Below are 112,876 nucleotides of genomic sequence, written 5' to 3'. Positions count from 1 at the left end.
GCACTCTGTACCATAAGAGTAGCTTCGTGAAAACCGCATAAAATCAGCTTCAGTTTTCCCGGATAAGTATTGACATCCCCGATAGCATAAATTCCCGGAATATTGGTCTGGTAATCCAGACTATTATTTACCCGGATAGCGTTCTTTTCTATTTCCAGACCCCAGTTTGAGATCGGCCCCAGCTTGGGTGACAATCCAAATAGCGGGATAAAAGCATCTACTTCTATCCTCCTTTTCTCCTCGTCTTCACCCACCTTTTGTACCAGCAGGGCTTGCAGCTGCTCCTCCCCTTCCAGACCTACAACTTCCGCAGGCGTGATCAGGTTGATTTTACCCTGATTTTTCAGCTCCTGTACTTTTTCAACAGAATCCAGGGCTCCCCTGAATTCATTTCTGCGATGTACCAGGGTTACTGATTCGGCAATTTCTGCGAGATAGATGCTCCAGTCCAGGGCAGAATCACCGCCTCCGGCAATTAGCACCCGCTTTCCGCGATAAATTTCGGGCTCCCGAATCAAATAAGATACCCCTTTATTCTCGAATTTCTCAAGGTTCTTTAAGATGGGCTTCCTGGGTTCAAAACTACCCAGGCCCCCTGCAATGGCAACAACCGGCGCCTGGTGTTTGGTTCCTTCATTAGTGGTGACAATAAAGGTTCCATCATCCTGAGGCTCAATAGTCTCCGCACGTTCTCCAAGGGTAAACCCGGGTTGAAAGGGTTTTATCTGTTCCATCAGGTTCGCCACCAGGTCTCCTGCAAGTATTTCGGGAAATCCCGGGATATCGTAAATCGGCTTTTTGGGATAAATTTCTGCACATTGCCCCCCGGCCTGTGGAAGTGCATCGATTAAATGGCACTTCAGCTTCAAAAGACCAGCCTCAAAAACTGCAAAAAGCCCTGTTGGGCCGGCACCTATAATCAGTATATCTGTTTTAATCATTGAGTAATCTCCGTCTTATCTTTCAGATGAACTCTCAAGAATCAATCCAAGTTAACAACCTGTTCAATCTGTGGGGCATGTTTTTTTATGGTCATTTCCACCCCGCTTTTCAATGTCATCTGGTTTACACTGCACCCTACGCAATTCCCCTGTAGTCGGACCAATACACGTTTGTCCTCCTCTATGGATACCAGGGAGATATCTCCTCCGTCGCTTTGCAGAAACGGACGGATCTCCTCAAGGGCAGCCTCCACTTTACTCTTTAATTCCTGAGAGGTCATTTTCATTTCTTTTTTACGGCAGCACAACCTGCCATTGTCGTAATCTTTATCGCCTCGGTAGGCGGAAGGTCTTTGTTCCTCCTTACCAGTTCTTCTACCATTTGTCTTGTAGCTTGCTTAAAAGCTGCCTCGGTAGGGCTTCCCTCCTGTAATGCTGCGGGTCTGCCCACGTCTCCGGCTTCCCTTATGCTCTGTACCAATGGGATCTCACCCAGAAATGGAATCTTAAGGTCTTCAGCGAGGATTTTTGCGCCGTGCTTACCAAAAATATAGTATTTATGATCCGGGAGTTCCTCCGGACTGAAATAGGCCATATTCTCCAGTATTCCCAGAACAGGCACACTAATGGCTTCCTGCTGGAACATGGCAACCCCTTTACGGGCATCCGCCAATGCAATTTGCTGAGGCGTACTAACCACTACGGCCCCGGTAACCGGGAGGGCCTGCATAATACTCAGATGGATATCCCCGGTCCCTGGGGGCAGGTCTACCAGTAAAAAATCAAGCTCACCCCAATGGGCGTCAAATATCATTTGGTTCAGGGCTTTGGAGGCCATGGGCCCCCGCCATATCACCGCCTGGTCGGGTTGGGTAAAAAACCCGATGGATAATAGCTTAACCCCGTAGTTTTCAACCGGCCGCATTTTGGACTTTCCCTGAATTTGTACTGCCATGGGTTTGTCCTGGGCCACATCAAACATAATGGGCATGGAAGGACCGTAGATGTCTGCATCCAGCAAACCTACCTCAAAACCCATTTTGGCCAGGCTAACTGCAAGGTTGGCTGCAACTGTAGATTTCCCGACACCGCCTTTTCCACTGGCTACGGCAACTATATTCTGAATACCAGGGATTTGCTTTCCTTTGATTTGATTTGCCTGAGGCTTGGCAGGGGCATCCACTTTCAGGTTAACCGTAATTTTTGCCTTCTGATAAACCTCTTCATGGATGGTCTTCAATATGCTGACCTCTGTTTTTTTACGAGCCTGTAAACTTGGGTTTTTAATGGTGATGTCCACCACCACCTCATCCCCAAAAACCTGGATGTTCCTCACGGCACCGCTTGCTACCATATTCTCCCCTTCGCCGGGAATGGAAATTTTCTCCAGCGCGCGAAGGATATCTTTCTTATCTAGCTTCACATCCATAGCAATTATTCAAATTCATTCTAAATTGCAAAGATACGGCTTGAAACCCAAATGCAAAAGCACCTGTATAAAAGCTGTGGAAATATTCAAACACTACTCCGGTGGGGCCTTTAGCTCCATTGCAGGATCCCAGAAATGCTTTTTGAAGTTTACAATCTGATCCTGCCTAACTTGTACCCCTTCATTTTCCAATAGTTGCTGCATCAAATTGCTTCCGGCAAAATGGTGTTTGCCTGTTAGCAGGCCATTCCTATTAACCACCCTGTGGGCTGGAACATCCTCAAGCTGATGGGCATTATTCATGGCCCAGCCAACAATGCGGGCACTTCTGCCAGTTCCCAGGTATCTGGCAATGGCACCATAAGAAGTAACTCTTCCATAGGGTATCTGCCGCACCACATCGTAAACCTTTTTAAAAAAGCCTTCTTTATCCATTTCCTAAAATATCAGGTATAAAAGATCCGTATCAGAGTGATTACCAGCAGTATCAGCATCAGTACACTGAGGATGTAATTGGAATTCTTGGAGAAGGTCTCCGTTTTGGATTCCAGTTTGGTGAAGTAGACGGTATACAGATAAAGCACCGAAAAAGTACCACAGCCAGCAGCAAAGATAAAAGTGGCTATATCTGCTATTTTAAACTGAATCCAGCCGGAGGCATTCCACATGGCATTCAGTGCGCTGTAATAAGGGATGGTCAGAAAATTCAGGGCCGCCAGCAGTAATCCCTTAAAAAAACTGTTCTTCTTGCTTACCCGGACCATTTTAATGGGTTTTTGGCTGCTCCTTCGGGCCAGCAGGAAAAAATAGACAGCAAAAAAACTAAAAACGATCAGCGCTGCAACCTGCAGCCATTTGATTATTTCCGGGTTCCGGTACAAAAACTTGGAGATCAGAACGGCAATATAGGCTTGAGCCATGATCATAGTGGATACCCCAAGGCTGAAAATTACCCCGTTTAATTTCCCTTTTTCTACTGAGGTTTTGGCAGCGTTCATGTTCAACAGCCCAGGGGGAACCGTTGCCATAAAGGCAGCGGAAAAGGTCGCAAAAAACAGGATGAGCAGATGGGTCATGATGGCTCCAGGCTAAATTGCAGATAGGTGATGGCCTTCCCTTGTTCAAGATACCCTTTTTCATAAAAAGTCTGTATGGATAATACTTCCTCGGGAGCACCTCCATTACGGTAAATATCGTGGTTCGAATAATGGATCTTCAGGCCCTTTCCCTGTAGCATCCCAAGGGTATATCCATGCAGGAATTCGCTGTCTGTTTTCAGGTGCACCAAGCCGTCCTTCTTTAGAATCCGGCGGTAGCTATCCAGAAAGGCTGCATTGGTCAGCCGGTGCTTGGTTCGCTTGTATTTTATCTGGGGATCCGGAAAGGTGATCCATATTTCACTTACTTCACCCGGCTTAAAAAGCTGCTCGAGTAATTCCGCCTGGCTTCTAATAAAGGCTGCATTGGTTATGGATTCTTCCAGTGCTGTTTTGGCACCCCTCCAGAGACGGGCTCCTTTGATATCCATCCCTATATAATTGGATTCAGGGCTGCGCCGGGCCAGCTCTATCGTATACTCCCCTTTTCCGCACCCAAGTTCAAGAATAATGGGGTTAGTATTGCCAAAAAATTCATGCCACCTTCCGCGCTGCTCAAATTTTCCTTCCAGCAATTCCTCCCTGCCTGGCTGAACCACGTTGCTGAAGGTTTCGTTATCCCTGAATCTTTTTAATTTGTTTTTACTCCCCATAAACAGCGTTCGCGTGTTTCACAAAACTAGTTAAATTCAGGCTTTGGCAGTCTCTTCTTTTTTGGGGGCGCTGGCTCTTTCCAGGGTAAATGAAAATTCCGACCCCACGTCCACAACGCTTTCCACATATATTTTTTCGTTATGCGCCTCAATAATGTGTTTTACGATCGCCAGGCCCAGTCCGGATCCACCTTCCTTCCGGCTTCCGCTCTGATCCACCCTGTAGAAGCGTTCAAAAATACGGGTGAGAAACTGGGGTTCAATTCCCTCCCCGTTATCCGTTACCCTTACGATAACCTTGTTCTTGATAAGGTTTTCCACGCTAACTTCCGTAGTGCCATCTTCATGGCCATACTTAATGGAATTTACCAGAAGATTGGTGATCACCTGCTGTATTTTCTCTTTATCTGCATGAACGTAAACCGGGCTGGGGTAGCGGGTATCAAAGACCAGGGAAATTCCTTTTTTGGCAGCTTTCATTTCGAGCAGGTCAAAAATGTTCTGAATGAGTTCTATAATATCGAAATCTTCCCATTCCAGGTGCAGGTCTCCGATTTCAAGCTTGGTAATCAGGTCCAGGTCCTTGATGATATAGATGAGTCTTTCTACCCCTTTGGCCGCCCGCTGCAGGTATTTTTTACGCACCTTTTTATCCTCCATGGCCCCGTCAAGCAGGGTATGAATATACCCCTGCACGGTAAACAAGGGGGTTTTTAATTCATGGGAGACGTTCCCCAGGAATTCCTTCCGGTATTCCTCCCGGATCTTCAGGGTATCGATCTCCACCTTTTTATCCTTGGCAAACTTTTCAATCTCCTCGGTAAGCGTCTTCATATCTGTGGTAATCGGCCGGGAAGCAAAGGAGGAAGACTCCAGCAGGGAAACATCATCATAGATTTGTTTGATACGACGGTAAATAAAATTCTCTACCCGAATTTGGAGTACCACAAAGGACATGGTGAACGTCAGAACAATGAAAACCAGGTACCAGGGCCAGTATTCCTTCAGTAAATCTTCAAAATACAGGAACAGAAGGACGCCAGAGCAGATTACCAAGGAAATATATACAGAGGAGCGAAGTGCAAATCGATACGATTTTCGAAGCTGTATGGCCATTATTCCACAAACTTATAGCCAACCCCTTTTACGGTTTTAAAGTGGTCGTCCCCAATTTTTTCACGAAGCTTGCGAATATGCACGTCAATGGTGCGCCCGCCTACCACTACCTCCTGCCCCCAGACGCGGTCCAGGATTACTTCCCTTTTAAATACTTTATCTGGTTTGGAGGCGAGAAGCGCCAGCAATTCGAATTCTTTTCGCGGCAGGATGAGTTCCTCCCCTTTATTGACCACCTTGTATTCTTCACGGTTAATCACCAGATTGCCAACTTCCATGATCTCAACAGGACCCTCCTCCTCCTTAAGCCGACGAAGCAGCGCCTTGACCTTGCTCAGGAATACTTTTGGCTTGATCGGCTTGGTGATATAGTCGTCTGCCCCGGCATCGAACCCGGCTACCTGGGAGTAGTCTTCAGACCGGGCAGTGAGAAATGTGATTATAGTACTCTCAAGCCCTTTGGTCTTTCGGAGGATTTCACAAGCTTCAATACCGTCCATTTCTGGCATCATAACATCCAGGATGATCAGGTGTGGCGATTTCTTTTTTGCCTTTTCTATGGCTTCCACTCCATTCTTGGCTGTGAAAACCTGATAGCCCGCCGAGGAGAGGTTATAGTTGAGGATTTCCAGGATATCGGGTTCATCGTCTACCAGTAAAATCTTGATATCCTGTTTTTTCATGGGAATTGTTTTAAAGTGTACTCCCCAAAAATAAAGATAATACCGCAAGACATATAACCCAAAGATCTATTTTCACAAACCTAACAATTTGATAACATCTGTCCCCGAAAATATCCGGCAATGAAATCTCTAGTGTGCATTTCATCGATTTTTATCCTAAATTAAGGGGGCCGGAGGTCTTTTGGAAAGCAAAAACAATATCTTTGTGGCACAGCATTTGCTGCTTTTTGCTTATGAAGCACTTATACACCTTTGTTTTCTTTTTAATTGTCAGTACAGGATTTGGGCAGCAAACCCAGAGCAGGGGGGATATTGAAGGCTTCAAATTATACCCAAACCCGGTTACTCAGGGTAAATTGTACATCGTTACTGCTAATCAGGCCCCCAAAACCATTCGGATATTTGACGTATTAGGCACCCCCGTGCTTGAAACCAAAATTCTGGGCAACGAGTTAAACCTGAGCCGCCTGGAAGCAGGCGTATACCTGATACAGGTCTATGAAAAGGACAAAGTGGCTACCCGAAAACTTATTGTAAAATAACCCTCTTAAGGGAAATTTTAATTTCTTTATTCCATCGATAAAGTGTATTGATTTATCGACCAATGGAAAGCTGCGTTGAATTCACCTACAAAAAAGCGAATTACACAACAAAAGCATCTGAACTTTTCTGCTAAGCTCTATATTTAAGGCATTGATCCCAAATCAATAACCTACCATGAGGTATTTATACCTGCTCATATGTCTTTTGGGCTGCTATACGCTTTCTGCCCAAAGCAAAGACGATTCTGCCGGCAAGGAAGCACTTGAATTCAAGTTGCATCCAAATCCTGCACTGGAGAATGTCATCTACATTGAAACCTCAGACAAATCACCAAAAACAATTATGATCTTTGACCTTTTTGGCAAGGTGGTTATAGAGCGGCGGACCACAACCAACAGCCTTTCCATAGACCAGTTGGTCCCGGGGGTCTACATGGTACAGATCAGACAGAAAGACCTTGTAGCTACAAAAAAACTTGTGGTTCGATAAAAATAACCCCTCTCCCGTCCCCTTAATTTTCAAACAGACCAAATTTGGCTACTTTTGAGCATTGTATTTCCAATGCACCCTGAACAAATATTTCAAATTGAAAATGAAGCAGATTTTCAGGCTCTTTGCCTGAAAACCTTTCAAAATCAGTATGAGCATTTGGAACCCTACAGGGAATTCTGTGATTACCTGGGGCGCAAGCCTTCCAATACTAAAAGCATTGAAAATATTCCGTTTCTCCCTATAGAATTTTTCAAAACCCATTCCATCATTCAAAACGGGCTTTGTTCTGAAACAGTTTTTACAAGCAGTGGAACAACCGGAAGTAAGCTAAGCAGGCACCCGGTAGCAGACCTACAGCTCTATCGCGAGAGTTTTTTAAAGGCCTTTGAACTTTTCTATGGCCCGGTGCAGAATTTTTGTATTCTCGCACTCCTGCCTTCTTATCAGGAGAGGCCCGGATCATCCCTCATTTATATGGTATCCGAACTGATCAGGCGCAGCGGGCATCCACAGAGTGGCTTTGTTACCGCCGACCTGAAGACGTTCTCAAGAGAACTGCAGGAAATTGATGATCAGGGTTGCCCCGTTCTGCTTATCGGGGTCTCCTTTGCGCTGCTAGACCTTGCCCAAAACCATCCCCTGAGTCTGCAAAATACAATAGCCATGGAAACCGGGGGCATGAAAGGGAGAAGAAAAGAAATGGTTCGCGAAGAACTTCACAAAATTCTTTGCAGGGGTCTGGGGCTCCCTGGAATCCATTCCGAATACGGGATGACCGAACTGCTCTCTCAAGCCTACTCAAAAGGGAATGGCCTGTTCCAAAGCCCTCCCTGGATGCGGGTGCTCCTCAGGGATACCGAAGATCCTTTAAGTTTTCTGGAACTCGAGAGAACAGGAGGGATCAATATTATTGACCTGGCCAATCAGCATTCCTGTTCCTTTCTGGCTACCCAGGACCTGGGACGCCTAAAAACTAACGGGCAATTTGAGGTGCTAGGACGCTTCGACCATTCCGATATTAGGGGATGTAACCTGATGGCCCTCTAAAGGGTTGGTTTTTTTACAGGGTATCAGGGTCTGCGTGACCCAACCGTCTACTTTACTGTACAAGTAGTACAAAGTAATTTTTCTTCCCGCGCTGTAACAGTATAAATTTATCACTTATCAAGTCCGAAGGGGAAATCGTATAATTATCCGTAACCTTCTCTTTATTGACTGAAATGGAATTTTGCTGAAGTTCCCTCCTCGCCTCTCCGTTGGACTTCAGAAAACCGGTTTCTGCGGAAAGGGCTGCAATCATGTCCATCCCATTTTCGATGGTTTCCCTCTTAACCTCAGCCATGGGAACCCCTTCAAAAACTTCCATAAAAGTGGCCTCATCCAGTTTCTTCAGCTCTTCTGCAGTGGCTTTTCCAAAGAGGATGGAACTCGCCGTTTCGGCATTTTCCAGATCTTGTTTTGAATGTACCATGACTGTGATTTCTTCCGCCAGTTTTCGCTGTAACTGCCTCAGGTGGGGTGCCTCCTGATGCTGGCTGATCAGGTCTTCAATTTCGGCGCGGCTCATAAAGGTGAAAATCTTGATGTATTTGGCAGCGTCCTGGTCGGAAGTGTTCAGCCAATACTGATAGAATTTATAAGGAGAGGTGCGGTGGGCATCCAGCCACACATTCCCGCTTTCTGTTTTTCCGAATTTGGTGCCGTCTGCCTTGGTGATCAGCGGGCAGGTGAGGGCGTATCCTTTTCCTCCCTCAATACGGCGTATCAGTTCCGTCCCGGTTGTTATATTCCCCCACTGGTCGCTACCTCCCATTTGAAGGCTGCATCCATAATTGCGGTACAGATATAAAAAGTCATAACCCTGTACCAGTTGGTAGGTGAACTCCGTAAAGGACATCCCTTCTTTCGAATCTTCTGATAATCGTTTTTTCACGGAGTCTTTGGCCATCATGTAGTTTACCGTGATATGTTTACCCACATCCCGGATAAATTCAAGGAAACTAAAGTCCTTCATCCAATCGTAATTGTTGACCAGGATGGCCGCGTTGGCAGCCTCACTGTCAAAATCCAGGAAACGGGAGAGTTGTTCTTTAATGGCTTCCTGGTTCAGTCTGAGGGTGGTTTCATCCAGCAAATTTCGTTCAGAAGACTTCCCCGAAGGATCCCCTATCATCCCTGTTGCCCCACCGATAAGGGCAATGGGTTTGTGTCCGGCAAGCTGGAAATGCCTGAGCATCATCACCCCTACCAGATGGCCGATATGCAGCGAATCTGCCGTCGGGTCAATCCCCACATAGGCCGAATGCATTTCGGAAAGCAGGTGTTCCTCTGTCCCAGGCATGGCGTCGTGCAACATGCCCCTCCACTTCAATTCACTTACAAAATTGGAATTCATCAATCGTGATTTTTCGCAGCAAATATAATTAAATAGGGGCTTTAGTATTTTGTATTGTCGCAGATATCCAATGAATGCCTAATTTTAGATCATGGTTTTAGTAACAGGAGCAACCGGGCTTGTTGGCAGTCATCTGTTATATGCCCTGGCAGAGGATGGGGAAAAAATACGGGCACTGTACCGAACCGCTACCAAAATAGATCAGGTTAAGGAACTCTTTGAGTGGTATGGGGAGAAGGGTTCTTCCCTTTTCGAAAAGATTGAATGGGTAGCCGGTGATATAACCGAAATCCCGTCTCTGGAGAAGGCTTTTGAAGGCGTTAAAACAGTCTACCATACGGCAGCCTATATCTCCTTCGATCCTAAAAACGAAGAAAAGCTTCTGAAGGCCAATTACGAGGGTACTGCAAACATTGTAAACATGTGCCTTGCTAAAGGCGTAGATCAATTGTGCTATACCAGTTCCATTGCCACTATTTCAGGCAATAAAGACCTACTGGACGAGGAGAACCATTGGGATGCGGCCCACTCCAATGTGTACGCTACCAGTAAATACCTTGCAGAGATGGAAGTCTGGCGGGGCGGCGAAGAAGGTTTGAAAATTGCAATCGTAAATCCGGGGGTTATTTTCGGACCAGGAAACTGGCGCAGGGGCAGCGGTTGGTTTTTTACCCGCCTGGCATCGGGAATGCAGTACTACCCGCCAGGAGGCACAGGGTTTGTAGGTGTTTGGGATGTGGTAAAGGCCATGCGGAAATTAATGGAATCCGGGATCTACCAGCAACGGTTTATACTGGTAGGCGAAAACCTGCATTTTAAAAATGTGTTCGACGCTATTTCGAAGCTGTTGGGGGTGGCCCCCCCTGAAAAAGAATTGAGAGCCTGGATGCTGGAGGTCCTTTGGAGGGCAGATTGGTTGAGATGCGCCTTCAGCGGAGGAAAACGCCAGCTCAGCAAAGCGGTGGCACACTCCTTAAAAAATCCGAAGAAATACGATAACCGTAAGATTTGCAAAGCGGTTTCCATGGATTTTCAACCCCTTGACGATGTCCTGCAGATTTGTTCCAGGCACTTTAAGGATTCCTCCGGGGCTTAGTCTTCCCACTTATCGGCCTGTTCATTTATTTCTGTATCCTTCTTCCCTTCCTGAATAAGATTGGTTATGCTGTCACGCTCCCGGGACAACCGATCTTCCACCGCTTTGTAAATAGCCTGATATTTAGACGGGATGGAGGCGTAGTATAAATCACTTTTAACGAACTGAAGGCTGTCTATACCATACTTCTCGTACAGAAAGTCCATTACGTAAACCTTGTTTCTGGCAATAACCTGGGGATGACTGCTTTTTATGGCATCCAGCAGGGCCATATCGTACAAAACAGATATCATCTTCTCCTCGGGGATAAGGTTCTCCGGCTTTTCAACCAGCTTTTCACTGCAAGCAGCTGAAACAAGAAAGAGCAATAATAAGCAGGTTTTCAGCTTCATCGGTCAAAGGTTAATCTTCGGGCATTCCGCTGAGGGGAAATCGATCCCTGATTATAGGCCATATGGCCATTTACAAAGGTGTGTACAATTCGCGAACTGAAGCGCTGACCCTCAAAAGGAGACCAGCCGCATTTATACAGGATATTATCCGGGCTTACCGTCCAGGGATTATTGGGATCCACTACAACCAAATCTGCAAAATAGCCTTCCCGAAGATACCCCCTCTTTTCTAGCTGGAAAAGGATGGCCGGGTTGTGACACATTTTTTGAACCACCTTTTCAAGGCTGATCTTTCCCTCCCCGACTTTTTCCATTAGTGCCGGCAGCACGTGCTGTACCAGTGGACCGCCGGAAGGAGCAGAGGTATAGGGATTTTGTTTTTCTCCCAAAGTATGCGGGGCGTGGTCGGTAGCCAAAATATCTATGCGGTCATCCAGGAGCGCCTCCCACAGCTGATCCCGGTCGGTTGCCGATTTCACAGCCGGGTTCCATTTGATAAGGCTTCCCTTTTCCTTGTAATCTTCCTCGGAGAACCAAAGGTGATGTATACAGACCTCAGCTGTAATCTTCTTTTGGGAAAGCGGGATATCATTCCGGAATAATGCGGTTTCCCTGCCGGTAGACAAATGAAAGACATGAAGCCGTGCCCCCGTTTCCCTGGCCAGGTCGATGGCGCGGGAAGAGGAGAGATAACAGGCCTCAGCACTCCTTATTTTCGGGTGGCAGTCCATCGGAATATCCTCTCCGTAAAGTTCTTTGTACTGGGCTAAATTTTTACGAATGGTTGGCTCATCTTCACAATGTGTTGAAATGACCATTTCCGTACTTCGGAATATCTGTTCCAGAACCTGCTGATCGTCTACCAGCATATTCCCGGTTGAAGACCCGAGGAACAGCTTTACCCCACTGCAACTGCGTTTGTCCAGTCGTTTTAATTCTTCGAGGTTATCGTTGGTACCCCCGAAGAGGAAGGAATAATTGGCAAAGGCGTTTTTGGCGGCAATACTGAATTTTTCTTCCAGTTTTTCAATGCTCGTTGTTTGAGGGACTGTATTGGGTTGTTCCATAAAACTGGTAATACCCCCGGCTACTGCTGCCCGGCTCTCTGAGGCAATATCCCCTTTATGTGTCAGGCCGGGTTCCCGGAAATGCACCTGGTCATCAATCAGGCCCGGAAGCAGAAATTTTCCCTCCAAATCCAGGACTTCCGTCTCCGGTTCTGAAAGGTCACTTCCTATTCTGCTGATATACAACCCGTCAATTAACACATCTCCTTCCCGTATCTGGCCCTCATTGACCAGGCGTGCATTTTTTAAAAGCAGTTTTTTCATTTAAAACCCATTTTTGTTAAACAGACTTCGAAGCCTCATACTCATTACCCCGAAGATAGCCTCCCAAACGATTGTTTTACTCATTTTGGATTGCCCCTTCTCACGATCCGTAAAAACGATTGAGACTTCCTGAATCCTGAATTTCTTCCGGTAGGCCCTGTATTTCATTTCGATTTGAAAAGCATAGCCTATAAAACGAACGGCATCCAGGTCTATGGCTTCCAGTACCTTTCTGTGATAGCAAACAAAGCCTGCAGTGGGATCGTGTATCCGCATTCCGGTAATGATCTTCACATAGAAAGAAGCCCCGTAAGATAACAGTATCCTGCTCAGGGGCCAGTTTACCACATTTACACCTTTTTTATAACGCGATCCAATAGACATATCCGCACCGTCCAGGCATGCCCTGTGAAGTCTGGGCAGATCGGTCGGACGATGCGAAAAATCTGCATCCATCTCGAAAATATATTCATAAGATCGCTGTAAAGCCCATTTAAAACCGTGGATATATGCAGTTCCCAGTCCTGTTTTACCCTCTCGTCTTTCAAGAAAGAGAGATTCCGGAAACTGCTGTTGTAATTCAAGGACTTTTTGAGCCGTTCCGTCAGGGGAATTGTCGTCCACTATCAAAACATCATATCTCCTGGGCAGCTCAAAAACCGCTTTAATGATTGCTTCGATGTTTTCGATTTCGTTGTAAGTGGGTATAATTACCAGTCCTTCCGACATACAAACCGGGATTTTTGCCAAAAATACCAATTTTAAAACGCCCTCTGGTCTGCCGCTTTGATTTTTATAGAGACAGGCCGATAAGCCTTTGCCAGATTTTGTAACTTTGACCGAATTTTGACGCCTATGAGACACTTATCCCCGCGGCTGTTCTATATGCTACTAGGGGCATTGTTTCTTTTAAATCTGCTGCAGGCTTTCGCGACCGAGCTCATTTACGATGAGTCATATTACTGGTACTATGCACAGAATGTCTCCTGGGGGTATTTTGACCACCCACCCATGGTTGCATGGATGATAGCGCTGGGCGGGCTGCTGTTTGAGGGAGAACTCGGGGTGCGTTTTATTTCCTGCCTGATGGGGGTGGGCACCCTCTGGTTGCTCTGGAAAATGATCCGTTTCAAAAAGGCAGCCATATCTGTCTGGGTTTGCTTTATCTGGCTCATTTCCATCCCACTATTGCACGCATATGGCTTTTTAAGCCTGCCGGACACGCCTCTTTTGTTCTTTACAGCCCTGTTCCTGTATCAATACAGAAACTTCCTCCACCGGCCGGATACCGTCAATGCCGTCTTGCTGGGCCTGGTAATGGCCGGATTGATGTACAGTAAATACCATGCAGCCCTGGTAATTATTTTCTTGTTGCTTTCCAACCTGAAGCTCCTGAAGGACCCTAAGGCCTGGATAGCTTTAGCAGTCTCCCTATTGTGTTATACCCCCCACCTTTGGTGGCTGGTTGAGCAGGATCTGGTTTCCATAAAATACCATCTCTTTGACCGGCCAAACCAGGCGTATAGTTTTACCAAGTTTACCGCCGGGTACTTTCTGAACCTGATAACCCTTTTTGGACTTACCTTTCCATTAGCCTACTGGGCGCTTTACAGGTTTCCGGGCAAAGATCCCTTTAACCGTGCCCTGAAATTTATCACCTACGGCATCCTCATCTTTTTTTTCGCTTCAAGTTTTCAAAGGAGAGTACAGACCCAATGGCTTATTGTCATTTGCATCCCCATGGCCCTGATGGTGGTATATTATGCAATGGATCATAAAAAATTCAGAAAATGGCTCTTCCGCCTGTCTGTTGCCAATGTCCTGATCCTTTTGTTCCTTCGGGCGGGCCTGGTTTACGAGCCTCTATTTCCTGTGCGGTATGAATCCCACGGAAATAAAAAATGGGTTGCCAGCCTCGAAGAAGTCGTTGGGGAACATCCCGTGGTTTTTGAAAACTCCTACAGACTGGCCTCTATGTATGCCTTTTACTCAGGGAATCGCTCATTTAGCCTCAACAATATTTATTACAGAAAAAACCAATACTCTATCGATGATTCAGAGCAAGGGGTGCAGGGGCAGCGGATCTTTTATGTCCCCAAGAGCAGGGCAGAAAGGCCGCTCTACTATGTGGACGGAAAGGGGAGAAAACGTTACGGCTATTTTGTAGATTCTTTCAGATCCTACCGGCAGATACAGGCCGGGGTGGAACCGGAGCATACTCTGCAAGCAGGGCAAACAGCCCGGATGTGGCTGTACAATCCATACCCATTCGATATTCCTTTGGAAGAATTGAAATTTGGGGTAGCCTTTTTGGACCGGTATAAAAAAGTAAAGGAATTTGTTGCTGTTGCACCAAGCCCGGGCGATCCGGGAAAAGCCGTTTTGCAAAGTCGGGACAGCACCTATTTCTCCTTTGTATTTCCCGAAACAAAAATTAAGGACGCAACCTACTTCAGGGCTAGCCTTGCCAGAGAGAATCTGTATTGGGGGTTAAACGGGGCTAACCAGAAAATCGAAAAATAATGGAAGCTCTGGAACGAAGCATACCGGCTATTGACTGGATAACTGCCGTACTATTCCTGGGACTGCTTTGCCTGGTTTTTGCCAAGTCTTTTTTCTATAGCCGGTTCCTGAATTTCATCATTTTGCCTTTTAATAACAAATACCTGTTTCTCTATAATAAGAAAGGTTTACTCCTGAACGGTTTCCACCTGGCGCTTAGCTTGTTTTCGATTATCTCGATGGGGCTGTTTCTATCACTGGGATCAGCAGCCTTTTTTGAAGACGCATTCCCCGATACAGCAGTAGCCTTTTTATATTTTACAGGAGGTGTTTTTATTTTCCTTTTTCTTAAATTCAGCTTGCAACTCACAGCCGGGTATATTTTTAATACCGATAAACTGATGGAGTCTCTGGTTTTTATCAAGAGTACTTACTTCAACTACAGTGCTCTTATCATGTTCCTGGCAAGTGTATTCCTGGCTTATATGCTCCCCGGCAATAAATCAGTGGTTTTAACAGCTATATTCTTAATAATCCTTATAAACGCAATCGGTTGGATAGCCCTTTTGAAAATTCATCAAAAGTTGATTGCTCTGCACTTTTTCTATTTTATTTTGTACCTTTGCACACTTGAAATTGCACCCTTTTTGCTTGTTCTAAATTTGCTAAAAGACTGATTATATGAAGGTAAAGACGATTCTGGTGTCCCAGCCGGAACCAAAAATGGAGAATAGCCCATATTCCAGGCTCATTGAGAAAGAGAAGGTCAAAGTAGATTTCAGGCCATTTATTCATGTGGAAGGGGTAGATGCCAAGGCGGTCCGGCAGCAAAAGATAGATCTGTCGCGCTACACCGCCATCATATTAACCAGTCGTAACTCTGTTGATCATTTTTTCCGAATTGCGGAGGAAATGCGATTTAAGGTGCCCGACAGTATGAAATATTTCTGTCAGTCGGAAGCAGTAGCTTACTACCTGCAGAAATACGTAGTGTACCGCAAGCGAAAAATATACGTGGGAAAGCGCAATTTTGCAGATTTGCAGCCCCTGTTTAAAAAGTATAAAGACGAAACCTACCTGCTCCCATCCTCAGATTCACTGAAACCTCAAATTCCTGAAGTTCTTGAAAAGGTCGGGGTAGACTGGACCCGGGGTATCTTTTATAAAACAGTGATCAGCGATTTGTCTGACCTGAGGGATGTATATTACGATGTACTGGTATTTTTCAGTCCGTCCGGGATAGAATCGCTTCTCAAAAACTTCCCTGATTTTGAGCAAAACAATACACGTATTGCCGTCTTTGGGAATTCTACGGTGAATGCAGCTACGGATGCAGGCCTTAGGATTGATATCAAGGCGCCAACACCTGAGACGCCTTCAATGACCATGGCGCTTCAGAAATATATTACCAGTGTAAACAAGAAATAAAAAAAGGCTTCCAATCGGAAGCCTTTTTCATTTAGAACGCATATCGCTGGGGCCCGCCCCTTCTTATCTCTTCACTGGCGTACTCCTCAAACTTCTTAAAGTTCTCCCGGAATGCATTGGTAAGTTTAAAAGCCGTTTTGTAATAGGCATCATCATTATTCCAGGTAGCCCTTGGGCTCAAAATTTTGGTTGGTACTCCCGGACAGGTTCTGGGCTGTGCCACCCCGAATACGGAATGGATATGGTAAGTGTCATAGGTGTATAACCCAAGCTTACCGCTGAGTGCTGCATGAATCATAGCCCTGGTATATTTCAGTGGCATCCTGCTTCCTACTCCATAAGGCCCGCCGGTCCATCCGGTATTTACAAGCCACACATTCACCCCGGCCTCCTTCATTTTTCTGCTGAGCATTTCGGCATATTTTGTGGGATGCAACGGCATAAAAGGGGCACCAAAACAAGCGGAGAATGACGGGATGGGTTCATCGACCCCTGCTTCGGTTCCCGCCACTTTTGCCGTATAACCGGAAATGAAATGGTAAGCCGCCTGGGCCGGGGTCAGCCTCGATATTGGAGGCAGTACCCCAAAGGCATCAGCCGTAAGGAAAAAGATGTGTTTCGGGTTTGTGGCGAAAGAGGGAACCTGCCTGTTTTTGATGTGGTAAATAGGATAGCTCACCCTGGTATTTTGGGTAATTGAAGTGTCTGAGAAATCTACAACCCCTTCCTCATCCAGTATTACATTTTCGAGGATGGCACCTTTTTTAATCGCTCTGAAAATATCGGGTTCGTTCTCCTCGGAAAGGTTGATTACTTTGGCGTAACATCCCCCTTCAAAGTTGAAGATGCGGTTTTCACTGGTCCAGCCGTGTTCGTCATCCCCGATCAACCGGCGTGTAGGATCCGTAGAAAGGGTTGTTTTTCCGGTACCGGAGAGGCCAAAAAAGATGGCTGTTTCCCCATCTTCACCCACATTGGCTGAACAATGCATGGGCAAGGTATTTTTATAAACCGGAAGGATAAAATTAAGTGCGGAAAATATCCCTTTTTTAATTTCCCCCGTATATCCTGTTCCCCCTATCAGGGCAATTTTCCTGCTAAAATTTAGAATTGCGAAATTATGCTGGCGCGTACCGTCAACATCCGGATCAGCTGTAAAACCCGGGGCATTGATTACGGTCCATTCCGCTTCAAAATCTTCCAGCTCTTCTTCCTCCGGCCGGATAAACATATTGTAGGCAAACTGATTGGACCAGGGGTATTCATTGATCACCCTGATGCCCATACGGTATTGCGGATCGGCACAGGCAAAACAATCCCGTACAAAAAGTTCCTTATCGTTTAAGTAGTTGATAACCTTGAGATACAGCGCGTCAAACTGTTCCGGCTCAAAGGGAATATTAATGGGGCCCCACCAAACTTTGTCTTTGGTTACATCATCCCTTACTATAAAACGATCTTTGGGAGAGCGTCCGGTAAATTCCCCTGTACTGACAGCCAGTGCTCCGGAATCTGCCTCTCTTCCCAAATCCATAGACAGGCTTAGATCATGCAATTCCTCAGCTGTGAGTTGATAATGAATCCGGTCTGAAAGCAGACCCAGCTTTTCCAGCGAAATCGATTTCGTATTTTGGCTGGTTGTACTCATAGAAGTTGTTTTTATGTTGGGCAAAATTAGAAAAAATCCTCCCCAAAAGCTTCATTTTTTTAATTAGTTAGGTCAAAGACCGAAAAACACGGTAAATCAGCAATGCCCAGCCTGAAATCATAAACAGCCCCCCCAAAGGTGTTACAAGGGCTATGCTTCCAAGTTGAAGCCCGCTCAGGGGTTGTGTGCTCAACCCGTAGATCGAAAAGGAAAAGCATATCACCCCTGCAAAGATCAGCCAGAAAATAGCTTTTTTATGTTTTATCAGCAGTTTGTCTGTGCTCCCCAGAAAAAGTAAAAACAGGGCGTGAAACATCTGGTATTCAACCCCCGTAGAAAAGCTTTTCAGGGCAGCCGGAGGAAGTTTCTCTGCCAGGGCATGTGCCCCAAGGGCTCCCAAAACCACAGCTGTAATACCCAGAAAACCTGCAGTAATCAAAATAGTTTTGTTCATAACTACAATGGAGAATTTTCATGCAAATGTAACAATTTGATACCTTCGTATTCCAACCATAAATTGCCAATTTCCCTCATGAGCAGACGGATTTTAGTTATAGGGGCGGGTAAGTCTACCGCCTATCTTATGCAGTACCTCCTGGATAAATCAGAAGAACAGGACCTGCTGATTTGCATTGCTGACAAGCAGCCCGAAACCCTTTCGGAGAGTATCCAAAACCACCAGCGCACGGAAGTCATTGCCCTGGATATCTCCAGAGGCACTGAAAGAAGGAAAGCCATTCAGGAAGCAGCTATTGTTATCTCCATGTTACCTGCCCGCTTACATATTGAAGTGGCCAAAGATTGTCTGGAGTTTGGAAAAAACCTGGTTACGGCATCCTATGTCAGTAAGGAAATGCGAGAAATGGACGAGCAGGTCCGTTCCAAAAAGCTGATTTTTATGAACGAGATTGGTCTGGATCCCGGAATCGACCACATGAGCGCCATGGAAGTGATCGACCGCATCAAAAAGAAAGGCGGGAAAATGCTGCTTTTCGAATCCTTTACCGGAGGCCTGGTTGCTCCAGAGAGCGACACCAACCTCTGGAATTACAAGTTTACCTGGAACCCCCGAAATGTGGTAGTTGCAGGACAGGGCGGAGCGGCTAAATTTATTCAGGAAGGAACCTATAAATACATCCCCTATCACAAGCTGTTCCGACGGACGGAATTCCTTGAAATAGAGGGATACGGCACCTTTGAAGCTTACGCGAACAGGGACTCGCTCAGTTATCGGGAAGCCTATGGGCTGGGTAAAGCCCTTACTCTTTATCGGGGTACCATGCGCAGGGTTGGCTTCTCCCGGGCATGGAACATTTTCGTTCAGCTGGGGATGACCGATGACGATTACCACATAGAAAATTCAAAAGGCATGTCTTTCCGGGAATTTACAAACCTGTTCCTCCCGTATTCCCCAACAGATTCCGTTGAATTAAAGCTTCGCCATTACCTGAAAATAGACCAGGACGATGTGATATGGGGAAAATTAGTGGAAATCAACCTTTTTGATGCAGACAAGACCATTACCACTGCCAACGGTACTCCTGCCCAGATTTTACAGGAAATCCTGGAACAAAGCTGGACCCTGGGGCCCGAAGATCGCGATATGATTGTCATGTATCATAAATTCGGATATGAACTGAACGGGAAGAAATATCAGCTAGATTCCAACACGGTAGTACTGGGCGAAAACCCAAAATTAACTGCAATGGCAAAAACGGTGGGGCTCCCGGTGGCCATGGCCTGCCTGCTGATTTTAAACGGAGAGATTACCCGGCCCGGGGTGCAGATTCCCATCCATAAGGAAGTATACGACCCCATTTTAAGGGAATTGAAGACCTACGGGGTCGCATTTAATGAATTTGAGGTGCCCTACCTGGGCTATAACCCGGACTCAGTTGCCAGTTAGCATCCGTAGAATTATCCTATCTTTAGGCGTATGAAAGCCACAGACAAAGGCCTGCATATAGATGGTATTGACAAGAAAATCCTCAGATACCTGATGGAAGATGCCCGTACGCCCGTTTTGGAGATTGCACGAAAAATCGGAATTTCAGGTGCAGCCATCCACCAGCGACTTCGAAAGTTGGAAAAATCGGGCCTGCTTGCCGGTTCCCAGTTTCGCATCAACCCTAAAATCCTTGGCTATACAACCATGGCCTATATCGGGATCTTTTTGGATAAGGCCATGAGCAACCCGGCAGCCGTCAAAGAGCTTCAGAAAATTCCTGAAATCCTGGAGTGCCATTACACTACCGGCAACTGGTCTATCCTCATTAAGGTGCTTTGCAAAGACAATGAACACCTGATGCAGCTACTCAATAAAAAAATCCAGCAAATTGAAGGGGTTTCGAGAACCGAGACCTTCATTTCACTGGATCAGCAAATCGATAGGCAAATCAGTATTTAATCTCGTCCGCCTAATACCTGGAGTCCCCAGTACACCAAAGTTGCCAAAGAGCCAATTGCAGCTACCAAATAGGTTCGCGCAGCCCACTTCAAGGCATCTTCAGAGCCTTTATATTCCTGCTGGGTCACCATATTCTTTCGCTTTAACCAGGCAAGGGCCCTGTTGCTGGCGTCGTATTCCACCGGTAAGGTTATAAAGCTGAAAAGGGTTGCAAGCCCCATCATGATTAGCCCTGCAACAGCTACCCAGTAGCCAAATCCCACTCCTGCAGCAGCACCCAGCATAAGGCCCCCAAAAACAACCCACATAGACATACCTGAGGTTACGCTTACAACCGGTACCAGGCGTGAGCGCAGGGTAAGCCATTCATAGGCCTGGGCATGCTGAACAGCATGTCCGCATTCATGTGCGGCTACGGCTGCAGCTGCGGCATTGCGCTGATTATAAACCCCCTCACTGAGGTTTACCGTTTTATTGGCGGGATTGTAGTGGTCTGTGAGCATTCCTGCTGTGCTGATAACTTTCACATCGCGAATCCCGTGGTCTGCCAGCATTTTCTCGGCAATTTCGGCCCCGCTCATCCCATTTTGCAGGTGTACTTTGGAATAATGCCTGAATTTATTCTTTAGTTTCCGGCTGACCAGCCAGCTGATCAGCGCTATAGCTCCGATTAATATATAATATCCGTACATAGTTGCATCTGTTTTTCCATTTCAAAAGTAATCTAAAGCAATCAAAAATCCGGCCAAATACGCAATCGATGTATCTGACCGGATTCTAATTATCAAACCTGACATTTTGCCGCTTTTCAGCCTGCAAGCGCCGCAACGGGTTCCTCGGGGACTCTTATTTCGTCATAAACCACCTTCCCTAAAACAATATTAAGCCCTTTGCCCAATAAAGGATCTTGCTGGCAGGCATCTTCCCAACCCTGGTTTGCGAGTTTCAGGACATAGGGCAGGGTTACATTGGTCAATGCGATTGTGGATGTATATGGAACGGCTCCGGGCATGTTAGCCACACAGTAATGCACCACGTCGTCGATAATAAAAATCGGGTCTTCATGGGTGGTGGGGCGGGAAGTCTCCACACAGCCTCCCTGATCTACCGCAACATCTACTATAACTGTTCCGGGCTTCATCTCTTTGAGCATATCGCGGGTAATCAGTTTCGGGGCCCGCGCTCCTTTCAGCAATACACCTCCCACAATCAGATCGTGGTTCCTTATGTGTTTTCTGATATTGTATTCATTGGAAAATTCAGTCACCACATGAGGGGGCATAACATCATTCACAAAGCGTAACTTCTTCATACTTACATCCATTATGGTAACATGGGCTCCCAAACCAGCTGCCATTTTTGCAGCCTGAATACCCACCGTTCCGGCTCCCAGTACCAAAACCCTGCCAGGGGCTACGCCGGGTACACCTCCGAGCAATACCCCTCTTCCTTTGACCGGTTTTTCCAGGAATTTTGCCCCCTGCTGAATAGCCATCCTGCCTGCAACTTCGGACATGGGTGTCAGAAGAGGCAGATTGCCATCGGCATCTTCAACCGTTTCATACGCAATACAAACAGCCTTCCTGGCTATCATCGCTTCAGTGAGTTCTTCGCAGCTGGCAAAGTGGAAATACGTAAAAACAATCTGGCCTTTCTGGATGAGCGGGTACTCCTCCCTAATAGGCTCCTTCACCTTTACAATCATATCGCTGATTGCATACACCTGGCCGATAGTGTCCAGTACATGAGCTCCTACCTTTTTGTAATCCTCATCCGTAAAGCCGCTGCCGATTCCTGCACCAGACTGAACATGAACTGTATGTCCATAACGAATGAGCTCCATTACTCCGGCAGGGGTCATCCCTACGCGGCTTTCATTGTTCTTAATTTCTTTTGGAATACCAATTACCATTAGTTTGAATATTATGATTTTGATGTAAAGATGTTGTATTTTTTACTTTATTAGAAATAAAATCGATAAAATTTAGGGGGTCCGTAATATAAAAACACTTATTTTTTGGTTTGACCCCCCTATTTTTTAGGGGTATGATCAAATATATTATCAAATCGTTAAGTGTCGTTTATCGATATTTTAGTTTTAGATAAATGATAATCAAGGCCAGGATTGAAGTGATCCCGTTGGCCAGGATGATTGAAATACTATAAATCAGTATTCCATATATAAACCAAAGGATGGTTCCGGTTAGAAAAACCAGGTACATAAAAAGGGAGATGTCGCGGACAGACTTTGATTTCCAGGCGCGATACACCTGCGGCATAAATGCCGCCGTAGTGCAGCAAGCTGCTACCAGGCCCAAAAATTCAACATTTTCCAAAAAGGGTGAATGATCTTCCTAAAGATCGTCTTTCCCGTGGCGGGCAGCAAACTTATCCCACAATATTCACGATTTTGCCCGGAACCACTATCACTTTTTTAGGGGTCCGTCCGGCGAGCTGCTGTTGCGTCTTTTCATGCGCCATGACGGCTGCCTCAATTTCTTCCTTAGTCAGGTCCAGGGGTAATTCCATGGTAAAGCGCATTTTTCCGTTAAAGGAAATCGGATATTCCTTACTGCTTTCAACAAGGTATTCCGGTTTAAATTCCGGATAGGAAGCCCTAGCTATTGAAGCTGTATTTCCAAGCTTATGCCACAACTCTTCTGCTAAATGCGAGGCATACGGGGCAATTAATACCGCCAGCGGTTCCAGCACCGCCCGCTCCCTGCATTTGGAAGCCGCCAGTTCATTAACACAAATCATAAAGGTGGATACAGAGGTATTAAAAGAGAAGTTTTCTATATCCTCCGTAACCTTTTTAATAGTTTTATGCAGGGATTTCAAACTGTCTTTGGAAGGTTCTGCATCCGAGACTGAAAATTCCCCTTCCGGTCCCTGATGATAAAGCCTCCACAATTTTTTCAGGAATCCGAATACCCCGCTGATCCCTGCCGTATTCCAGGGTTTGGATTGGTCCAGGGGCCCCAGGAACATTTCGTACATTCTAAGGGCATCTGCTCCGTACTCCTCACAGATAAGATCCGGGTTTACAACATTAAACTTGGATTTGGACATCTTTTCGACCTCCCTTCCCACGAGGAACTTGCCTGATTCCTTAACAAATTCGGCCTCCTGGTACTGCGGCTGCCATTCTTTAAGGGCTTCTATATCCAGCTCGTCTGAAGCATTGACAAGGTTTACATCGACGCGTATTTCATCTACCTGCTGTTGCTCAGCCAACCCTTTGCTTACGTAGGTTTCAGTACCCCTTATACGATAAATCAGGGCCGAAGTCCCCAGGATCATTCCCTGGTTGATGAGTTTTCGGGCGTATTCGGGTTGCTTTACCCAACCCCTGTCAAACATAAATTTTTGCCAGAATCGCGAATAGAGGAGGTGCCCGGTGGCGTGTTCGCTTCCCCCTATGTACAGGTCTACGTCTTGCCAGTAATCATTCGCTTCTTCGGAAACCAGAGCTTTATTATTCCCCGGATCCATATAGCGGTTAAAGTATTGTGAACTCCCGGCCCAACCCGGCATGGTATTGAGTTCCAGCGGAAAAACCGTTTTATAATCGATAAGGTCGTTGGCCACTACTGCCTCTTTTTGCACATCCCAGGCCCAGTGTGTGGCGTTGCCCAGGGGTGGTTCCCCTGTCTCGGTAGGCAAATACTTTTCCACCTCCGGTAATTCCAGGGGCAGGCAATGCTCAGGAATAAGACTGGGCAAACCCTCGGCCTTGTAATAAACCGGAAAGGGCTCCCCCCAGTACCGTTGCCGGCTGAAAACGGCATCTCTCAGGCGATAGTTGACCGTTCCTTTTCCCTGGCCCAGGGTTTCCAGTTCAGAGATAACCTTGCGGCTCGCCTCCTTCTGTCCGAGGCCGTCAATGAAGTCTGAGTTGGCAATTATCGTGTTTGCCTTATCTTCAAAGGCCTCATTTTCAATAGAGACGTCCTTGAAAATATTTGGGATGGGGATTCCGAAATGTTTGGCGAAATCATAATCCCGCTGGTCTCCGCAAGGGACAGACATTACGGCGCCCGTACCATATCCGGCCAGCACGTAGTCCCCTATCCAGATCGGTATGGGTTCTTTGGTAAAGGGATGTATGGCATAGGAACCGGTAAATACCCCGCTAACTGTTTTTACATCTGCCATGCGATCCCGCTCGGAACGCTTGGAAGTTGCCTCTATATAATCATTTACGGCGGCTTGCTGCTCAGGTGTTGTAAGTGGACCTACCAACTCGTGTTCCGGAGCCAGGGTCATAAAGCTAACCCCGAAAATCGTATCCGGCCGGGTAGTAAAAACCTCTATCGAGAAAGATTGAGGTTGGGCATCAGAAGGCTGTGTCTGAAATACGACCGATGCACCCACCGAGCGTCCTATCCAATTCGTTTGGGAATCCTTTAGGGGCTGTGGCCAGTCAACCGAATCCAGACCATCCAGCAGACGCTGGGCATAGGCTGTGATACGCATGCTCCACTGCGTCATTTTTTTCCGTAATACCGGATGGCCTCCGCGTTCTGAAACCCCGTTAATGATCTCATCATTGGCCAGTACTGTACCCAGGGCCGGGCACCAGTTTACTTCTGTGTCGGCCAGATAAGTAAGCCTGTATTTCAATAGTAGTTTCTCCTGTTCCACTTCAGTCATATCATTCCACTGAGCCGCGCTGAATTCCGGGGTGTCCTCGTCACATGCTGCGCTGATCTGAAGGTTTCCGGTTTGCTTAAAGGAACTGATCAGGGATTCTATAGGCTCTGCCTTGTCTGTATCCTTGTTATACCAGGAGTTATACAACTGCATAAATACCCACTGGGTCCAGCGGTAATAGGCAGGGTCTGAGGTGCGTACTTCACGGCTCCAGTCAAAGGAAAATCCCAAAGCATCCAGCTGTTCCCGGTACCTCTTAATATTGGCCTCTGTTGTAATGGCCGGATGTTGCCCGGTTTGAATAGCGTATTGCTCCGCCGGCAGGCCAAAGGAATCATATCCCATGGGATGCAATACATTATATCCTTTATGCCTCTTAAAGCGGGCGTAAATATCACTGGCAATATACCCCAGGGGATGTCCTACATGAAGTCCCGCCCCTGAAGGATAGGGGAACATGTCCAGGACATAAAATTTGGGTTGTTCGGAAGGGAATTGGGCACTGAAGGTTTTGTTGTCTGCCCAATGTTTCTGCCATTTTCTTTCGATTTCCTTAAAATCGTAATGCATCCAGGGGGTATGTTTTTGGGCTTATACGCCCGTTTTATTAATTCTGCGCAAAAATAAGCGGAATCCATATACTTTCCTATTTTTACATATTCATATACGGCTATGAGTAAATCGTTTGAGCGCTTTCAGCGGCGGAAATTGATCTCTTCTTATTTTTCAGTTACCCTGAGTATTGCCCTGGTCCTGTTCTTGCTTGGAATCCTGGGCCTTTTGGTGCTCAACACCAAGAAACTGGCCGACCATTTCAAAGAACAAATTGCGATATCAGTGTTTTTTAAGGATACCGCCAAACAGGTGGAAATAGATGAATTGCAAAAGAGCCTGGTGATGTCTGAATACACAAAGTCCGCGGTATTTGTATCCAAGGAAGAGGCCGCAGAACAACACAGTGAGGAAATCGGGGAAAATTTTCTGGAATTCCTGGGCTATAACCCCCTTAAAAATTCCATAGATGTCAATTTGAACGCAGCCTTTGTTTCAACCACCCAGGTAGATTCTATTGCTGCTGAAATTGGTAAAAGGAGCTTTGTGGAAGAAGTGAGTTATGACCGGCCCACTATAAGCCTGCTTACGGAAAACGTGAGGCGTATCGGACTGGGGATCCTTATCGCCAGTGCGGTATTCACCCTTATTGCCGTTTTACTGATCAATTCCTCCATCCGGCTCTCTATCTATTCCAAACGCTTCATCATTAAAACCATGCAGATGGTTGGGGCAACCAAGTCCTTTATCCGCCGGCCCTTTATCTGGACCAACATCAAACTGGGTGTCTTTGGCGCACTGCTGGCAATAGTGGCGTTGTTTGGCCTCTTGTATTATCTGGACCTAAATTTTCCACAGCTCGGAGTTTTACAGGACCTGAAAATGCTGGCAATACTTTTTTCCGGCGTTTTTATCCTCGGCCTGCTCATTTCCCTGGTCAGCACCTATTTCGCAACACAGCGGTTCCTGAACCTGCGAACAGACGATTTATATTACTAAATTTGCCCTATGAGTAAAAAGAACAAAAATTCGCTGCAGCAAAAGCCACAGCAGGAGTTTATTTTCCAGCGTAAAAATTATATCCTGATGTTTATCGGGCTGGCTTTTATTGCACTTGGCTATATCCTGATGGCCGGAGGGGGCAGTGATGATCCGAACGTTTTCAATCCTGAAATTTTTAATTTTCGCAGGATACGACTCGCTCCAACCCTGGTTTTGATAGGGCTGGGGATAGAAGTCTATGCTATCCTGGCCAATCCACACAAAAGTAAATCCAAATAATTGGAAGTAATAGACGCCATTATTCTGGGGATCATCCAGGGGCTCACAGAATTTCTTCCCGTTTCCTCCAGCGGACATCTGGAACTGGGAAAAGCCCTTCTGGGGGACTCCTCCATGCCGGAAGAAAGCCTCCTTTTTACCGTTGTTCTCCATTTTGCCACAGCCCTAAGTACCCTGGTTGTTTTCCGCAAAGATGTATGGGAAATCTTGTGTGGCCTCTTCAGGTTTTCCAATAATGAGGAGAGCCGGTTTACCCTTAAAATACTGCTATCCATGGTGCCGGCGGTTTTGGTCGGGCTCTTTTTTGAAGCCCAGCTGGAAGCATTTTTTGGGGGAAATATTGCCTTTGTGGGCGCCATGCTGATACTTACGGCTCTCTTGCTGTTTTTGGCAGACAGGGCAAAGAATACCCACAAACCGGTTTCCTTCCCGAACTCGATACTCATAGGAATTGCCCAGGCAGTTGCCATGCTTCCCGGTATCTCGAGAAGTGGGGCAACCATTGCAACTTCCGTACTGCTGGGGGTAGATAAAAGAAAGGCGGCCCGCTTTTCCTTTTTAATGGTGGTCCCCTTAATCCTTGGAAAGATCGCCAAGGATATTCTGAGCGGGGACCTCAGCCTTCAGAGCTCAAACCTGAGCAGTATGGCTGCTGGCTTTGTTGCGGCTTTTGTGGCTGGTTTGCTGGCATGCACCTGGATGATCCGGCTGGTTCGCAACAGCAAACTCAGCTTTTTTGCCGTATATTGTCTTGTGGTAGGCTTGCTTGCCATGGTTTCGGTATTTTGGACAGCATAGGCCCCTAATCTCAATATTTTGGAATTTTCCAGAGAAGCATTCTTAGAAGGACAAATCCTGCTGATAGACAAGCCTTATAAATGGTCATCTTTCCAGGCTGTTAACGCCATTAAATGGGCACTTAAAAAAGCCTTTTCGCTCAAAAAAATAAAAGTTGGTCATGCCGGGACCCTGGATCCGCTGGCCACCGGCCTGCTCATAATTTGTACGGGCAAAAAGACCAAGACCATTCCGGAGTTCCAGGATATGACCAAGGAATACACAGGTGTTTTCACCTTTGGGGCCACTACTCCTTCTTATGATATGGAAACGGAGCCTGATGCCCATTTTCCTACAGCACACCTGAAAAAAGCAGTTATAGAAAAAATGGCCTCCGAATTTATCGGGGAAATCCTGCAGCAACCCCCGGTCTTCTCGGCCCTCAAAAAGGACGGGAAGCGCTTATATGAATATGCCAGGAGCGGGAAGGAGGTTGATGTCCCCAGCAGAAGGATCCGTATCGATACCTTCGAAATAACGCGCATTGAACTTCCCGAAGTGGCCTTTAGAGTGGTGTGCAGCAAAGGAACTTACATCCGTTCTCTGGCCCATGATTTTGGAAAAGCTCTGGGAAGCGGAGCCTATTTATCTGCCCTTAAAAGAACCAAAATAGGATCTTTTGACGTAAATAAGGCGATAAGCCCTGAGCAGTTTAAAGAACGTTTAAGGGAAAAGGGATATTCAATCCAGTAAGTATCGATGGATCAGGAAAATGAAATAAAAGGGGGAAAAAGCGGTTATATGCATATGGATTTAACCCGCAGCCAGCTTTCGTTAATCATTACCGGCTTTTCGCTGGCGATCCTGGTATTGACCCTGTTTAACCTGCATTTGGGCAGTAGTGAAAAAGAGGAGTACGTAATTGAGATGAGCCTTGCAGATGAGGATATTGAAGCCTTACTGGAAGAAGAAGAAAAAAAATTAGAGGAACTTCAGGCAGCAGATCCCGTCAAAAGCCATATGGCTTTCAATGAAACCGCAAAGCCCACTTATGGAGCCCCTGAACCCCTAAAAACCCTGGAAGAAATAATGGCCGAAAGGGAAGAGCTTATGGGAGCCGAGGAAAACAAAGATTATCTTGGAGATTCTGAAGCCTTTAATTCCACCTTACGGGAACTGGCGAAAAAGAGGGAAGAGAAAAAACAGCTCATAGGCGAAAAAGAGGCTGAGAAAAAAGAGTACACCAACAACCTTGCAGAACGGCGGACTTCCATATCCTATTCCCTTGTAGACCGATCTGCCTATGAGCTGCCGCCGCCTATCTATACCTGCATTGAAGGAGGCAAGGTGGTTGTTAATATAAAAGTGGATAAGCTGGGGTTTGTAGTGGAAGCCGACTATAATAAAAGCTCCACCACCTCCAATGGCTGCCTCATCGACAATGCCATTGCGTATGCCTTAAAAGCCCGGTTCAGCCCGGCCCAGCGCTCAGAACAGCCCGGAACCATTACCTACCTATTTCAAAGCAAGTAATTCGAGGAGTTCCTTTCTGATTTCCTGACCTTTATCTTTGTTATACCATTTCTGAAGTTGCTCCCTGAATTCCGGACTCAAGCCCCCGTGTTCCGTTTTATAGGCATCTGTCATACGCTGAGCCTCAGCCGGCCTGGGGCCCCAGCTACTGAGTACCTTAAGTGTTTTGGCCTCCAGCATTAAAAGCTTGGGAATGGAGCGGGCCCCGTTGCTGAGATATAAATCCAGAAGGTCCGGGTGTTCATCCCTGTAGACTATTTTGAGGTCAATTTTTGGGCTGTTTTCCACGAAGGCATTCAGTACCGGCAAAACAGGAGCAGCATCCCCACACCAGCTTTCCGTTAACACCAGCCAGATCAGGGGCTCTTTCAGATGCGCCAGTTCTTCAATATCCTCGTCTGTGAGTCGGAATGTGCGATCCCAGCGGAGCATACGCTTTCTGTTGAGCAGGGTGTAATGAACATAAGCCTCAGACTGTACCGGTCCTGAGGTTTTGCCTTCATTAACCTGATCGGTAAGCTCGTCCAAATAGTTGTTGTAATCCATGGCTGCCCCGAGGGCGTCCTCAATTAACTCCACTTCCGTTTTACTCTCTGTATTTACCGTTCGCATAAGTAGTTATAAAAATTGAACCCTCCTTAAGTAGTTACAAATTCGTTTTCCTTACAAAGGGATCCGCTCAGGGATTTACGAGCGGGTTGATGGCGAGTGCCCGGAATAGTTTGGCTTTGGCCATCAGGTACTTATTCTGCACCTCATTGCCCTTCAAACGGGCATCGATGAGGGCTCTTTCCCTGGAATTCAACAGGAACACGGAACTCTCCCCAAAACTGAATTTACGTTCTTCGGCCTCAAGCATACGGCTGTAATCCGAAACGATCTGGCTGATCAGTTCATTCTGCCGGTTGAAGGAATCCAGTTCATTAAAAAGTGCCAGGGCTTTGTTCTGTATGCTGATAAGGGTATAATCCCGCTCCAGAACCGCATCCCTCAACTTGAATTTAGCCATCTTGAGCGCCCCTCTTTCCTTTCTCAGGAATAACGGCATCCGAAAACGCACTCCCCCTTTATACTCCTGGGTTTCAAAGCTGCGTATCAGTTCGGGGGTTTCAGTAAGAAAATTATACTCCAGGTCTATCTGAGGCAACAGCCCGTTAATCTTGAGTTGCTTGTCTACTTCCAGGCCCCTTATTTTAAAATCCAGGGAACGGAGTTTGGGATGATCTCCAAGAGCAAAGTTTTCCATGCTCAGGTCCCTTAGCTCCAGTAATTCAGTCACCGCGGTTGCCGGATCAGATTCGGGCCTTACATCCGGCTGCAATTCCACGGGTATCCCGTCCCCTATCCAGATAAAATTTGATACTTCAAGTGATTTGTTACGCAGTTTAACCTTTGCCTGTTCCAGACTGAGGGCTCTATTCTGCAAGGAAATCCGGGCCTCCACTGTATCGATTGCGGCACGATCTCCGGCCAGGGCACTGCTCTTTACCCCTTCGAAACGCACCCTGGCATTCTCCAGAAAATTCTGGAATACCTGCAAATCATTATATGCCTGAAGCCAGCTAAAATAGGCCTCCGAAGCAGAAAACAGGATCTCATTGACCAGCAGGTCCCGGTCTGCCTCACTTTGCTGCTCAAAAAAACGTGCCTTTCTCAGGGTCGCCATGCGTTCATTGATCCAAAACCCACGCCCAACTGAAACACTAATTCCTGCGCTGTAGAGGCCATCTGTGGGAACCGTGCGCTCGGGGTTCAGAAAATCCCCTTCATTTTGTTCAAACTGCCCTTTGAATTCCACCCCGTACCAGGTTGGGATTTTAAAAGTGGCATTTAAACGATCATAGTATTCTGTCCCACTAAATTCCTTGCGGTCGTAGTCCACTTCCAGTTTGGGGTCAAAACCACCCCTGGACTGCAGCAAATTGGCATCAGCCAGGCCGAGCACCAGGTCGGCCTGCTTTACAACCGGATGGAATTCTTTGACATACGCCAGATACTCCCGGTAGCCCAGCACAAGGCTGTCGCTGGGCTGGGCCTCCAGAGCCGGGCAGAGACAAAGAAGAAATATGTAAAAAAACGCATTTCTCATTTTTCTTGCATTGTAACCGTTGACGGCTTTTCAATTTTGGATGGGTTGTAATAATCCGGGGGGAAGCCATTGAGCTGTCGCCACAATTCGTACCATATAGGCACGTCTTCCAATAGAGCTATGGTATATGCGCCGGATCCTACCCGTAATTCCTTTGGCCAGGGATGGTCCTCCGGGTCCGGGGCTACCAGGATCCTGTATTTTCCGTTCGCACTTATAAAGGTCTCTATCGCAACAACCGTACCCCCGTATGTCCCATAGGAAACATTGGGCCAGCCTGAGAAAATAATGGCAGGCCAGCCATCGAACTGAATCCGTATTTTTTCACCCAGATGTATAAGGGGAAGATCCAGCGGATCCACATAGGTTTCCACAGCCATTTCGTAGTTTATGGGCATAATGTTAACGAGCTGGTCACCTTCTTTGAAGGTTTCGCCCAATCCGGACCTGATGGCTTTGTTGATGTAACCACTTTGAGGGGCCCTGATGTAATACAATTCAGTACGGCGCTCATAGTTAGCGTATTCATTCTCCAGTTTGGTTACCTGCGCTTCCGAGTCAAACTGTGATGATTCGGCAGTAAAACGGTCAGACCGGGCCTTGGAGATCTTTTCGGTATACTCTGCCTGGACACGGCTAATCTCTACCTGCGCATTGATAACTTCATTGCGGCTGGCCAGCAATTTATTTTGCTGTGAAATCAATTTAGCCTGGGTCTCCTGTAATTTCAGACGTTTTTCTTCCACATCCGTCACTGCCTTCAACCCTTCAGACTCCAGTTGACTGGTCCGGTCATACTGCCTTTGGGCAATGGTAATATTGGTGCGGGCCGCCTCCAGGTCAATGCTGTCGCTGGTAACCTTTAAATGTGCCTGAAGCAATTTGTTCTTTGCCTGTTGCAACTTGAGTTTACGCTCATTTTCCAAAGCGGCTACCTGGCTGCCCAGCGCCTTTACCTTTTCCTGATACGAACTTACCGCACGGTTTTTTGCATCAATTTGCTTCCCGGTCCGCTCTATCAGTCGCGGGTCAAAATATTCATTCTTGACTTCTGAAATAAACAGTATGGTGTCTCCGGCCTGTACCAGGTCCCCTTCGCGCACAAACCACTTTTCAATCCGGCCCGGGATGGGCGACTGAATCGTATTGGGTCGCTGGTCAGGGTTCAGGGTCGTAAGGTATCCTTCCCCGTTGATATTCTGCGTCCAGGGCAAAAAGAGTATGATAAACCCTATTAATGAGGAAACCAGCAGGAACCGACTGAAGTGCTTGTAATGCCTCCTGTGGAATACCTTTTGGGCAGCCCTGAAATGCATCAGGTCTACCTTTTCATTAAGTTTATTTGGTGAAATATTCAGCATTTCAACTTTCTTTAATAATCTTACCTTCACTCATATGTACAACACGGTTGCAACGGCTGGCCCATCGTTCGTTTTCGCTGACCACAATCAGGGCCCATCCATTAGCCGGGTCGGTCAGAAAATCCATTATCTCAACCGATTCTTCCGCATTAAAATGATCCAGAGGATCCTTCAGGACCAGTAATTTGGGCTTGCGCAGGATACTCCTGGCCAAAACCAGCTTCTTTCCAACGGTATAAGGGACCTGCTTGCCCTCAGGGTATATAACCGTCTTCAGCCCCAGGGGTTGCTCCTTAACAAAGGACAAAAGCTTTACTTTTTCCAGCGCCCAATAGATTACCTCATTACTGATGCTCTTATCGCCAAAAGTGAGGTTGTCCAGAATGGTGCCTTCAAAAGGAGACTCCTCCGGCATGGATTTCCCCAAATGGGATCGGTAATAATTCAGATTAACCCCGGCCAGGGAAACCTCGTTCACAAATATTTGCCCTGAGTCGGGCTCCAATATCCCAGTCATAAGCCTCAGCAAGGTGGATTTACCGGAACCACTCGGGCCCTGCAGTAAAACAATGCATGCAGGGGTAACCTTCAAATTGACGTGGTCAATGATCAGCTTATCCCGCTCCGGAACATGGTAGGTAACGTCTTTCAACTCTACGGTAAAGCCTTCTTCGGGGTTAAACGGGCGTTCTCCGTCCACTGGCTCCAGGGTTTTGTCTACAACTTCGCCCAGCTTTTCAAGGGAAGTAAGTAAATCGTAAAAGGTCTCAAGTCCCAGGATCAGTTTTTCAACCGAATTTATCACCAGCAGGATAATGATTTCTGCGGCGACAAACTGCCCGATATTCATCTCCTGATTCAGTACCAGCAATCCGCCAATTAGCAAAAGGCCGGCCGTCACCAGCACCTTAAAGCCAATCATTTGAATAAACTGAATGACCAGGATACGGAAATGGCTCTCCCTGGATTCCAGGTAATCGCTTACCAGCGCATCGTTTTTATCAATGGCGTGGGAAGTCTTCCCGGATAGTTTAAAGCTGATGATGGAGCGGGCTACTTCCTGTATCCAGTGTGCCACCCGATATTTATTCCGGGATTCCTCGATGCTGGTATCTAACCCCCGCTGGGCTGTAAACTTGAATACCACATAAATCAGCAATAGCAATAGTATGCCGTAGAAGATGAAAAATGGGTGGTAAAACGATAACAGCAGCAATCCGAAAAGGATTTGAAGCAGGGCCGCCGGGAAATCGATCAGAATTTTAGCCAGCGCCTTCTGAACAGTGAGGGTATCAAAAAAGCGATTAGCCAACTCCGGCGGATAGTAGTTCCTGAGCTCGCTCATCCGGATTTTTGGGAAGCGGTAGGAGAACTCGAAGGAGGAACGGGTAAATATTTTTTGCTGTACGTTTTCAATAATCCGTATTTGCATTAGCTGCAGCGCTCCTACAAAACCCACCCCAAGGGTAACCAGAACCACCAGCACGATCCAGGAAGTACTGACCTGTGCCCCCTGAATTAAATTGATGATGGCCTGTATCCCCAGAGGGAGCGACAGGTTTACCAATCCAGCGAAGATGGCGTAATAAAAGATCTGGAAAACGTCCTTCTTCTCAAGGGTCAGCAGCCCAATCAGCCGCTGCCAGGATGTCAACATAGATTTTGGCATTATTTTGTATAGTTAAGGGTTGAAAAGACCAGGGATTTGAAATAATCCGTGGGGCTTCCGTGGGTTATACAATTGGTAATGGACGGAAAATGATCCTTCAGAAAATATTGGTGCATACACCCCTCCAAAACCGTACTGGAGAGACTGAGCGGATAGGGATAGTCCGGATTGACCGCCTCAATCATACTGCCAAGACGTAAGACCATCCGTTTGTAAATTTCAAAATAGCCCTCTTTGTTTTCATTATCCACCTCCTTGGTGAGGTAGGATTTTGAATATTCATTTATAAGTATATCCTGAAGGGCTACCTCGTTAATATGGGAAAACGACTGATCTGTTTCCACCGGGCGCGTTAACATTTCCAGGGCCTTATCCAAACGCACTTCTGCATCATCAATGCTGTTGGTGGTGAGTACGAGCTGGTACTCCAGCCAGCCCCAATACCAGGAACTGAGATAGATCAGCAGTTTGTGCTTGTTTTCGAAGTAGCGGTATACAGAACTTTCATTGGAGCCAATGCGCATTCCCAACTTCTTAAAGGTAAACTTTTCAAAGCCAATTTCCGAGATCAGTTCAATGCTGTTCCGTATTATTCGCTTCCCCAATTCGGAGGACTCGGGGTCCTTGACGTAAATTTTTTCGTTTACCGATATTTTCAGGTTTTGTATTAGATATTTCATAAAAATCTTATAAAACATCGCAAATATAATAGTATTGCTATCATATCCTAATAGTTTAACACCTTTTAACAGTAGTAATTGTTTTATAATATGGAGTTATTTTAGTATATTCGTAATATATTAACGACACACTACCGATATAATAATATATCATGAAAAAGATCGCTATAATTATCATATTCGCATTATTTGCGGGGATATCACAGGTACAGGCTCAAACCAGCATGTTGCAACAGGGACAGGTCTTAAAAATTGACAGGCCCGAATCAGGAAACTTCGAATACGTTAAGTTTCCCAGGAAAAATATCATTATTAAACGCGGCGGAATTGCAGACATGAAATCCGTGGAAGGTATGCTGGTTGTAGTTCAGTCCTTCAGGGAAACCAAATGGGGGACTGAAGTTACTTTAAAGCGCAAGGACGGTCGCAAATTCTTCAGAAATTTCCCGACTATCACTGCTATCTGGCCAGATGCAAAGGATAAAGGAGAACTGCGCCCGGCCAACTAAATTGCGGTCTCAAAAATTTTGGCCTACATTTAAGCCATGGAGAAAAACCGCTGTGGCTGGTGCGTAGGAGATCCGCTCTACGAGGCCTATCACGATACAGAATGGGGTGTCCCTGTATATCAGGACGACACCCTTTTTGAATTTTTGGTACTGGAAACCTTCCAGGCCGGCCTTAGCTGGATCACCATCCTCAGAAAAAGGGAGCATTTCAGAAAAGCCTTAGACGGGTTTGACTTTCGAAAAATAGCCGCATACGGGCCTGCTGAGGTCTCAAGGCTGCTGGACGACGCCGGGATCATAAGAAACCGCTTGAAAATAAAAGCCACAATTACCAATGCCCGGGCATTTATGGAAGTCCGGCAGGAATTCGGGAGCTTTAGTAAGTATATATGGGGTTTTGTCAATGGCAAACCGATTAAAAATAAAGTAGTAGATTACACGAAAGCTCCTGCTAATACCTCGCTATCTGACAAAATCAGTAAGGACTTGAAAAAACGCGGATTTAAATTTGTGGGCAGTACCGTTATCTATGCCCATATGCAGGCCACCGGGATGGTCAATGATCATGAAATAAGTTGCTTTCGCTATGAAGAGGTTTAACCTATTATGCGCACTGTTTTTTATTGTAGGTATACCTATGCTGGCCCAGGAAAAATACGAGCGTGAATTCCGAATTCGCAAAGCGCAATTTCCCGAATCTGCCTACGCTGCCGTTAAGGGGTACCTGAACGAGGCACGAAGGGTACGCTTTTATAAAGAAATAGATTCCTCTAAACAGAGTTTTGAAATTAAATTCAAAAAAGACCGCCTTCATTACAGTATTGAATTTGATAAAAGTGGTGGCCTCGAAGATGTGGAAATCCGCGTTAAGGCGGTAGACCTGCCCAACGCAAGCTATAAAGCTATCCGTTTATTTCTTGAGGCTACATTTGAGAAATATCGCATACGAAAAATCCAGCAACAATACCCCAGAGATGCGTTTTCGTCGAATTCAGAGACCCTGAAAAAAGCATTCCAGAACCTGCTCCTGCCAGAGCTGAAATATGAATTGATCATACTGGGTAAAAAAGAAGCTGGCTACAATGAATACGAGGTGATGTTTGACAGTGAAGGGAATTTTATCAAACTGAGAAAAGCGTTGCCGGCCAATTACGATCATGTCTTATATTAAAAGCGCCTTCCTTCTGTTATTTCTTGTAATCTATTCATCCTATTCACAGGGGTGTTCCAGCAAATAAACGGTACAGGTATTAGTCTTTTTGACTTCCCTCAACATTAGCCTTTAAAATTTCCAAAAATTGTTTCCTGGATATTTCTTCTGCCCCGAGGCTCTCCAAATGTTCCGTATAAACCTGGCAATCCACAAGGGTATAGTTTTTAGCCCTGCAATCTTCCACCATATGAATAAAAGCTATCTTGGATGCGTTGGAAACCGTACTGTACATACTTTCCCCACAGAAAATACCCCCGAGGTCTACCCCGTATAAACCCCCCACCAATTTTTTATCCTCCCAGACTTCGTAAGATACAGCATGGCCCAGCGCATGTAACTGGTCATAGGCTTCCTGCATGCGGTTGGTAATCCAGGTGCCGTCCTGACCTTTGCGATTGATTTGTGCACATTGTGCAATTACTTCAGAGAAACAACGGTTTCGGGTGACGCGAAATCTTCCCTTGCGCATCAGGCTGCGCATACTCTTGGAAATCCGCAGGCGCTCCGGAAATAATACCATGCGGGGGTCCGGACTCCACCAGAGAATTAGTGAATCTGTATTAAACCAGGGAAAGATTCCGGATCGGTATGCCAATAGGAGCCTTTCGGGATGCAGATCCCCTCCAACTGCCACCAGGCCTTCAGAACTGGCTTTAGAAGCGGGCGGGAAAACGTGGGCCTCACTTAAAAGGGGTACGGGAATGCGCGGTCTGGACAAATTTTTTATTTCAAAGGTATTGAATTGCTCAGAAAATCAGAATACCCAACAGGTAGATCGTCCCTCCCAGCAGCATAAAAAGGATGGAATAAGGCAGTATCTCCCTGGCCTTAAGACGGGTAATCCCAAGCAGGGGTAACGCCCAGAACGGTTGAAGCATATTGGTTAGTTGGTCTCCGTAGGCCAGCGCCATAATGGCTTTTGGCAAAGGCACTCCCAACTGTAAAGCTGCCTGCATTATAACCGGCCCTTGAACGGCCCATTGCCCGCCGCCACTGGGGACAAAAATGTTTACCAGCCCGGCGCTGAAGAAAGTAAAAATCGGAAAGGTGACGGAATTGCTGGTCTGTACAAAAAAGTCTGAAATCTGATGGATAAGCCCGCTTTCCGTCATTACCCCCATAATCCCAAAATAGAGCGGGAATTGAATCAGAATCCCGGCCGTATCGCCTATGGCCGCCTCAACTGCCCTGAGGAACCTGCGAATGTTTCCATGCAGTAAAATGGCAAGTCCCAGCATAAAAAAGTTAAGCATGTCCGGGCTCAGATTGAGCCCTTGCAGCTGTGGCAAATACTGGATCAGAAAGGCGACAAAAATGAGCAGGGCAAAGACCAGCGAAAACCAGGGCGAACGATCCAAACGTTCTGCACCACCGCCAGGTTCTTTATCAGTATTTTCAGCAAAGTGGTAAACGGGTAGTTCAAAAACCTCAGTTTTGGCCTTTTTCCCCAGATAATACGCCAGCAGACTGACCAGCAGCACTACAGTAGTGAAAATAATCAGGTTCCACCAGCTCAGTATGGTATCTGAACTGGAAATAACTTCCGGAAGTGCCTGAAGCGTGGCCTCCGGCACCACCCCGCTGAGCAAGCCACTGAGGTGCCCCGGTTCCGAAGCCTTAATGGGCGCAGAACCACTAATCCCCCCATGCCACACCATCAGCCCGAGATACCCGCAGGCACCAATGAGCGGGTAATTGATGGCTATCTGATTTCGCTGAGCATGCTCTCCCACCTTACGGGCCAGAATGGCCCCAAAAATCAGGCCAAGGCCCCAATTAAAAAAGGAAACCAGCATGGTTGTGCTGGCCACCAATAGGGCTGCTCCTGCGCCGTTACGCACCAGGGAAGTAATCCTGATGATTAACCTTTCCAGGGGTTTGCTAAGGACCAAAACATGCCCCAGTACCAGAATAAGCATCATCTGGTATGCAAAAACCAGTAATCCCCTGTTCCACAGCCCGGCTTCCCAGGCTTTAAGGGTACCCTGCCAGGATGGGGTTCCTTCCTGATAGCTTCCAAAAACAGTTGCAAGCACCAGGGTCAGAAGGCTAAGCAGGATCGCAATCGCAAAGGGAGAGGGCAGGAATTTCCTGAACAGCCTTTCGATATACCCGCTTACAGACATATCAGATAGTATCTGTTTGGCTTTCGGGCCTGTTTTGCCTTAAAAAGAGATGCCGCACCAGGGAATGCTTAAAATGGAAGGTCGTCGTAATCTTCCTCCTTCAGGTCTTCCGCAGGTTCAAAGGCCTCCATGGGCGGAACGGGTGGCATTTCTCCGGATCCGTCCTGTTGCTGAAGACTCTCTATCCTCCAACCCTGAATGGAGTTGAAATATTTGGTTTCCCCCTGTGGATTGGTCCACTCCCTTCCCCTGAGGTTGATACTGATTTTTACTGGCTGGCCGGGTTTGAAATCATTCAGCAGGTCTGTTTTGTCCTGAATGAATTCCACAAGGATGTGCTGTGGGTACTGTTCATCTGTTGTAATTACCACTTCCCTTTTTCGGAACCCTTTGCTTCCGTATGTTTTTGTTTCGTCTATTAATTTGATGGTTCCTTCAATTTCCATTTTAAAAAATTCTTACTAATTAGTTAACTATTTGATTTTTAATTTTTTTACGCCTGCATCCCGGCCAGGAGTAAATTCCAGGCAGCATTTACGTCGTTTTGTTCCAGGTATTGCTTGGCCTTTTTATGGACCTGTTCCGGGTCGTCAGCACTGAGAACGCTGCGGGCTTCCATATTGGATTGCAAAAACTGCTGAACTTCCTGGGCCGATGGCAGGGAATCTACATTTCCAAGCATCCCCAGGTCATTACCACTCAAGATTTTACTCTGCCGAATTTGCAGCGGAATAGCATCCACCCCAACACCCAGGCTCGATAACGGCTTGGGGACCTCAAAGAGGCCTGCAGCTGCCCTGCTGTACCAATTTCCCCCCAGGCGGGATACCAGGTCCAGCTTAAAGGGATCAATCCGCCCGTCCTGATCGAGTATGGAGTTACTGATGTGAATTTTTACCACTTCAGAAAAAATAAGGTTCCCGGCTCCGCCTTCTTTTCCCAGGGCCATAACTTTGGTTACCTTGCATTCAAACTGAACAGGAGACTCGGCCACCCTGAAAGGTTTTATTTTTTCGGAAGGGAGCATGGTAAATCCGGCTTTCTTAAACTCATTTACCCCTTTGCCGTATTCAGTACTGGCCAGAGACATCTGCTGAACCATATCGTAAGACACTACACTGATAACCACTTCCCTGTTTTGCTGAACATTTTCAAGGGTGTGCTTGGTGGTATTGTCCCTCACGCGCCGCGCCGGGGAAAAAATCAATACAGGCGGGTTTGCACTAAAGACATTAAAGAAGCTGAATGGAGCCAGATTGGGCTGACCATCAGCTCCGATAGTGCTGGCAAAAGCAATGGGCCTTGGGCCCACAGCCCCCAGTAAATAGGCATGGAGTTCTCTGGTTTCCAGATCAGATGGGTTCAGGGACAGGCGCTCTTCCATAGTCTGACAAAAGTATGTAAAAAACCCCCGAAATGGAAGCGAATACGGACAACAGTCCACAACAATTCCCGGCAAATTAAGTTATCTTTAAGGACCATATGGCATAGTATGCGATTTAACCCGCCTAAAAAAATTTCCAACGCAATTCTGCTGATCTCCTCCTTTGTGATCGTTAGCCTGATCCTGTGGAACACCAATAGTTTTTTCAAGAAATTCAAAGAAGAGGAGCGCTTTAAAATGGAAATCTGGGCTACAGCCCAATCTGAGTTGCTGCGTTCTTCAGAAGACCAGGACCTGGGAAACTTACACCTGAAAGTCTTACAGAATAATACCAGCACCCCCATGATATTGGTGAACCAGGACGGGTCCTTTAAAATCAACAATATGGAGGGGGTCTCCGCAGAAGACAGTTTGTTGATCCGGGATAAAATAGTACGGTTCCAGAATGAAAACACCCCTATTATTATTGATTTTCAGGGGGAACAACTGGCAACCCTGTATTACGGAAACTCTGAAGTACTCAACAAACTGAAATATTATCCCATTGCGCTGCTTTTGATCATTCTGCTCTTCGGCACCGTAATCTTCTTTTTCTTTAAAACCAATAAGGCTTCCGAACAAAATAAACTCTGGGCAGGGATGGCAAAGGAAACGGCCCATCAGATCGGGACCCCGCTTACCTCCCTCCTGGGGTGGAATGAAATATTGAAGTCCGAAAAAATCAATCCGGAAATCACCTCCGAAATAGAAAAGGATATCGGCAGATTGCAGACCATTACGGAAAGGTTCTCACAAATCGGATCCCTGCCGAAGCTGCAGGAGGCAGACCTTGTGCAGGAAACCCGGGAGGCTTTTGAATACCTGAAATTGAGAAGCTCCAGGCTCATTCAGTTCAGCTTTGAATCCAAAGCCGAAAAAATCCCGGTAATGCTGAACAAATCCCTGTATAACTGGACCATCGAAAACCTTGTAAAAAACGGGATTGATGCGATGAAGGGCAAAGGGCACATTTCCATTGAGATCCAAACGGCCAACCCCTACGTAAATGTACTGATTTCCGATACCGGGCATGGGATTCCACGCCAGCATTTCCAGGATATCTTCAACCCGGGCGTAACCACCAAGAAGAGGGGTTGGGGGCTGGGGCTTTCACTGGTCAGGAGAATTGTTGAGGAATACCACCAGGGAAAGGTAAAAGTATTAACATCCGGAAAAGAGGGAACCATAATGCAGGTATCCTTTAAAATCAAAAGTGATCATGGCTAAGAACAAGCAAAAAATCCTGAAAGAAGCCCCTTTGAGCAACAATTGCCCGGAGTGTTTCAACCAGGACCTGAAACTGACTTTTTTCCAGAAGCACAGCTACGGCAAGTTATACCACCGCACCACCTCAGAAGTGAGCAGGACCCTTGAATGCAATACCTGCAAAAGTCAGATTTTCCCGGTACAGTGGACAGAAGACATTGAACGCAGTGTGGATTACTATGAAAAGGCTGTAAAGCCTGACAAGGCGGGAATTCAGTTCAAACCCCTTTTCTATATACTGATTCTCCTGGGAATTGTATTGGTAGCTGCCCTGGTTTACCTCTTTCAGCAAGGTTATTTCAAAGGTTTGACCGGATTTTAGCTGCAATGGCTTCAAATTCCTCCGGACTCAATTGTTCTTTTTTCTGAAAGGTAGCATCTGCCATGGTTTGTAACGGGATCAGGTGCACATGTACATGGGGTACTTCCAGCCCAATAACCGTCATTCCTACCCGAAGGCAGTCTATACTGGCATCCAGGGCAATTGCTATTTTTCTTGAAAAGCGCATAAGGCTCTCGTAGGCCCCGGGGTCCATATCCGTAATCTTGTCCACTTCATTTTTCGGAATACATAAGGTATGCCCCTTGCTGTTTGGGTTAATATCCAGAAAAGCAAAATTATCGGCATCCTCCGCTATTTTATAACAGGGGATCTCTCCATTTATAATTCGGGTAAAAATACTGGGCATGATATGGCGTTTGTTTTCACTAAAGATAGTAAAAAGCCGTTTCGGGAGCCCCGTTAGGCAGAAGCTATCGCGAAATCTCGAGAATTTCAAATTTCAGGGTGCCGTTCGGGACCTGAATTTCGGCAGTATCGCCAACCTTCTTGCCGAGAAGCCCCTTTCCTATGGGAGAAGTAACCGAAATTTTACCGGATTTAAGATCGGCTTCACTTTCAGCAACAAGGGTATAGCTCATTTCCATACCATTCTGAGTGTTTTTAAGCTTTACGGTAGAGAGTACCAGAACCTTAGAAGTATCCAGCTGGGATTCATCAATGAGCCTTGCATTGGACAATAATTCTTCCATCTTGGCAATCTTCATCTCAAGCAGGCCCTGAGCCTCTTTAGCAGCATCGTATTCAGCATTTTCAGATAAATCTCCTTTATCCCTTGCCTCTGCAATGGCCTGGGAAGCTTTTGGGCGCTCTACATCCCTGAGGTGATTTAATTCATCCTTTAATTTTTTCAACCCCTCTGCCGTATAATAAGATACCTTGCTCATATGGTCTGCTTTTAATAAATAGAAAATCCCCTGCTATACTTACGTATATTTGAGAGGATTTAACGCAAATATAGGTATTTTTTGCAGATTTTTGTTCTAAACACCCATTGTCATGCCGCGTATTTCGATACTGCCTGCCTTACTGCTCCTCTTGTTGCTTCAGGCTTGCAGCAACAATACCAATAACCGAAATCCCTATTTGCAGGAAATTGGATTCCGCTTTGAGATCAATCTTAACTTACCCTTGTACAGCCCGCTTACAACAACCGGAAATGCCGTTTATATAGGCAATAATGCAACGGGAATCCGAGGAGTATTTGTCATGAATACAGGCTTTGATATCTTCAGGGCCTTCGAAGCCTCCTGCCCCAATCATGCTCCAAACAGTTGTTCCACCATGCGCATAGAAGGACAGGTAGCCCGTTGTGACTGCGAGGATTATACCTACAGCCTTTTTACGGGGCAGCAACTGGACCGCCCCGATGACGGGAACCGTTATTTTGACATGCTGGAATACCGCGCTAACCGTAATGGGAATCTGGTAATCCTCAGCAATTAAAACTCGAAGGCAGCTCCCAGGAGGAAATTAATCCCCGCCTGCGGATAATACCCCACTCCTTCAACAGTAGTAATGGTACCCGGATTTGAAAAATCATCATCAAAGGTGTAGAAGTATCCATTGGAACTGAATTTGGCATCGAAAATATTGTTGACCAGGGCCGTAAACCGGATTTCCTGAATCAGGCCACGTGGCTGCAGGGTATAAACCAAATTGATATCTGTTTGGGTATAAGCATCCAGTTTTGAACCTTCTGCCTCTATATTACTCATATACTGTTCCCCAACATATTTGCTGAGCAAGGCCAGCTGTAAGGCATCCGTTGGCATGAAAACGAGTCGGTTTCCGGCCACGATTCCAGGGGAGTAGGCAATGGGTGTATCCCCCAGGTTTTGCAATTCTCCATCTCTTCTGAAAAAGTAATCCACATTCCGGTTAAGGCTAAGGGCCAGATTGGGTTGCCAGCTGAAGCGTTCTCCCAGGCGAAGGTCTGCGTCCATCTCCAGGCCCAGGCGGTAGCTATCCCCTATGTTTGCCCTTATGGGCGCCCCAACATCATTCAGTGCCCCGGTAAGCACCAGTTGGTCTTTATAACGCATATAATATAAATTGGTATTGAGGCGTATCCCTTCTTTTAAATAGCGCCACCCGAGTTCAAAATCGTTCAGGCGTTCCGGTTTCGGATTCCCGTTTTCGTAGTCGTTTCTGTTTGGTTCCCGGTTCGCCACCGCATATGAAAAATACAGGTTCTGGTAGGAGTTCAGGTTGTAAGTAAGACCCAACTTGGGGTTGAAAAAGTTAAAGCGGTCATCTACCAGCCCGGTTTCCTGTCCATTGGCCTGGTAGCGCACCCCCCTGTATTGCAGGTCTACAAAGAATCGGAATTGCTCACCCAAAAGGTAATTCGCCTTACCAAAAAAATTGATGTCATCCTTCTGGGAATCGTCTTCATAGTACCGGTCTCCCCTGTCTATGCCCGGGGCATTCCTGGCCCAGATTACCTCCCCGAAATGGTCTCCGCGATAGGTGTTTAGCCCACCGCCAAAAATTAGTTCCAAAGGGCCTTTGGTGTACTCTGCAGAAAATACGGCCCCGTAAAAATCATTGTCAAGCCACCTGCGTCGGATATAATCGGTGGTTTCCTGTTCTTCCCCGTTAATGGTTGGGTTGGGCTGTCCGAGAAAACTCAGCTGGGCGTCGGGAGCAAAAAGGATATTGCTGTAGTACCACTCATCTACGTATTCTTCAAAAAACCCCCTCCCACGGGTGTAGTGAATGGCCATGCTGGTTCTGAGAGCAGATGTCCATTTTTCATTCCAGTGTAATTGAAAATGGTCCTGTTTATAGTTGTCTACCTGATTTTCGTAGAATCCCTCAAAATTCCCATCCGGGTCAAACTGTATCCCGGCAATATTAAAGCGACGATTGGTTTCCAGGCTGGGGTCTTCCCCTATAGCACTGATGGTGGCAGGGTCAAAGCCATACCAGGACTGATAGGTTATTTCATGCCCGCCAAAGAGGAGTACCTTAATAAGGGTGTTGTCATCCTTGTAGGCCCCCTGCAGGAAATAGGAGTCCAGGTCAGAAGCAGCCCGGTCTATGTACCCGTCCGAAGCGATCCGGGACAGGCGACCTGAAAATTCAAAATGATCTTTTAGCAATCCCGTACCGAACTTCAAGGTGGCCCTGTGCGTATTGAAACTCCCCAGAGAAGCGGAAAGGCTGGCGTAGGCATCTTCCCTGATGGCATCTGTAAGCAGGTTCAGGCTGGCCCCGAAAGCCCCGGCCCCATTTGTGGAAGTACCCACCCCGCGCTGTAATTGCAGGTTTTCGGTAGAGGATGCAAAATCAGGCATATTGACCCAGAAAGTGCCCTGTGATTCCGCATCGTTATAAGGAATACCGTTGATGGTAACATTTACACGGGTTGCATCGCTTCCCCTGACGCGTATGCCCGTATAGCCAATACCTGCCCCTGCATCGGAAGTAGACACTACCGAAGGAAGATAATTCATAAGGATGGGGATGTCCTGGCCCAGATTCCTGGCCTGAACCCGTTCTTTCTTCAGGTTGGTGAAGGTAACCGGAGATTCCTGTTTGGCACGAACTGCAGAAACCAGGACCTCGTCTAGCTTGATCTCCGCTGCCGTAGAGTCTTTATCTGTTTGTTGTGCACACAGGAAGACAAAATTGAAACACAATGCCCCTGAAAGTATGATTTTTTTCATTCGTCAAATATTTACGAATAAAAGGGGCCATTATTCTCATTAGATTGTTGCTGCTGTGATCCTTAAAAATACAGGAGCTTAGTTTCCGGTATCTTTTAAATTAATTTATCACAAGCCTTTGGACCTTTTTAAAAGGCCGTCCCTTGGCAGCATTACCTGCCCAGGTTCAGCGGGTCTGATCTCAGCCTTGAAAAGCACTTTGGAATACAAATAGTTCCTCAGGCCTTTAAAAGCACCCCTTAAGAGATGCCGCAAAGATAAGAAGCCAGGGCTAATTGGCGAAATACTTCAAAAGCTTTCTAATCAGGGAAGTTTACAAAACCTAAAAATATGGGGGCTAAACCTGATGTGCCGGTTTGAGGAGGTCATTTACGGTTTTGACCGGATTGAAAGTGCTTACCGGCACTTCAACAAAAACAGTATTCCAGTAAGCCATGGCCCCATTCCACAAACCGGGAAGTTCCAGGGCTTTTAAAGGCCGGCCTTCAAAGGTTTTGTCTGTGATGAAACCCAGGCGTTCATCTACAAAATTCATCAGTTTGTAATCCTTCCCAAAGGCATCCCGAACCCCGCAGACTATGTCTACCGGGTTAAAGTGGGTGGATTCTTTAAAAATCTGCATTTGTTCCGGGTCATCCGTATTTACCTGTGCCGACTCGACAATCTGGAGCGAAATGTGCCCCTTCTGGTCAGCAACCCAGAACGGTCCGCCTCCCGGTTCCCCTTCATTGCGTACCATTCCGCAGACACGGATAGGCCTGAAGAGCTTATCCTTTAAGATAGCCAGCTGCTCTTCTATGCTATACCCTTCAAATGAGGCACCGAAGCGGGCATTGAGACGGGTCTCCAGAAATTCGCGAATACGGTGTAGCAGGTCCGTATCTAGGGAGCCCTGCTCCAGCATACGCGCAAAACTAAATGCCTGTTTTTGGAGCATCAGCAGGTATCCGCCAAGCACTTCCTTCCAATAGGCTACTTCCTCCAGTGATTCACGGACAACCACATTGTCTATATTTTTTATAAAGATCAGGTCGGCCTGTTGTTCATCCAGGTTTTCTATAAGCGCCCCATGGCCTCCGGGCCTGAACAGAATATCACCCTCCTCTGTTCTGAACGGCTCATTTTCGGGAGTTACAGCGATCGTATCTGTTGCCGCTTTCTGAAACGAATAACCTACATGAAAGCCGCATTTGGTGCGGTCTTCCACTGTTTCTGCCACCCGCAGGTGCTCCTTATCAAAGAGTTTCTGATGGTCTTCGGAAATGGTAAAGTGCAAATACGCCACATTGGTGCTGCGGGCAAAGGAAGCCCCCTCGAGGAGGTGCTCCTCATAAGGGGTCGCCAAATATCCCTTATAATTGTGAAACGGCAACAAGCCTTTGGGGTAAAAACCGTAATTCAGGCCGGTTTCGGACAAAAGTTCATCCACAAACCGAAAGACCCGATGGCCCTCCGTTTTATGCTCTGATCCAATCCGGGAATTTACCATTTCATAAAAGGCGAATTCTTCCATTCCTTTTATAAAGGTTTTAATTCCCTTATTCGCCGTTTTTTTCAGGTACTTCTCCAGGGCTGTCTTTTCCGGGTCGTATTCCTCTAAAAAATTAAAGAGGTCCTTGAACATACGGGAGGCTGCCCCGGATGCAGGGGTAAATTTCAATACCTGCAAGCCTTTCTTATGTTCCCTGAAATAGGCCTGCATCTGCTCTTGCTGCTCCTGCCCAAAACGCAATATCCCATCATCGATAACGGCCGCTTTCTCCAGTTGCACAAAGGGTATTCCTTCCTCAAAGATCCCGATTTGCTTTAACACCTTGTCCTCAGAAATTCCTTTAGCTGTAAATAACTGCTTGTCTTTCTCTGTAAATTCAATCATGCGTTGCGTAATTTGTCTATTTGAGTAATGGCCTTTTGCAGCCTCTGTTCCCGACTTCCCCTTAAAATAATAAAACTCCTCTGAGTATCTTCCAAAGCACGCTTAAAATATTCGAACATTTCTTCACGCTGGTGCGGTTTGTCCCGAAGGTCATCTGCCTGCCAGGGAATATCAATATCCGTAAGCAGGTAAAGATCGTACTGGTTTTGCAGGGCGTATTTTTCCAGGACAGGATCACAATAACCCAAATAATAGGCCTCTGAATAAACCTTGGTTTCCAGTAAGTCCGTGTCGCAAATTAACAGTCTATTCGCCTTTTGCGTTAATCGATTCTCCAGTTCCATTTGTCCGCGGGCAATAGGCAGCAGGTCTTCTGCTTCGCAAACTCCTTCTCCCCTGTCCCACTTGGCCTGCAGGTATTCCCTGGCGTATTCAGGCACCCACTCTGTATTGTAGTGCTCAGCCAGGGCCCTGGCCAATGTAGTCTTTCCTGTAGACTCCGGGCCAAAAATAACTACTTTAAGGAGGTCTGAAGGCTTTTGTTCAAGAGCTTTTTCCATGCAAAATATCCTTGGATGGCCAAGATAGTAAATATGAGATACTGCAGGGACAGCATTCCCCAGCCGCGATAGGCATAGAGGGGTACTGTGATAATATCTGCCAGGATCCAAAGGGTCCAGTTCTCCAGTTTCTTGTTGGCCATATACCACATAGCTGTAAAAAAGACGCCAGAGGTGAAAATATCAATATAATTGGTATACCCTATTTCCGTCCCGAAGAGTTTGTAAACACCATAGGTAACCCCCAGGGTTAGCGCAAAGAGCAGCAGCCCTATCCATTTTTCCCGGGTGTTGGTCCGGCTGATGCGGACCAGTGAGGTTTCCCCTTTCTTGCGCGACCAGTTCCACCAACCATAAACGCTCATCAGGGAATAGTACAGGTTGAGCATCATATCCCCCAGCAGTTCATCTTTCAGAAAGATGTACATGGTAATCAGGGTGGCAATCAGCCCGGTGGGATATACCCAGATATGCTCCCTCTTTGCGTAGATAACACTTGCGATCCCGAATACAAACGCAATGGCCTCCAATACAATAAAAAGCAGCGACCTGTCCCGGTACGGATCCAGGAAAAAATCAAAAATGGGGCTCATAGGAACTGCGATCGGTTTTGACAACCTTTATGGTAAATACTCCCTGTTGCATGTTTTCGAGGCTGGATCGGATTTCCTGCTGCAGTAGTTGCATTACCTTATTGTAATCTCCATAAACCTGGGTGCTGAGCGGGTTCTCAATTACCTTCAGGCCTGAAGCCCTCAGGGATTTTATAAAGCAGATGACAGCTTCTTCGTAATTGTCCTGCAAAGGACTTAGGGTGATTTCTACAGAAATGTCCATGGTTAAAGCTTAAAAGCCAAAGGTAAGGCAGAGTTTGCGAATACGCAGACGGATCTCATTGGGAGGTTTCATTTTTCAGAGCGTATGCACAGACATAATTTTCAAATTCCAGAAAATTCAGACTGAAATCCGTACGCCTGCCCTTATACGAAACACTTCCCCAGCTTTCCCCCTCTTCCATCTCAAAATCTTCTATATGGATATGATTTAAAAAACTCAGGCCCGGACAAGCCATTATTTTGTAAAGCGATTCCTTGGCCCCCCAGACCATTGTGAGTTTACGGATAAGCGCCTCTTCATTGGCCAGTGTCCTGTACTCGTTTAAAGGGGTAAACTTACGGGCAATCTTCATTATTTTGTCCCGTTTTTTTTCAATGTCTATCCCCACTTCCCTGTGGGTGGAAACTATAATCCCTGTAAACTCAAAGGAATGCGTAATAGAGATGTGGGCGCCATCCTTCAGGTGGGGTTTGCCATTGGCATCGTAAAAAAGGTCGTTGTCTGAATAGCCCGCCAGGCTTAAGAGGTGCCGAATACTCAGATAACCCCTTCTGTGGATTTCCGATAGCATATTAGAAACCCTCTGCTCGCTGTTTTCTGAAAGCAGCGCTTCGGCGCGAAGACGGGCTTCCGGCTCCGTTACATTCCAGATAAACACCCTGGTTTGGGGATCAATTGTTATACTTTTATAAAGAGGCATAGGAAATCCGAACTTATCAGTACCTTTGTAACCGCATAAAAATAAGGGACTGGTATACAAATTAAGAATTTAAGGCCACTTATTTTTGTTCCCTTAAAAGGGAATTTCAAAAAAGTAAATTTTAGAATAAAAGTTATCCATTGCTATGAGTACCAAAACAGTAGAATACATGCCCTATAAAGTCAAGGATATCAGCCTGGCTGATTGGGGCCGTAAGGAAATTTTATTGGCTGAGGCTGAGATGCCAGGCCTGATGGCACTTCGAGAGGAATACGGAAAGGAAAAGCCCCTGAAAGGTGCGCGTATTGCAGGGTGCCTGCATATGACCATCCAAACTGCCGTGTTAATAGAGACCCTGGTAGCCCTTGGAGCAGAAGTTACCTGGAGTTCCTGCAATATATTCTCTACCCAGGACCACGCTGCAGCAGCTATAGCCGCAGCTGGGATCCCGGTTTATGCATGGAAAGGCATGAGCGAGGAAGAATTTGACTGGTGTATTGAGCAAACCCTGTTCTTTGGGGAAGAGCGCAAACCCCTGAATATGATACTTGACGATGGCGGCGACCTTACCAATATGGTATTTGACCGCTATCCGGAACTCGCAAAAGGAATCCGTGGGCTTTCTGAAGAAACCACAACAGGGGTCCACAGGCTATACGAGCGCATGAAGAATGGCACCCTTCCCATGCCCGCAATAAATGTAAATGACTCGGTAACCAAGTCAAAATTTGACAACAAATACGGGTGCAAGGAAAGTGCAGTAGACGCCATCCGCAGGGCCACTGATACCATGCTGGCTGGGAAACGTGTTGTTGTTGCCGGATATGGGGATGTAGGTAAAGGAACGGCAGCCTCCTTCAGGGGAGCGGGTGCGATTGTAACCGTCACCGAAATTGATCCGATTTGCGCCCTTCAGGCCTGTATGGATGGCTATGAGGTTAAACACCTGGAAAGTGTTGTCGGCAATGCAGACATCGTAATTACGGCTACCGGGAATAAGGACATCATACAGGAACAGCATTTCAGGGCTATGAAGGACAAGGTGATCGTTTGCAACATCGGCCACTTTGACAACGAAATAGATATGGCATGGCTCAATACACATTTCGGGCATACCCGGGATGAAATCAAACCGCAGGTAGATAAGTACACACTTGACGGAAAAGATATTATCGTGCTGGCCGAGGGAAGACTGGTGAATCTCGGATGTGCTACCGGCCACCCGAGTTTTGTAATGAGTAACAGTTTTACCAACCAGACCCTGGCGCAGATAGAGCTGTGGAAAAACTGCGATAAATACGAGAACAAAGTCTATATGCTGCCCAAACATCTGGACGAGAAAGTTGCAGCCCTGCACCTTTCAAGGCTGGGAGCAGAATTGACGGAGTTGCGTCCGGAGCAAGCCCGTTACATAGGGGTGGAGGCCAAGGGGCCATTCAAACCCGATTATTACCGATATTAATTCAAAAAAAACCCGGAAATGTTTTCCGGGTTTTTTTTGGTGTTAAACTCTTCCTACCGGGCTTCGGCCAGCATCCCTTCCATAAAGTAGCAGGATTTGTATTCCTCTATTAGGGCAAGGCCTTCTCTGCGGTCCATCTGGGTATTCATCTTGATTTCTTTACCGTCTGGCAAGTACACAATATAAAAGCCTTCCTCCATTTTGGAGAGGGGTATGATTTCCCCGTCCGGACGGATGGCATTCCAGGATTTTTCATCAGGTTTGTAAAAAAGTTCAATTTTTCCACCTTTCTTGGGGCCATCTATTACGGCTACCTGAATTCTGTTTTTGGTAGCGGTCATTTTATAAGTATTTCCGTCCCTTTCCACCATTTGAACTTCCTGCTCTCCTTGCTGCATCGCAATGGGGTTCGCTCCAGACCAGAATTCAATGACGTTAAAGATGAGCGAATCCCCCAGGAAAAACAGAGGGTATACAGGAATGATATTTAATCCCCAGAACACCAGGTTATTTACAAACTTATTGTCCGATACTTCCTGGTTCCAGTCTTTCAGGTTGTTAAAGGCCCTGAAGGATCCAAGACAACTGCTAAACAAAAGCGAGGCGACCAAAGTAAGGGCCATAAATGATTTTTTCATTTGATGTGTTTTTAGTGATTACCTCTTGAAGATATTAAAAAATGATAAAACCCCGGAAAATAAAAAGCCCGCTCTATGGAGCGGGCTTTAAATAATATGATTGGGTTCCGATTAAGCCTCAAACGGCTCGATGGATACAAAGGATTTTCCACCAGACTTCTTGTCAAAACGGACAATTCCGTCAACCCGTGCATGCAGGGTATGGTCTTTTCCCAGATAAACATTTTCACCAGGGTTGTGTTTGGTACCCCTTTGGCGTACAATGATATTTCCGGCAATGGCTTTTTGCCCGCCAAAAATCTTTACGCCTAATCGTTTCGATTCTGACTCGCGTCCGTTTTTGGAACTTCCAACACCTTTCTTGTGTGCCATGGTATTAACTTTTTTGGAAGGCTTGCCTCCCTGTTTTCAATTTATTTTCCTCCGAGGGCTTTGATTAATTCAGCCTTCTTCATAGATGAATATCCACTAAGCCCTTGTTCTTTAGCCATATCTTTGAGCTCAGCTACTGTTTTTGAACTCAAATCTGCTGTTGATTTTGGCTTTTCTGCCTTAGGCTCGGATTTTGCAGGAGCCTCTTTTTTGGCTTCTACTTTCTTTGCAGGAGCTGCTTTAGGGGCGGGAGCCTCTTTCTTAGCTGCTGCTTTTTTAGCGCCTTTAGCAACGATACCCTCAATTACCAGTTCTGTAAGGTACTGGCGGTGTCCGTTCTTTACGCGGTATCCTTTTCTTCTTTTCTTTTTAAAGACAATTACCTTGTCTCCTTTTAAATGCTTTACGACTTTAGCCTCTACAGCTGCGCCGTCTATAGCCGGGGCGCCAATGGTAACCGCATCACCATCTTCTATCAGAAGTACCTGGTCAAAAGTAACTTTTTTCCCTTCCTCTTCTTTCAGACGATGTACGAATACCTTCTGGTCTTTCGCAACTTTAAATTGCTGCCCTGCTATCTCTACAATTGCGTACATAGCGAAATAAATGATTATTTAGACAATCCTCTGACCGTAGAACAATTGCTCAATTCGTCAAAGGCGGGTGCAAATATACTGCTAAATTGCCAATAGGCAAGCCTTTAAAGCGGTTTTAAGAAGATTTTTTTTGGTTGTACGAACTTTTGAATAACTGCATAAAACTCAGCGTCAGTACAAGGGAACTGGCAAAGCCCATAATAGCAACCGTAAAAAAGACTATCCCCTCAAAATTCTTAAAGTCCTTAAAAAAAGTGGTAGAGAGGTTTGGCAGAAAATCTGTATTGATTTCGGTGCTGTAGAAGGCAAAAAAAGCGGTAAAGATGAGTGTGGCCACAAAACCGACAGTAATACCCGCCGAAAAGCCCTTGCCGTAATTGAAGTCTTTACCCAGTTTTAATTTGTAATACTTGATGGCCTCATAAATTCCAAAGCCCGTGATGACTCCGTTGAACAGGCTGTAAAAAACATTGGTGTGCAGCCCAAATAGGGACAGCACCAAAAAATAAGCTATCAGACTTCCGCTTGTTGCAAGTCCAAAACGGATGGGGAGAGCAAATCTCATCATTTGTAGTAACAATATTAGTTCCCTTTAAAGATACTATTATTCGCTTATTTTATATTAAAAAATAGTTAAAGAAAGTCTGGAAGATTTTGAATTTACACCCTAAGAGGTATCTTGGAGAGCTTTGGGAGTTGTAGGAAACTGCCTATATTGCAAAACTTAATAAAACCCTGTAACGCATGAAAAAATTATTGCTATCAGTCCTGTTTTCAGGGCTGCTTCTAACACTAACTGCCCAGGAGGTATCCTATGAGGAATACGACCTGGATAACGGCCTGCATGTTATCCTGCATCAGGACAATTCGGCCCCTGTGGTAATCACCTCCATTATGTACCACGTTGGTGGAAAAGACCGGACGGAAGGACGGACAGGGTTTGCCCACCTTTTTGAGCACCTTTTGTTTGATGGAAGTAAAAACATTCCTACAGGCGGATGGGATGAAATTATTTCTACCCGTGGCGGGCAGAATAATGCAAACACCTCTCAGGACCGAACGTATTATTACGAGCTTTTCCCATCGAACAACCTGGAACTCGGCCTATGGCTGGAATCGGAGCGCCTGTTGCACCCAACAATCAGCCAGGAAGCTTTGGACCGGGAGATAGAAGTGGTTAAAGAAGAACGGCGCCTGCGGTATGACAATAGTCCATATGGTCAGCTTCTGCCTGTTCTCGGGGAAACTCTTTTTGAGAAGCATCCTTACAAGGATCCGAATATTGGCTACATGGAAGACCTGGAGCAGGCAACGCTAGATGACGTAAGGGCATATAACAAGAAATACTACGTGCCCAATAACGCTGTATTGGTAGTGGCCGGGGATATTGATATGCCTGAAACCAAAAAGATGGTGTCGGACTATTTCGGGCCCATCCCCAGGGGAGAAGAAATTGTGCGCAATTATCCGGAAGAAACTCCCATTACCCAGCAAATCACTAAAAAGACCTATGACCCTAATATACAGATCCCCGCTTCCCTGGTGGCATACCGCACGCCTGGGTTTACGGAAAGGGATTACCGCGTGCTCGACATGATTTCTACCTACCTCAGTGATGGGCGAAGTTCCAAGCTTTATAAAAAGCTGGTGGATGAACAAAAACAGGCCCTGCAAATAAGTGCCTTCAATATTGGGCAGGAAGATTATGGGATGTATGTCATTTTTGGGATCCCCGTTGGCGAGACCCCACTGCAGACACTGGTAACGGAAATTGAAGAAGAGATCGCCTCACTTAGAATTGAACTTATTTCGGAAAAGGATTACCAGAAACTACTCAATAAATTTGAAAACAACTTTGTAAACTCGAATGCCACCGTTGCAGGAATAGCCGGATCCCTGGCCACCAATTACATGCTTTACGGAGATACCTCATTGATAAACAAGGAAATCGAGATTTACAGATCAATAACCCCTGAAGAAATACGCGATGTGGCTATCAAATACCTTAAACCAAACCAGCGGGCTATCATTGAATACCTCCCTGGTGAAAAAATGGAAAACTAAGACTATGAAAAAGATACTTTTTACACTCGTCCTGACCTTTGGAGCCCTTTCGCTGCATGCCCAGGTAGACCGGACCAAAATACCGGAAGCCGGGCCGGCTCCCAAAATCAAGCTGGATAAGCCAGAGCAGTTCAAACTCGGCAACGGCCTTACGGTCCTGGTGGTTGAAAACCATAAGCTCCCCAGGGTATCCGTTCAATTGGATATTGACAACCCCCCGATTTATGAAGGTGACAAGGCAGGAGTAGCCAGTCTGACCGGAAGCATGCTTGGAAAGGGCTCCAAAAACATTTCCATGGATGCCTTTAACGAGGAAATTGATTTTATGGGCGCCCGCCTGGAAATCTTTTCACAGGGTGCTTTTGGGTCCAGCCTAAGCAAATACTTCCCAAGGCTTATGGAGTTGATGGCCGAGGCTGCCCTCAGCCCGAATTTTACACAGGAAGAATTCGATAAGGAAAAGAACAAGTTAATCACCAATCTTAAGTCTAATGAAAAAGACACCAAGGTGATCGCCAGGAGGGTGCGAAGCGCCCTGGCCTATGGGGTAAACCACCCATACGGGGAATTCACAACAGAAGAAACCGTTAATAATGTAACCCTGGTGGACGTCCAGAATTTCTACAGGAATTATTTTGTGCCAGCCAATGCCTATTTGGTAGTTGTGGGAGATACGAACCTTGAGGAGGTAAAGAAACTGGTGGAGGAATACTTCTTACCATGGACAAAGGCTTCTCCCCCTTCCTTCGAATTTTCAGACCCATCTGATGCGCAATATACACAGATCAACTTTGTGGATGTTCCCAATGCCGTACAATCCGAAATATGGGTAGAAAACCTTGTGGGCCTCCAAAAGAAAGATCCCGATTACCTCTCTGCAACTATGGCGAATTTTGTATTGGGTTCTGGCGGCTTTACGGGCAGGCTGATGAAAAACCTGAGGCAGGATAAGGGCTATACCTACAGTACCTATTCTTCCCTTGGTAACAGCAAATGGGGAACTTCGACCTTTGCTGCCTCGGCCGGGGTACGGAATATGGTTACTGACAGTGCCGTAGTTGAAATCCTGAAGGAAATAGAACGCATGACCGAAGAGCCCATTTCGGAAAAAGATCTGGAACTGGCTAAGGCCATGTATTCCGGTAATTTCGTAATGCAACTTGAAAGGCCCTCCACAATCGCCAATTACGCAGTGGAGATCCTTCAGGAAGACCTACCTGAAAATTTCTATGAAACTTTTCTTGAAAGGATAGAAGCCATTACCGTAGAAGACATTCAAAAGGCTTCTAAAAAGTACTTTAAGCCCAACAATGCACGGGTTGTAGTAGCTGGAAAGGGAAGCGAACTGCTTGAAAACCTCGAAAAAGTAAGCTTCAAAGGGAAAACTGTACCTGTTAAGTATTATACCAAATACGCTCAGCCTGCCGAAAAGCCGGATTATTCCGCTTCCGTACCTGAGGGAATAACTGTAGCTGCCGTTGTGGATAAATACTTTATGGCAATTGGCGGGAAAGATAAAGTTGGAGCCATAAACTCTCTGAAATTGGTATACGAAGGGTCTGCAATGGGCGCAACCATTAAGACTGAAGAAATTCGCACAGCCGAAAATTACGCCCAGACGACCTTTATGAACAACAACCCCATGATGGGAGTAATCGCCAAGGGGGATGAACTGTTTATGAAGCAGGGAGGAAACAAAATGCCACTTCCTCCGCAGATGCAAAAGGATATGAAGAATGCCATGGGTATTTTCCCGGAACAGGGCTTCGCTTCCAATCCTGAGGTCAAGCTTGCCGGAACGGAAATGGTGGAAGGTAAGGCAGCCTACCGCATCGATGTCCCCGGGGAAGTAGTGCAGGCCAGTTATTTTTACGACGTAGAAACCGGCCTGAAGGTAAAAGAGGCCTCAGTGGTATCCATGAATGGGCAGACGCAAAACCAGGAAACCTTTATCAAGGAGTATCAGGAAGTAGACGGTGTAAAGTTCCCGTCTGTAAAGCTCGGATCGATGGGGCCTCAGCCAATTGAAAGCAAATTGCTGGAAGCGATTATTAATTACGAAGTAACTGAATCGGATTTCAACTAAACCCGAATATTTTACAGGAGTAAAGGCACCCCAAAGGGTGCCTTTATTTTTTGTTGACCAGGTAAACCCCCAGCAGGATAATAGCTGCTGCACCCATTTGCATTAAGGTAAAACGTTCTCCGTCTAAAAGGCCCCAAAAAATTCCCACCACAGGGATGAGATAGGTAACCGAAACGGAGAAAACCGGGGTTGAAAGCTGGATTAACTTATTGAACATTACCTTGGCCACACAGGTGCCAAAAATGCAGAGGATAACAATATATCCAATGGAAGACCAAAAATAGGGCCCATTGATCACCGTACTGGTAAAGGCTCCTGAAAATGGGAGGATAATCAGGGCCGGAAGCATGATGGAAATAAAATTCCCCGTAGCAATCCCCATCGGACTCACTTCAGAGAGTTTACTTTTAATAATATTTGCATTACAGGCGTAGCAGAGTGCTGCCAGTACTACAAGCCCTGCGTACCAGTAATTTTGTCCCGGATTGATTTCTGCCCCGAGGTATATGAGCAGGGCTGCTCCGGCCAGCCCAACCAGAACACCTGTTAGCTGATTGGTGCTAAAGGATATCTTAAATGCAAAGTACCCAACAAAAAGGGTAAACAGCGGAACCAGGGAATTTAAGATAGAGGCTATGCTGCTGTCGATTTCAGTTTCGGCAAAAGCAAACAGAAACATGGGAATAAAGCTTCCCACCAGGCCGCTCAGCGCTACCCACTTCCACTGTTTTTTTTCAATAGGACGAAGAGATTTATAGCCGATCAGCAATAACAAAGCTCCGGCAATCAGAATACGGACACTCCCCAGTTGCAGGGCCGTAAATCCCTGCAGTCCCTTCTTGATAAGGATATAGGAAGTCCCCCATATAACGGAAAGTACGATCAGGTAGAACCAGCGCCGGTTTACATCGCTCATAGGCGGGAAAATTACGGCAAAGTTCCTACTTTTGAAGAATGTAGCGATAGTATAAAACTATTCATCTATGCAAAAGTCAAATGCTTTTTACCTTAAAGTCCTTAGCCTGTCTATTGGCCTGATAGCCTTCGTAACACTGGGTTGTAAACCTGAGCAGAAAGAAAATACCACTTCCAAGCAGATGCAACGTGTTATGGCCATACACGACTCAGTAATGCCTAAAATGAAGACTATCGGGAAATTGGTCGGACAGCTGAAACCCCTGGCAGATAGTTCCCAGCAGGGTATTGCCTATCAACTGGCCATGAAGGACCTGCAGGAAGCCAATACGGCCATGATGGACTGGATGAAAGGCTTTGGGGACCGGTTTAAATTCGAAGAAATTCACAAAGGGAAAGAATTGACAGCTGAAAAAGAGGCCTGGTTAGAAGAGGAAGAGGTAAAGGTAAAGGTAATGCGCGATAAGGTAAACAGCAGCATTGAACGAGCCGAAACGCTCTTAAAAATATTGGATACTACTCAAACCGATCAGTAGGCCTAAAAAGGCAAATTTTGTAAGTCCACATTCCCTCCGGAAATAATGATTCCTGTTTTGTGATCTTTAAAATGCCGGGGTTCCTTCAGCACCGCCGCAAAAGCAACTGCACTGGAAGGTTCGATTACGATCTTCATCCGTTCCCAGATCAAATGCATGGCCTGCACAATCTCCGCTTCCGTAACGCGTATTATGGTTTGTACGTGATTTTGTAAAATCGGGAAGGTATGGGATCCCAGAACCGTCCGAAGCCCGTCTGCTATGGTATCAGTGGTCTCATTATCCATTATTTCACCCGCCTTCAGGGATCTGTAGGCATCATCCACAGCAAAGGGCTCTCCTCCCAAGGCGATGCAATTGTTTCCGAAATATTTTACTGCCAGAGCTGTCCCTCCCAGCAGTCCCCCTCCCCCAACGGGGGCAATTACCTTTTCCAAATCTGGAACCTCCTCAAGCAGTTCCATACAGGCGGTTCCCTGTCCTGCTATAACCATGGGGTCATTGGAGGGGTGAATAAAAATAGCTCCATGCTCCTTTGCAATTCGGGCTGCAGCCTCTTCCCTGGCCTGCAGGCTGGGATAGCATTCATATACCTTCCCCCCGTATTGCAACACGGCTTTTTTCTTAACCTTTGGTGCATTTTCGGGCATCACAATATAAGCAGGAATGGACAGGGACCTTGCGGCCAGGGACAGGGCCTGGGCAAAATTCCCGGAGGAATGCGTGACCACGGCCGGAACTGCTCCAGTCTCCATCAGGCGGATCAGGGCGTGGGTAGCCCCCCGTATTTTATAAGAGCCGCCCCTTTGGAAGTTTTCGCATTTAAAGTACAGCCGGGTTCCGGAAAGCTCATTGAGCAGGCCGGAGGTAAGCACGGGCGTGCGATGTATGTATGGGCTTACTTTTTGGAGTGCCGAATGAAGTAATTCCTTGGGATATGCCTGCATCTTAGCTAATTTATACGATCATTCAGCCTTCCAGCTCAGGCTTTCCATTATTCTCCGAATGTCCCGCTGTAAGTAAACAGCGGCCGGATATATAGAATCGTAATTGGGTTTCGCATAAAAATACAGGGAACCTGTTACAAAATGGGAGGTGCTGTCTGTTACGTAAAACTGGGACTGGGAAGCGGCATCGCCCTTCACTTCATAAAACATTCCATACACCTTTCCTTCAGGATTGATATAGGGTTGTTCCAGGATATTATCTGCCTTCACCACGTGTTCATAAGACAACTTCTGCGCATCGGACAAGAGCTCGGTGATATTTCCTTCAACCGGCTTGTAGGTAAGGTAGATGGAACCTTTCATTTCGGGATAATCCAGTACTAAATTGCAGTCTCCATCTGTCTTTTGGGATGCCAGTTGATTGAACTCAAATTTATAAGGGCAATTGGCTGAATATAATTTGTAGGCGCCTTGCGGATACTCCAGCTGGAGCATGGCCTTTGGCTTGGGAAGCGTTTCATCCTTGCACCCGACTGCAAAAATGGTCAGGAATAAAATCAAGCTGAGTTTATGCATCATGTGGCAGCGTAATTTTGATCTGTTTGATTCGTTTCTTATCGAGGCTTTCCACCTGAAAAGTGTAACTTTCGAATTGGATCTGCTCGCCCCTTTTCGGAAAATCTCCCGATATTTCAAGTATGAATCCGGCAATGGTCTCAGATTCCCCCTTTTGAGCTTCAAACAGTTCCGTATTTTCAATCCGCGCAACCCTGTAGAAATCTTTTAGGTTCGTTTTTCCCTCAAAGACGTAATTAAAATCATCCAATTTAGAAAAAATGAGGTCTTCATCGTCAAACTCATCGCTGATATCCCCTACAATTTCCTCAATCACATCTTCGAGCGTTACAATACCCGATGTTCCGCCAAATTCGTCAACCACTACCGCCAGGTGATTTTTCTTATCCTGAAATTCAAGCAACAGGTCATCCAGTTTTTTATTTTCAGGCACAAAATAAGGCTCACGTATCAGGGATGTCCAGTTAAAGGATTTTCGGTCTATGTAAGGCAGCAGGTCTTTTACGTAGAGTACTCCCAAAACATTGTCCATGTTCTCGGCAAAGACGGGGATACGTGAAAACCCGTTTTTCTTGATCTCCTCAAGGACTTCCGGATATTTCATGGTCTCACTCAGGGCAAAAATGTCGATCCTGGGCCGCATAACCTGTTTGGTATCCGTATTTCCAAAGGAAACAATGCCCTGTAGTATTTTTTGTTCTTCTTTGGTGGTATCCCCTTCCGAGGTCAGTTCCAGGGCCTGAGAAAGATGGTCCACACTCAGGTTGGACTTTTGTTTTCCCAGTCGTTTGTACATCAATATGGTCCCGGCCCGCATAGGCGAACTCAGGGGGGTAAGCAGGATATCCAGCCCCTTGATAATATAGGCCATTTGTGTAGCAAAAATCCTGCGGTTCCGATTGGCGTAAATTTTTGGAAGGATTTCCCCGAACAACAGGATAAGGAAGGTTGCAAGTACTACCTCCATAAGGAAACGACCGGGCAGAAAACCAAAATAAATTTGGTCAATCCCTGCAAAAATGCTGTCCCCAATATTGTTGAGCAGCAGTACAATTCCGATATTGATTGCGTTGTTGGCTATAAGGATGGTTGCCAATAGCTTTTTGGGCCGCTCCAGCAAACGGATAATCAGCTGTCCCTTGTTGCTGCCGCTTTCATCAATTTCGTTTAACTCGGTCTGAGAAAGCCCGAAAAAGGCGACTTCTGCCCCTGAAATCATGGCCGAACAGCCGAGCAGTATTATTAACAGGATAAACTTTGGGATTAAAAAGGTATCCAGGGGAATCCCTAAAATAATCTGGCTAATGGGCTCGGGGTCCAACAGTTTCTAATTAGGTTTTCTAGAATGGTAAATCATCTTCCTCCTCCTGTGCGGCTTCCACAGATGGAGCCTTTGTGGCTGCAGCAGGTTTTGCCTGCGAGGGTTGTTGCCGTGAGGGCGCATTCATATTCTGTGCCTCCGAGCTGTCTTTATTGGTGCTTAAAAAGGTGAAGTCCGTTACCTGTATTTCAGTAGTATACCTGGTGTTTCCGTCTTCACCCTGCCACTGCCGGGTCTTTAACCGGCCTTCAACATATATCTTATCGCCTTTGCTCAGGTATTTCTCACAGATTTCAGCTGCCTTATTGCGCACAACAATATTGTGCCATTCTGTATTGGTAACTTTTTCACCAGTCTGCCGGTTGGTATAGGTTTCATTCGTTGCTATTGGAAATCTCCCAATGCAGTTGCCCCCGTCAAAATAATGCATTTTAACCTCATCCCCCAGATGCCCGATCAGCATCACTTTATTCAATGTTCCGCTCATAATTCCTTTATTGGATCAAAAGTACGAATTTTTAACCGTTTCCATAAAGTTAGAAATGAGAACAGGCACAGGAAATTCTCCCATTTTTTCGATAGGAACAGATTCTCCTGGCAATTCCCTGAGACGGCAAATCCAGAAGGTGGTATATAAATGCTGGTGCGACAATTTATGGATCAGGGGGGCCTCATTAATCTGAATCAATTCGCCCTTGGTCAAAAGGTCCATATCCTTTTCTCCGGCCATTTCGGTTATTAATTTTTGATGATTTAACACCTGCTTGGATTCCAGCAGTGGAAACTCATATAGGCCCTGCCAGATTCCGCTGCCTGAGCGACGAATTAGTTTGGTCCGAAAGCTTTGATCCACCGGCATGATGTAATTAAAAAATCGCTTGCGAACAGCCGTTTTACCTTGTTTTACCGGTAATTCTCCCACACGTTTCTTTAAACGGGCACCACAGCTGGCAGACAGGGGGCAATTATTGCAATCGGGGTTTGTCGGCACACATTGTAAAGCGCCAAATTCCATAATCCCCTGATTGTACAGGGCAATCTGCTTTGCATCCATTACCTCCTGAGCCAGATTGTCAAAATAACGCTTGCCCTCCGGACGGTCAATAGGCAGGTCTACATCAAAATACCTGCTCAGAACCCTGTAAACGTTGCCATCTACAACGGCCCGGGGTAAATTGAAACATATGGAGCCAATGGCAGCAGCGGTGTAAGGACCCACTCCTTTCAGTGACAACAGGCCTTCATAGGTCTCCGGAAAACGGCCGTTTAACTCATCAGAAATATACCTGGCCGTGGCATGCAGGTTTCTGGCCCGGGAATAGTAACCCAGGCCCTGCCATAGCTTTAAAACCTCCTCCTCTGAGGCTTTTGCAAGATCTCCTATTTCAGGGAAGGCCTTTAAAAACTTCAGGTAATAGGGAGTCCCCTGTATCACCCGGGTTTGCTGCAAAATAATCTCGGAAAGCCAGACGGCATATGGATCGGTGGTATTGCGCCAGGGTAATTCCCTCTTATGTGCACGGTACCAAGTTAAAATGTGTTCCGAAAAAGTCATGCTGCTAATTCTCGGCCGCAAAACTAACTGTTTTAAGCACTTAAAATTAATTTACCGGGCGAAAGATTGAATAATATTTATATATTTGCAACCCTGAAAACCTACGACAATAAATATTAAAAATGACTAAAGCGGATATCGTATCTAAGATCTCAGAAAAACTGGGAATGGAAAAAGGAGATGTACAGGCAACCGTAGAAAGCTTTATGGAAGAAGTAAAGGCATCTCTGGAAAATGGTGATAATGTCTATTTAAGAGGATTTGGTAGTTTTATTATCAAAACCCGGGCTGAAAAAACGGGAAGGAATATTTCCAAAAACACAACCATTAAAATCCCAGCTCACAACATTCCGGCATTCAAGCCTGCAAAAGTATTTGTAGAAGGAGTTAAGAGCAATGTGCAAGTTAAATAGTAACTGTTAAAATATAGCTATGCCGAGTGGTAAGAAAAGAAAAAGACATAAGGTAGCGACTCACAAGCGAAAAAAGCGAAGGAGAGCTAACCGCCACAAGAAAAAGTAGTTTTAAAAAACTACTTTTTCATTTTAAAACGTTCTTTGACATAGAAATTCTGAAAAGAGTTTCGACGGGTTAACAAATCAACCTGTAATTACATATTGTTTAATCTTTCCATTTTCGATTGAAAATGGAACTAAATCAAATCAGGTGAATAGAGAATTAATCGTAAGATCTAATTCCAATTCTGTTGATTTTGCCTTACTTAAAGATGGAAAACTAATTGAGCTTCATCAGGACGAGGACGACCATAATTTCAATGTTGGGGATGTTCTGATCGCAAAGGTCAGAAAGCCCGTAACAGGTCTGAACGCCGCATTTGTGAATGTGGGGTATGAAAAAGATGCCTTTCTGCATTACCACGACCTGGGGCCACAGCTCAAAAGCATGCTGAAATTCATTAAAATGGTCAGCACCGGGAAGCTAAGAGATTACTCCCTGAAAAATTTTCCATTAGAAAAAGATATCGATAAAAACGGTAGCATCAAAGATGTTATCAAGCCGAATCAATCGTTACTTGTACAGATTGTGAAGGAGCCTATTTCTACCAAAGGCCCCAGGATCAGTTCAGAACTATCGATTGCAGGGCGCTTTTTGGTAATGGTCCCTTTTTCTGACCGGGTTTCTATTTCACAGAAAATCGAGAGTAAAGAGGAAAAAGACCGGCTTAAAAGATTAGTCCAGAGTATCAAACCCAAAGGTTTTGGGGTGATTATCAGGACGGTTGCTGAAGGCAAAAAAGTAGCAGAATTAGACAAAGATCTTCAAAATCTGATGTCCAAATGGATATCGATGTGCAAGAAATTATATAAAGCCCCCACACCTTCCAAGGTGTTAGTGGAGTTAAACAGGGCCTCTTCAATTTTAAGGGATGTGTTTAACGATACTTTTACCGGGATACATGTGGATGACGAAACGCTTTATAACCAGATCAAGGATTATCTTCACGAGATAGCCCCTGAGAAGGAATCCATAGTTAAGCTGTATAGCTCTGCTGTCCCCATTTTTGAAAAGTACGGGATAGAGCGGCAGATTAAAACTTCTTTCGGAAGGACAGCTTCTATGAGTAAAGGTGCTTATCTGATTATTGAACATACAGAAGCCCTGCACGTTATAGACGTGAACAGCGGAAACCGTTCAAACAAAGCAAAAAATCAGGAAGACACTGCCCTGGAAGTAAACCTGCTGGCAGCCACCGAAATTGCTAGGCAATTGCGCCTTAGAGATATGGGTGGGATCATTGTGATTGACTTTATTGATATGGTCAAATCCGATCACCGCAGGAAACTCTTCAACCATCTTCGGGATGAGATGAAGGATGACCGGGCAAAGCATAAAATTTTACCTCCGAGTAAATTCGGACTCATACAGATCACGCGACAGCGGGTAAGGCCAGAGGTCAATATTAAAACCACTGAAGCGAACCCCAGTGCAAGCGGGGAGGAAGTTGAAGCGCCTATTGTGTTAGTAGAGAAAATAGGGGTAGATCTCGAAAGGATTTTAAAGTCCAAAAACCGGGATAAGCCGATTATTTTAAACACGCATCCCTTTATCGCAGCCTTCCTTACCAAAGGATTCCCATCTATTCGTTCCAAATGGTTTCTGGAACACAAAAAATGGGTCAAAATCCAACCAAGAGACGCTTACACGTATCTGGAATACCGATTTACTGATAAGGAAGGAAAAACTTTTGAAGTCTAAAAAACAGCCGCTTAAATTAAGCGGCTGTTTTTTTTTGCCCTGAACTGAACGGATAAAAACTCAGGCTGTATTCCTATCTTTAAGGCGCCTTAACCTTCGGATAATGAAAATGCGCCTCCTTCCTCTTCTGGGCTTGTCAAGTATTATAATTTGTTCCTGCGCGACCCGCGAAACGGCCGCCCCAATTTCCTTTGCCAACCTACTGAGTGAAAGCCCGTCTATAACAGGAAAAGAATCCTATCTGCCAAGCCCCTACGTTACGGCTGGAGACCGGGTATATATGGTCGGGCATCAGGATGGCAGCTTCCCGGATCTGGGCTGGCACATCAAAGGGGAAATGGGCGGTATCTGGGACCATCCCATTAAATTAATGGATGGATTTGAAGTCTCTCTGGAAATAAACAATACTACCCTCCCATTGAAGCGGGCCAGTCGTTTTACGAATTTCCCCATGGCCAATCTTATTAGCTATGATCTGGATTCCATAAACCTAAAAATAGATCGTTGGCAATTTGTCCCGGATGGGAAAGAAGGCCTCCTCCTGGAGTTTGTTATTAAAAACACGGGGGCTGAGCCTGTTCCGCTGAAATTTATCTTTACAGGGCGAACAGATTTGCGACCCACCTGGCTGGGGGAGCGCACAGGCATGGTGGATGGGAGGGACCTGATTTATAATGACGAGGCCCTAAACGCCTGGGTTGCCAAAGACTCGCTTAACCCCTGGTATGTAATCTATGGGGCAGATCGGGTTCCGGGGATTTCCCGAGAGGGGCGTGATCGAATAATGTACCAGTATGTCGGAAAGCCTCTGGATCCTGAGGAGTACATGGGCAGGCGAGCCGGATATTTTTACGTTTTGGAAGTCCCCGCCAAAGGCGCGACCAACATCCGTTTTGCCATCGCCGGATCCTACCAATCCGAAACAGAAGCCCGTCAGACGTATTCAGAGCTCCTTCAAAACGGGGATTCCCTGCTTGCACAAAAGAGGGATCGCTACAAGCGTTTGGCCTCCATGTCGCACCTGAACACACCCGATTCGGCGCTTAATCAAACCTTTGAATGGTTGAAATACAACTCGGACTGGCTCATTCAGACCGTGCCCGAGATCGGGACCGGGATTGTTGCCGGGATTCCGGATTACCCCTGGTGGTTTGGGGTAGACAGTGAATATGCCCTGAAGGGCTATATGGCTATTGGGCGGTCAGAAATTGTGGAAAAAACCATCCACCTGCTGGACAGTGTTTCAAATGCGGTAAACGGGAATGGCCGGATACTGCATGAAATGTCTACAAATGGTGCTGTATTCAATCCGGGGAACATCAATGAAACGCCCCAATTTGCCTCCCTGGTTTGGGATATCTATCGCTGGAACGGAGATGTTGCGTTTCTCAAAAAATATTATGGAACCATTACCAAAGGGCTCAATTGGCTTATGGAAGCAAAAGATCAGAATGGCAATGGTTTTCCGGATGGCTTCGGGATGATGGAAATCCATGGCCTTGACAGCGAAATGATCGATGTGGCCAGTTATACACAGGCTGCATTTGCTGATGCATCCTCCATAGCGAAAGTCCTTGGAGACATTGATAAGGCAGAAGCTTATGCCAGGGCGGCAGACCGTTTAAAGGCGAAAATAAACCAGGAATTCTGGTCCGAAGACTTTAATTCCTTTGCGGATTTTATCGGTACTGACCAGCAGGCTTTGCATTTGATAGCAGATGCCATTGTACGTGCAGACACCCTTAACAAACCCTGGGCCGTGGCCGAACTGGAAGCCACCAGAAAAAATGTTCTGCAAAATCAGGACGGCCGCTTAAAGCCCTTTGTACTCCACCATAACTGGGTGGTAAACACCCCGATGGAAATGGGGATAGCAGACCCGGATAAAGCCCTGAAGGCCCTGGAAACCGCCCGCAATTTTGTGAACCCTTTCGGGATGTTTGTGACCGGGATCGACAGGGATGCTTCGGCCGGAACGGATGAGGGCTCCTTTAAAGGCAGCAAAGTCTTTTCCTACACCGGGGCCGTAATGACCCTGCCAACCGGGGTACAAGCCATAGCCGAAAACAATTATGGCAGGCCCGACAGGGCACTAGATTACCTGCAACGCATGTGCCGGAGTTTCAGTTATGCCCTCCCGGGGAGCATGTATGAGGTGTCTCCGGATTACGGGATGATCGCCCAGGCATGGAATATATACAGTTTTGCGATACCCGTTGTTGAACAGTTCTTTGGAATTGACCCCATGGCGGCTGAAAAAAGGATTCGGATCAGCCCGCTGATGCCCTCAGCATGGAAGGAAGCAAGCCTGGAAAACGTCAGGATCGCCGGAAATTCCATTTCCGTTTATTATAAACTCCAAAAAGATGGACGCGTACACCTGAAGGTAACGCAATCTGATATTGACTGGACCCTTGAGGTATCGGTTGAAACCCAGGCAGCAGAATCCATTGAAATCATTTCCGGTAAACTGCAAACAGATGAGCAGGGGGAGGTACGCATTATAAGCCAGGATGGGGAATTGGAATTTAAAGTCAGTAAGCTAAGCAGGTGAACCGATTCGGCAATAAATCCTATACCCTTGAAGAAGCCACCCGCAGACTGGAGCGGTACTGCGCGTATCAGGAGCGCTGCCATCAGGAAGTGGTGCAAAAATTAAAGGAACTCGGCATGATCCCTAAAGCCATAGATAAGATTGTTGTACACCTGATCGGAGAAGGGTTTTTAAACGAACATCGCTTTGCAATGGCCTTTACCCGGGGGAAATTCAATCAGAAAAACTGGGGAAGGGATCGCATTGAGCGGGAATTACAGCTAAGGGACATCAGCCCCTATCTTATAGCGAAAGCCCTTCAGGAAATTCCGGAAAAGACCTATTTGCTGGCCTTTGAAGAACTTGCCTCCAAAAAACTCAAGAGCCTCAGGGGTAAACCAAAGGAGGAACAAAAACGCAAGCTTTTTAATTTTTTGCTTTACCGGGGCTGGGAAAAGGACCTGATTTACGACCGCCTGAGAAAAATAAAGTAAAGGCTGCTAATCATTTCACGGCTTTCTGCAGTTGCTGGTGCGTTCGCTCAATCGCCTGCTGGTTTTTCCAGTCAATCCACTGCTGCCCCTTTAATTTTCGCATCAGGTTATCGTAATACCGCATGATAAAAACATTGTAAAGCGCTTTGCTTAGGTTTCTCGGATTCCGGGCCAGGGCCCTGAGGCTCATTGAAAAGCCCGGGCTGAGATAGCGCATATAATGCCAATACCCTTCCGGCATATATAAAGTTTCGCCATGAGACAACTGGGTTTTATAGCCCCTGGCATGTTCAAGTGCGGGCCATCGACTGAAGTCCGGCCCTGAAAAATCTATGCTCTCATGGGTAATAAGCGAGTGCGGTACCTTATAGAGAAATCTGTTCTCGGATTGTGAAAACAAAATGCACTCCTTTTTTCCTTCAAAATGAAAGTGGAAAATATTGGCCAGGTCTATATCGTAGTGCATAAACGTATAAGAGTCCTCCCCGCCAAAAAATAACATGGGCAGGCTCCTGAGCAATCGAAGGCCAAAATCCGGGTATTCAAAATCATCCTGTAGTTGCGGGACCTCTTTTAAAATATTCCAGAGAAAGATCCGGTATTTGGTAGGTTCTGTCCGCAGCAAGTCTATATATTCAGACATCTTCATGCGCGCGTGCGGCTCATTAAACCCTTCTCTGGAATCTACCGGACGATTATCGTAAAGAGGGACAACCAACTCCCCGGCAATTTCCTTCATATATTCAAGGTTCCACTTGGAGTGGGCCGGCCAGGTCTCGGTAGCTTTCTCAATAACCACCGGTTGCTGGGGGCGGAAAAAATCATTGAGAAATGCCTCCCGGCTAATGGTTTTTACTCTGGGGACTTCCTGAAGGTACACGGGTCAAAATATTAATACAGCTATTCGATACTGAATAAAAGGCAGGATTTTGAGCGGTTATACATTACTGTTTTTTGCCTTTCGCCCTGGCCATTTCATTTCGCTCAATAAGGTGACCAGGTCTGCTCCATCTGGGTTTTTCCCCCAGAGGATTCAATTTGGACTCTGTTGCTTCCACAGTTGCCGGTTGGGGTTTCTTAACAAAAGCCTGCTGTGGTTTGAGGCCCAGCAATTCGAATAATTTCATATCCTCATTCACATCCGGGTTGGGCGTAGTCAGCAGTTTATCCCCGGCGAAAATGGAGTTAGCTCCCGCCAGAAAGCAAAGGGCCTGCCCTTCCTGGCTCATCTGGGTACGACCTGCAGATAAGCGCACCTGGGTTTCAGGCATTACAATGCGGGTGGTGGCCACCATGCGGACCATTTCCCATATAGAAACCGGTTCCATATCTTCCATGGGAGTTCCGGGAACAGCCACCAGGGCATTAATGGGAACAGATTCGGGCTGTGGGTTCAGGGTACTGAGGGCCACCAGCATCCCGGCTCTGTCGGACAGGTTTTCCCCCATGCCGATAATCCCGCCGCTGCAAACGGTTACATTGGTTTTCCGAACATTGCCAATGGTCTCCAGACGATCTTCAAAAGCCCGTGTGGAAATCACATCTTTATAGTAATCCTCGGAGGTGTCCAGGTTATGGTTATAGGCATATAAGCCGGCTTCAGCCAGTCGCTCGGCCTGGTTTTCCGTTATCATCCCCAGGGTACAGCAAACCTCCATATCGAGCTTGTTGATGGTCCGCACCATTTCCAGGACCTGATCGAATTCAGGCCCGTCCTTCACATTTCGCCAGGCGGCACCCATGCACACCCTCGAACTTCCTGAAGCCTTGGCGCGCAGTGCCTGGGCCTTTACCTGCCCTACTGACATCAGGTCGTTACCTTCTATATCCGTATGATAACGGGCAGCTTGCGGGCAATACCCGCAATCTTCAGGACAGCCCCCTGTTTTAATGGAGAGCAGGGTGGAAACCTGAACAGTGTTAGGGTCGTGATGTATTCTGTGGACCCCTGCTGCCTCAAACAACAACTCCATCATCGGTTTGTTGTAAATCTCAATAATCTCCTCCCGGGTCCAGTTATGTCTGATCTCTGCCATATGTAATATTTAATAAGCCCCTGCCAGATATTCAGCTGCTGAATATGCACAGGCAGAACTTATGATCTCAAAAATAGCGGATTGCTCCTAAATGGACAACAATCCCGCTCCTGAGCTTAAAGATAGTTTTTTCAACTCAGCTTTTTGACAACAGGACACTTACGGCATTCCCCCCAAAACCCACTGCATTTACCAGAATGTAATTCAGCTTCTCAAGAGGCTTAGCTGCGGTTGTAAAGGGAGTTCCGAAAATTTGTTGCTCGCGCAGCATACAGACGGCCATCTCTAAGCTTAACATCCCGGAGGCCCCGAAAGTATGTCCAATTTTCCATTTATTACCGGTAAGGGTAGGGAGCTGGCTTCCGAAAACCCCTTTAATGGCTTGAAATTCTGACTGGTCCCCTTTCAGGGTTCCGGGAGCATGCATCACCACAACATCTATGGCTTCTTTGGGTACATCCCCAATAGCCATTTCCATAGAACGCCCCAGGCAATTTCCTTCTGCGGACAGGGAGGCCGGATGCGAAAGTATCTCTGTTGCATATCCTATCCCACAGATATAAGCCAGGGCATCTTCGCTAAGTCCGGCCTCCAGGCAGGCAATGGCAGCCCCTTCTCCCAGGACCATGGTATTCGTGGTTTTATTCGGGTCCAGAGCCCTGCATGGATAGGGCTCACCCAATGGGCTGTAAATTTTCAAAGCCCTTATCTGGGCCAGGGTGAAATCCGTAAGCGCCGCTTCACTCCCCCCAACAACAAATTTGTCGGCCATGCCGGACTCGAGCCAGGCAACCGCATTGAGGACCGCGTGTAGTGCAGTTGAACAGGTAATGCTGTGGGAGATATCCGGGCCGCTGGTTTGCAGGTCCTGCGCTACCCATGAAGCGATATTTCCCAAGGTGGTGCTGGGAGAGGCGAGGGTTGAACTACTCCCGCTGCGCAGGTACTCACTATGATACTTTTCAAAAAGGTTTGTGGCCCCCCGGGAAGAACCGATATTAATACCTGTATTCTTTCCCTTAGTCCAGGCGGCCTGTTCCATAGCCTTGCGTGCTGCCCAAATAGCGAATAAAACCGTTTCATCAAGCCGGGCATAGTTCGGGTTCTGATTCCGCAATCCTAAAACCGATGACCTCAGGTTTTGAGGTATTCTTCCCACCCAAACCTCAGAATCGCCATTTTTTACCTTTCTGAGAAAATGTGAAGGGTTCGCGTAGGCTTCAAGGATGCCTGCTGAATCCCCCAATGCCGAAATGGAATACAGCGAACGAATGGATATCTTCATCAAAGCGCGTTTTCCAGACAAAACTAACCCTTTTCAAATTCTTTAGGCCGTCCGGAAAATGCGAACCCCCAAAAAGAGTATTTTTGTGCTGTAAATACGTCTGCCCCCTATTAAGGAACCCTGTTCATGATCGAAAAAAAACTGGCAATAGTTGTTCCCTGTTACAATGAATCCAAACGGTTACCGGTAGGGGAATTTAAACGCTTCCTCAAAGACTATCCACAGGCGGTTGTTTGTTTTGTCAACGATGCTTCAACCGATAATACAGCTGAGGTCTTAAAAAACCTTCAAGCCGAATTCGAAGGACAGCTCAGCATACTGGAACATGCTGAAAACAAAGGGAAAGCAGAGGCCGTTAGAACAGGAGTGCGCTACTGCCAGCAGCAGAAAATAGCACCGGCCCTGGCCTACCTGGATGCGGACCTGGCCACCTCTCTGGAGGAGTGTTATTCATATTTGTCCTATCTGGAAAACAAAGATTTTGTATTTGCCTCCCGTATTTTAAAAGTGGGTTCGGTGGTGGAAAGGAAATACAGTCGTTTCCTGGTTGGCAGGGTGATTGCCACTGCAATTTCCAATGCTTTACAGATAAAGGTATACGATACACAATGCGGATGTAAGGTCTTTAAATCGACCCTGGCCTCCTTGCTTTTTGAAAAGCCCTTTGTCTCTACCTGGCTCTTTGATGTTGAACTATTCAGCAGGTTACTGGTTCATTTTGGCCCGGAAAAAGGCCTGCAAAGGATGGAAGAGATTCCCGTTAAACGCTGGGTAGACCGCGGAGCTTCCAAGGTGAAAATATCGTATTTCTTCAGATTGTGGCGGGATCTGTATCTAATACGAAAATTGCACCGCAAGGGTTTAAAAGCCTCAGGCTAGTTCAGATCCACTCAAAAACCGCTTCTATAGACTCGTAAATCTCGTTTAATTCCTTACGGGTGATGATATAAGGAGGCAGGATATAAATAGTATTTCCCAGTGGCCTCAGAAAGATTCCCCTATCCATAAAGTGCCGGAATAAAGTATCGCGCATGTTGCCATACCTGGAAAAATCTACATCAAGTTCCATCGCGAAAATAACGCCCCAACAGCGGGCATCCCTGACCTTGGGATGTGATTGTATCCGCCCTTTAAAACGGCGGTGTTCCCCGGCAATCATTTGTATCCCCTCCTGTATTTCCGGACTACCCAGCAACTCTATTCCCGCAAGGGCAGCTGTGCAAGACAAAGGGTTTGCCGTATAGGTATGCCCGTGGAAAAACCCTTTTGCAATCTCATCGCTGTAGAAAGCCTTGTAGATCTCTTCTGTGCAGCTGGTGATCGCCATAGGAAGCAAGCCTGCGGTTAGTGCCTTGGAAAGGCAAATCAGGTCTGGCTGCGTGCTGAGCTGCTCAGATGCAAAATGAGTTCCCGTTTTCCCAAAACCGGTCATGACCTCATCCGCAATCAACAAAACCCCATTTTCTCTGAGGAGGGCCAATATTTTTTCCAGGCCTTTGGGATCCTGAAACTTCATGGCAGCCGCTCCCTGAACCAGGGGTTCATATACAAAGGCTGCAATATCCTCCCGGCCGAGCAGCTCCTCCAATACGTTCAGTATTTCTTCAGGGTTCTCGTTTACGGGAACAGGAATGCGTTCTACATCCAGGCTAAAATCTTCAAATGGCCCGTTGTAAACTGAGAGGCCTGAGACCGACATGGCCCCGAAGGTGTCGCCGTGAAACCCTTCTTCAAATGCCAGTAAGCGTGTTTTCTTTTCGCCGCGGTTAAAATGATATTGCAGGGCCATTTTGATGGCTACTTCTACCGCCGTGGAACCATTGTCCGAAAAAAACAATTTGGATTGATTGGGCGGAAGCAATGACAAAAGTTTCTCGGATAGGGCAACCGCGGGCTCGTGTGTAAATCCGCTGAAGACCACCTGATCCAGTTGCTGCATTTGTTTGGATACCCGCTCTGTTATATACGGATTACAGTGTCCGTACACAGCAGTATACCAAGACGAAATCCCGTCTATATAAGCGGTTCCATCCTCATCGTAAAGGTAAACCCCTTCCGCGCGCCTGATCCCCAGCATTTTTTGGTGGGTTTTATGCTGGGTCAGTGGATGCCAGATATGCAGCCGATCCCGATCGGAAAGATTTTTCAATGCCTCTGTCTTTTCTTGGGTTGATTTTCTATCTTGCAAAGATGGCAAATTAATAGCTTTTTAAAGATGTCTGAACCCCTTAAAAAGACAAGGTCACTATGGATTGACAACCTCAAAAGCAGGACCTTTTTCTGGTACCTGCTGGCGGCTAGTTTTTTGATCCGGTTTCCCTTCTTTTTTCGAGACTATATAGATCGTGACGAGAGCACCTTTATCCTAATGGGCCAGGCCTGGGTAGACGGGTATTTGCCCTATACTGTGTTATGGGATGTTAAACCCCCCCTTACCTTCCTGTTTTATGCCATCAGTATTTTCGTTTTCGGAAAAAGCCTTTTTGTAATCCGCCTGCTGGGAACGCTAATGGTGGCATTTACTTCATTTTTTTCCTATAAAATATGCCTTGGGATCAGTACAAAAAGGGCCGCTGTTTTTTGCGGTTTTGCCTGTGTGATCCTGCAGAGCATGTTCGGCAGCATACAGGGGGTAATGTCCGAACACATCCTGATGTGTTTCTTTATGGCGGCTCTATACCTATTAAGCAGGAAAACAAACACTCTGAATTTGCTAGCGGCAGGGGTCCTTTTAGGGGTATCCCTTATGGTAAAAATCAATATCGCTTTTTCAGTCCTGCTGATCGGTTGTTACCTGTTGTGGTTATTTTATAAGCGCCATGGAATAGCCGGGATGTTTAAAAACATACTCCTGTTATCCGGCCCGGCCCTGTTTGTTGTGATGCTTACAGTACTTCCCTATTACCTGGGCGGGCAGGAAACCTTATGGTGGGATTCCGTGATCCTGGCGCCCCTGGCCTACACCGAAGGCGGACGCAATACCCTTCCGGTCCTTACAGGCTTTGCTGCAGCGATTTTGATTGTTCTTTTATGGGCCCTTCGGAAAAAACACCTGGATATTAAAAGGCCCGAAATCGGGATACTGATTGCGGCCCTGCTGGGAATCCTCTTTTCTTTTATCAAAGGAGGTCGCATCAATAGCCATTACCTGATTATGCTCTATCCTGTTTTCCTGGTTCTTTTGTGTGCAGCAACTGCCCCATTTTTTAAGTCCCTTCAGAAAAAAGCCTTCAGGATAATAATGCTTATATCGCTTTTGCTGCCGATGGAAAGCTATCTGGAATACATACAGGTTGGCCGTAATTATTCAATATACAACACCCCCTATAACGGAGAGGGGTACCGGGTACCTGAATATATTGCGGATAAAAACATCGACACGGAAAACATCTTATTTCTGGGGTATCACATCGGGTACTGGATGCTGGAGGTTTACCCTCCGGTAAAAACCGCCACCCACCCCAGTAATATCTGTAAATCCGAAATGTTTCCTTACTATAATCCGGAGCGCACAACGGCCATGGAAGAAATCCGCTATATCATGGAAGAAATTCGCCCGGCCACGCTGGTAACCCGAACAGGCCGGCTTGTGTTCGATAAAAAGCTGGTCGAGGAAAACGCCTATATCAACAAGCGTATTGAAAATGACTATATCCTGGAAGCAGAAGTGGAAAAGGCCAGTATCTATATTCGAAAGGGGCAGTAGGCATCCCTTCCTAATAAAATCCGGCTGCCTTAAGGGCGGGCCTTAGGGATATTGCGAGTTTTGAAATGGCCTCCTTAGTAAATTCAGGATGTTCATCAACTCTTCCCAATATGCGTACTCCGGACTTTTTTTTTATTATTTCTTCTGTGGTGGGGTGCTCATCTCCGCTGAAAATCAGGCTTACATCCAGGCCTTTTTGCAACAGGCAATCCAGGGTCAGCAAGGTATGGTTTATACTCCCAAGGTAGTGTCGGGAAACCACCACTACCCTGTAGTCCGGTTGTATTAAGTCCAGAATGGTATCCCTGTCATTTAAAGGGACCAGTAAACCCCCGGCCCCTTCAATAATAAGGGTGTTATCCGTTTGCGGAGGATTAATTTGATCCAAGCTTATGGAAACACCATCTATGGCTGCGGCAGCATGCGGACTCATTGGGGTTTTCAGGGCAAAGGCATTTTCGTGTATGCGACTCTTGGGGTTACTGATCAGGTTCCGCACCTTATCGCTGTCTGAATGATGCAGGTCTCCTGCCTGTATGGGTTTCCAGTAATCTGCCTGCAATGCCTCGGTAAGAATGGCTGAAATAATGGTTTTACCCACCTCTGTGGAAATACCGGTTACAAAAATCTTTTTCATCTTTCAGATCGGGTAATCATACCGCAATTCAGGCACCTGTATTTGCGGGCCTCCATAAAGGGAAACAGTTTTTGAAGTAAATTTTTACGCTCCGAATATCGTTCAGACCGGGCAGCTTTGCAATTCGGGCAAATGATAGGGTTACCGTCATTATCCTGGGCATAGGGCCGGAGGGCATCGTATATTTCTTTTGCGCGATGCAGGTCGTTTTCCAGAACCATTACCTTCACACCTCCAATAGCCGAGGCAATAAAGGGTTCGGCCTGCAAGACATTGGCATCTTTCAGAAAGACTTCTATCCCTTCGGATTCCAGTTTAACCCTGAGGATTTCAGCATCTGCCACATAATCAAAGGCCCCAACTATCCGGTAAGCACTATTCATTTTCAGACGTTTTCATAGCTGAGGCCAAGATAGTCAAAACCGCCCTGATTTCCTCGGGAGAATTATAGCTGTGCAGGCAAAACCTCAGGCATTCGAAGCCCCTGGGAACGGTTGGTGAAAGAATAGCCCTTACATCAAAACCCTTGTTCTGTAATACGGAGGCAAGTTCTTTGGTGTGGCCATTTCCGCCAATAATGCAGGTGTGTATAGCGGCAATCCCTTTTAGAAAATACCGGTCGAGCCCAAGTTTTTTTTGTTCGGCCATAAAAACCCGGATATTTTGCTGCAGATGTTCCCTTGCCACCATTCCCTCATATGATTCCAGGAACTGATACGCCTGCAAAATATGTTGTAAGGAATAGGGTGGCAAAGCAGTGGTATATATCAATGACCTGCTGAAATTCAGCAGATATTCCTTAAGTGAAACCGAACCCAAAACAGCCGCCCCATGGCAGCCCATGGCCTTTCCGAAGGTAACGATCCTGGCGAAAACCGAATCATTAAGGCCTGCAGCATCTACCCCGCCCCGGCCCTGTTCACCGAGGATGCCAACGGCATGTGCCTCATCCACAATTAATCGAAAACCATTCTGCTCGCAGTAACTTGCAAATGCCCTCAAGTCCGGGCCATCCCCTTCCATGGAATAGACGGATTCGAGCAGGACGTATACTTCAGAGTCACTTTTACGCCCTTTTTTAAAGACATTTTGAATCCTGGAAACAAGTGATGCCAGGTTGTTATGCGAAAATTTAAAGGCCCTGGCCTTCCCAAGGCTTATCCCGTCCCGTAAACTGGCATGTACGCTTTCATCGTAAAAAATATAATCTGAACGCTGTAAAATTGCAGACAACAAACCCAGGTTCGCGTCGTAACCTGAATTAAATACCAAAGCAGCAGCAGCTCCGTGAAATTCAGCCAATTTTTCCTCCAGGACTTCATATAGCGGATCATTCCCGCTGATAAGACGGGAACCGGTACTCCCGGAATTATGGACAGATTTCCCTTCTTCTAATGAAGGGAGAACCATCCTTGAAAAACCGAGGTAGTCATTGGATGCGAAATCGGTAAGATGCGTTCTGGGCTGCAGCTTCCTCAGAGCTCCCTCCTCTTTTCGCCTATTCAACATGGATGCTAGTTTTTCCGGAAATTCAGACATATGATAAAGGTAGTATATAGGCGGAATTCTGCTAAATTAGATTTACGAATTCCACAGTTACAAATTATGGAGATTGTTTACAGGCCTGCTGAAACCATAGGAGAGCTAAAAGCTATCCTTGAGCTGCAAAAGCTGAATCATTTCTCTGTCTTGTCTGAAGAAGAGCGAGTCGCTGAGGGTTTTGTTACCCTCAGGCATACCTTGCCGCTTCTCCAAAAAATGAAAGCGCTTTGTCCGCAGTTAATGGTCCTGGCAGACCAGAAACTGGCAGGTTACGCACTTTGCCTGCATCCAGACCTATCCGCTTTAATTCCGGGGCTCCAGCCCATGTTTATGCAATTGAAGGGGTTGGATGAGCCAATAAATGATTTCAGGGTTATGGGCCAGATTTGTATCGCTGCCGAATTTCGAAGGAAGGGCCTTTTCAGGGGCCTGTATAATCATTTTAAAAAAATGGTTTCACCTTCAGCCATTGTTACAGAGGTAGCCTGTTCTAATGTGCGTTCCTTAAAAGCCCATCATGCGGTAGGATTCCGGACCTTGGCTGTTCACAAAGAAGCAGATCAAAGCTGGGAAGTGTTATGCTGGAAATAAAAAACCCGCAAATCCACAGACTTACGGGTTTATATATGTTCAGTAAAACGACCTAATCAGCCAGTACGATAACCTTGTTGTTCTTTAATTCGATGGTTCCGCTTTTAATAGCCAGAACAGTCTTTCCATTGCCTTCCTTACGGAACTTATCTTCAAATTCCTCCTCGATCTCAATTTGCCCTGTAATCTTCACTTCGCCTTCCTGCAGCAGGGAAACGACTGGGGCGTGATCCTTGAGCATTTGGAATTCCCCGTTGATTCCCGGTACGGTTACCGAGCTTACTTCGCCGGCAAATAAGGTGGCTTCAGGAGAAACGATTTCTAAATACATAATCTTTAACTATTTGTCACATGGCCGGGTAGCAAACCACCAACTGCCACTGTTAACTCATTAAGCCTCAGCCAGCATTTTCTCACCGGCTTCAATGGCTTCCTCTATGGTTCCCTTAAGGTTAAAGGCAGATTCCGGAAGGTGATCCAGCTCCCCGTCCATAATCATGTTAAAGCCCTTAATGGTATCCTTGATGTCTACAAAAACCCCGGGGATACCGGTAAACTGCTCAGCCACATGGAAAGGCTGCGAGAGGAACCGCTGTACCCTACGGGCACGTGCAACGGCCAGTTTATCTTCTTCAGACAATTCTTCCATCCCCAGGATGGCGATGATGTCCTGTAATTCCTTATATCGCTGCAGTAGCTCTTTTACGCGCTGGGCACAATCATAATGCTCATCTCCAAGAATGTCTGCAGTGAGGATCCTAGAAGTAGAATCCAGCGGGTCAACCGCAGGGTAGATCCCAAGCTCTGCAATTTTTCGCGAAAGTACGGTAGTTGCATCCAGGTGGGCAAACGTAGTTGCCGGCGCCGGGTCCGTAAGGTCATCCGCAGGCACATATACCGCCTGTACGGAGGTAATAGATCCGCGCTTGGTGGAGGTAATACGCTCCTGCATGGCCCCCATTTCAGTGGCCAGGGTAGGCTGGTAACCCACCGCAGATGGCATCCTTCCCAAAAGGGCCGATACCTCAGATCCTGCCTGTGTGAAACGGAAGATATTATCCACAAAGAAAAGAACGTCTTTCCCCTGTCCTTCTCCGGCTCCATCACGGAAATACTCTGCAATGGTAAGCCCGGAAAGTGCAACACGTGCACGGGCTCCCGGAGGCTCATTCATCTGGCCAAACACAAAGGTAGCCTTGGATTCCTTCATGGCTTTCTTATCTACCTTGCTCAGGTCCCATCCGCCTTCTTCCATGGAGTGCAGGAAATCGTCCCCGTATTTTATAATGCCGGATTCCAGCATTTCGCGCAGCAGGTCGTTTCCTTCACGGGTCCGCTCCCCTACTCCTGCGAATACAGAGAGTCCTCCGTGTCCCTTGGCAATATTGTTAATCAGTTCCTGAATCAGTACGGTTTTACCAACCCCGGCTCCACCAAACAATCCAATTTTTCCACCTTTGGCATAGGGCTCAATCAGGTCAATTACCTTGATTCCGGTAAACAGTACCTCGGTTGAGGTAGAGAGGTCTTCAAATTTTGGTGCTTCCCGGTGAATGGGCAAACCATCCTTACCCGCTTTTGGCAAATTACCCAATCCATCAATGGCATCTCCAATCACATTAAAAAGGCGTCCGTAGACGTCATCTCCGATGGGCATTTGTATAGCCGCTCCTGTTGCCTTCACTTCAACACCTCTTGCCAGACCATCTGTAGAGTCCATAGAAATGGAACGAACAGAATTTTCTCCAATATGCGATTGTACTTCCAGTACCAGAATGGATCCATCTTCCCTATTGATCTCCAAAGAATCATAGATTCTTGGTAATTCAGTTCCGGATGGAAACTCAACGTCAATTACCGGTCCGATGATCTGGGATACTTTACCTGAATTTTTTGCCATTGTGTTCTTTTTAAACTACTTATATATGTTAGGCGCTGTTTTTTCGGCTGCAAAGATATGGTATTCCATTGTAAAAAAGAATGCTTTTCGGTCCTTTTTAAATAAAAAAAGCGCCCCTTTTGGGGCGCTTTCTGTTATTGTGTTTTCGCTTATGGGTTAATGGTAAGCGAGATATAATAAATGGATCCTACGGCTCCGGTTCCAATGGCCGAGAAGTACTCTTCACCCAGCAGGTTGGAGGCCCCCAGTTTCACAACCGACTTCAAGTTGGGGATGGCGTAATTGACCTGTGCATCCAGAACGGTATAGGCCGGGATTTGCCCGTCGGCAAAAGTAGCCTGCCAGAAATAGGTGTCACTCCAGCGGTAGTTAACATTAAAGCCGAAATTCGTAAAGAGTTCCGTATTCCCGAAGGAGGCTTTCACCTTGTGGTTAGGCGTGTTGAAGTTGGTGCGGAAGTCCGGGAAAGCCGCCTGGTTAAAATCCAGATCGGCATAAGTGTAATTCACTCCAATGTCAAAATTCCCGAATATTTTGGCATCTACCCCGGCTGTTACCCCATAAGATTCGATATCTGCCTGGGAATTGGTATAGGTCTGATAGGCAAATCTATCCCCGTTCTGCAGGGCGAGCAATGAAGCTCCTCCGTCTCCTGCCGTTCCGTAAAAAGGAACAAGTACAGTAGTATTCGAAATAAAATTTTGGTATTTGTTATAATACCCGCTAATGTCAATGGCAACCCTGCCAATCTGTGCGCGGTATCCCACTTCATAAGCCGTAATTTCCTCAGGTTTCACCACTGGTGTTTCTACTGCCTGCGGATTCCCGGAAAGAACAGAGTTCAAAGAGAAAGCATTCTCATAAGCGGCACGGCCTACTACAGTAGCAGTACTGTTACCCGTAAAAGCAGCTCCGGCATCGCTTAAAGGGAAGGTTCGGATGTCCCGGTCCAGGTTGGCCGGTGCAGACCCGACTAAAATAGCCCTTCCTGCATTCAGGCCAATAAAAAGGTCCTGGGTGGTGGGGTTCCGGAACCCCTGCTGCACGGAAACCCTGAGGTTGTGGTTGCGATTTTGTCCAAAGGTCCCTAGTACGGACAGCCTGGGAGAAAGGAAGCCATCAAAAAACTCGTTCTTGTCGTAACGAATGGAACCTGTAAATTTCAGCCGCTCGTCGATTAATTTTTTCTGAACCTGCAAATAGGCGCCGTACTCATTATAGGTAATGGGGCCGTCCAAGTCCGTAAAAATAGTTCCTTCAGAATTCAACTCGTACTCCCGGAAAGAACCTCCTATTTGTATGTCTGCAACATCTGCAGTCAAATGACTAAAGTTGTAGTTCGCGTCTATATGGCGAAATTTGGTATTGTCAATAAACTTTGCCCCCGTCGTTAAATCCCCATCGGCTATCACCGCATTCAAAGCATTTTCGAACTGCGGGGTTCCCGGCAATAATCGCCCGGTGTCGGCAGCCTGGCGGGCAACCGCGTGGGCCGTTGCCTCATCCAGCTGCACTCCGGTACCAATTCCCAGACGGGCCCCGATATAGGTTTCGGCATAATCCTCAAACCACGGTATGTCATCTTTCCATCGCCGGTTCACATTGATGGCAGCGAAACGGGTGTCATAAGAGTTTCCGGCATTTTCCGAGGTGATATACCCCCTCAGGAAAAAATTGTTGTTGCGCAACTCGATTCTATGCTGCTGCAGGATAAAATCCCGTACCGCATAGCGGTTGGCTCCCTGATAAATGGTGTTCCCGCGTCCTACGCGCCCGTTGTATATGATCTCAAAATCATCCGCAAAGGGGCGATAATAGACAGAAAAGTCCGTCTTGACACTCTGGGCATTGTAATTGGTTAGGTCAGCCTCGGCATATCCGGTTCTTGATACCAATGCCGAACCAATAGTTCCCGAGGGTAGGCCCGCAGCAGCATCAAAGTTTAAAAAGAAATTCACCTCGTCTCCGTATACATTCAGGCCGTCATAGGCAGGATTCGACCGGTCGGCGCCGGGCCGGGCCAGGTCAATTACGCTGTTGGCGTGCCAGTCTTCCCCCTGAAGGAAAGAGAAATTTGCCTTAATGGCCAGTTTATCATTAAAAGCATGGGCTGCGCGGATTCCGAAATCATAATATTCATTAGACCCGGCTGCATCCTGGTTGGTAAAGCCTGTTTTAAAATAGGTGCTGATCCCCTGAAAATCAAAAGGGCTCTTACTCCTCATAAACAGTATTCCGTTAAAGGCACCTGCTCCGTAGAGGGCAGAAGAAGCACCTGGCAGGATTTCCACGCTCTGTACTTCCAGTTCAGACATTCCCACCAGGTTCCCCAGTACGAAGTTCAGACCGGGGGCCGTGTTGTCCATCCCGTCTACCAGCTGCATAAAACGGGTATTGGCAAAGGTTGCAAAACCACGGGTATTGATAGACTGGAATGTTAAACTGTTTGTATTGATGTCTACTCCCTTCAGGTTTACAAGGCCGCCATAAAATGATTCGGCCGTGGTGTTCTTGATCTCCTTCAATCCGAATCGCTCCACAGAAACCGGGGATTCAAACAGGCGTTCCGGGGTACGGGACGCCGAGATGACTACTTCGTCCAAAAAGGTTTGTGCCTCTGCCAATGTTACGGTAAGCCTTTGGTTATTGCTGGTTACCTCCACAGTGGCATCGGTAAATCCTACGCTGCTGAACCTCAGCTGAAAAGGCGGTACCTCTGAGGTTTCCAGGGTGAAGTTCCCGTCAAAGTCGGTAGTAGTCCCAATGGCTTTTCCGACTATTACAACATTAGCTGCCGGGATAGGTTCCCCATTTTCATCACTTACATTCCCGGTAACAGTCGTTTGCGCGAAAGTCCCCATTCCCATTAAGAGCATGGAAAATAGAAGTATTGTTCTCATTAGTTTAGTTTGAGTTTAAGTTTAAAGCAAGATAGAGATTTTTTTAAAACCCGAATTATAAATTCTCAAAATTATGCGTGCATAATAATAATATGGCAATCAAATGCACATAATTTTGTGATGTCCCGAATTCAGGAGCTCTTCAGGTTTTTAAGAATTGTAAAGAGGGATGATTTACCTGCAGATCATGGCACTGCACTTATAGTGGAATATAAAGGAAAGATAAGTCTGCGATAGGCTTAAGTTGGGTGTAGCTGAAGATTAATGCCTGTTTGTTAGACTGGTTTTAACCTTTAAGTGGTCAGAAATCCTTGCTGGCTTTTTATTCCACTGTGACCGACTTGGCCAGGTTCCTGGGCTGGTCTACATTACAGCCACGCATAACGGCTATATGGTACGAAAGCAACTGCAAGGGGATGGTAGTAAGAAGCGGTGAAAGGCTCTCAGAACATTCAGGCACTTCGATCACATGATCTGCCAGGTCCCGTACCTGCTCATCTCCCTCTGTGACAATGGCAATAATCTTGCCCTTGCGGGATTTGATCTCCTGTATGTTGCTGACCACTTTTTCGTAATGTCCTTTTTTGGTAGCGATAACGATCACCGGCATATGCTCATCAATAAGGGCGATGGGGCCGTGTTTCATTTCGGCCGCAGGATACCCCTCCGCATGTATATAGCTGATTTCCTTTAGCTTGAGTGCGCCTTCCAGTGCTACCGGGAAATTATAGCCCCTGCCCAGATACAGGCAATTGGTGGAATCCTTATAAACCTCCGCAATGATTTCAATAAGCGGGTTGGCTTCAAGGGTTTTTTCCACCTTGGCTGGGATATTTTCGAGTTCAGTCAGGATTTCGTGGAAACGGGAATCAGAGAAAACCCCTTTTTCCTTGGCCAGTTTCAGAGCCAGCAGGCTCAAAACCGTAATCTGAGTGGTAAAAGCCTTGGTAGAAGCCACCCCTATTTCAGGGCCGGCATGCGTATAGGCTCCGGAGTGGGTCTCACGGGAAATGGAAGATCCCACAACATTACAGACCCCAAAGACAAAAGCCCCTTTTTCCTTGGCCAGTTTGATGGCTGCAAGGGTATCTGCCGTTTCCCCTGACTGGGAAATGGCAATCAGCACATCCTTATCCGTAATTACCGGGTTGCGGTATCGGAATTCCGAAGCATATTCCACTTCCACCGGGATACGGGCAAGATCTTCAAAAATATATTCGGCTACCAGCCCGGCATGCCAGGAGGTCCCGCAGGCAACTATAATAATCCGGTTGGCATTCAGGAATCGCTCCAGGTGCTGGTCTACGCCGGCCATCTTGATGATGCCCTGGTCTGTGCGCAACCGACCTCTGAACGTGTCTTTAATGGCCCGGGGCTGCTCGTAAATTTCCTTAAGCATGAAATGCTCATACCCCCCCTTTTCAATCTCGTCCAGGTTCAGTTTTAATTCCTGTATCATCGGATAGGCGATGGCATCGTCCTTAATTTTTCGCAGTTTGATTTCCTTTCCAAGCCGTATTATGGCCATTTCCTCATCTTCCAGGTATACCGCGTTGTTGGTGAATTCTATAAAAGGGGAGGCATCCGAAGCGATGAAAAATTCTTTTTCGCCCACTCCAATAGCCAATGGGCTCCCCAACTTAGCCACCACAATTTCATCGGGTTTGGTACGGTCAAAAACAGCTATGGCGTAGGCTCCAACAACCTGGTTCAGGGCTATCTGCACTGCCTTCCCCAGTTTTACCTTTTCCTTCTTTTTAACTTCCTCGATTAGGTTAATGAGCACCTCTGTATCCGTATCGGACTGGAAGGTGTAGCCCCTTTTGATAAGCTCCTTTTTTACCGATTCGTAGTTCTCGATAATTCCGTTGTGGATAATCACCAGGTCTCCTGAATTCGAAAAATGCGGGTGGGAATTCACATCATTGGGGATACCGTGGGTAGCCCATCGGGTATGGCCGATGCCCACACTGCCATTAAGGGAAATTTCCTCTTTGGATTTGCGGCTCAGGTCTTCAACCTTCCCTTTTGTCTTGGAGAGGTTTATCTGTGTACCATCATAAAGGGCAATCCCCGCGCTGTCATAGCCCCTGTATTCCAGGCGCTGCAGGCCCTTCATGATTACGGGATAAGCATCCCTGTGACCGATATAACCGACAATTCCACACATAGCAAAAATTTTTAATCGTAAAGATTTGGCTACAAAAATAGCACTTCAACAATAGATGAATATAAAAATATGGATATATAACGTAATTTACCTTTAATCGGTATTCCTACTGCGTTATTTCGGTGTAAGAGATCTCTAGTTTCAGCTTTTTAGGGTCATCCGCGGCTACATTGCTGCCAACCAGTACTGTTCCCAGTGGGCTGATAGCATTGCTGGCGGGCAACGGCCTTTGAGAATTATCTGGCAATAAAACGTCATTTACACCAGATATCCTCAAATCCGGGGTCTGGGTCAGGCCCAGGGTTACATTGGCCGAATCCCGGATGATGATATTGTTGATGTGTTCCGTTATCCGTACCGTGTACTTGATTCCTTTTCCCGAAGATTCTTCCAAAAAGCCGTCGTAATTCAGGAATATTCCAAAGGGATTGTCCGCCAGGTTGGTTTCCGTCAGGATATTGTACAAAGGCTGATTGGTCTCAGCATTGTATAAATATAAACGGGGAGGTTCCACTGTTCCGCCCAGGGCATCCAGGCGATCCCGGTCTACATAGAAAACGAGATTGGCCTCGTTAATTATCCAGTTATTCTGCTTAATCTGGTTGATAATGTCACCACCACCAAGCAGGTCAAAAAGTTCAATTTCCGCAAAACTTCCAGCGCCTCCTTTCAGGTAAATACGGGAGGCGTTTTCGGATGAGGCGAATGCATCGGTAATCTCAGCAGGATAGGCATCATTGAGCAGCGTATTTACGGCATTCCCGCTAAAGGCCTGGTTTTGCCCTCCTACCAACAATCGGAGCTGATAATCGTCTTCCCGTCTTTCGATTTCCCCATCAGATTCAAAATCGTATTCATAATTGACTGTGAGGCGGGCATTGGTGAGGTCCAGCAAGATCATCAGATCATCTACAATCGGGGTCAGTGACAAATGGATTCCCCTGAAAAACTCCCTGAAATTAGCATTGCTGAGCAATTCGGCAGATCCTTCCTTATCAAGGAAATTCTGCTGGAAAAACTGAGGATCCAGCGCAACCCTTATTCCGGGTTGTATCCGCTCATCCACTAATATAGACTCGTCCTCTTCAGTATCCGGATCGTCTTCCTGAAAGATCAGGTATTCTTCGTCGGAAATGGTTAAACTCTCATCAAATAGCACGTCCGATACAAAGTCCGGGCTGAAAGACTGGTTCGAGAAATAAGGCTCCTGCTCCTGGAAACCGGAGTTTGGGTCCAAATCCCTCAGGAAATAAGTAGAGCGTTCTACCTTAAAATTAAAAGGAGCTTCCCTGTTTCCGTAAATACTATCTAAATCCTTGCGCTGGGCAAAAATATTCTGGGGGGTGGCATCGTCATCCCCATCCGAAATCCCATCGCCATCAGTATCCGGATTGAGAGGATCTGTGCCCCTGGATCGCTCCTGAGCATCTGTGAGCCCGTCTCCGTCCGTATCGCTGTTTGGGTCTTCCGGGTCTGCGTCCAGGCTGTCTATAAGCCCGTCTGCATCACGATCTGCCCTATTGTTCTGAAAATAAGGAAGGTATAAAATTACCTCCGTTATGGTCTCGTTTTCCGGAATGGCATCCGGGTCTGTATTCTCCTGTAATTGGGTGTAGCGCCCGAAAGTAGGGTTCCCGAGGTTGTCGGCAAGGCTCAACTGACTCGTAATGCGGCCTTCAGTCCGGCCATAAACCGGATCGTTAAATACCCCCAGCTGGTATAAAGGCAGTCTGTTTGTGGGTACGGCTTCAATGTTTTTGTTAAACGCAAACACATCGTAAACGGCTTTACCGGTGGTAAAGGGCTCTCCTCCGATTACTTCATTACCAATGGTCACTACCTCTTCCTCACAAGACTCAGTGGCGAGGACAAGACATAAACCCGCCACAAGGGAAATTAAGAGTCGCTTCATCTGAATTATTTTAAAACTTCGGTCGTATAGAAATTGGCATAGGCCTCCTCAAATTCCTGAAGAGGTACAAATGGCAATACCGGTTTTTGAAGGTTGGTAGCGTACTCCTGTAGTTCATCAGGAATCTCTTCAGCGGCTAAGATAATTGCGTCTGAATAATCTAAGGCTACTTTTAACAAATTATTGTAGGTGGGGGGGTCAACAACCGAACTGCGGTCGGCAGAGATGTTGTCAAAGGCTATTTTTTTGCTGAGTTCCGGGTTTAATTCCCCTTCGAAACCCCTGCCGTATACGGAGGTTACAATACGGCTGTCTGCAAACAGGGGCTCATCTTTATAATATTCCCTCAGGTATAGCGGCAACAGGGATGCCATCCATCCGTGAACGTGAATAATATCCGGAGTCCAGTTTAGTTTTTTAACCGTTTCCACTACCCCTTTTGCAAAGAAAATGGCGCGTTCGTCGTTATCGGGAAAAAGCTTTCCTTCTTCATCGGCAAAGGTTGCCTTGCGCTTGAAGTATTCCTCATTATCGATAAAATATACCTGAATACGCTCTTTTGGTATAGAAGCTACCTTTATGATAAGGGGCATATCCATATCGTTGATCACCAAATTCATTCCCGAAAGGCGAATGACCTCATGCAACTGGTGCCTGCGTTCATTTATGTTCCCGTAACGCGGCATGAATATCCTGATCTGGCCGCCTTTGCTGTTAACCATTCTGGGTGCTTCGTAAGACATTAAGGAAACTTCGTTCTCGGGGAGGTATGGTACTAATTCAGAAGATACAAACAATATCTTTTTCCCGTTCATAAAGGCAAAATTTTGTAAAGGGTGTAAACGTAGCTGCAAAATTACAAAAATTATGAAGAATAGCAGTAATTATAGTAAGTTTGCTGCCGCTAAAACACAGGCATGAAACTGTTGAAGACGAAAGGGGAAGTACAATTATTCAGGGCTTCGGTCAGGGAATCCGGAAATAGTCTTGGTTTGGTCCCTACCATGGGGGCCCTGCACCAGGGGCATTTGCATCTGGTAAAAACTGCCCTCTCCGAAAATGATGAAGTCCTGGTCTCCATTTTTGTGAACCCCACACAGTTCAATAACTCCAAAGACCTCGAGAAATATCCCAAGACCCTGGAAGAAGACCTGAATAAGCTGCAAAGTCTGGAGGGCAGCATACATGTATTTGCCCCCGAAGTTTCAGAGATGTACGGAGACGAGGTCCGATCCCGGAATTACGATTTTGATGGGCTGGATAAATTTATGGAAGGGGCCTTCCGAAAGGGGCATTTTAAAGGAGTAGGAACAATTGTGGAGAACCTGCTCAGGCTGATCCTGCCCGATCGGGCCTATTTTGGCGAAAAAGACTACCAGCAATTGCAAATTATCCGCAAACTGGTTTCTGAGTACGAGATCCCTGTGGAAATCATCCCCTGTCCGATTGTCCGGGAAGCAGACGGGCTGGCGATGAGTTCAAGAAACCGGCAACTGACAAAACGACTCCGGAAAAAGGCTGCATTCATATATAAGTCCCTAAAAAAAGCGCAATTGGAATTTGGCACAAAAAGTGCTGTAGATCTTAAGGAAGAAATAAGCAGGGCTTATGCTGAAGATCCGGATTTTGAACTGGAATATTTTGAAATCTCGCATGCCGAAAGTTTAAAGCCTGTAAAGCGACCAAGAAAAAATGAAAAGTACAGGGCCTTTGTTGCCGCCTATCTCGGAGAGGTCAGGCTAATCGATAATATAGCCCTTAATTAAGTATCTTTGCCCCATGCAAATTCAAGTAGTAAAATCTAAAATCCACCGCGTCCGGGTAACCGGAGCGGACCTGAATTATATTGGCAGTATTACCATCGATGAGGATCTGATGGACGCTGCAAATATCATCCAGGGTGAAAAGGTGCAGATTGTCAACAACAACAATGGCGAGCGCCTTGAAACGTATGTCATCCCAGGCCCAAGGGGAAGTGGGGAACTTACCCTTAACGGGGCCGCGGCCCGCAAAGTAGCGGTAGGCGATATCCTGATCCTGATTGCCTATGCCTGGATGGACATTGAAGCTGCCAAAAAATTCAACCCTGCGCTGGTATTCCCGAATGAAGATACCAACCAGCTCAACTGATTTTGAACCCCTCTGTAAAAAAAGCCCTTAAAATCATCCTCCCGATCCTGCTGGGTCTTTTTCTGATATGGTACTCCTATAGCATGACCTCTGCGGCAGACCGCAGGGAAATTATCAAATATATACGGGAAGCCAACCTTTTCTGGGTGGGGATCTCAGTCCTGATCGGGATCATGAGCCATATATCCAGAGCCATCCGTTGGAATTACCTGCTGGAACCATTGGGTTACGCCCCCAGGCTCCGCAACAACATCCTTATAATCCTGATGGCGTACTTTGCCAATCTAGGTATCCCCAGATCTGGGGAAGTATTACGGGCAACTGCCCTGGCTACTTACGAGGGGGTTCCCTTCCAAAAGGGCTTTGGGACTATTGTGACTGAAAGGGTGATTGATTTGATCATGCTCTTTCTTGTGATTGTAATCGCCCTTTTCTCCCAAACAGAGATAATCCTGGAATTCCTCTCAGAAAAGGGAATTGGTTTTACGGCAAGTGCGCTCCTGCTCCTGGGCGGTATTCTAGGGCTTTTTATCTTCAGAGCCTTTCTGAAGCTTTCGGATTCAAAACTGGCTCTTAAGCTAAGGGGGATTATTAGGGGGTTGCTGGAAGGGGTGCTGAGCATCTTTAAAATGAAACGGAAATGGGCCTTTATCGGTCATACTATTTTTATTTGGGGTGCTTATTTTGCCATGTTCTGGGTTATTAAATACACCGTTCCGGAGACCCTGGGGCTCAGTGCGGGGGAATTACTGGTTGCTTTTGTTGCCGGAGCTTTTGCCATGACGGCCACTCCTGGTGGATTGGGCCTTTACCCTTTAGCGGTGAGCAAATCCCTGACCCTTTTCGGAATAAGCGAGGTTTCCGGGGATGCCTTTGGCTGGATTATGTGGATCGCCCAAACCCTAATGGTGGTGTTTTTTGGTGCAATATCTTTCCTCTTGCTACCGTTATGGAACAGGAATAAATAGTATTCCATTCTAATCCGAATTTATGAAACGTATAGTGCTGATTACCCTGGGGTTAATCCTTAGCCTGCCCGCTTTTTCACAGGTAAAACAAGAAATATTCGAATCTTTCAAACTTCAGGAACGAAGGGATGTGAAGTACTATATCCCCGAAGACTACGACCCTGAAAAGAAATACCCACTGGTAATAGTGCTGGACGCCGAATACCTGTTCGACCAGGTAGTGGCCACCTCCAGGTTTTACAGCAGGTATCAGGGAATGCCTGAAACCCTGGTGGTTGGGATCGAACAGGGAAAAAACCAACTCCGATGGGAAGATTGCGCCTTTGAGGAAGATACCGGGTTGCCAACGGACAAAGGCAAACTATTCTATGAGTTTATTGGCCTGGAAATAATCCCCTACATGGTAAGTGCCTTTAATGTGGCTCCTTTTAAAATGTTTGTGGGTTATGATATTACGGCCAACTTCGGGAATTTCTACCTCTTCAAGGAGCAATCCCTGTTTAATGCCTATATCAGTATTTCACCCAAGCTCGCACCTGAAATGGAAATGAGGGTACCCGCCCGGCTTTCTGATATCGACCAGAAGATCTTCTATCACCTCATCGTGGAAGGGGAACCGGGTAAGGACAAGGATGGCATCCTTGCGCTGCATAAAAATATTCAGAGCCTAAGCAAAGAAGGCCTGACCTACTACTTTGAGCAGTATGATAATGCCAACGAGGTATCGGTTGCGACCTACGGAATAGGAAAAGCCTGGGACCGCACTTTTGATATCTTCAAGCCCATTAGCCCAAAAGAATACCGCCAAAACATCCTGACCTCTCAGGAGCCTGTTTTTAACTATATAGAGGAGAAATACAATACCATCGAAGAGCTATTCGGTTTCAAAAAGTCTGTAGCACTCAATGATATTATGGCCATTTATGCAGGTTGCCGGAAAAAAGAGGATTTGGAATCTTTAAAACTTTTGTCGGAATTGTGTAAGGATGCCTTTCCGGATACGATGATGGGCTTTTATTTTGAGGGTGAGTATTACGAACAACTGGGGGAACCCAAAAAAGCGCTGCGCACCTTTGAAAAGGCCTTTGGAATGGATGAAATTGATTTCCTTACCAAGGAAATGGCCCTGGAGAAAATGGATGCCCTCAAGGCAGATTTCGGATATTAAAAACCGACCTGCATAGCCTTGTTTATTTAAGCGCTCCGGTCTATCTTTAGCCCAAACCTGACCGGCTAATGGCCAAGACCAAAACAGCTTTTTTTTGCCAGAATTGCGGGGCGCAGCACGCCAAGTGGGTTGGACAGTGCAGCTCCTGCAAACAATGGAATACCCTCACCGAAGAGCTGCTGGAAAAAGCTGCTGCTCCTGCCTGGAAATCCTCTGAAGGATCCCATCAGAAAACCCCTAAACCCTTGCGCCTAAGCGAGATCGATGCCGATAAGGAAATGCGGCTCTCTGTAAGGGATACTGAGCTGGACCAGGTTTTGGGAGGGGGGCTGGTTCCCGGTTCCATGACCCTTATAGGCGGGGAACCCGGTATAGGCAAAAGCACCCTGTTACTACAGATTGCGCTACGACTGAATGTCAAAACCCTGTATGTATCCGGGGAAGAGAGCCAGCGGCAGATTAAGATGCGGGCAGAACGCATCGCCCCGGAGAGCGATTCCTGCTACATTCTCACAGAAACAAATACGAGCAGGATTTTCAGGCAGATAAACGAGCTGAACCCAGACCTGGTTATTGTGGATTCCATACAGACCCTGCACTCCGAATTCCTGGAAGCCGGGGCCGGGAGTGTTTCCCAGATCCGGGAATGCACGGCGGAACTGATCAAATTCGCAAAGGAAAGCCACACCCCTGTAATTTTGATCGGCCATATTACCAAAGACGGAAGTATTGCGGGGCCCAAAATTCTGGAACATATGGTAGATACCGTATTGCAATTTGAAGGGGACCGGAATCATGTTTTCCGAATTGTCCGTGCCCTTAAAAACCGCTTCGGATCCATTGCCGAACTGGGTATTTACGAAATGAAGGCCAATGGCCTGATCCCTGTTGCAAATCCGTCGCAAATTCTGATCTCTCAAAATTCCGAAGACCTGAGCGGCACGGCAATTGCTGCTACGGTGGAAGGGGTCAGGCCATTGCTGATAGAGATTCAGGCCCTTGTCAGCACAGCGGTTTACGGGACCCCTCAGCGTTCCGCAACCGGTTTCCCGGCAAAGCGATTAAATATGCTCCTGGCCGTTTTGGAAAAGCGGGCAGGGTTCAAACTGGCTGCCAAGGATGTCTTCCTGAATATTACGGGAGGGATTCAGGTAGATGACCCCGCCATAGACCTCGGGGTGCTGGCTGCCATCCTTTCCAGCAATGCCGATATTCCTATCCCCAGAGATATTTGTTTTGCCGCCGAAGTTGGCCTGGCCGGGGAAATACGACCAGTACCCAGGATATCACAACGCATTACCGAAGCTGAAAAACTGGGATTCAGCCAGATTTATATCTCTACAAATGTGAAAGGGCTGCCTAAAAAGACAGGCATCGGCATTCAAAAAATTGCCAAGGTAGAAGATCTGGTGAGCGCCCTTTTCGGTTAGGGCGCAGGATTGGGGATGTGGTTGTGCACCGCCTCAATATCCTCAAGAATTTCAGGGGTCAGTACTACATCTATACTCCCCAGGTTTTCCTTAAGTTGCTCCATAGAGGTTGCCCCGATTATGTTACTGGTCAGAAAGGGCCTGCTGGTGACAAAGGCCAGGGCCATTTGGGTAAGCGATAAATTGTACTTATCTGCAATTTGTTTGTACGCCCGGGTGGCGGCTACTGCATTGTCGCCACTGTATCTGTTGTAGTTCGGAAAGAGTGTAATCCGGGCCTTTTCGGGTGGTTTTCCCTCCAGGTATTTCCCGCTTAAAGTCCCAAATCCAAGGGGAGAATAGGCCAGCAAACCTATTTTGGAGCGCATGGAGATTTCAGAGAGGCCTACTTCAAAAAGCCGGTTAAGCAGGCTGTAGGGATTCTGTATGGTTATCATCCGCGGAAGGCTTGGGTGCACCTTCCCTTCTTCCAGAAACCGCATGGTTCCCCAGGGGGTTTCATTGGAAAGGCCCACCTGCCTGATTTTACCTTCTTTTATAAGGTCCCTCAGGGTTTCAAGTACCTGATGGATGTTGTCTTCCCAATGGTCCCTGGGGTCTGGCTGGTAGCCTCGCTGGCCAAAATAATTGGTGGATCGTTCCGGCCAGTGCAACTGGTAGAGGTCAATATAATCTGTTTGAAGCCGCTGCAGACTGCCGTTTACTGCTTCCACAATGGAATTTCTGCTGAAACCGGTTTCCCTGATAAACTTTGTAAACGGGGCCTTGCCTGCTATTTTGGTGGCCAGTACAATCTCATTTCGCTTCCCGGTTTTTTTAAACCAGTTTCCGATAATGGTTTCAGTTAGCGCATAACGTTCTGCCTGTGCAGGAATGGGATAGAGCTCTGCCGTATCAAAAAAGTTTACCCCCTGGCTCAGTGCGTAATCCATCTGTTCATGCCCCTCCTCTTCCGTATTCTGGCGCCCCCAGGTCATGGTCCCCAGGCAAATTTTACTGACTTCGATATCGGTATGCGGCAAGTAGTTATACTCCATATAAAACAGGTGTTCGGACTCTGTAAGCCCGGTTAGGGTCCATTTATTTAATTCAATTCCAATAAGATGGGGCAGTGGTCGCTGTGCACCGCCTCACTGAGGATTACGGATCGCTTCAATTGCTTTTCCAGGGTCTCGCTTACCATGCCGTAATCCAACCTCCAACCTTTATTCTTCCCCCGGGCCCCGGCGCGGTAACTCCACCAGGTATAATTATGGGGGTCCTGATTGAAATACCTGAAACTGTCAATAAATCCGCTTTCTATAAAATTTCCAATCCATTCCCGTTCCACCGGCAAAAATCCTGAAACATTTTTATTGCGGACCGGATCGTGTATATCAATTGCGCGATGGCAGATATTGTAGTCCCCGCAGATTACCAAATCCGGATAATCCTTTTTAAGATCGTTTACATAGTCCTGAAAATCGGCCATGTACTGTAATTTGTGGTCCAGACGTTCAATATTGGTGCCGGAGGGCAGGTAGAGGCTCATTACCGAAACCCCATTAAAGTCAGCCCTTAGGTTGCGCCCTTCGGTATCCATGTATTCAATCCCTGTACCGAACTCGACATGATCGGGCTTTTGCCTGGAAAGTATCGCTACCCCGCTATACCCTTTTTTTTCGGCGCTAAACCAATAGTGATAGGGATAGCCCGCCTTTTCAAAAAGTTCCAGTTCCAGTTGTTCTTCCAGTGCCTTAATTTCCTGAAGGCAGATTACATCCGGGTCTGTCTGCACCAGCCATTCCAGGAATCCTTTGTTTACTGCGGCCCGAATCCCGTTTACGTTATAGGATGCTATTTTCAAAATTCTTCAATTTTGGGCAAAAATACACAATGAGGAGGAGCTGCTGAAACCTATTTGCAGAAGTCCGGGGTTTTTGCCCGAATCCCGGCAGGGGATCTTAGCTGATCGCCGTACCTTTGCTCCTGATAAAGCCGAGCTAGTGAAACGATCTCTATTTTTAATCCTTATTATTTGCGCAATCTGCCCTGCTGCAGGGCAGCAAAAACAGCAGGATTCCATTACATATCTGAAAGAGGTGGTTGTTGGCGGGAATTTGGAAAAAGTATCACCCGTTGGCCTTGCGCCCGTGGAAGTCTTAAGCGAACGGGGCATCAATTCCCAGAATCCAACGGATTTTGCCAGCACCCTCAATCAGGTTCCCGGGCTGTATTTTTTATCCGGAGCCTTAAATACAAACCGGATTACCATCAGGGGGGTTGGGGCACGCACCCCCTTTGGCACAGACAAGTTGCGAATGTATTACAACGATATCCCGGTAACCAATGGGACGGGTTTTTCTACCCTTGAAGCCTTCGATTTGCAGAACCTCAGCACCATAGAAGTGGTCAAGGGTCCTAAATCCGGGGCTTACGGAGCCGCTCTTGGGGGAGCTTTGCTTTTGCGCTCAGACCCCCGTTCCCAAGCCGGGGCCCTGTTACAAAATCGCATGAGTGCCGGATCTTATGGCTTGTTTAAGAACAACTTAAGCCTTACTTATAAGGATAGTATTTTCAATACTGAGCTCAGGTATAATCGGATGACTACCCAAGGTTATCGCCAGAACAACAATTTTGACAGGGATGGCCTGTTGTTAAACCTGGGCGTGCGGGCCGGTGAGAACCACCAACTCAATTTGCTGCTGAACTATATAGATTATACTGCCCAGATCCCCAGCTCGCTTAGTGAAACCGATTTCAGGGAAGATCCTACCCAGGCAGCTTTTACCTGGAATGCCGCCCGGGGATTTGAAGCCAATAAATATACCTTGCTGGGGCTTTCCGACCGAATTCGCCTGGGGGACAACTGGCACCAGACTGCCAGTATTTTTATGAGTTACCTGGACCACTATGAACCCAGGCCCTTTAATATACTGGATGAGTATACCTTCGGCTACGGTTTCAGGTCTGCGGTTAGTGGCGATTTCAAACTTTGGGAACAGCAATTTAACCTCCGGTTTGGGGGGGAATTTTACAGGGATCAATACAATTGGAGTACGTATGAAAACCTGTATGAGTCCAATCCGGATGAGGGCAGCCTGCTGGGCGACCGAATAAGCCGAAACAGGGAATTCAGAAGGCAGTTATATCTCTTCAGTAGTCTGCAATGGAACCCTACTTCCAGCTTATCCGTACAGGGAGGGTTATCCTTGAATAAAACCAAATACGATTTCCGGGACCTGTTCACCGAAGACGGGACGGACACCAGCGCCCGTCGCAACTTTGAGCCCATCCTGCTACCCAGCCTGGACATCCGTTATACTGCTGCTTCAGGCTCCTGGTATTACCTGAATATAAGTCGCGGATTCAGCAATCCCAGCCTGGAAGAATCCCTGAATCCGGACGGTTTAATCAACCCGGATATCAGCCAGGAAAAAGGCTGGAATTATGAGGTTGGAGGACGTTGGTATCTTCCCGGCACGGGTTTTCAGGCCTCCTTAAGCCTGTATCAAATGGATATTACAGACCTGCTGGTCGCAGAACGGGTTGGTCAGGACCAGTTTATAGGTCGTAATGCGGGCAGTACCCGTCACCGGGGAGCTGAGGCCGCCCTGCAATATTCCCTCAGGCCTCTGGAGAAATTCCTGATATCCCCTTTTATCTCTTATACACTGAACGACCATTATTTCCGGGAATTTACAGATGCCGATGGGGATTATTCAGGCAATCCGCTTACGGGAGTTCCCAGGCATCGCGTTTTTGCAGGGTTGAACTTACAGCTAAATGCAGGCTGGTATGGAAATATAAGCTACCAGTATGTGGATGCTATTTCGCTTCGGGATGAAAACACCCTCTACAGCGAACCCTACCAGCTGGTCAATACGCAATTGGGATACAGGAGCCGTTTATGGGAAAACCTGCTGTTGGGAGTGGAATTGGGCCTTAACAACCTGCTGGATGCCCGATATGCCAGTTCAGTGCTGATCAATGCAAACAGTTTCGGAGGTTCAGAACCCAGGTATTACTACCCGGGCAATAATCGCAATTATTACCTGGGGTTAAACCTGGTCTACAGCCTTTAAAGGGTTTCCATCTTTTTGAGCCAGTGCTTCATATCCACTTCCTCATGGATAAGCCGGCTTAATTCACTTACGGCCACCCTCTTTTGCTCCATACTATCCCGGTAGCGAATGGTTACGGTCTGGTCTTCCAGTGACTGATGATCCACAGTAATACAAAAAGGAGTGCCTGCGGCATCCTGTCTTCGGTATCTGCGGCCTACCGCATCCTTTTCATCGTAGAGAACATTGAATTCCCATCGGAGCTCCTCAACTATTTTGTGGGCCATTTCCGGTAAGCCGTCCCGTTTGATCAGGGGGAGTACAGCTGCCTTAACCGGAGCCAGTACCGCAGGAAGCCTCAGTACGGTTCTGCTGCTGTTGTCTTCCAGCACTTCCTCCTGCAGGGCATTGGAAAAAACCGCCAAAAACATCCTGTCCAGCCCTATGGAGGTTTCCACTACGTAGGGTACATAGTGTTCTTCCAGTTCCGGGTCAAAATACTGCAGTTTGCGGCCAGAGTATTTCTCATGGCTGGAAAGGTCAAAATCGGTACGGGAATGAATACCCTCCAGTTCTTTAAAGCCAAATGGGAATTTAAACTCAATATCAGCGGCCGCATCAGCATAATGAGCCAGTTTTTCGTGATCGTGAAAGCGGTATTTATCGGCCCCCAGCCCCAGAGATAAATGCCATTTCATCCGAGCCTCTTTCCAGTGTTCATACCACTGTTGCTGCTCGCCGGGACGCACGAAGAACTGCATTTCCATCTGTTCAAATTCGCGCATACGGAAGATAAACTGCCGTGCCACGATTTCGTTCCGGAATGCCTTGCCCGTTTGTGCAATTCCAAAGGGAATTTTCATCCGGCCGGATTTCTGGACATTCAAAAAGTTTACAAAAATCCCCTGAGCCGTTTCCGGACGTAGATAGAGCTCCATGGATGAATCTGCCGTTGCCCCAAGTCGCGTACCGAACATCAGGTTAAATTGTTTTACCTCTGTCCAGTTGCGTGACCCGGAAACAGGGCAGCTGATCTCGAGTTCCTCAATCAATGCTTTTACATCGGCCAGGTCTTCCTTTTCCAGGGATTTTCCCATCCGTTTGAGTATGGCTGTGGCCTGTTCCTGGTATCTTACAACCCTTGGGTTGGTGTTCAGAAATTGAGCCTTATCAAAAGCCTCCCCGAAACGCTTGGCTGCCTTGGCAACTTCCTTTTCAATTTTGGCTTCAATTTTGGCAACATGGTCTTCAATCAATACATCGGCCCTGTATCGCTTTTTGGAGTCCTTGTTGTCTATAAGGGGGTCATTAAAGGCGTCTACGTGCCCGGAGGCTTTCCAGGTTGTGGGATGCATAAAGATAGCCGCATCAATCCCAACAATGTTTTCATTGAGCTGCACCATCGCTTTCCACCAGTATTCCCGAATATTCTTCTTGAGTTCTGCTCCATTCTGCTGGTAGTCGTAAACAGCGCTTAACCCATCGTATATTTCACTGGACTGTACCACGTACCCATACTCCTTGGCATGGGATATCACCTTTTTGAAGTCGTCTTCTTGATTTGCCATTCGGCAAAAATAGAATATAAGCGAAAATGAATACTACTATTTCAACTGAAATTCGGTAGAGGAGAGTAATTTTTCATCCTCAAATACATTGAGGGTATAAATTCCGGGTTCCAGGGAACCTTCGGGGATAGTAATAAAATCGCAGACATTCATCTCGAGTCCGGCGTATATAACCTCTACCCGCTTGCTGTAGATGTTCCCGTTAACCGAAATGGTATTGGCATTGTCTTCTATAACTCCCATGTTTGGGCCGAGAAATTGAAAATACAGTATCTTTTCCTCTGATATCTCATTCGGATTCCCCAAAATAGTAATACAACCTCTTAATTTCTCAATGGTAGATGCTTTGTTGGTTTTAATGGGCTTGCCACTCCGCACGCGGAACCCGCTTCCCTCCGGGTTTTGCAGTTTGAGATAACTTTTTCGCTTTAACTCACGGCTCAGTTCCTGGTTTTTCCTCCTTAGCAGGGCCTCGGCTTCCGCCAGGGAACTGCTTTTCCCCCTGACTTCTTCCAGCAGCTCACGGGTTTCCTCATATTTATTAACCAACAAGCGGTTGGAATAAGTAAGGAAGTCATTTTTAAGTTTAATGCTGTCGAATCGGGATTCCAGGATACGCAATTCCTTTCTGGACTCGCGTAATTTGGCAATATTGAAGTTCAGACGGCCCACTGAATCCAGTAACTCCTGAACCCTGAACCTGCTGTCTTCCAGTTCTATTTCGTTTACCTCATTCAGGGCGGAGAGCCGGTCTACCTCTGTTTTCATAAGGGTAAGGTCCTTCACCAACAAACTCCTTTCCTCCTCCAGATAGCTGATTTCTGTCTGCGCCTGGGCATAACTGTAATAAAATGCAATGAGGATGCCTATTATTACAGCTATTAGAGCAGCAAAAATAATCTTATAGTTGAATTTGTTTTCTTGAAGGTTCATTCAAATAGCAAATACTATGTAGGTAAACGTAAGATTTGATGAAATCGTCTGATTCCAATCTACCAAAGATACTAATTGCACTAAAGAACATCCTGTTTCCTGAATTGTGTTTTGGATGTAATGCCCACTTATATCGGGGAGAGCAGGTTTTGTGTGCATTTTGTCGAGATGAATTACCACTCACCGAGTTTAATTTTGAGCAGGAGAACGCAGTAGACCGTATTTTCTACGGAAGGGCCCCTGTTTGCAAAGCCTCGGCCCTGTTTTACTACAGGGAATCAGGACTGATCAAACGACTGATTCACCGGTTGAAATACCAGGGTATGCAGCAGTTGGGGGGCTTTATGGGCGAATGGCATGGAGAAATACTTAAAAAAGATCCCGGTATTTCCAATATTGACCTGGTAATGCCGGTACCCCTGCATGCCGCCAAAATGCGAAAACGGGGTTATAATCAATGCGAGTTGTTCGGACGGGCCATTGCCTCTTCTCTGCAGGCCGAATACACAGGTAAACTGCTCAAAAAGATAAAAAATGCCCGTACGCAGACCACCCGGAACCGCTGGTTGCGCTGGAAAAATACCCAGGGGGTGTTCCACCTTGCGCATCCGGAACGCCTGGAGGGTAAAAAAATACTGCTTGTAGATGATGTCATTACAACCGGAGCAACTCTGGAAGCCTGCTGCCTGGCCCTGTCGTCTGTTGCCCGATTGGAAATTTATATTGCGGTTATGGCGGTGGTGCCGTAGTTTCCTGTTTCTTTAAAATTAATCGTTTCTTTGCGTAGAAATTTTAATGCATCCATGGTATTTATCAGACGCATTTCTGTCCTGTCTTTTATACTGTTCCTGCTGCTGGCGCTATTCCAGTGCGGAAGGCCGGGAACCCCGGGAGGCGGGCCTAAAGATGAAACCCCACCGCAACTGATCCGGGCCGTTCCTGAGAACAGGAGTACCCAGTTTAAATCTGAGAGCATCCGCCTGTATTTTGATGAGTATGTAAAACTGCAGGATGTACAAAACCAGCTGATTGTTTCACCTCCGCTAAAATACCAGCCGGAAATCCGGCCGCAGGGCAGTGCCAGCAAATTTGTTGAAATCACCTTTAAGGATACCCTGCTTGAGAACACCACCTATACCCTGAATTTTGGACAGAGTGTAGTAGACAATAATGAAGGGAATCCCTATAATTTCCTGACCTATGTTTTCTCCACCGGGGAGTATATTGACTCCCTCTCCCTTCAGGGAGCGGTAGCCGATGGTTTTAACCGAACCCCGGATAATTTTATAAGCGTGATGCTGTACGAGATAGACAGCGCCTATACCGATTCGGTACCCTTTCAGCAACCGCCATATTACCTGACCAATACCCTGGACAGTGCAGTTATCTTCAAGCTTGAAAACCTCAAAGCAGGGAAATACCGGCTAATCGCCCTCAAGGATGAAGGCAAGAACAATATCTATGACCCGGTTTCGGATAAAATAGGTTTTATTGCCGATACCATCACTCTCCCTACAGAAAGTATCTATCTTTTACGCATGTTCAGGGAAATCCCGGAGTACAATGTAATCCCTCCTGCCTATGCTGCATCGAATAAAATTGTTTTCGGCTATCAGGGCAAAGACCAACCGCTTATCGAATCGCTCACTCCTATCCCCGATTCGGTACGATACCGCTATGCAAAGGAACCCGAAAAAGACAGCATCAATTTCTGGTTTACCCCCTGGAAACCCGATTCCATAATCTTTACTTTACGGCATCCGGAAATTGAAACTCAAATAGATACGTTCACCGTTAAACCGCTGAACCTGGCTGCAGATTCACTCAGCCTAGAGTGGACACCCAGAAGAGCTCTGAAAATCCAGGACTCTGTGTATATAGCGGTATCCCTTCCCATTGAGGCCATAGATACCTCCAGGATACAGATGCGCTATAAGGATACCGTTCCCCTGGTCCATTCGGTTCGGCTGGATACCGCCCTTAACCGGGTCTATTTTAATTTTGAAAAAGCCCCGAACGAAGCTTATGAAGTGGAGTTGCTTCCCGGCGCGCTTACTGACTTTTTCGGAACATCCAATGATAGCCTTACCCACAAACTAACCACAGGTAGTCCTGCAGATTACGGGGAGCTACGTCTCAGCCTTGCCGGAGAGCTCAATTTTCCTTTGCTGGTGGAATTGATTAACGATCGGGGAGACCTCATTCAGAGCAGAATGCTGGAGGCCCCCAGGGAAATCGAATTTCCTTCCCTGGACCCTGGCAACTACCGGATACGGGTTGTTTTTGACAGCAATGGAAACGGGGTCTGGGATACCGGTAATTTTCTTGAAAAAATTCAGCCCGAACGGGTAGTCTATTTTCCGGCACCTATTGAAATGCGTGCCAACTGGGAAGATATCCGCACCTTTACAATTTCAAACTAAAGGAGTCGCGGTCTTCTAAAAACCGAAGTTTATTTCGTGTTTCTTCAAGAGAATTTTTTGAAAGGGAAACCTGCAAAACCTCATCTTTTTCAGAATACGCGAGCGGCTGGCCCAGGCAATCATAGGCAGCCGAATGCCCGGTATATTCCAATCCGTTGCCATCAGTACCAATTCGGTTCACCCCTGCAACATAGGCCATGTTTTCAATGGCACGAGCTTTTAAAAGGGTGTCCCAGGCAGCAATCCTGGGCGCGGGCCAGTTAGCAACATATAGAAGTAAATCATAACCCTCCGCATTGCGGGACCACACCGGAAACCGGAGATCATAGCATATAAGCGGACAGATCTTCCAGCCTCTGAAGGATATTATCGTTTTGGCTTTCCCCTTTTGATATACCTTGTCTTCCCCGGCCAGGGTAAAGGTATGCCGCTTGTCATAGCTATGGTAGTTCCCATCCGGCTGCATGAAGATCAGGCGATTAAAGTATCCTGCCGGTTCCTTGTATACAAGGCTGCCCACTACGGCAGCGTTGAGGGCAGATGCCTGCTTCTGCATCCATTCCAGGGTTTGCGGCCCGGCCGAATCGGGGATATTTCCCGGTTCCATGGTAAAGCCGCTGGTAAACATTTCAGGTAAGACCAACAAGTCTAAGGGTGCTGAAAGGGTCGATACTATTTTTTCAAACCGCTTCAGGTTAAGCTCTGGCTGCTCCCAGCTTAATTCGGTTTGTACCAGTGCTATGTCCAGCTTTGCCATGTTGGGATTTCAGCTTTTGGATTCCATAAATTTTGCCAGATCCGTAAGCCCCTGCATTATAGCCTGGTCCAGGGCGGTTTTCCCCTGGGCGTCCGCTGCATGGATGTCGGCCCCGTTTTCGATCAGCAAACGGGCTATTTCTTCCCTTTTAAAAGTAACCGCAAAGGTCAGGCAGGTACCTCCCATGCCGTTGCGCGCATTTACATCGGCCCCGGCCTCGATCAGCAATTGTGCCAGGTCCGTATAGCCCTTAAAACAAACCCCCATCAGGGCGGTATTCCCGGCCCCGTCTTTTTCATCTACAGCAGCCTCCTTTTCCAGGAGAAAAGCCACCAGTTCTTTGTGGTTGTAATAGGCCGCCAGCAATAGCGGGGTAGAGCCCCTGTCGTCTTTCGCGCTTATTAAACCGGGCTGTTCGGCCAGGCTGGCCTTTACACCTGCCAGATTACCGTTGCGGATATGTTCGAAGAATTGTGTGCTGTCCATAGGAAGCAAATTTAATCAAATGTGGATTGCCAGCAGCATTTCGTTTCTGATTCCTGTAAGCAGTATACAAACAGGAATTAAATTGCTATAAATGATTCCCGGGACTGTAATCTGCAGGAGCCATTTGTGGAAGATTAGTGGTTCCGGCAGCCCCGGTATCGTTATAGATTTCCCATTCATCTGGAACATAAACAGGACTGGAAGTTTTAACGGAATCCCTGCGGACCGCCCGACCATCCTCAAACTCGTGGTCTGTATTTGATCCATCTTCTCCGATTCTCCCAAAGGTATCCTTAACTTCGCCAAAGGGATTGACCAACTGCAGATTATCATCTCCGTTGGAGTCGGCAGGTCCGTTGGCCTGCGCTATGACATCAGGCTCGAAACCATAGATAGATTTGAATGTTTCCGGAAAAGCAGAAAATACCAGGGTTGATTTCCCGCCTATAGTCAGACCTTCCAGGGTCACTTCCGCCCCGGTTTCCAAATTGGCATTGGTAAACCTCCTCAACGTCCAGCCCCTGAGGTCGAGGGTCTTATCAGAGGCATTGTACAATTCCAGAAAACGTGCCTGTAGTTCATTATCAGGATCCGCCAACTCTGAAATAAAAAGACTGTCAGAATCCAACAGGGGATACAAGGCATCACAGTCCGGACCCGAAAGGTCAAGATCCTTTAAATCCCTGATCAGCATTTGGAACTCATTCCCTGATTGGGTCAAAATCCCTGTCACACTACCGTTTCCGGAGGGCAGGGGTAATCCTGCAAAGTCAGCAAAGGAACTGTTCTGTAAAACAATCCTTTCCTCCTGGCAGTTCTGCATGGTAATTCCATCTTCAAAATCCCCATACTCTCCATCTTTGAAAGCTTCCAAAATCTCCATCTCTTCAAGCCGGATAAGGGTGTGCAGGCAGGTAGAATCCAAATCCGAAAGCGTTCTGATTACAGGCGTCGGATCGATTCTCGAATCGCAACTCAAACGAAGGTGTTCCAGGGTCGCCAAAGCAGGCAGCCTGTCAGGTATAAGGTTGCCGAAGGAATTGCGGACGGCACCCAAAACCAAACCCTTTCCTCTTTTTCCAAGGTATAGGCCTTTTAAAGAAACTATTACTTTTGACCCTAAGGGGTAAATAGTATGTAAGTCGAGAAGGTCCGATTTTATTTCAACTCCAAACTCCGGAGAGCTGGGATGGTCTTGTATGTAGAGGCTGCCAAATATGTTGCCCGTTAGATCCGAAGAAACCACATAACCCTCCAGCACCCAGTCTTCTCTTATTTCAATCAGTCCCTCAGAGGTAAGTTCCCGGAGTTTTTCAACCGGCATCAAAGGACCTTCAAATGAATTACAATCCCTCTCGGGAAGCGAATTATCCGGAAAGGGGTTACAGGCAAGGAACAATACACTTAATGTTGACAGGATCATAGACTTACACTTCTGGGATGATGCCATTAGAAACTCCATGATATGTTCATAAAATAAGTTCTTCCAAAACCCTGCCAGTATCTGGGGCCAAAGGAAGGATGCCCGCTCTGGATGTCTTTAAGCAAACCAGCATAGGTAGCTTTGCGACCTTGTGAAAAGCCTCCTGTTTGATGGGCCTGATCGAGTAAATTGTTAATCGCTACAAATACGCTCAGGTAGTGTTTATTTCGCTTCCAGGACTTGCCCAGGCTCAGGTTCATTAAGAAATACCCCGGGATACGATCAAGTTGCCGGAAAGCATTCAAATTTTCAGGATCTATCCATACCGCGTCTTCAGGCTCAGGTGTTTGCAAAAAACTTTCTGTAAACCGGAGCAGGGCCGGGCTGGCGTATTGCCTTCCAAAAGAATTGATCCGAATGTCTGCCCACCAGTATTTGGGATCTCTGTAACGAAGTCCGACAGAGGTAACATTTGCAGGGCCGTTGGCCAGATTTTTTCCTTTTACAGCGATAGTTCCCAAGGATACCTTTCCCGATTCAGGTAACAATTCGGGCCGGTCGGATCCCGGATAATAGAATAGCTCCATCTGAGGATTCCCGGAATACACATATTTCCCATGGGAACCGGAAGCTGTTAGTTGAACGGAGGGTGTAAAATCATAGGCAAGTCCGAATTCCACACCCTGATGCAGTTGCCCGATGCAACTGACTGCCTCCTGAATAAAACGTGAACCCAATCCTGTTTCTGCAAAATAAAAACGAAGGGAACGGGTATTTTCTATTTCGGTATGAAAAAGGGAAATACGCCCCATCAGTTTTGGAAATCTCAGTTGGTATGTAAACGATGCAGCCCGGATTTCCTCATTATCAAGATTGGGAAATACCGTATTGTTCTCTCTGGGGTTAAGGAATACTTCCCTTAAAGGAGGTGGCCTGTTAAAGAGGGTTGCGTTGACGAAAACCCATTGCCTTCCCGAGAGCGCGTATCCCAGACCTGCTTTTGATTCTGTCCCCGAGAATGCGTTTTCAGGAGACGTTCCTGCTGAAGATTCCGGATAGCGTTCATTCTTAAATTGTCCAACCCGGCTTAGATATGTACTGATAAAACTAATTCCATAATTGAGCTCCCACTTTTTTGTTCTGACCTGCTGCTGCAGAAATACCTTGGACTCTCTGGATTGGAGCTGATAGGAATATCCAAATCGCTGGCCCTGCAGTTTTTTTGTTGGTCCTTCCAGGTCATTTAGCGTATTGCTGAAAGGATCAAGGTCTATATGAAACGTAGCTCCCAGCAGGTCCTTAATTTCAGAATGGAAATCAAAACCAGCCTGTCGATACAAGGCCCCGAATGAAGACGTAAAACCAGGACTCCAGGCTATTGTAGCATTTGCAAGCAAACTATAAGCTGTAAGCTCCTGTACATCATCGGACACGAGGTAGGCAGCTCCCTGATTATCAGAATTTTTCAGATTGGCTTTATATAAGTTATCCCACTGTATTTGCGATCGGTTATCGATAAGTCTTTGGGCTAAGGCAGTATTGTAATAGTTAGCGCCCAGGGGGGAATTGTAATAGAAGCTTGGCAGGTTGCGATAATACACAGGGTCTGGATTTGGAGCATTGAAATAGGCCAGGCGACTTCTGGTTTGCGTTCCGGATTGCCGGGCTGCAGAAAATTCCAGCGACCATTTCTCTTGTAAAAACCGATACCCCATCTGCAGCAAAGGTTCCTCGTTAAAACGTACCCTGGCAGGCCTTCTCTGACCCTCTTGAAATCCCCAATTAGGGTTATAACGGGTTCCTTTCAGCCGGGTTACTTCCTCTGTAAGGGCGCTATTCGAGCTTCTTCGGGCAGACGAAATCAGGCCATTTATAAAGATTGAATGGGCCGGCCCCGGTTTCCACTCAAAAGCAGCGTAGGCAGCATAGGATTCATAAGGAGTCCCTTCGAAAAAGCCTGACTCCCCCCATCTCCTGGACAGGGATATACTCCAGCCTATTTTTTCACCTATTCCCGAATTATGTGTAAACATGAATCGGTATTGATAATTCCGGTTGCTCAAAGAAGTGGTTATCCGGCTACCCGGACGCAATTCGGAGGGCCGGCTCCTGATATAGGTTACCCCCAGTAATCCGCCAAAATATCCCGGGGAATGTTTCAGTCCAAAATCATTTTCCTGATTTCGGCTGATATCGTTTAAGCCCCCCAAAAGGTACCATGAAGGGCGACCGTCCAGAATATTGTTCAGGGGTAATCCATTAAACAAAATAGTATTCTCTTTTCGGTCCAGCCCCCTGATTCTGAAAAAGCCTGAACTGAAATCGAAGGCTGCCCGATTCAGAAAAAGGTCCCGCTGGGCTTGTAGCAGGTTAACGCCAGCTGTTTCGGCTAATTCCTCATTCAGCTGCTCTTCCGGAATCTCAATACCTTCCCTCTCATCAGTCCAGATTTCTCGAAGTGGATGTAAGTGAATGACCCCCAGGTCCAGATCGGATTGCTCCGGGTGGATCATCATTGCAATCGTTTTAAAATCCCGAGCCTCTATTTTGATAATCAAACTATCAGAACAGGGGACATTGAATTGAAAACTGCCATTTAGCCCGGCTTTTACTCTTAGCTGAAACTCCGGAATGGCAATGGCGGCAACCGAAATTGGCTGCAGATGATCTGAGGAAAGTAATTTCCCTCTCACCTCTGAATTTTGGGCAAACAAAGGCGTCAGAAAGATCAGTGATACGGCCAATATCAAATACGTAAATCCTGTAGTACGGTTCATGCTGCTGTTTCTGTGCGCCAATACTAGTCCCAGAAACTGCATCCTCAATGCAACTGAAGAAAATATCTTCGGAAACTATTAATCTGTACACCTATGATAATCCCCATCCTTTTATTCCTTTTATTCCATCTGGTTTTTGGCAGCTCTGAGGTACTTTTTCCTTCGAAAAGCTATACCATACGAACCGTGGCCTTTTATAATGTCGAGAATCTTTTTGACCTAAAAAACGATTCCCTGATACGGGACGATGATCGAACCCCTGAAGGAAAAGACCGCTGGACTGCCGAGCGTTATAGGCTAAAAATTGAGAAAATTACAGGCGTCCTGAAACAGATTGGACTCCGAACCGCCAATAGAAGCCCGGATCTTATCGGATTGTGCGAAATAGAAAACCGAAAGGTCCTTGAGGACCTCGTAAATAGCCCCTCGCTCATGCCTCTTGATTATGGTATTGTACATTACGATTCTCCTGACGCCCGGGGAATTGATGTGGCTCTCTTGTATAAAAAAACCTCTTTTATTCCGGTAGCCAGCCAAAGCTTCAGGTTATTGCTGGAAGACGAAAACCAGTACCGGAAATATACACGAGACCAGTTGGTAGTCTCCGGCTACCTGGGCAGGGAACCGATTCATCTCCTGGTGAATCACTGGCCCTCGCGCAGCGGAGGGCAATTAAAAACAAATCCCTTCAGACTGCGGGCAGCCCAATTGCAGCGAAAACTGGTCGATTCACTTTTTAGTTTGGATTCCCGGGCCAAAATTATCTCCATGGGAGACTATAATGACGATCCCTCTGACCCCAGCATGCAATACGCTCTGGGTTCCCGCTATCATAAAAAAGAGATGCCGGAAAGAATGCTGTTTAATGCCATGAGCAGGCTTTATACCAAAGGAGTGGGCTCTCTGGCCTATCAGGATCGCTGGAGCCTGTTTGACCAGATCCTTTTCAGTTCGGAATGGAAAAATACTTCGAACACCGGTTACCGATTCTGGAAAGCAGGTATCTTCTCACCGGCTTATCTCAGGACCCGGTCAGGGCGATATAGGGGGTACCCCTATCGAACCTACGCAGGGGGTACCTACCAGGGTGGCTTTAGCGACCACTTCCCGGTATACGCTTTTTTAATTAAACCACTGCCCCCAGGGGATACGGCTCAGGATTAAAACAAGGCCCAGGCCATAGAAAATGGCGATACTCTTAAACTTCTTTTTGCCCTCCATAAAGCGCTTATGGCGCGACCAGCCAACGGTGATCAGTGCAATAGCTATGATATTGATAAAAGGGTGCTCCACGGCCAGCAGGCGGGCCGCACTGTTGAGGCCTCCCATTCCCAATTCCGTCAGGGCCGATAGGCCGCTTGGGGAAATAAACCACAGCAGCAGGCCCAGAAGCAACTGGATATGGCAGATTATAAGGGTAAAAAGGCTTATCCTCAGGTCTTTTTCCATGGTGAACATGCGGTTTTGTAAAAGGCCCGTAAGGGCATTGGCCACTGCCAGAAATAAAACCAGTAAGGCTACGTATGCGAGGTATGAATGAACCGTTTGCAGGATTTCCATTTGGATAAGGTTTTTAGGTTATAGGGGGTTTTTTGAGCTTTAAAGATATCACTTTTTGGTATAAAAAAACCCCGGCTTTTGACCGGGGTTTATAAAGTTTAAAAAACGAACTTAGTTAAAAATATAACGCAGTCCGATCTGAGCCTGCCACCTTGAAGAAGCAAGGCCGTTGTCATCGAATTCCGTGATGTTCGGTGTACCATCATCGTTAACCGTTCCATAATTCACCTGGAATTCTGGGGTTGGCCCACTTGTTGAAACGGTAGTTAAAGGAGAAACCTCACTGCGAACAAATTTTCTTCTACCCCAGTCTTTATTTAACAGGTTGGTAAAGTTGAAGATATCAGCAGACAGCTGGAAGGTGTGGTTCTTCCCGCCAAATTCCAGTTTAAAGTCCTGCAGCACCTTCAGGTCCACAATATGGCTCCAGACACCACGTGACCCGTTACGCTCTGCATATTTTCCACGGTTCTCACGCAGGTATTCAACGCTGTTGATAAAGGTATCTAGGTCATTCCATTGTTCCTGAGCTGAAACTACAATGTTTCCATCCCCGTCAGTGATATTGGATAACACTATTTCATCCTGAGATGCAGGAATGTAGATCAGGGCATTGTCCCTGGAGTCATCGTTCAACAGGTCTCGACCTTCGCGATAGATAAAGCTATAGGGCTGGCTCTGTGAGCCTTCATAGAACAGCCCCACGGTTGTCTTGATGTTATCATTCCATGGGATTTCGTATGAAAGATTGGCCGTAATACGGTTCCCCAGGGCAAAGTCTGAACGGGTTACAGGCAGGTTGGAGTTTTTCCCGTTAACCGTTTGGATATTACGCCACTGTGAACTGTTTTGTGAAGAGGTTCCGTCAAATATCTTGTAGGACTCTCCAAAAGTCCAGCTTACCGATCCGGCAAAACCATTCTCAAAAGGCTTACGCAGGGTAAAAGTGGTGTTATGCGCATACCCGCCGCCTGTATTGGAAGCCAGGTAAATTCCATTGTAAGTATCGTCTATTTCGTTCCTTCTGTCATAAAATGGACGGTTGTCTGCTCCCTGGTAGAAGCCATCAGGCCCGCGCAGGTTCAGGTTTTGATAATAAACATCCGTGATAACATTGGTATACAGGAAATCAGCAGTGGCAACCAGGTTCCAGATAGGCAGTTTCTGGTCTACAGCGATGTTGAACTTGGCTACCTGTGGGAGTTTAAAATCTTTGGCGATCAAATCCACATTTCCACCCGTTCCACCAGAACCGGGGGCCGGATCCTCAAACTGGTTGTTAACATTGGGCTCAAAAGGCTGTCCGAATTCAAACATAAAGCCTCCCGTTACCCCGTTGTTGTTGTAGGTGCCTCCTGGCCATACCAGAGGAAGGCGGGAAGTAAATACCCCTATACCTCCGCGAACCTGGGTAGTACTGTTTCCATTTACATCCCAGTTAAAGCCAACACGCGGGGCAAACATGGGGGTAGGGTCAATTCCCTGTCCCACACGGGCGCCCTGCAGGTCTTTTCCGAAGGATTCCAGGATTGGAATGGTGCGTTCGTTGAAGTCATCATTTACAGGTCCGTCGCTCCAGTAAGGAATGTCGATACGGGCACCGATAGATAATTTGAAATCATCGGTTACCTGCCAGTCGTCCTGTATATAGAATCCGGCCTGGAAGGTGTCAAATTCAGAAGCTCCGGCAGACTCATCCCCTACCGTACCATCACCTACCAGAGAATACCCGTGCTGATATAAGTCAGCATCCTCCCCGGTAAGGAATTGATTTAAACCAGATGAAACCAATTGTGGATTTCCATTTACGTCGTCTTCAAATTGGTCATTAAATTCATAATATCCATAATTGAAGGCAAAAAAGAGGTTTTTAACCTTGGCGAATTCCAGGTTGGTACCCAAAACAATATTGTGTGCCCCTGCAAAAATCTCAAAGTTATTGGTGATGGTCAGTACATCCTGATCCAACAGGTTCGCAGTAGAAAAGGGCTCAGAACCAAACTCTATGGTTCCGCCACCATCCTGAATTTCCACGGTTGGAAAAGGCTCTCCTGCCGGGTCACGGTCGTCGCGTACGGTAGTGTATCCCAGGATGAAGTTATTCGCGAACTTGTTCCCGAAACGGGAGTTCAGTTCCAGCGCCAGAGAGTTGGTAACGGTTTCAAAAGACTCGGAACCATTGATAAAGCCAATATTTCTGAATCCAGAATTCCGGGCTTCCAGGTTGTCTGCCCCAACATATCCGTAACGCAGGGATAATTTATGGTCCTGGTTGATGTTCCAGTCTATCTTGGCCGTAAGCTTGTTACTTTCCAGGGTTCGGGTATTGTTGTCAAAAATGCCCGGGTTGTACCCATAAGTACTCTGGAGGAAGTTCGCCAGGTTGTCGATATCCGCCCGTGAGGAGCGACCTGCGTAGTTGCTAAAATTAAAGGGCTGAGGCGTCTCGTCTTCCTGGCGTTCGTAGTTCAGGAAGAAGAACAGTTTATCTTTTATGATGGGCCCGCCAATACGTGCTCCATAGGTCAGGGCACTGAAATCTGCAAGCCGCTCTCTTTCATCCCCTTCATTGGTAAGAGCAGTAGGTGTCTTCCCTGCCAGGGTCTCATTCCGTACAAAGCTGTAGGCAGATCCTTCCCATTCATTTGAACCAGAGCGGGTGATGGCGTTGATGGAACCTCCAGAGAAACCAGACTGGCGAACATCAAAAGGTGCAATGTTGATCTGAAAAGTCTCAATCGCATCCACTGAAAACGGGTTCACCCCGGTCTGCCCTCCGTTGGTACCGGAACCGGCCAAACCAAAAACGTCGTTGTTTACCGCACCATCTATATAGATAGCGTTATACCGGTTATTCTGACCGGCTAAGGAGATAGAAAATCCATCATTTCCTTCGGTGACCTGTGCCTGTGGGGTGATCCGCGCAAAGTCCGCAATGGATCGGGAGGTAGTAGGCAGGGTCTGTATGTCTCTTTGGGTAACAGTAGTTTCCGTACCCGTCTTGTTAGATCCGAATATCCCTGCTGAAGAAGCTGTTACAACCACTTCCTGTAGGGCAGTAGCCGATTCGGTTAATGTAACCGGGAATTGTGTAGATCGCCCCAGTGTCAGGTAGACGCCTTCGCGGACGTCTTCATTGAATCCGAGGTAAGAAAATACAATTTTGTAGGGTCCTCCGGAGCGCATTCCTGAGATACGGAAGTAACCGTCAAAATCAGTTGCTGCTCCGTAGGTAGTACCCGTTGGAACGTGTGTAGCCAAAACGGTAGCCCCTCCCAGGGGTTCTCCGGTTTCGTCAATAACCTGCCCGTTGATCGCAGAGGTAGTAACCCCCTGTGCAAAGGCCAGTGTACCACTCAATGCTACCAGCAGTGTTAAGATTAATTTTTTCATTTTAATTTGTGTTATTTAGGTTTTAAACAGTGCTGCAAAAGTGAAGCATACCCCTCACAATTACATTAAGAGAATGTTAATTCTGCTAATCAAAAATAAAATAATAATGTATCCGGGAACCCTTGGATTGAGGGAACTTATCAGCAGTTTTTAACAGTGCAAAAACAGCTAAATTATTTCTTAAAATTTTGCAGAAGTTGCAATGTGGAGCTGTCGTGTTTGCCAATTTCAGAATCCTGAAGGTCTTTCAGGATGGCAGTGGCCAATTGCTTGCCCAATTCTACCCCCCACTGATCAAAACTGAAGATATTCCAGAGCAACCCCTGAACAAATATTTTATGTTCGTAGAGGGCGATCAGGGCTCCCAGGCTTGCTGGGCTAAGTTTATCGATTAGCAGCGTATTGGTTGGCTTATTGCCTTCAAATACCTTGAATGGCAGTAACTTTTCGATCTCAGAAGGGCTTTTCCCCTGTGTTTCCAACTCCGTTTGAACCTCTTTCGCCGTTTTCCCATTCATCAGGGCCTCGGTTTGGGCAAAGAAATTCGCCATCAGCTTCAGGTGGTGGTCCCGGTCTTTGTGAAGGGATTTTTTAAACCCGATGAAATCTGCAGGAATGAGTTTGGTACCCTGGTGAATGAGCTGAAAAAAGGCATGCTGGGAATTGGTGCCGGGTTCTCCCCAAATGATAGTCCCGGTCTGGTAGCTTACCCGTTTCCCGTTGCGGTCTTTACACTTGCCGTTACTCTCCATGATCCCTTGTTGCAAATAGGCAGACAGCCTGTGCAGGTATTGGGAATACGGGATTATGGCCTCGGTCTCGGCCCCGTAAAAATTGTTGTACCAGACGCTTAAAAGTGCCAGTACCACTGGCATGTTTTCCCTGAAATCAGCTGTTCTGAAGTGATCATCCATCTTATGGGCCCCCTGCAGCAATTCCTCAAATCGCTCGTATCCAACAGCCAGCGCTATAGAAAGACCCACGGCACTCCATAGGGAAAATCGGCCCCCAACCCAGTCCCACATTGGAAATACATTAGCAGCATCTATCCCAAATTCCGCAATTTTTTCGGTGTTGGTAGAAACTGCTGCAAAATGCAGGGCGATATCTTTTTGGGAGGCATGGCTAAGGAACCATTTCTTAATGGTAAGCGCGTTACTCAGGGTCTCCTGGGTAGTAAAGGTTTTGGAAACCACCACAAACAGGGTAGTCTCGGGGTCCAGGTTTTTGATGGTCTCGTGTACGTGGTCTCCGTCTACATTGCTTACGAAATGTACATTGAGGTGGTTCTTGTAGAACTTCAGAGCTTCGGTGACCATAGCAGGCCCCAGATCAGACCCCCCTATCCCGATATTGACAACATCGGTGAATGGTTTTCCGGAAAAGCCTTTCTTCCTTCCACTGATGACCGCCTCACTGAAGTCTTTAATCTGTTTTTTTACCTGGAGAACCTCTGGCATTACATCCTGCCCATCTACTGTAACCTTCGCGTTTGAGGGAGCCCTCAGCGCTGTATGCAGCACAGCCCTGCCTTCAGTTTCATTAATAGGG

At 46.7% G+C, this 112,876-nt stretch carries 109 protein-coding genes (2 of these 109 only partly in view); 40 read left to right on the top strand and 69 right to left on the bottom strand.

The window, feature by feature from the left end:
* From ACT6NU_RS07770 to ACT6NU_RS07735, 8 genes are all read right to left on the bottom strand, one after another.
* Positions 1-941 carry the 5' portion of an NAD(P)/FAD-dependent oxidoreductase gene (locus ACT6NU_RS07770; protein ID WP_445381106.1) on the bottom strand. It extends 121 nt beyond the left edge of the window, so the window shows 941 of its 1,062 coding nt (coding positions 1-941); its start codon is at positions 939-941; its stop codon lies off the left edge, out of view.
* Between the two features lie 41 nt (positions 942-982).
* On the bottom strand, positions 983-1,222 hold the full coding sequence (locus ACT6NU_RS07765) for a NifU family protein (RefSeq protein ID WP_445383843.1): 240 nt from the start codon (positions 1,220-1,222) through the stop codon (positions 983-985).
* A gap of 2 nt (positions 1,223-1,224) precedes the next feature.
* Complete coding sequence (locus tag ACT6NU_RS07760; RefSeq protein ID WP_445383842.1) at positions 1,225-2,364, bottom strand: P-loop NTPase; 1,140 nt, start codon at positions 2,362-2,364, stop codon at positions 1,225-1,227.
* A 99-nt stretch (positions 2,365-2,463) separates the two neighbouring features.
* Positions 2,464-2,805, bottom strand: a complete 342-nt coding sequence (locus ACT6NU_RS07755; protein ID WP_445381105.1) for an MGMT family protein — start codon at positions 2,803-2,805, stop codon at positions 2,464-2,466.
* 11 nt (positions 2,806-2,816) lie between these two features.
* Positions 2,817-3,446, bottom strand: coding sequence for a LysE family transporter (locus ACT6NU_RS07750; RefSeq protein ID WP_445381104.1), 630 nt, complete (start codon positions 3,444-3,446; stop codon positions 2,817-2,819).
* The gene (gene trmB / locus ACT6NU_RS07745; protein ID WP_445381103.1) at positions 3,443-4,120 is read right to left on the bottom strand and encodes a tRNA (guanosine(46)-N7)-methyltransferase TrmB; all 678 of its coding nucleotides are present in this window, start codon (positions 4,118-4,120) and stop codon (positions 3,443-3,445) included. Before trmB ends, ACT6NU_RS07750 begins: the two co-directional genes overlap by 4 nt.
* A gap of 36 nt (positions 4,121-4,156) precedes the next feature.
* The gene (locus ACT6NU_RS07740; protein ID WP_445381102.1) at positions 4,157-5,236 is read right to left on the bottom strand and encodes a sensor histidine kinase; all 1,080 of its coding nucleotides are present in this window, start codon (positions 5,234-5,236) and stop codon (positions 4,157-4,159) included.
* Positions 5,236-5,919, bottom strand: a complete 684-nt coding sequence (locus tag ACT6NU_RS07735; protein WP_445381101.1) for a response regulator transcription factor — start codon at positions 5,917-5,919, stop codon at positions 5,236-5,238. Before ACT6NU_RS07735 ends, ACT6NU_RS07740 begins: the two co-directional genes overlap by 1 nt.
* Positions 5,920-6,152: 233 nt before the next feature.
* On the opposite strand from ACT6NU_RS07735, the gene ACT6NU_RS07730 reads away from it, so the two are divergent.
* The 3 genes from ACT6NU_RS07730 (at position 6,153) to ACT6NU_RS07720 (ending at position 8,001) form a co-directional block, all read left to right on the top strand.
* On the top strand, positions 6,153-6,461 hold the full coding sequence (locus ACT6NU_RS07730) for a T9SS type A sorting domain-containing protein (protein WP_445381100.1): 309 nt from the start codon (positions 6,153-6,155) through the stop codon (positions 6,459-6,461).
* Positions 6,462-6,636: 175 nt separating this feature from the next.
* Complete coding sequence (locus ACT6NU_RS07725) at positions 6,637-6,951, top strand: T9SS type A sorting domain-containing protein (RefSeq protein ID WP_445381099.1); 315 nt, start codon at positions 6,637-6,639, stop codon at positions 6,949-6,951.
* Between the two features lie 72 nt (positions 6,952-7,023).
* Positions 7,024-8,001 carry a LuxE/PaaK family acyltransferase gene (locus tag ACT6NU_RS07720; protein WP_445383841.1) on the top strand — a complete coding sequence of 326 codons (978 nt, stop codon included), beginning with the start codon at positions 7,024-7,026 and terminating at the stop codon, positions 7,999-8,001.
* A gap of 52 nt (positions 8,002-8,053) precedes the next feature.
* Here ACT6NU_RS07720 and tyrS read toward each other — a convergent pair whose 3' ends face one another.
* Positions 8,054-9,349: a tyrosine--tRNA ligase gene (tyrS, locus tag ACT6NU_RS07715; RefSeq protein WP_445381098.1), complete on the bottom strand. Its 1,296-nt coding sequence runs from the start codon at positions 9,347-9,349 to the stop codon at positions 8,054-8,056.
* Between the two features lie 91 nt (positions 9,350-9,440).
* Here tyrS and ACT6NU_RS07710 point away from each other — a divergent pair, with 91 nt between their 5' ends.
* Positions 9,441-10,445 (top strand): NAD-dependent epimerase/dehydratase family protein, encoded by a 1,005-nt coding sequence (locus ACT6NU_RS07710; protein WP_445381097.1) that lies wholly within the window; start codon positions 9,441-9,443, stop codon positions 10,443-10,445.
* On the opposite strand, the gene ACT6NU_RS07705 is transcribed toward ACT6NU_RS07710, so the two are convergent.
* Genes ACT6NU_RS07705 through ACT6NU_RS07695 form a run of 3 tightly spaced genes read right to left on the bottom strand, consistent with a single transcriptional unit; the run spans position 10,442 to position 12,897 of the window.
* Complete coding sequence (locus ACT6NU_RS07705) at positions 10,442-10,837, bottom strand: DUF4296 domain-containing protein (protein WP_445381096.1); 396 nt, start codon at positions 10,835-10,837, stop codon at positions 10,442-10,444. The two genes, ACT6NU_RS07710 and ACT6NU_RS07705, sit on opposite strands and share 4 nt — an antisense overlap.
* Positions 10,834-12,168 carry a dihydroorotase gene (locus tag ACT6NU_RS07700; protein ID WP_445381095.1) on the bottom strand — a complete coding sequence of 445 codons (1,335 nt, stop codon included), beginning with the start codon at positions 12,166-12,168 and terminating at the stop codon, positions 10,834-10,836. Before ACT6NU_RS07700 ends, ACT6NU_RS07705 begins: the two co-directional genes overlap by 4 nt.
* A complete protein-coding gene (locus ACT6NU_RS07695) occupies positions 12,169-12,897 on the bottom strand; it encodes a polyprenol monophosphomannose synthase (protein WP_445381094.1) in 729 nt (242 codons plus the stop codon).
* A gap of 126 nt (positions 12,898-13,023) precedes the next feature.
* Here ACT6NU_RS07695 and ACT6NU_RS07690 point away from each other — a divergent pair, with 126 nt between their 5' ends.
* The 3 genes from ACT6NU_RS07690 to ACT6NU_RS07680 are packed head-to-tail and all read left to right on the top strand — an operon-like array spanning position 13,024 to position 16,098.
* Positions 13,024-14,691, top strand: a complete 1,668-nt coding sequence (locus ACT6NU_RS07690) for an ArnT family glycosyltransferase (RefSeq protein WP_445381093.1) — start codon at positions 13,024-13,026, stop codon at positions 14,689-14,691.
* Positions 14,691-15,347, top strand: coding sequence for a DUF4271 domain-containing protein (locus ACT6NU_RS07685; protein ID WP_445381092.1), 657 nt, complete (start codon positions 14,691-14,693; stop codon positions 15,345-15,347). Before ACT6NU_RS07690 ends, ACT6NU_RS07685 begins: the two co-directional genes overlap by 1 nt.
* Before the next feature lie 4 nt (positions 15,348-15,351).
* Positions 15,352-16,098: a uroporphyrinogen-III synthase gene (locus tag ACT6NU_RS07680; RefSeq protein ID WP_445381091.1), complete on the top strand. Its 747-nt coding sequence runs from the start codon at positions 15,352-15,354 to the stop codon at positions 16,096-16,098.
* Positions 16,099-16,129: 31 nt separating this feature from the next.
* Here the strand turns inward: ACT6NU_RS07680 and pckA are convergent, their stop codons facing one another.
* Both pckA and ACT6NU_RS07670 read right to left on the bottom strand, forming a co-directional pair.
* On the bottom strand, positions 16,130-17,746 hold the full coding sequence (gene pckA / locus ACT6NU_RS07675; protein WP_445381090.1) for a phosphoenolpyruvate carboxykinase (ATP): 1,617 nt from the start codon (positions 17,744-17,746) through the stop codon (positions 16,130-16,132).
* A gap of 67 nt (positions 17,747-17,813) precedes the next feature.
* Positions 17,814-18,200: a DUF423 domain-containing protein gene (locus ACT6NU_RS07670; RefSeq protein WP_445381089.1), complete on the bottom strand. Its 387-nt coding sequence runs from the start codon at positions 18,198-18,200 to the stop codon at positions 17,814-17,816.
* A gap of 78 nt (positions 18,201-18,278) precedes the next feature.
* Between ACT6NU_RS07670 and ACT6NU_RS07665 the strand changes: the two genes are divergently transcribed.
* Positions 18,279-19,652: a saccharopine dehydrogenase family protein gene (locus tag ACT6NU_RS07665; RefSeq protein WP_445381088.1), complete on the top strand. Its 1,374-nt coding sequence runs from the start codon at positions 18,279-18,281 to the stop codon at positions 19,650-19,652.
* A gap of 30 nt (positions 19,653-19,682) precedes the next feature.
* Positions 19,683-20,153, top strand: a complete 471-nt coding sequence (locus ACT6NU_RS07660) for an Lrp/AsnC ligand binding domain-containing protein (protein WP_445381087.1) — start codon at positions 19,683-19,685, stop codon at positions 20,151-20,153.
* On the opposite strand, the gene ACT6NU_RS07655 is transcribed toward ACT6NU_RS07660, so the two are convergent.
* The 4 genes from ACT6NU_RS07655 to leuS all read right to left on the bottom strand — a co-directional run bounded on the left by ACT6NU_RS07655 (position 20,150) and on the right by leuS (position 25,379).
* Positions 20,150-20,845 carry a zinc metallopeptidase gene (locus ACT6NU_RS07655; protein WP_445381086.1) on the bottom strand — a complete coding sequence of 232 codons (696 nt, stop codon included), beginning with the start codon at positions 20,843-20,845 and terminating at the stop codon, positions 20,150-20,152. The genes ACT6NU_RS07660 and ACT6NU_RS07655 overlap by 4 nt on opposite strands.
* Before the next feature lie 116 nt (positions 20,846-20,961).
* Positions 20,962-22,065, bottom strand: a complete 1,104-nt coding sequence (gene ald, locus ACT6NU_RS07650; protein WP_445381085.1) for an alanine dehydrogenase — start codon at positions 22,063-22,065, stop codon at positions 20,962-20,964.
* A gap of 169 nt (positions 22,066-22,234) precedes the next feature.
* Positions 22,235-22,489: a SemiSWEET family sugar transporter gene (locus ACT6NU_RS07645; protein WP_445381084.1), complete on the bottom strand. Its 255-nt coding sequence runs from the start codon at positions 22,487-22,489 to the stop codon at positions 22,235-22,237.
* 52 nt (positions 22,490-22,541) lie between these two features.
* Entirely contained in the window at positions 22,542-25,379 is a 2,838-nt protein-coding gene (gene leuS / locus ACT6NU_RS07640; RefSeq protein WP_445381083.1) for a leucine--tRNA ligase, read from the bottom strand.
* Between the two features lie 102 nt (positions 25,380-25,481).
* On the opposite strand from leuS, the gene ACT6NU_RS07635 reads away from it, so the two are divergent.
* The 5 genes from ACT6NU_RS07635 to ACT6NU_RS07615 are packed head-to-tail and all read left to right on the top strand — an operon-like array spanning position 25,482 to position 28,952.
* Positions 25,482-26,360 (top strand): cell division protein FtsX, encoded by an 879-nt coding sequence (locus tag ACT6NU_RS07635; RefSeq protein WP_445381082.1) that lies wholly within the window; start codon positions 25,482-25,484, stop codon positions 26,358-26,360.
* A gap of 9 nt (positions 26,361-26,369) precedes the next feature.
* Complete coding sequence (locus ACT6NU_RS07630) at positions 26,370-26,642, top strand: DUF3098 domain-containing protein (RefSeq protein WP_445381081.1); 273 nt, start codon at positions 26,370-26,372, stop codon at positions 26,640-26,642.
* On the top strand, positions 26,643-27,440 hold the full coding sequence (locus ACT6NU_RS07625; protein ID WP_445381080.1) for an undecaprenyl-diphosphate phosphatase: 798 nt from the start codon (positions 26,643-26,645) through the stop codon (positions 27,438-27,440).
* Positions 27,441-27,458: 18 nt separating this feature from the next.
* Positions 27,459-28,172 (top strand): tRNA pseudouridine(55) synthase TruB, encoded by a 714-nt coding sequence (gene truB, locus ACT6NU_RS07620; protein ID WP_445381079.1) that lies wholly within the window; start codon positions 27,459-27,461, stop codon positions 28,170-28,172.
* Between the two features lie 54 nt (positions 28,173-28,226).
* A complete protein-coding gene (locus ACT6NU_RS07615) occupies positions 28,227-28,952 on the top strand; it encodes an energy transducer TonB family protein (protein ID WP_445383840.1) in 726 nt (241 codons plus the stop codon).
* Here the strand turns inward: ACT6NU_RS07615 and ACT6NU_RS07610 are convergent.
* From ACT6NU_RS07610 to ACT6NU_RS07590, 5 genes are all read right to left on the bottom strand, one after another.
* Positions 28,935-29,564: a thioredoxin family protein gene (locus tag ACT6NU_RS07610; protein ID WP_445381078.1), complete on the bottom strand. Its 630-nt coding sequence runs from the start codon at positions 29,562-29,564 to the stop codon at positions 28,935-28,937. The two genes, ACT6NU_RS07615 and ACT6NU_RS07610, sit on opposite strands and share 18 nt — an antisense overlap.
* A gap of 67 nt (positions 29,565-29,631) precedes the next feature.
* Entirely contained in the window at positions 29,632-31,041 is a 1,410-nt protein-coding gene (locus ACT6NU_RS07605) for a TolC family protein (RefSeq protein WP_445381077.1), read from the bottom strand.
* Complete coding sequence (locus ACT6NU_RS07600) at positions 31,038-32,402, bottom strand: HlyD family secretion protein (protein ID WP_445381076.1); 1,365 nt, start codon at positions 32,400-32,402, stop codon at positions 31,038-31,040. Before ACT6NU_RS07600 ends, ACT6NU_RS07605 begins: the two co-directional genes overlap by 4 nt.
* Before the next feature lies 1 nt (position 32,403).
* Positions 32,404-34,071: a peptidase domain-containing ABC transporter gene (locus ACT6NU_RS07595; RefSeq protein WP_445381075.1), complete on the bottom strand. Its 1,668-nt coding sequence runs from the start codon at positions 34,069-34,071 to the stop codon at positions 32,404-32,406.
* Positions 34,071-34,751 carry a TetR/AcrR family transcriptional regulator gene (locus ACT6NU_RS07590; RefSeq protein WP_445381074.1) on the bottom strand — a complete coding sequence of 227 codons (681 nt, stop codon included), beginning with the start codon at positions 34,749-34,751 and terminating at the stop codon, positions 34,071-34,073. Before ACT6NU_RS07590 ends, ACT6NU_RS07595 begins: the two co-directional genes overlap by 1 nt.
* Before the next feature lie 152 nt (positions 34,752-34,903).
* Here ACT6NU_RS07590 and ACT6NU_RS07585 point away from each other — a divergent pair, with 152 nt between their 5' ends.
* The 3 genes from ACT6NU_RS07585 to ACT6NU_RS07575 are packed head-to-tail and all read left to right on the top strand — an operon-like array spanning position 34,904 to position 36,431.
* Entirely contained in the window at positions 34,904-35,260 is a 357-nt protein-coding gene (locus ACT6NU_RS07585) for a hypothetical protein (protein ID WP_445381073.1), read from the top strand.
* A gap of 36 nt (positions 35,261-35,296) precedes the next feature.
* A complete protein-coding gene (locus tag ACT6NU_RS07580) occupies positions 35,297-35,860 on the top strand; it encodes a DNA-3-methyladenine glycosylase I (protein WP_445381072.1) in 564 nt (187 codons plus the stop codon).
* Positions 35,847-36,431, top strand: coding sequence for a hypothetical protein (locus tag ACT6NU_RS07575; RefSeq protein WP_445381071.1), 585 nt, complete (start codon positions 35,847-35,849; stop codon positions 36,429-36,431). Before ACT6NU_RS07580 ends, ACT6NU_RS07575 begins: the two co-directional genes overlap by 14 nt.
* Before the next feature lie 79 nt (positions 36,432-36,510).
* On the opposite strand, the gene aat is transcribed toward ACT6NU_RS07575, so the two are convergent.
* From aat to ACT6NU_RS07555, 4 genes are all read right to left on the bottom strand, one after another.
* Positions 36,511-37,191, bottom strand: a complete 681-nt coding sequence (gene aat, locus ACT6NU_RS07570) for a leucyl/phenylalanyl-tRNA--protein transferase (RefSeq protein ID WP_445381070.1) — start codon at positions 37,189-37,191, stop codon at positions 36,511-36,513.
* A 28-nt stretch (positions 37,192-37,219) separates the two neighbouring features.
* Positions 37,220-38,599 carry a short-chain fatty acid transporter gene (locus ACT6NU_RS07565; protein WP_445381069.1) on the bottom strand — a complete coding sequence of 460 codons (1,380 nt, stop codon included), beginning with the start codon at positions 38,597-38,599 and terminating at the stop codon, positions 37,220-37,222.
* Positions 38,600-38,667: 68 nt separating this feature from the next.
* A complete protein-coding gene (locus ACT6NU_RS07560; RefSeq protein ID WP_445381068.1) occupies positions 38,668-39,045 on the bottom strand; it encodes a DUF3127 domain-containing protein in 378 nt (125 codons plus the stop codon).
* 47 nt (positions 39,046-39,092) lie between these two features.
* Complete coding sequence (locus tag ACT6NU_RS07555) at positions 39,093-39,983, bottom strand: flavin reductase family protein (RefSeq protein ID WP_445381067.1); 891 nt, start codon at positions 39,981-39,983, stop codon at positions 39,093-39,095.
* A gap of 108 nt (positions 39,984-40,091) precedes the next feature.
* On the opposite strand from ACT6NU_RS07555, the gene ACT6NU_RS07550 reads away from it, so the two are divergent.
* Positions 40,092-41,249 carry a sensor histidine kinase gene (locus tag ACT6NU_RS07550; protein WP_445381066.1) on the top strand — a complete coding sequence of 386 codons (1,158 nt, stop codon included), beginning with the start codon at positions 40,092-40,094 and terminating at the stop codon, positions 41,247-41,249.
* Positions 41,242-41,610, top strand: a complete 369-nt coding sequence (locus ACT6NU_RS07545) for a hypothetical protein (RefSeq protein WP_445381065.1) — start codon at positions 41,242-41,244, stop codon at positions 41,608-41,610. The genes ACT6NU_RS07550 and ACT6NU_RS07545 overlap by 8 nt, the downstream gene beginning before the upstream one ends.
* Here ACT6NU_RS07545 and ACT6NU_RS07540 read toward each other — a convergent pair.
* Positions 41,588-41,977: an HIT family protein gene (locus ACT6NU_RS07540; RefSeq protein WP_445381064.1), complete on the bottom strand. Its 390-nt coding sequence runs from the start codon at positions 41,975-41,977 to the stop codon at positions 41,588-41,590. The genes ACT6NU_RS07545 and ACT6NU_RS07540 overlap by 23 nt on opposite strands.
* A gap of 64 nt (positions 41,978-42,041) precedes the next feature.
* Complete coding sequence (greA, locus tag ACT6NU_RS07535) at positions 42,042-42,515, bottom strand: transcription elongation factor GreA (protein ID WP_445381063.1); 474 nt, start codon at positions 42,513-42,515, stop codon at positions 42,042-42,044.
* Between the two features lie 112 nt (positions 42,516-42,627).
* Between greA and ACT6NU_RS07530 the strand changes: the two genes are divergently transcribed.
* Entirely contained in the window at positions 42,628-43,074 is a 447-nt protein-coding gene (locus tag ACT6NU_RS07530) for a hypothetical protein (RefSeq protein WP_445381062.1), read from the top strand.
* On the opposite strand, the gene ACT6NU_RS07525 is transcribed toward ACT6NU_RS07530, so the two are convergent.
* The 6 genes from ACT6NU_RS07525 to ACT6NU_RS07500 form a co-directional block, all read right to left on the bottom strand.
* Positions 43,071-45,302: a TonB-dependent receptor gene (locus ACT6NU_RS07525; protein ID WP_445381061.1), complete on the bottom strand. Its 2,232-nt coding sequence runs from the start codon at positions 45,300-45,302 to the stop codon at positions 43,071-43,073. The two genes, ACT6NU_RS07530 and ACT6NU_RS07525, sit on opposite strands and share 4 nt — an antisense overlap.
* A gap of 337 nt (positions 45,303-45,639) precedes the next feature.
* Positions 45,640-47,178, bottom strand: a complete 1,539-nt coding sequence (locus ACT6NU_RS07520) for a DUF4301 family protein (protein ID WP_445381060.1) — start codon at positions 47,176-47,178, stop codon at positions 45,640-45,642.
* Positions 47,175-47,738: an AAA family ATPase gene (locus ACT6NU_RS07515; RefSeq protein ID WP_445381059.1), complete on the bottom strand. Its 564-nt coding sequence runs from the start codon at positions 47,736-47,738 to the stop codon at positions 47,175-47,177. Before ACT6NU_RS07515 ends, ACT6NU_RS07520 begins: the two co-directional genes overlap by 4 nt.
* Positions 47,693-48,331: a nicotinamide riboside transporter PnuC gene (gene pnuC, locus ACT6NU_RS07510; RefSeq protein ID WP_445381058.1), complete on the bottom strand. Its 639-nt coding sequence runs from the start codon at positions 48,329-48,331 to the stop codon at positions 47,693-47,695. The genes ACT6NU_RS07515 and pnuC overlap by 46 nt, the downstream gene beginning before the upstream one ends.
* On the bottom strand, positions 48,315-48,575 hold the full coding sequence (locus tag ACT6NU_RS07505; protein WP_445381057.1) for a thiamine-binding protein: 261 nt from the start codon (positions 48,573-48,575) through the stop codon (positions 48,315-48,317). Before ACT6NU_RS07505 ends, pnuC begins: the two co-directional genes overlap by 17 nt.
* A 55-nt stretch (positions 48,576-48,630) precedes the next feature.
* Entirely contained in the window at positions 48,631-49,275 is a 645-nt protein-coding gene (locus ACT6NU_RS07500) for a 4'-phosphopantetheinyl transferase family protein (protein WP_445381056.1), read from the bottom strand.
* Positions 49,276-49,420: 145 nt separating this feature from the next.
* Between ACT6NU_RS07500 and ahcY the strand changes: the two genes are divergently transcribed.
* Positions 49,421-50,737, top strand: coding sequence for an adenosylhomocysteinase (ahcY, locus tag ACT6NU_RS07495; RefSeq protein ID WP_445381055.1), 1,317 nt, complete (start codon positions 49,421-49,423; stop codon positions 50,735-50,737).
* A gap of 53 nt (positions 50,738-50,790) precedes the next feature.
* On the opposite strand, the gene ACT6NU_RS07490 is transcribed toward ahcY, so the two are convergent.
* The 4 genes from ACT6NU_RS07490 to ACT6NU_RS07475 all read right to left on the bottom strand — a co-directional run bounded on the left by ACT6NU_RS07490 (position 50,791) and on the right by ACT6NU_RS07475 (position 52,911).
* Positions 50,791-51,375: a DUF3332 domain-containing protein gene (locus ACT6NU_RS07490; RefSeq protein WP_445381054.1), complete on the bottom strand. Its 585-nt coding sequence runs from the start codon at positions 51,373-51,375 to the stop codon at positions 50,791-50,793.
* Between the two features lie 111 nt (positions 51,376-51,486).
* The gene (rpmA, locus tag ACT6NU_RS07485) at positions 51,487-51,747 is read right to left on the bottom strand and encodes a 50S ribosomal protein L27 (RefSeq protein WP_445381053.1); all 261 of its coding nucleotides are present in this window, start codon (positions 51,745-51,747) and stop codon (positions 51,487-51,489) included.
* 41 nt (positions 51,748-51,788) lie between these two features.
* Positions 51,789-52,343: a 50S ribosomal protein L21 gene (gene rplU, locus ACT6NU_RS07480; RefSeq protein WP_445381052.1), complete on the bottom strand. Its 555-nt coding sequence runs from the start codon at positions 52,341-52,343 to the stop codon at positions 51,789-51,791.
* A gap of 115 nt (positions 52,344-52,458) precedes the next feature.
* Complete coding sequence (locus tag ACT6NU_RS07475) at positions 52,459-52,911, bottom strand: DUF4199 domain-containing protein (RefSeq protein WP_445381051.1); 453 nt, start codon at positions 52,909-52,911, stop codon at positions 52,459-52,461.
* Positions 52,912-53,087: 176 nt separating this feature from the next.
* Between ACT6NU_RS07475 and ACT6NU_RS07470 the strand changes: the two genes are divergently transcribed.
* Both ACT6NU_RS07470 and ACT6NU_RS07465 read left to right on the top strand, forming a co-directional pair.
* Positions 53,088-54,407, top strand: a complete 1,320-nt coding sequence (locus ACT6NU_RS07470; protein ID WP_445381050.1) for a M16 family metallopeptidase — start codon at positions 53,088-53,090, stop codon at positions 54,405-54,407.
* A 4-nt stretch (positions 54,408-54,411) separates the two neighbouring features.
* Positions 54,412-56,493 (top strand): M16 family metallopeptidase, encoded by a 2,082-nt coding sequence (locus ACT6NU_RS07465; RefSeq protein ID WP_445381049.1) that lies wholly within the window; start codon positions 54,412-54,414, stop codon positions 56,491-56,493.
* Positions 56,494-56,536: 43 nt separating this feature from the next.
* On the opposite strand, the gene ACT6NU_RS07460 is transcribed toward ACT6NU_RS07465, so the two are convergent.
* A complete protein-coding gene (locus ACT6NU_RS07460; protein ID WP_445381048.1) occupies positions 56,537-57,409 on the bottom strand; it encodes a DMT family transporter in 873 nt (290 codons plus the stop codon).
* A 67-nt stretch (positions 57,410-57,476) separates the two neighbouring features.
* Between ACT6NU_RS07460 and ACT6NU_RS07455 the strand changes: the two genes are divergently transcribed.
* Positions 57,477-57,944, top strand: coding sequence for a hypothetical protein (locus tag ACT6NU_RS07455; protein ID WP_445381047.1), 468 nt, complete (start codon positions 57,477-57,479; stop codon positions 57,942-57,944).
* Between the two features lie 2 nt (positions 57,945-57,946).
* On the opposite strand, the gene ACT6NU_RS07450 is transcribed toward ACT6NU_RS07455, so the two are convergent.
* The 5 genes from ACT6NU_RS07450 to mutY are packed head-to-tail and all read right to left on the bottom strand — an operon-like array spanning position 57,947 to position 62,364.
* The gene (locus ACT6NU_RS07450) at positions 57,947-58,891 is read right to left on the bottom strand and encodes a pyridoxal-phosphate dependent enzyme (RefSeq protein WP_445381046.1); all 945 of its coding nucleotides are present in this window, start codon (positions 58,889-58,891) and stop codon (positions 57,947-57,949) included.
* 18 nt (positions 58,892-58,909) lie between these two features.
* Positions 58,910-59,470, bottom strand: coding sequence for a gliding motility lipoprotein GldD (gene gldD, locus ACT6NU_RS07445; protein WP_445381045.1), 561 nt, complete (start codon positions 59,468-59,470; stop codon positions 58,910-58,912).
* On the bottom strand, positions 59,460-60,788 hold the full coding sequence (locus ACT6NU_RS07440; protein ID WP_445381044.1) for a gliding motility-associated protein GldE: 1,329 nt from the start codon (positions 60,786-60,788) through the stop codon (positions 59,460-59,462). The genes gldD and ACT6NU_RS07440 overlap by 11 nt, the downstream gene beginning before the upstream one ends.
* Before the next feature lie 19 nt (positions 60,789-60,807).
* A complete protein-coding gene (locus tag ACT6NU_RS07435; RefSeq protein ID WP_445381043.1) occupies positions 60,808-61,275 on the bottom strand; it encodes a single-stranded DNA-binding protein in 468 nt (155 codons plus the stop codon).
* A gap of 15 nt (positions 61,276-61,290) precedes the next feature.
* Positions 61,291-62,364, bottom strand: coding sequence for an A/G-specific adenine glycosylase (mutY, locus tag ACT6NU_RS07430; RefSeq protein WP_445381042.1), 1,074 nt, complete (start codon positions 62,362-62,364; stop codon positions 61,291-61,293).
* Positions 62,365-62,465: 101 nt separating this feature from the next.
* Here mutY and ACT6NU_RS07425 point away from each other — a divergent pair, with 101 nt between their 5' ends.
* The 4 genes from ACT6NU_RS07425 (at position 62,466) to ACT6NU_RS07410 (ending at position 67,587) form a co-directional block, all read left to right on the top strand.
* Positions 62,466-62,756 carry an HU family DNA-binding protein gene (locus tag ACT6NU_RS07425; RefSeq protein WP_088339771.1) on the top strand — a complete coding sequence of 97 codons (291 nt, stop codon included), beginning with the start codon at positions 62,466-62,468 and terminating at the stop codon, positions 62,754-62,756.
* A 253-nt stretch (positions 62,757-63,009) separates the two neighbouring features.
* Positions 63,010-64,560 carry an Rne/Rng family ribonuclease gene (locus tag ACT6NU_RS07420; protein WP_445381041.1) on the top strand — a complete coding sequence of 517 codons (1,551 nt, stop codon included), beginning with the start codon at positions 63,010-63,012 and terminating at the stop codon, positions 64,558-64,560.
* Between the two features lie 103 nt (positions 64,561-64,663).
* Positions 64,664-67,114 (top strand): amylo-alpha-1,6-glucosidase, encoded by a 2,451-nt coding sequence (locus tag ACT6NU_RS07415; protein ID WP_445381040.1) that lies wholly within the window; start codon positions 64,664-64,666, stop codon positions 67,112-67,114.
* The gene (locus ACT6NU_RS07410; protein WP_445381039.1) at positions 67,111-67,587 is read left to right on the top strand and encodes a regulatory protein RecX; all 477 of its coding nucleotides are present in this window, start codon (positions 67,111-67,113) and stop codon (positions 67,585-67,587) included. Before ACT6NU_RS07415 ends, ACT6NU_RS07410 begins: the two co-directional genes overlap by 4 nt.
* Before the next feature lie 10 nt (positions 67,588-67,597).
* On the opposite strand, the gene ACT6NU_RS07405 is transcribed toward ACT6NU_RS07410, so the two are convergent.
* The 3 genes from ACT6NU_RS07405 to ACT6NU_RS07395 all read right to left on the bottom strand — a co-directional run bounded on the left by ACT6NU_RS07405 (position 67,598) and on the right by ACT6NU_RS07395 (position 70,908).
* Positions 67,598-68,467: a cupin-like domain-containing protein gene (locus ACT6NU_RS07405; protein ID WP_445381038.1), complete on the bottom strand. Its 870-nt coding sequence runs from the start codon at positions 68,465-68,467 to the stop codon at positions 67,598-67,600.
* Positions 68,468-68,531: 64 nt separating this feature from the next.
* The gene (bioB, locus tag ACT6NU_RS07400) at positions 68,532-69,623 is read right to left on the bottom strand and encodes a biotin synthase BioB (protein ID WP_445381037.1); all 1,092 of its coding nucleotides are present in this window, start codon (positions 69,621-69,623) and stop codon (positions 68,532-68,534) included.
* A gap of 136 nt (positions 69,624-69,759) precedes the next feature.
* Positions 69,760-70,908, bottom strand: coding sequence for a beta-ketoacyl synthase N-terminal-like domain-containing protein (locus ACT6NU_RS07395; RefSeq protein ID WP_445381036.1), 1,149 nt, complete (start codon positions 70,906-70,908; stop codon positions 69,760-69,762).
* A gap of 126 nt (positions 70,909-71,034) precedes the next feature.
* On the opposite strand from ACT6NU_RS07395, the gene ACT6NU_RS07390 reads away from it, so the two are divergent.
* Complete coding sequence (locus ACT6NU_RS07390; protein ID WP_445381035.1) at positions 71,035-71,787, top strand: glycosyltransferase; 753 nt, start codon at positions 71,035-71,037, stop codon at positions 71,785-71,787.
* Between the two features lies 1 nt (position 71,788).
* Here ACT6NU_RS07390 and bioA read toward each other — a convergent pair whose 3' ends face one another.
* On the bottom strand, positions 71,789-73,057 hold the full coding sequence (gene bioA, locus ACT6NU_RS07385) for an adenosylmethionine--8-amino-7-oxononanoate transaminase (protein WP_445381034.1): 1,269 nt from the start codon (positions 73,055-73,057) through the stop codon (positions 71,789-71,791).
* A 66-nt stretch (positions 73,058-73,123) separates the two neighbouring features.
* On the opposite strand from bioA, the gene ACT6NU_RS07380 reads away from it, so the two are divergent.
* Positions 73,124-74,614, top strand: a complete 1,491-nt coding sequence (locus ACT6NU_RS07380; protein WP_445381033.1) for an ArnT family glycosyltransferase — start codon at positions 73,124-73,126, stop codon at positions 74,612-74,614.
* Positions 74,615-74,624: 10 nt separating this feature from the next.
* On the opposite strand, the gene bioD is transcribed toward ACT6NU_RS07380, so the two are convergent.
* Genes bioD through ACT6NU_RS07365 form a run of 3 tightly spaced genes read right to left on the bottom strand, consistent with a single transcriptional unit; the run spans position 74,625 to position 76,760 of the window.
* Positions 74,625-75,251, bottom strand: a complete 627-nt coding sequence (gene bioD / locus ACT6NU_RS07375; protein ID WP_445381032.1) for a dethiobiotin synthase — start codon at positions 75,249-75,251, stop codon at positions 74,625-74,627.
* Positions 75,248-75,634: a putative signal transducing protein gene (locus ACT6NU_RS07370; protein WP_445381031.1), complete on the bottom strand. Its 387-nt coding sequence runs from the start codon at positions 75,632-75,634 to the stop codon at positions 75,248-75,250. The genes bioD and ACT6NU_RS07370 overlap by 4 nt, the downstream gene beginning before the upstream one ends.
* Positions 75,627-76,760 (bottom strand): aminotransferase class I/II-fold pyridoxal phosphate-dependent enzyme, encoded by a 1,134-nt coding sequence (locus ACT6NU_RS07365; RefSeq protein WP_445381030.1) that lies wholly within the window; start codon positions 76,758-76,760, stop codon positions 75,627-75,629. The genes ACT6NU_RS07370 and ACT6NU_RS07365 overlap by 8 nt, the downstream gene beginning before the upstream one ends.
* A 96-nt stretch (positions 76,761-76,856) precedes the next feature.
* On the opposite strand from ACT6NU_RS07365, the gene ACT6NU_RS07360 reads away from it, so the two are divergent.
* A complete protein-coding gene (locus ACT6NU_RS07360) occupies positions 76,857-77,384 on the top strand; it encodes a GNAT family N-acetyltransferase (protein WP_445381029.1) in 528 nt (175 codons plus the stop codon).
* A gap of 52 nt (positions 77,385-77,436) precedes the next feature.
* Here the strand turns inward: ACT6NU_RS07360 and ACT6NU_RS07355 are convergent, their stop codons facing one another.
* From ACT6NU_RS07355 to ACT6NU_RS07330, 6 genes are all read right to left on the bottom strand, one after another.
* Complete coding sequence (locus tag ACT6NU_RS07355) at positions 77,437-77,715, bottom strand: F0F1 ATP synthase subunit epsilon (RefSeq protein ID WP_445381028.1); 279 nt, start codon at positions 77,713-77,715, stop codon at positions 77,437-77,439.
* Between the two features lie 60 nt (positions 77,716-77,775).
* Entirely contained in the window at positions 77,776-79,284 is a 1,509-nt protein-coding gene (gene atpD / locus ACT6NU_RS07350; protein ID WP_445381027.1) for a F0F1 ATP synthase subunit beta, read from the bottom strand.
* A gap of 149 nt (positions 79,285-79,433) precedes the next feature.
* Positions 79,434-82,184, bottom strand: coding sequence for a TonB-dependent receptor (locus ACT6NU_RS07345; protein ID WP_445381026.1), 2,751 nt, complete (start codon positions 82,182-82,184; stop codon positions 79,434-79,436).
* Positions 82,185-82,506: 322 nt separating this feature from the next.
* Positions 82,507-84,354 carry a glutamine--fructose-6-phosphate transaminase (isomerizing) gene (glmS, locus tag ACT6NU_RS07340; RefSeq protein WP_445381025.1) on the bottom strand — a complete coding sequence of 616 codons (1,848 nt, stop codon included), beginning with the start codon at positions 84,352-84,354 and terminating at the stop codon, positions 82,507-82,509.
* Positions 84,355-84,460: 106 nt separating this feature from the next.
* Positions 84,461-86,266: a DUF4270 family protein gene (locus ACT6NU_RS07335; RefSeq protein WP_445383814.1), complete on the bottom strand. Its 1,806-nt coding sequence runs from the start codon at positions 86,264-86,266 to the stop codon at positions 84,461-84,463.
* Positions 86,267-86,271: 5 nt separating this feature from the next.
* A complete protein-coding gene (locus tag ACT6NU_RS07330; protein WP_445383813.1) occupies positions 86,272-87,081 on the bottom strand; it encodes a glycogen/starch synthase in 810 nt (269 codons plus the stop codon).
* A 102-nt stretch (positions 87,082-87,183) separates the two neighbouring features.
* Between ACT6NU_RS07330 and panC the strand changes: the two genes are divergently transcribed.
* From panC to radA, 5 genes are all read left to right on the top strand, one after another.
* Positions 87,184-88,032 carry a pantoate--beta-alanine ligase gene (panC, locus tag ACT6NU_RS07325; RefSeq protein ID WP_445383812.1) on the top strand — a complete coding sequence of 283 codons (849 nt, stop codon included), beginning with the start codon at positions 87,184-87,186 and terminating at the stop codon, positions 88,030-88,032.
* Between the two features lie 13 nt (positions 88,033-88,045).
* Positions 88,046-88,396 (top strand): aspartate 1-decarboxylase, encoded by a 351-nt coding sequence (gene panD / locus ACT6NU_RS07320; RefSeq protein WP_445383811.1) that lies wholly within the window; start codon positions 88,046-88,048, stop codon positions 88,394-88,396.
* A gap of 2 nt (positions 88,397-88,398) precedes the next feature.
* Positions 88,399-89,364, top strand: coding sequence for a lysylphosphatidylglycerol synthase transmembrane domain-containing protein (locus ACT6NU_RS07315; RefSeq protein ID WP_445383810.1), 966 nt, complete (start codon positions 88,399-88,401; stop codon positions 89,362-89,364).
* Between the two features lie 22 nt (positions 89,365-89,386).
* Complete coding sequence (locus ACT6NU_RS07310; RefSeq protein WP_445383809.1) at positions 89,387-90,532, top strand: alpha/beta hydrolase; 1,146 nt, start codon at positions 89,387-89,389, stop codon at positions 90,530-90,532.
* A 68-nt stretch (positions 90,533-90,600) separates the two neighbouring features.
* Positions 90,601-91,962, top strand: a complete 1,362-nt coding sequence (gene radA, locus ACT6NU_RS07305; protein WP_445383808.1) for a DNA repair protein RadA — start codon at positions 90,601-90,603, stop codon at positions 91,960-91,962.
* On the opposite strand, the gene ACT6NU_RS07300 is transcribed toward radA, so the two are convergent.
* A complete protein-coding gene (locus ACT6NU_RS07300) occupies positions 91,959-92,999 on the bottom strand; it encodes an aldo/keto reductase (RefSeq protein ID WP_445383807.1) in 1,041 nt (346 codons plus the stop codon). The genes radA and ACT6NU_RS07300 overlap by 4 nt on opposite strands.
* 47 nt (positions 93,000-93,046) lie before the next feature.
* Positions 93,047-93,808, bottom strand: a complete 762-nt coding sequence (locus tag ACT6NU_RS07295) for an exodeoxyribonuclease III (RefSeq protein ID WP_445383806.1) — start codon at positions 93,806-93,808, stop codon at positions 93,047-93,049.
* A 139-nt stretch (positions 93,809-93,947) separates the two neighbouring features.
* Between ACT6NU_RS07295 and ACT6NU_RS07290 the strand changes: the two genes are divergently transcribed.
* Positions 93,948-96,026, top strand: coding sequence for a TonB-dependent receptor family protein (locus ACT6NU_RS07290; RefSeq protein WP_445383805.1), 2,079 nt, complete (start codon positions 93,948-93,950; stop codon positions 96,024-96,026).
* On the opposite strand, the gene ACT6NU_RS07285 is transcribed toward ACT6NU_RS07290, so the two are convergent.
* Together ACT6NU_RS07285 and ACT6NU_RS07280 are read right to left on the bottom strand one after the other, a co-directional pair.
* A complete protein-coding gene (locus ACT6NU_RS07285; RefSeq protein ID WP_445383804.1) occupies positions 96,023-97,573 on the bottom strand; it encodes a glycine--tRNA ligase in 1,551 nt (516 codons plus the stop codon). The two genes, ACT6NU_RS07290 and ACT6NU_RS07285, sit on opposite strands and share 4 nt — an antisense overlap.
* Positions 97,574-97,609: 36 nt before the next feature.
* Positions 97,610-98,506 carry a hypothetical protein gene (locus ACT6NU_RS07280; RefSeq protein WP_445383803.1) on the bottom strand — a complete coding sequence of 299 codons (897 nt, stop codon included), beginning with the start codon at positions 98,504-98,506 and terminating at the stop codon, positions 97,610-97,612.
* Between the two features lie 38 nt (positions 98,507-98,544).
* On the opposite strand from ACT6NU_RS07280, the gene ACT6NU_RS07275 reads away from it, so the two are divergent.
* Positions 98,545-99,255, top strand: a complete 711-nt coding sequence (locus ACT6NU_RS07275) for a ComF family protein (RefSeq protein WP_445383802.1) — start codon at positions 98,545-98,547, stop codon at positions 99,253-99,255.
* Between the two features lie 30 nt (positions 99,256-99,285).
* On the top strand, positions 99,286-100,929 hold the full coding sequence (locus tag ACT6NU_RS07270) for an Ig-like domain-containing protein (RefSeq protein ID WP_445383801.1): 1,644 nt from the start codon (positions 99,286-99,288) through the stop codon (positions 100,927-100,929).
* On the opposite strand, the gene ACT6NU_RS07265 is transcribed toward ACT6NU_RS07270, so the two are convergent.
* The 4 genes from ACT6NU_RS07265 to ACT6NU_RS07250 form a co-directional block, all read right to left on the bottom strand.
* A complete protein-coding gene (locus ACT6NU_RS07265) occupies positions 100,913-101,686 on the bottom strand; it encodes an amidohydrolase (RefSeq protein WP_445383800.1) in 774 nt (257 codons plus the stop codon). The genes ACT6NU_RS07270 and ACT6NU_RS07265 overlap by 17 nt on opposite strands.
* Before the next feature lie 9 nt (positions 101,687-101,695).
* Positions 101,696-102,172, bottom strand: coding sequence for an ankyrin repeat domain-containing protein (locus tag ACT6NU_RS07260; protein ID WP_445383799.1), 477 nt, complete (start codon positions 102,170-102,172; stop codon positions 101,696-101,698).
* An 85-nt stretch (positions 102,173-102,257) separates the two neighbouring features.
* The gene (locus ACT6NU_RS07255; RefSeq protein WP_445383798.1) at positions 102,258-103,595 is read right to left on the bottom strand and encodes a DUF5689 domain-containing protein; all 1,338 of its coding nucleotides are present in this window, start codon (positions 103,593-103,595) and stop codon (positions 102,258-102,260) included.
* Positions 103,596-103,621: 26 nt separating this feature from the next.
* Positions 103,622-106,372: a TonB-dependent receptor gene (locus ACT6NU_RS07250; RefSeq protein ID WP_445383797.1), complete on the bottom strand. Its 2,751-nt coding sequence runs from the start codon at positions 106,370-106,372 to the stop codon at positions 103,622-103,624.
* 93 nt (positions 106,373-106,465) lie between these two features.
* Between ACT6NU_RS07250 and ACT6NU_RS07245 the strand changes: the two genes are divergently transcribed.
* Positions 106,466-107,536: an endonuclease/exonuclease/phosphatase family protein gene (locus tag ACT6NU_RS07245; RefSeq protein ID WP_445383796.1), complete on the top strand. Its 1,071-nt coding sequence runs from the start codon at positions 106,466-106,468 to the stop codon at positions 107,534-107,536.
* Here the strand turns inward: ACT6NU_RS07245 and ACT6NU_RS07240 are convergent.
* The 3 genes from ACT6NU_RS07240 to pgi all read right to left on the bottom strand — a co-directional run.
* Positions 107,495-107,932 (bottom strand): hypothetical protein, encoded by a 438-nt coding sequence (locus ACT6NU_RS07240; protein ID WP_445383795.1) that lies wholly within the window; start codon positions 107,930-107,932, stop codon positions 107,495-107,497. The two genes, ACT6NU_RS07245 and ACT6NU_RS07240, sit on opposite strands and share 42 nt — an antisense overlap.
* Positions 107,933-108,043: 111 nt before the next feature.
* Positions 108,044-111,325, bottom strand: a complete 3,282-nt coding sequence (locus ACT6NU_RS07235; protein WP_445383794.1) for a TonB-dependent receptor — start codon at positions 111,323-111,325, stop codon at positions 108,044-108,046.
* Between the two features lie 173 nt (positions 111,326-111,498).
* Positions 111,499-112,876 carry the 3' portion of a glucose-6-phosphate isomerase gene (gene pgi / locus ACT6NU_RS07230; RefSeq protein WP_445383793.1) on the bottom strand. The gene runs 260 nt beyond the window's last position, so the window shows 1,378 of its 1,638 coding nt (coding positions 261-1,638); the start codon falls outside the window, past its right edge — the gene reads right to left on this strand; it ends in the stop codon at positions 111,499-111,501.

It is taken from the genome of Robiginitalea rubriflava (assembly GCF_052540725.1).
Note: the sequence above shows the minus strand (reverse complement) of the source record. Positions and strands in the feature narration are given on the sequence as shown.

What these genes read in the sequence shown, in the direction of transcription:
- ACT6NU_RS07545 (WP_445381065.1), top strand. Translation starts at nt 41,242, where the DNA reads ATGGCTAAGAACAAGCAAAAAATCCTGAAAGAAGCCCCTTTGAGCAAC.
- ACT6NU_RS07365 (WP_445381030.1), bottom strand. Translation starts at nt 76,760, where the DNA reads ATGTTGAATAGGCGAAAAGAGGAGGGAGCTCTGAGGAAGCTGCAGCCC.
- panD (WP_445383811.1), top strand. Translation starts at nt 88,046, where the DNA reads ATGCAAATTCAAGTAGTAAAATCTAAAATCCACCGCGTCCGGGTAACC.
- ACT6NU_RS07555 (WP_445381067.1), bottom strand. Translation starts at nt 39,983, where the DNA reads ATGGAAGAGCGCCTGTCCCTGAACCCATCTGATCTGGAAACCAGAGAA.
- ACT6NU_RS07600 (WP_445381076.1), bottom strand. Translation starts at nt 32,402, where the DNA reads ATGCTGAATATTTCACCAAATAAACTTAATGAAAAGGTAGACCTGATG.
- ACT6NU_RS07505 (WP_445381057.1), bottom strand. Translation starts at nt 48,575, where the DNA reads ATGGACATTTCTGTAGAAATCACCCTAAGTCCTTTGCAGGACAATTAC.
- ACT6NU_RS07705 (WP_445381096.1), bottom strand. Translation starts at nt 10,837, where the DNA reads ATGAAGCTGAAAACCTGCTTATTATTGCTCTTTCTTGTTTCAGCTGCT.
- radA (WP_445383808.1), top strand. Translation starts at nt 90,601, where the DNA reads ATGGCCAAGACCAAAACAGCTTTTTTTTGCCAGAATTGCGGGGCGCAG.
- ACT6NU_RS07465 (WP_445381049.1), top strand. Translation starts at nt 54,412, where the DNA reads ATGAAAAAGATACTTTTTACACTCGTCCTGACCTTTGGAGCCCTTTCG.
- greA (WP_445381063.1), bottom strand. Translation starts at nt 42,515, where the DNA reads ATGAGCAAGGTATCTTATTATACGGCAGAGGGGTTGAAAAAATTAAAG.
- ACT6NU_RS07265 (WP_445383800.1), bottom strand. Translation starts at nt 101,686, where the DNA reads ATGGCAAAGCTGGACATAGCACTGGTACAAACCGAATTAAGCTGGGAG.
- ACT6NU_RS07460 (WP_445381048.1), bottom strand. Translation starts at nt 57,409, where the DNA reads ATGAGCGATGTAAACCGGCGCTGGTTCTACCTGATCGTACTTTCCGTT.
- ACT6NU_RS07345 (WP_445381026.1), bottom strand. Translation starts at nt 82,184, where the DNA reads ATGAGAACAATACTTCTATTTTCCATGCTCTTAATGGGAATGGGGACT.
- atpD (WP_445381027.1), bottom strand. Translation starts at nt 79,284, where the DNA reads ATGGCAAAAAATTCAGGTAAAGTATCCCAGATCATCGGACCGGTAATT.
- ACT6NU_RS07755 (WP_445381105.1), bottom strand. Translation starts at nt 2,805, where the DNA reads ATGGATAAAGAAGGCTTTTTTAAAAAGGTTTACGATGTGGTGCGGCAG.
- ACT6NU_RS07475 (WP_445381051.1), bottom strand. Translation starts at nt 52,911, where the DNA reads ATGATGAGATTTGCTCTCCCCATCCGTTTTGGACTTGCAACAAGCGGA.
- ACT6NU_RS07455 (WP_445381047.1), top strand. Translation starts at nt 57,477, where the DNA reads ATGCAAAAGTCAAATGCTTTTTACCTTAAAGTCCTTAGCCTGTCTATT.
- ACT6NU_RS07685 (WP_445381092.1), top strand. Translation starts at nt 14,691, where the DNA reads ATGGAAGCTCTGGAACGAAGCATACCGGCTATTGACTGGATAACTGCC.
- ACT6NU_RS07690 (WP_445381093.1), top strand. Translation starts at nt 13,024, where the DNA reads ATGAGACACTTATCCCCGCGGCTGTTCTATATGCTACTAGGGGCATTG.
- ACT6NU_RS07235 (WP_445383794.1), bottom strand. Translation starts at nt 111,325, where the DNA reads ATGAAAAAATTAATCTTAACACTGCTGGTAGCATTGAGTGGTACACTG.
- ACT6NU_RS07590 (WP_445381074.1), bottom strand. Translation starts at nt 34,751, where the DNA reads ATGAAATATCTAATACAAAACCTGAAAATATCGGTAAACGAAAAAATT.
- ald (WP_445381085.1), bottom strand. Translation starts at nt 22,065, where the DNA reads ATGGTAATTGGTATTCCAAAAGAAATTAAGAACAATGAAAGCCGCGTA.
- ACT6NU_RS07240 (WP_445383795.1), bottom strand. Translation starts at nt 107,932, where the DNA reads ATGGAAATCCTGCAAACGGTTCATTCATACCTCGCATACGTAGCCTTA.
- ACT6NU_RS07615 (WP_445383840.1), top strand. Translation starts at nt 28,227, where the DNA reads ATGGATTTAACCCGCAGCCAGCTTTCGTTAATCATTACCGGCTTTTCG.
- ACT6NU_RS07655 (WP_445381086.1), bottom strand. Translation starts at nt 20,845, where the DNA reads ATGTACGGATATTATATATTAATCGGAGCTATAGCGCTGATCAGCTGG.
- ACT6NU_RS07540 (WP_445381064.1), bottom strand. Translation starts at nt 41,977, where the DNA reads ATGCCCAGTATTTTTACCCGAATTATAAATGGAGAGATCCCCTGTTAT.
- ACT6NU_RS07500 (WP_445381056.1), bottom strand. Translation starts at nt 49,275, where the DNA reads ATGCCTCTTTATAAAAGTATAACAATTGATCCCCAAACCAGGGTGTTT.
- ahcY (WP_445381055.1), top strand. Translation starts at nt 49,421, where the DNA reads ATGAGTACCAAAACAGTAGAATACATGCCCTATAAAGTCAAGGATATC.
- ACT6NU_RS07370 (WP_445381031.1), bottom strand. Translation starts at nt 75,634, where the DNA reads ATGAATAGTGCTTACCGGATAGTTGGGGCCTTTGATTATGTGGCAGAT.
- rplU (WP_445381052.1), bottom strand. Translation starts at nt 52,343, where the DNA reads ATGTACGCAATTGTAGAGATAGCAGGGCAGCAATTTAAAGTTGCGAAA.
- ACT6NU_RS07515 (WP_445381059.1), bottom strand. Translation starts at nt 47,738, where the DNA reads ATGGAAAAAGCTCTTGAACAAAAGCCTTCAGACCTCCTTAAAGTAGTT.
- ACT6NU_RS07550 (WP_445381066.1), top strand. Translation starts at nt 40,092, where the DNA reads ATGCGATTTAACCCGCCTAAAAAAATTTCCAACGCAATTCTGCTGATC.
- ACT6NU_RS07360 (WP_445381029.1), top strand. Translation starts at nt 76,857, where the DNA reads ATGGAGATTGTTTACAGGCCTGCTGAAACCATAGGAGAGCTAAAAGCT.
- ACT6NU_RS07470 (WP_445381050.1), top strand. Translation starts at nt 53,088, where the DNA reads ATGAAAAAATTATTGCTATCAGTCCTGTTTTCAGGGCTGCTTCTAACA.
- ACT6NU_RS07435 (WP_445381043.1), bottom strand. Translation starts at nt 61,275, where the DNA reads ATGAGCGGAACATTGAATAAAGTGATGCTGATCGGGCATCTGGGGGAT.
- ACT6NU_RS07335 (WP_445383814.1), bottom strand. Translation starts at nt 86,266, where the DNA reads ATGAAGCGACTCTTAATTTCCCTTGTGGCGGGTTTATGTCTTGTCCTC.
- ACT6NU_RS07575 (WP_445381071.1), top strand. Translation starts at nt 35,847, where the DNA reads ATGAAGAGGTTTAACCTATTATGCGCACTGTTTTTTATTGTAGGTATA.
- ACT6NU_RS07565 (WP_445381069.1), bottom strand. Translation starts at nt 38,599, where the DNA reads ATGTCTGTAAGCGGGTATATCGAAAGGCTGTTCAGGAAATTCCTGCCC.
- ACT6NU_RS07635 (WP_445381082.1), top strand. Translation starts at nt 25,482, where the DNA reads ATGAGTAAATCGTTTGAGCGCTTTCAGCGGCGGAAATTGATCTCTTCT.
- ACT6NU_RS07695 (WP_445381094.1), bottom strand. Translation starts at nt 12,897, where the DNA reads ATGTCGGAAGGACTGGTAATTATACCCACTTACAACGAAATCGAAAAC.
- ACT6NU_RS07255 (WP_445383798.1), bottom strand. Translation starts at nt 103,595, where the DNA reads ATGATCCTGTCAACATTAAGTGTATTGTTCCTTGCCTGTAACCCCTTT.
- ACT6NU_RS07390 (WP_445381035.1), top strand. Translation starts at nt 71,035, where the DNA reads ATGATCGAAAAAAAACTGGCAATAGTTGTTCCCTGTTACAATGAATCC.
- ACT6NU_RS07355 (WP_445381028.1), bottom strand. Translation starts at nt 77,715, where the DNA reads ATGTATTTAGAAATCGTTTCTCCTGAAGCCACCTTATTTGCCGGCGAA.
- ACT6NU_RS07395 (WP_445381036.1), bottom strand. Translation starts at nt 70,908, where the DNA reads ATGAAGATATCCATTCGTTCGCTGTATTCCATTTCGGCATTGGGGGAT.
- pnuC (WP_445381058.1), bottom strand. Translation starts at nt 48,331, where the DNA reads ATGAGCCCCATTTTTGATTTTTTCCTGGATCCGTACCGGGACAGGTCG.
- ACT6NU_RS07330 (WP_445383813.1), bottom strand. Translation starts at nt 87,081, where the DNA reads ATGAACGGGAAAAAGATATTGTTTGTATCTTCTGAATTAGTACCATAC.
- ACT6NU_RS07285 (WP_445383804.1), bottom strand. Translation starts at nt 97,573, where the DNA reads ATGGCAAATCAAGAAGACGACTTCAAAAAGGTGATATCCCATGCCAAG.
- ACT6NU_RS07605 (WP_445381077.1), bottom strand. Translation starts at nt 31,041, where the DNA reads ATGAGAAATGCGTTTTTTTACATATTTCTTCTTTGTCTCTGCCCGGCT.
- ACT6NU_RS07680 (WP_445381091.1), top strand. Translation starts at nt 15,352, where the DNA reads ATGAAGGTAAAGACGATTCTGGTGTCCCAGCCGGAACCAAAAATGGAG.
- ACT6NU_RS07300 (WP_445383807.1), bottom strand. Translation starts at nt 92,999, where the DNA reads ATGGAGTATAACTACTTGCCGCATACCGATATCGAAGTCAGTAAAATT.
- ACT6NU_RS07670 (WP_445381089.1), bottom strand. Translation starts at nt 18,200, where the DNA reads ATGAACAAAACTATTTTGATTACTGCAGGTTTTCTGGGTATTACAGCT.
- ACT6NU_RS07520 (WP_445381060.1), bottom strand. Translation starts at nt 47,178, where the DNA reads ATGATTGAATTTACAGAGAAAGACAAGCAGTTATTTACAGCTAAAGGA.
- ACT6NU_RS07595 (WP_445381075.1), bottom strand. Translation starts at nt 34,071, where the DNA reads ATGCCAAAATCTATGTTGACATCCTGGCAGCGGCTGATTGGGCTGCTG.
- ACT6NU_RS07490 (WP_445381054.1), bottom strand. Translation starts at nt 51,375, where the DNA reads ATGAAAAAATCATTTATGGCCCTTACTTTGGTCGCCTCGCTTTTGTTT.
- ACT6NU_RS07280 (WP_445383803.1), bottom strand. Translation starts at nt 98,506, where the DNA reads ATGAACCTTCAAGAAAACAAATTCAACTATAAGATTATTTTTGCTGCT.
- ACT6NU_RS07530 (WP_445381062.1), top strand. Translation starts at nt 42,628, where the DNA reads ATGCCGCGTATTTCGATACTGCCTGCCTTACTGCTCCTCTTGTTGCTT.
- trmB (WP_445381103.1), bottom strand. Translation starts at nt 4,120, where the DNA reads ATGGGGAGTAAAAACAAATTAAAAAGATTCAGGGATAACGAAACCTTC.
- ACT6NU_RS07660 (WP_445381087.1), top strand. Translation starts at nt 19,683, where the DNA reads ATGAAAGCCACAGACAAAGGCCTGCATATAGATGGTATTGACAAGAAA.
- rpmA (WP_445381053.1), bottom strand. Translation starts at nt 51,747, where the DNA reads ATGGCACACAAGAAAGGTGTTGGAAGTTCCAAAAACGGACGCGAGTCA.
- ACT6NU_RS07580 (WP_445381072.1), top strand. Translation starts at nt 35,297, where the DNA reads ATGGAGAAAAACCGCTGTGGCTGGTGCGTAGGAGATCCGCTCTACGAG.
- pckA (WP_445381090.1), bottom strand. Translation starts at nt 17,746, where the DNA reads ATGAGTACAACCAGCCAAAATACGAAATCGATTTCGCTGGAAAAGCTG.
- ACT6NU_RS07750 (WP_445381104.1), bottom strand. Translation starts at nt 3,446, where the DNA reads ATGACCCATCTGCTCATCCTGTTTTTTGCGACCTTTTCCGCTGCCTTT.
- ACT6NU_RS07245 (WP_445383796.1), top strand. Translation starts at nt 106,466, where the DNA reads ATGATAATCCCCATCCTTTTATTCCTTTTATTCCATCTGGTTTTTGGC.
- ACT6NU_RS07735 (WP_445381101.1), bottom strand. Translation starts at nt 5,919, where the DNA reads ATGAAAAAACAGGATATCAAGATTTTACTGGTAGACGATGAACCCGAT.
- ACT6NU_RS07630 (WP_445381081.1), top strand. Translation starts at nt 26,370, where the DNA reads ATGAGTAAAAAGAACAAAAATTCGCTGCAGCAAAAGCCACAGCAGGAG.
- ACT6NU_RS07700 (WP_445381095.1), bottom strand. Translation starts at nt 12,168, where the DNA reads ATGAAAAAACTGCTTTTAAAAAATGCACGCCTGGTCAATGAGGGCCAG.
- leuS (WP_445381083.1), bottom strand. Translation starts at nt 25,379, where the DNA reads ATGCATTACGATTTTAAGGAAATCGAAAGAAAATGGCAGAAACATTGG.
- ACT6NU_RS07525 (WP_445381061.1), bottom strand. Translation starts at nt 45,302, where the DNA reads ATGAAAAAAATCATACTTTCAGGGGCATTGTGTTTCAATTTTGTCTTC.
- ACT6NU_RS07720 (WP_445383841.1), top strand. Translation starts at nt 7,024, where the DNA reads ATGCACCCTGAACAAATATTTCAAATTGAAAATGAAGCAGATTTTCAG.
- ACT6NU_RS07425 (WP_088339771.1), top strand. Translation starts at nt 62,466, where the DNA reads ATGACTAAAGCGGATATCGTATCTAAGATCTCAGAAAAACTGGGAATG.
- ACT6NU_RS07560 (WP_445381068.1), bottom strand. Translation starts at nt 39,045, where the DNA reads ATGGAAATTGAAGGAACCATCAAATTAATAGACGAAACAAAAACATAC.
- bioD (WP_445381032.1), bottom strand. Translation starts at nt 75,251, where the DNA reads ATGAAAAAGATTTTTGTAACCGGTATTTCCACAGAGGTGGGTAAAACC.
- ACT6NU_RS07765 (WP_445383843.1), bottom strand. Translation starts at nt 1,222, where the DNA reads ATGACCTCTCAGGAATTAAAGAGTAAAGTGGAGGCTGCCCTTGAGGAG.
- ACT6NU_RS07260 (WP_445383799.1), bottom strand. Translation starts at nt 102,172, where the DNA reads ATGGACAGCACACAATTCTTCGAACATATCCGCAACGGTAATCTGGCA.
- ACT6NU_RS07450 (WP_445381046.1), bottom strand. Translation starts at nt 58,891, where the DNA reads ATGCAGGCATATCCCAAGGAATTACTTCATTCGGCACTCCAAAAAGTA.
- ACT6NU_RS07380 (WP_445381033.1), top strand. Translation starts at nt 73,124, where the DNA reads ATGTCTGAACCCCTTAAAAAGACAAGGTCACTATGGATTGACAACCTC.
- ACT6NU_RS07310 (WP_445383809.1), top strand. Translation starts at nt 89,387, where the DNA reads ATGAAACGTATAGTGCTGATTACCCTGGGGTTAATCCTTAGCCTGCCC.
- ACT6NU_RS07730 (WP_445381100.1), top strand. Translation starts at nt 6,153, where the DNA reads ATGAAGCACTTATACACCTTTGTTTTCTTTTTAATTGTCAGTACAGGA.
- ACT6NU_RS07585 (WP_445381073.1), top strand. Translation starts at nt 34,904, where the DNA reads ATGAAAAAGATCGCTATAATTATCATATTCGCATTATTTGCGGGGATA.
- ACT6NU_RS07710 (WP_445381097.1), top strand. Translation starts at nt 9,441, where the DNA reads ATGGTTTTAGTAACAGGAGCAACCGGGCTTGTTGGCAGTCATCTGTTA.
- gldD (WP_445381045.1), bottom strand. Translation starts at nt 59,470, where the DNA reads ATGATGCATAAACTCAGCTTGATTTTATTCCTGACCATTTTTGCAGTC.
- ACT6NU_RS07610 (WP_445381078.1), bottom strand. Translation starts at nt 29,564, where the DNA reads ATGCGAACGGTAAATACAGAGAGTAAAACGGAAGTGGAGTTAATTGAG.
- ACT6NU_RS07665 (WP_445381088.1), top strand. Translation starts at nt 18,279, where the DNA reads ATGAGCAGACGGATTTTAGTTATAGGGGCGGGTAAGTCTACCGCCTAT.
- bioB (WP_445381037.1), bottom strand. Translation starts at nt 69,623, where the DNA reads ATGGCAGAGATCAGACATAACTGGACCCGGGAGGAGATTATTGAGATT.
- glmS (WP_445381025.1), bottom strand. Translation starts at nt 84,354, where the DNA reads ATGTGTGGAATTGTCGGTTATATCGGTCACAGGGATGCTTATCCCGTA.
- ACT6NU_RS07415 (WP_445381040.1), top strand. Translation starts at nt 64,664, where the DNA reads ATGAAAATGCGCCTCCTTCCTCTTCTGGGCTTGTCAAGTATTATAATT.
- ACT6NU_RS07275 (WP_445383802.1), top strand. Translation starts at nt 98,545, where the DNA reads ATGAAATCGTCTGATTCCAATCTACCAAAGATACTAATTGCACTAAAG.
- ACT6NU_RS07250 (WP_445383797.1), bottom strand. Translation starts at nt 106,372, where the DNA reads ATGAACCGTACTACAGGATTTACGTATTTGATATTGGCCGTATCACTG.
- ACT6NU_RS07725 (WP_445381099.1), top strand. Translation starts at nt 6,637, where the DNA reads ATGAGGTATTTATACCTGCTCATATGTCTTTTGGGCTGCTATACGCTT.
- ACT6NU_RS07740 (WP_445381102.1), bottom strand. Translation starts at nt 5,236, where the DNA reads ATGGCCATACAGCTTCGAAAATCGTATCGATTTGCACTTCGCTCCTCT.
- panC (WP_445383812.1), top strand. Translation starts at nt 87,184, where the DNA reads ATGAAACTGTTGAAGACGAAAGGGGAAGTACAATTATTCAGGGCTTCG.
- tyrS (WP_445381098.1), bottom strand. Translation starts at nt 9,349, where the DNA reads ATGAATTCCAATTTTGTAAGTGAATTGAAGTGGAGGGGCATGTTGCAC.